This window comes from Allobosea sp. P2_B12 (assembly GCF_056404835.1).
Map to the genome: position 1 here is coordinate 165,329 of NZ_JBFUDG010000007.1, position 85,858 is coordinate 251,186.

The 85,858-nt window shown below is 66.2% G+C and carries 87 protein-coding genes and 2 pseudogenes (1 of these 89 only partly in view); 39 read left to right on the forward strand and 50 right to left on the reverse strand.

Translation table 11 applies throughout. The annotated features are described in order from the left end of the window. A protein-coding gene (locus AC1DYU_RS18085) for a sulfite reductase subunit alpha (protein WP_476792835.1) crosses the window boundary here: on the forward strand, positions 1-209 show its end. Its footprint begins 1,378 nt before the window's first position; the window shows 209 of its 1,587 coding nt (coding positions 1,379-1,587); its start codon lies beyond the left edge, outside the window; its stop codon occupies positions 207-209. Between the two features lie 74 nt (positions 210-283). After that, complete coding sequence (locus AC1DYU_RS18090; RefSeq protein ID WP_476792836.1) at positions 284-1,426, forward strand: alpha-D-ribose 1-methylphosphonate 5-triphosphate diphosphatase; 1,143 nt, start codon at positions 284-286, stop codon at positions 1,424-1,426. Between the two features lie 480 nt (positions 1,427-1,906). Here the strand turns inward: AC1DYU_RS18090 and uxuA are convergent, their stop codons facing one another. Further along, positions 1,907-3,103, reverse strand: a complete 1,197-nt coding sequence (gene uxuA / locus AC1DYU_RS18095) for a mannonate dehydratase (RefSeq protein WP_476792837.1) — start codon at positions 3,101-3,103, stop codon at positions 1,907-1,909. A 77-nt stretch (positions 3,104-3,180) separates the two neighbouring features. Further along, entirely contained in the window at positions 3,181-3,876 is a 696-nt protein-coding gene (locus tag AC1DYU_RS18100) for a GntR family transcriptional regulator (RefSeq protein WP_158485445.1), read from the reverse strand. Positions 3,877-4,035: 159 nt separating this feature from the next. Here AC1DYU_RS18100 and AC1DYU_RS18105 point away from each other — a divergent pair, with 159 nt between their 5' ends. The 5 genes from AC1DYU_RS18105 to AC1DYU_RS18125 all read left to right on the forward strand — a co-directional run bounded on the left by AC1DYU_RS18105 (position 4,036) and on the right by AC1DYU_RS18125 (position 9,260). Next, positions 4,036-5,223: an extracellular solute-binding protein gene (locus tag AC1DYU_RS18105; RefSeq protein WP_158485444.1), complete on the forward strand. Its 1,188-nt coding sequence runs from the start codon at positions 4,036-4,038 to the stop codon at positions 5,221-5,223. A 121-nt stretch (positions 5,224-5,344) separates the two neighbouring features. Further along, on the forward strand, positions 5,345-6,412 hold the full coding sequence (locus AC1DYU_RS18110) for an ABC transporter ATP-binding protein (protein ID WP_476792910.1): 1,068 nt from the start codon (positions 5,345-5,347) through the stop codon (positions 6,410-6,412). After that, positions 6,409-7,299 carry an ABC transporter permease gene (locus AC1DYU_RS18115; RefSeq protein ID WP_476792838.1) on the forward strand — a complete coding sequence of 297 codons (891 nt, stop codon included), beginning with the start codon at positions 6,409-6,411 and terminating at the stop codon, positions 7,297-7,299. The genes AC1DYU_RS18110 and AC1DYU_RS18115 overlap by 4 nt, the downstream gene beginning before the upstream one ends. 4 nt (positions 7,300-7,303) lie before the next feature. Further along, positions 7,304-8,134 (forward strand): ABC transporter permease, encoded by an 831-nt coding sequence (locus AC1DYU_RS18120; protein WP_108051021.1) that lies wholly within the window; start codon positions 7,304-7,306, stop codon positions 8,132-8,134. Positions 8,135-8,228: 94 nt separating this feature from the next. After that, entirely contained in the window at positions 8,229-9,260 is a 1,032-nt protein-coding gene (locus tag AC1DYU_RS18125) for a DNA topoisomerase IB (protein ID WP_476792839.1), read from the forward strand. Positions 9,261-9,263: 3 nt separating this feature from the next. Here the strand turns inward: AC1DYU_RS18125 and AC1DYU_RS18130 are convergent, their stop codons facing one another. After that, complete coding sequence (locus AC1DYU_RS18130) at positions 9,264-10,556, reverse strand: NAD(P)/FAD-dependent oxidoreductase (protein ID WP_476792840.1); 1,293 nt, start codon at positions 10,554-10,556, stop codon at positions 9,264-9,266. A 138-nt stretch (positions 10,557-10,694) separates the two neighbouring features. Between AC1DYU_RS18130 and dusA the strand changes: the two genes are divergently transcribed. The 3 genes from dusA (at position 10,695) to AC1DYU_RS18145 (ending at position 14,233) form a co-directional block, all read left to right on the forward strand. Beyond that, positions 10,695-11,699 (forward strand): tRNA dihydrouridine(20/20a) synthase DusA, encoded by a 1,005-nt coding sequence (dusA, locus tag AC1DYU_RS18135; protein ID WP_476792841.1) that lies wholly within the window; start codon positions 10,695-10,697, stop codon positions 11,697-11,699. Between the two features lie 456 nt (positions 11,700-12,155). Further along, complete coding sequence (gene hydA, locus AC1DYU_RS18140; protein WP_476792842.1) at positions 12,156-13,583, forward strand: dihydropyrimidinase; 1,428 nt, start codon at positions 12,156-12,158, stop codon at positions 13,581-13,583. Next, a complete protein-coding gene (locus tag AC1DYU_RS18145; RefSeq protein ID WP_476792843.1) occupies positions 13,580-14,233 on the forward strand; it encodes a GntR family transcriptional regulator in 654 nt (217 codons plus the stop codon). Before hydA ends, AC1DYU_RS18145 begins: the two co-directional genes overlap by 4 nt. A gap of 9 nt (positions 14,234-14,242) precedes the next feature. Here the strand turns inward: AC1DYU_RS18145 and AC1DYU_RS18150 are convergent, their stop codons facing one another. From AC1DYU_RS18150 to AC1DYU_RS18170, 5 genes are all read right to left on the reverse strand, one after another. Further along, positions 14,243-15,115 carry a DMT family transporter gene (locus AC1DYU_RS18150; RefSeq protein ID WP_476792844.1) on the reverse strand — a complete coding sequence of 291 codons (873 nt, stop codon included), beginning with the start codon at positions 15,113-15,115 and terminating at the stop codon, positions 14,243-14,245. 47 nt (positions 15,116-15,162) lie between these two features. Then, a complete protein-coding gene (locus AC1DYU_RS18155) occupies positions 15,163-15,900 on the reverse strand; it encodes an amino acid ABC transporter ATP-binding protein (protein ID WP_476792845.1) in 738 nt (245 codons plus the stop codon). Next, a complete protein-coding gene (locus AC1DYU_RS18160) occupies positions 15,872-16,567 on the reverse strand; it encodes an amino acid ABC transporter permease (RefSeq protein ID WP_476792846.1) in 696 nt (231 codons plus the stop codon). The genes AC1DYU_RS18155 and AC1DYU_RS18160 overlap by 29 nt, the downstream gene beginning before the upstream one ends. Further along, on the reverse strand, positions 16,567-17,241 hold the full coding sequence (locus tag AC1DYU_RS18165) for an amino acid ABC transporter permease (RefSeq protein ID WP_158485434.1): 675 nt from the start codon (positions 17,239-17,241) through the stop codon (positions 16,567-16,569). Before AC1DYU_RS18165 ends, AC1DYU_RS18160 begins: the two co-directional genes overlap by 1 nt. 77 nt (positions 17,242-17,318) lie before the next feature. Continuing rightward, on the reverse strand, positions 17,319-18,128 hold the full coding sequence (locus AC1DYU_RS18170) for a transporter substrate-binding domain-containing protein (protein ID WP_158485433.1): 810 nt from the start codon (positions 18,126-18,128) through the stop codon (positions 17,319-17,321). A gap of 129 nt (positions 18,129-18,257) precedes the next feature. On the opposite strand from AC1DYU_RS18170, the gene AC1DYU_RS18175 reads away from it, so the two are divergent. Genes AC1DYU_RS18175 through AC1DYU_RS18190 form a run of 4 tightly spaced genes read left to right on the forward strand, consistent with a single transcriptional unit; the run spans position 18,258 to position 22,027 of the window. Continuing rightward, the gene (locus tag AC1DYU_RS18175; RefSeq protein WP_476792847.1) at positions 18,258-18,542 is read left to right on the forward strand and encodes a (2Fe-2S)-binding protein; all 285 of its coding nucleotides are present in this window, start codon (positions 18,258-18,260) and stop codon (positions 18,540-18,542) included. After that, the gene (locus AC1DYU_RS18180) at positions 18,539-19,963 is read left to right on the forward strand and encodes an FAD/NAD(P)-dependent oxidoreductase (protein ID WP_476792848.1); all 1,425 of its coding nucleotides are present in this window, start codon (positions 18,539-18,541) and stop codon (positions 19,961-19,963) included. Before AC1DYU_RS18175 ends, AC1DYU_RS18180 begins: the two co-directional genes overlap by 4 nt. Next, positions 19,960-21,084 carry an NAD(P)/FAD-dependent oxidoreductase gene (locus AC1DYU_RS18185; protein WP_476792849.1) on the forward strand — a complete coding sequence of 375 codons (1,125 nt, stop codon included), beginning with the start codon at positions 19,960-19,962 and terminating at the stop codon, positions 21,082-21,084. Before AC1DYU_RS18180 ends, AC1DYU_RS18185 begins: the two co-directional genes overlap by 4 nt. A 13-nt stretch (positions 21,085-21,097) precedes the next feature. Continuing rightward, a complete protein-coding gene (locus AC1DYU_RS18190; RefSeq protein ID WP_476792850.1) occupies positions 21,098-22,027 on the forward strand; it encodes a dihydrodipicolinate synthase family protein in 930 nt (309 codons plus the stop codon). A gap of 11 nt (positions 22,028-22,038) precedes the next feature. On the opposite strand, the gene AC1DYU_RS18195 is transcribed toward AC1DYU_RS18190, so the two are convergent. From AC1DYU_RS18195 to AC1DYU_RS18270, 16 genes and pseudogenes are all read right to left on the reverse strand, one after another. Then, positions 22,039-23,865, reverse strand: coding sequence for an ABC transporter ATP-binding protein (locus AC1DYU_RS18195; RefSeq protein WP_476792851.1), 1,827 nt, complete (start codon positions 23,863-23,865; stop codon positions 22,039-22,041). A gap of 123 nt (positions 23,866-23,988) precedes the next feature. Further along, positions 23,989-24,110, reverse strand: a pseudogene (locus tag AC1DYU_RS18200) (hydrolase); the annotation flags it as partial. A 7-nt stretch (positions 24,111-24,117) separates the two neighbouring features. Beyond that, positions 24,118-24,606 carry a GAF domain-containing protein gene (locus AC1DYU_RS18205; RefSeq protein WP_476792852.1) on the reverse strand — a complete coding sequence of 163 codons (489 nt, stop codon included), beginning with the start codon at positions 24,604-24,606 and terminating at the stop codon, positions 24,118-24,120. Positions 24,607-24,622: 16 nt separating this feature from the next. Next, positions 24,623-25,540 (reverse strand): branched-chain amino acid ABC transporter permease, encoded by a 918-nt coding sequence (locus tag AC1DYU_RS18210; protein ID WP_476792853.1) that lies wholly within the window; start codon positions 25,538-25,540, stop codon positions 24,623-24,625. Then, on the reverse strand, positions 25,540-26,403 hold the full coding sequence (locus AC1DYU_RS18215) for a branched-chain amino acid ABC transporter permease (protein ID WP_476792854.1): 864 nt from the start codon (positions 26,401-26,403) through the stop codon (positions 25,540-25,542). The genes AC1DYU_RS18210 and AC1DYU_RS18215 overlap by 1 nt, the downstream gene beginning before the upstream one ends. A 127-nt stretch (positions 26,404-26,530) precedes the next feature. Next, positions 26,531-27,736 carry an ABC transporter substrate-binding protein gene (locus AC1DYU_RS18220; RefSeq protein ID WP_476792855.1) on the reverse strand — a complete coding sequence of 402 codons (1,206 nt, stop codon included), beginning with the start codon at positions 27,734-27,736 and terminating at the stop codon, positions 26,531-26,533. A gap of 59 nt (positions 27,737-27,795) precedes the next feature. After that, positions 27,796-28,512 (reverse strand): ABC transporter ATP-binding protein, encoded by a 717-nt coding sequence (locus AC1DYU_RS18225; RefSeq protein WP_476792911.1) that lies wholly within the window; start codon positions 28,510-28,512, stop codon positions 27,796-27,798. A gap of 2 nt (positions 28,513-28,514) precedes the next feature. Continuing rightward, on the reverse strand, positions 28,515-29,279 hold the full coding sequence (locus AC1DYU_RS18230) for an ABC transporter ATP-binding protein (RefSeq protein WP_158485424.1): 765 nt from the start codon (positions 29,277-29,279) through the stop codon (positions 28,515-28,517). After that, complete coding sequence (locus tag AC1DYU_RS18235; protein WP_476792856.1) at positions 29,276-30,454, reverse strand: TetR/AcrR family transcriptional regulator; 1,179 nt, start codon at positions 30,452-30,454, stop codon at positions 29,276-29,278. The genes AC1DYU_RS18230 and AC1DYU_RS18235 overlap by 4 nt, the downstream gene beginning before the upstream one ends. Before the next feature lie 383 nt (positions 30,455-30,837). Then, positions 30,838-31,869 (reverse strand): Gfo/Idh/MocA family protein, encoded by a 1,032-nt coding sequence (locus AC1DYU_RS18240; RefSeq protein ID WP_476792857.1) that lies wholly within the window; start codon positions 31,867-31,869, stop codon positions 30,838-30,840. Further along, entirely contained in the window at positions 31,866-32,753 is an 888-nt protein-coding gene (locus AC1DYU_RS18245) for a sugar phosphate isomerase/epimerase family protein (protein WP_476792858.1), read from the reverse strand. Before AC1DYU_RS18245 ends, AC1DYU_RS18240 begins: the two co-directional genes overlap by 4 nt. Continuing rightward, positions 32,750-33,586, reverse strand: coding sequence for a carbohydrate ABC transporter permease (locus tag AC1DYU_RS18250; protein WP_158485418.1), 837 nt, complete (start codon positions 33,584-33,586; stop codon positions 32,750-32,752). Before AC1DYU_RS18250 ends, AC1DYU_RS18245 begins: the two co-directional genes overlap by 4 nt. After that, on the reverse strand, positions 33,583-34,494 hold the full coding sequence (locus AC1DYU_RS18255) for a carbohydrate ABC transporter permease (protein ID WP_476792859.1): 912 nt from the start codon (positions 34,492-34,494) through the stop codon (positions 33,583-33,585). The genes AC1DYU_RS18250 and AC1DYU_RS18255 overlap by 4 nt, the downstream gene beginning before the upstream one ends. A 64-nt stretch (positions 34,495-34,558) precedes the next feature. Next, positions 34,559-35,779, reverse strand: coding sequence for an ABC transporter substrate-binding protein (locus AC1DYU_RS18260; RefSeq protein ID WP_476792860.1), 1,221 nt, complete (start codon positions 35,777-35,779; stop codon positions 34,559-34,561). Then, entirely contained in the window at positions 35,752-36,714 is a 963-nt protein-coding gene (locus AC1DYU_RS18265) for an alpha/beta hydrolase (RefSeq protein WP_476792861.1), read from the reverse strand. The genes AC1DYU_RS18260 and AC1DYU_RS18265 overlap by 28 nt, the downstream gene beginning before the upstream one ends. 23 nt (positions 36,715-36,737) lie before the next feature. Beyond that, positions 36,738-37,376 (reverse strand): GntR family transcriptional regulator, encoded by a 639-nt coding sequence (locus tag AC1DYU_RS18270; protein ID WP_476792862.1) that lies wholly within the window; start codon positions 37,374-37,376, stop codon positions 36,738-36,740. Positions 37,377-37,434: 58 nt separating this feature from the next. Here AC1DYU_RS18270 and AC1DYU_RS18275 point away from each other — a divergent pair, with 58 nt between their 5' ends. Continuing rightward, positions 37,435-37,575, forward strand: a complete 141-nt coding sequence (locus AC1DYU_RS18275; protein WP_476792863.1) for a hypothetical protein — start codon at positions 37,435-37,437, stop codon at positions 37,573-37,575. A gap of 218 nt (positions 37,576-37,793) precedes the next feature. Here the strand turns inward: AC1DYU_RS18275 and AC1DYU_RS18280 are convergent, their stop codons facing one another. From AC1DYU_RS18280 to AC1DYU_RS18305, 6 genes are all read right to left on the reverse strand, one after another. Beyond that, a complete protein-coding gene (locus AC1DYU_RS18280; RefSeq protein WP_476792864.1) occupies positions 37,794-38,996 on the reverse strand; it encodes a mandelate racemase/muconate lactonizing enzyme family protein in 1,203 nt (400 codons plus the stop codon). A gap of 87 nt (positions 38,997-39,083) precedes the next feature. Continuing rightward, on the reverse strand, positions 39,084-40,799 hold the full coding sequence (locus tag AC1DYU_RS18285) for an ABC transporter ATP-binding protein (protein WP_476792865.1): 1,716 nt from the start codon (positions 40,797-40,799) through the stop codon (positions 39,084-39,086). Further along, complete coding sequence (locus tag AC1DYU_RS18290; protein WP_476792866.1) at positions 40,796-41,923, reverse strand: ABC transporter permease; 1,128 nt, start codon at positions 41,921-41,923, stop codon at positions 40,796-40,798. Before AC1DYU_RS18290 ends, AC1DYU_RS18285 begins: the two co-directional genes overlap by 4 nt. Positions 41,924-41,926: 3 nt before the next feature. Further along, positions 41,927-42,913 (reverse strand): ABC transporter permease, encoded by a 987-nt coding sequence (locus AC1DYU_RS18295; RefSeq protein WP_158485410.1) that lies wholly within the window; start codon positions 42,911-42,913, stop codon positions 41,927-41,929. A gap of 64 nt (positions 42,914-42,977) precedes the next feature. After that, positions 42,978-44,930, reverse strand: coding sequence for an ABC transporter substrate-binding protein (locus AC1DYU_RS18300; protein WP_476792867.1), 1,953 nt, complete (start codon positions 44,928-44,930; stop codon positions 42,978-42,980). Positions 44,931-45,042: 112 nt separating this feature from the next. Further along, complete coding sequence (locus AC1DYU_RS18305; RefSeq protein ID WP_476792868.1) at positions 45,043-45,954, reverse strand: aldose 1-epimerase; 912 nt, start codon at positions 45,952-45,954, stop codon at positions 45,043-45,045. Positions 45,955-46,252: 298 nt separating this feature from the next. Here AC1DYU_RS18305 and AC1DYU_RS18310 point away from each other — a divergent pair, with 298 nt between their 5' ends. Further along, complete coding sequence (locus AC1DYU_RS18310; protein ID WP_476792869.1) at positions 46,253-47,098, forward strand: NAD-dependent epimerase/dehydratase family protein; 846 nt, start codon at positions 46,253-46,255, stop codon at positions 47,096-47,098. 44 nt (positions 47,099-47,142) lie between these two features. Further along, positions 47,143-48,399, forward strand: a complete 1,257-nt coding sequence (locus AC1DYU_RS18315) for a glucarate dehydratase family protein (RefSeq protein ID WP_476792870.1) — start codon at positions 47,143-47,145, stop codon at positions 48,397-48,399. A 118-nt stretch (positions 48,400-48,517) separates the two neighbouring features. Here the strand turns inward: AC1DYU_RS18315 and AC1DYU_RS18320 are convergent, their stop codons facing one another. Both AC1DYU_RS18320 and AC1DYU_RS18325 read right to left on the reverse strand, forming a co-directional pair. Next, positions 48,518-49,420 (reverse strand): DMT family transporter, encoded by a 903-nt coding sequence (locus AC1DYU_RS18320; protein ID WP_476792871.1) that lies wholly within the window; start codon positions 49,418-49,420, stop codon positions 48,518-48,520. Between the two features lie 234 nt (positions 49,421-49,654). Continuing rightward, on the reverse strand, positions 49,655-50,395 hold the full coding sequence (locus AC1DYU_RS18325) for an NIPSNAP family protein (RefSeq protein WP_476792872.1): 741 nt from the start codon (positions 50,393-50,395) through the stop codon (positions 49,655-49,657). A gap of 46 nt (positions 50,396-50,441) precedes the next feature. On the opposite strand from AC1DYU_RS18325, the gene AC1DYU_RS18330 reads away from it, so the two are divergent. The 6 genes from AC1DYU_RS18330 (at position 50,442) to AC1DYU_RS18355 (ending at position 54,550) form a co-directional block, all read left to right on the forward strand. Next, on the forward strand, positions 50,442-51,107 hold the full coding sequence (locus AC1DYU_RS18330) for a TetR/AcrR family transcriptional regulator (RefSeq protein ID WP_476792873.1): 666 nt from the start codon (positions 50,442-50,444) through the stop codon (positions 51,105-51,107). 113 nt (positions 51,108-51,220) lie between these two features. Continuing rightward, on the forward strand, positions 51,221-51,838 hold the full coding sequence (locus AC1DYU_RS18335) for a glutathione S-transferase family protein (RefSeq protein ID WP_476792874.1): 618 nt from the start codon (positions 51,221-51,223) through the stop codon (positions 51,836-51,838). Between the two features lie 181 nt (positions 51,839-52,019). Continuing rightward, the gene (locus tag AC1DYU_RS18340; RefSeq protein ID WP_476792875.1) at positions 52,020-52,397 is read left to right on the forward strand and encodes an ArsR/SmtB family transcription factor; all 378 of its coding nucleotides are present in this window, start codon (positions 52,020-52,022) and stop codon (positions 52,395-52,397) included. A 25-nt stretch (positions 52,398-52,422) separates the two neighbouring features. Next, positions 52,423-52,863 carry an SRPBCC family protein gene (locus tag AC1DYU_RS18345; RefSeq protein ID WP_476792876.1) on the forward strand — a complete coding sequence of 147 codons (441 nt, stop codon included), beginning with the start codon at positions 52,423-52,425 and terminating at the stop codon, positions 52,861-52,863. A 137-nt stretch (positions 52,864-53,000) separates the two neighbouring features. After that, the gene (locus tag AC1DYU_RS18350; RefSeq protein ID WP_476792877.1) at positions 53,001-53,753 is read left to right on the forward strand and encodes a DUF899 domain-containing protein; all 753 of its coding nucleotides are present in this window, start codon (positions 53,001-53,003) and stop codon (positions 53,751-53,753) included. An 86-nt stretch (positions 53,754-53,839) separates the two neighbouring features. Next, positions 53,840-54,550, forward strand: coding sequence for a DUF1428 domain-containing protein (locus AC1DYU_RS18355; protein ID WP_476792878.1), 711 nt, complete (start codon positions 53,840-53,842; stop codon positions 54,548-54,550). Between the two features lie 129 nt (positions 54,551-54,679). Here AC1DYU_RS18355 and AC1DYU_RS18360 read toward each other — a convergent pair whose 3' ends face one another. After that, positions 54,680-55,921: an SMP-30/gluconolactonase/LRE family protein gene (locus AC1DYU_RS18360; protein ID WP_476792879.1), complete on the reverse strand. Its 1,242-nt coding sequence runs from the start codon at positions 55,919-55,921 to the stop codon at positions 54,680-54,682. 353 nt (positions 55,922-56,274) lie between these two features. On the opposite strand from AC1DYU_RS18360, the gene AC1DYU_RS18365 reads away from it, so the two are divergent. Next, a complete protein-coding gene (locus tag AC1DYU_RS18365) occupies positions 56,275-57,108 on the forward strand; it encodes a sulfite exporter TauE/SafE family protein (protein WP_476792880.1) in 834 nt (277 codons plus the stop codon). Between the two features lie 13 nt (positions 57,109-57,121). Next, positions 57,122-57,622 (forward strand): N-acetyltransferase family protein, encoded by a 501-nt coding sequence (locus AC1DYU_RS18370; protein WP_476792881.1) that lies wholly within the window; start codon positions 57,122-57,124, stop codon positions 57,620-57,622. 5 nt (positions 57,623-57,627) lie between these two features. On the opposite strand, the gene AC1DYU_RS18375 is transcribed toward AC1DYU_RS18370, so the two are convergent. Both AC1DYU_RS18375 and AC1DYU_RS18380 read right to left on the reverse strand, forming a co-directional pair. Beyond that, the gene (locus tag AC1DYU_RS18375) at positions 57,628-57,819 is read right to left on the reverse strand and encodes a DUF1289 domain-containing protein (protein WP_476792882.1); all 192 of its coding nucleotides are present in this window, start codon (positions 57,817-57,819) and stop codon (positions 57,628-57,630) included. Further along, positions 57,816-58,679, reverse strand: coding sequence for an adenosylcobinamide-GDP ribazoletransferase (locus AC1DYU_RS18380; RefSeq protein WP_476792912.1), 864 nt, complete (start codon positions 58,677-58,679; stop codon positions 57,816-57,818). Before AC1DYU_RS18380 ends, AC1DYU_RS18375 begins: the two co-directional genes overlap by 4 nt. Before the next feature lie 115 nt (positions 58,680-58,794). On the opposite strand from AC1DYU_RS18380, the gene cobT reads away from it, so the two are divergent. Beyond that, positions 58,795-59,817, forward strand: a complete 1,023-nt coding sequence (gene cobT / locus AC1DYU_RS18385; protein ID WP_476792883.1) for a nicotinate-nucleotide--dimethylbenzimidazole phosphoribosyltransferase — start codon at positions 58,795-58,797, stop codon at positions 59,815-59,817. Positions 59,818-59,824: 7 nt separating this feature from the next. Here cobT and AC1DYU_RS18390 read toward each other — a convergent pair whose 3' ends face one another. Then, positions 59,825-60,211 (reverse strand): hypothetical protein, encoded by a 387-nt coding sequence (locus tag AC1DYU_RS18390; protein WP_476792884.1) that lies wholly within the window; start codon positions 60,209-60,211, stop codon positions 59,825-59,827. Between the two features lie 73 nt (positions 60,212-60,284). Here AC1DYU_RS18390 and AC1DYU_RS18395 point away from each other — a divergent pair, with 73 nt between their 5' ends. Then, positions 60,285-60,824 (forward strand): TetR/AcrR family transcriptional regulator, encoded by a 540-nt coding sequence (locus AC1DYU_RS18395; RefSeq protein ID WP_158485384.1) that lies wholly within the window; start codon positions 60,285-60,287, stop codon positions 60,822-60,824. Between the two features lie 66 nt (positions 60,825-60,890). Here AC1DYU_RS18395 and AC1DYU_RS18400 read toward each other — a convergent pair whose 3' ends face one another. Next, positions 60,891-62,012: a D-alanine--D-alanine ligase family protein gene (locus tag AC1DYU_RS18400; RefSeq protein WP_476792885.1), complete on the reverse strand. Its 1,122-nt coding sequence runs from the start codon at positions 62,010-62,012 to the stop codon at positions 60,891-60,893. A 93-nt stretch (positions 62,013-62,105) separates the two neighbouring features. After that, positions 62,106-63,623, reverse strand: coding sequence for a sensor histidine kinase (locus AC1DYU_RS18405; RefSeq protein WP_158485382.1), 1,518 nt, complete (start codon positions 63,621-63,623; stop codon positions 62,106-62,108). An 86-nt stretch (positions 63,624-63,709) separates the two neighbouring features. Between AC1DYU_RS18405 and AC1DYU_RS18410 the strand changes: the two genes are divergently transcribed. The 5 genes from AC1DYU_RS18410 (at position 63,710) to AC1DYU_RS18430 (ending at position 66,550) form a co-directional block, all read left to right on the forward strand. After that, complete coding sequence (locus AC1DYU_RS18410; RefSeq protein WP_158485381.1) at positions 63,710-64,261, forward strand: thermonuclease family protein; 552 nt, start codon at positions 63,710-63,712, stop codon at positions 64,259-64,261. A gap of 105 nt (positions 64,262-64,366) precedes the next feature. Continuing rightward, the gene (locus AC1DYU_RS18415) at positions 64,367-64,978 is read left to right on the forward strand and encodes a glutathione S-transferase (RefSeq protein ID WP_158485380.1); all 612 of its coding nucleotides are present in this window, start codon (positions 64,367-64,369) and stop codon (positions 64,976-64,978) included. Further along, positions 64,978-65,460, forward strand: coding sequence for a hypothetical protein (locus AC1DYU_RS18420; RefSeq protein ID WP_158485379.1), 483 nt, complete (start codon positions 64,978-64,980; stop codon positions 65,458-65,460). The genes AC1DYU_RS18415 and AC1DYU_RS18420 overlap by 1 nt, the downstream gene beginning before the upstream one ends. Beyond that, positions 65,460-65,933 (forward strand): hypothetical protein, encoded by a 474-nt coding sequence (locus AC1DYU_RS18425; protein ID WP_158485378.1) that lies wholly within the window; start codon positions 65,460-65,462, stop codon positions 65,931-65,933. The genes AC1DYU_RS18420 and AC1DYU_RS18425 overlap by 1 nt, the downstream gene beginning before the upstream one ends. Then, positions 65,930-66,550: a uracil-DNA glycosylase family protein gene (locus tag AC1DYU_RS18430; RefSeq protein WP_476792886.1), complete on the forward strand. Its 621-nt coding sequence runs from the start codon at positions 65,930-65,932 to the stop codon at positions 66,548-66,550. The genes AC1DYU_RS18425 and AC1DYU_RS18430 overlap by 4 nt, the downstream gene beginning before the upstream one ends. Before the next feature lie 66 nt (positions 66,551-66,616). On the opposite strand, the gene AC1DYU_RS18435 is transcribed toward AC1DYU_RS18430, so the two are convergent. The 3 genes from AC1DYU_RS18435 to AC1DYU_RS18445 form a co-directional block, all read right to left on the reverse strand. After that, complete coding sequence (locus AC1DYU_RS18435) at positions 66,617-67,000, reverse strand: porin (protein WP_476792887.1); 384 nt, start codon at positions 66,998-67,000, stop codon at positions 66,617-66,619. Between the two features lie 159 nt (positions 67,001-67,159). After that, on the reverse strand, positions 67,160-68,254 hold the full coding sequence (locus tag AC1DYU_RS18440) for a TRAP transporter substrate-binding protein (protein WP_158485375.1): 1,095 nt from the start codon (positions 68,252-68,254) through the stop codon (positions 67,160-67,162). A gap of 268 nt (positions 68,255-68,522) precedes the next feature. Then, on the reverse strand, positions 68,523-69,608 hold the full coding sequence (locus tag AC1DYU_RS18445) for a TRAP transporter substrate-binding protein (protein WP_476792888.1): 1,086 nt from the start codon (positions 69,606-69,608) through the stop codon (positions 68,523-68,525). Between the two features lie 296 nt (positions 69,609-69,904). Here AC1DYU_RS18445 and speB point away from each other — a divergent pair, with 296 nt between their 5' ends. Beyond that, complete coding sequence (gene speB / locus AC1DYU_RS18450; RefSeq protein WP_476792889.1) at positions 69,905-70,957, forward strand: agmatinase; 1,053 nt, start codon at positions 69,905-69,907, stop codon at positions 70,955-70,957. Between the two features lie 10 nt (positions 70,958-70,967). Here speB and AC1DYU_RS18455 read toward each other — a convergent pair whose 3' ends face one another. Continuing rightward, positions 70,968-71,648: a spermidine synthase gene (locus AC1DYU_RS18455; protein WP_476792890.1), complete on the reverse strand. Its 681-nt coding sequence runs from the start codon at positions 71,646-71,648 to the stop codon at positions 70,968-70,970. 216 nt (positions 71,649-71,864) lie between these two features. Here AC1DYU_RS18455 and AC1DYU_RS18460 point away from each other — a divergent pair, with 216 nt between their 5' ends. The 4 genes from AC1DYU_RS18460 (at position 71,865) to AC1DYU_RS18475 (ending at position 75,588) form a co-directional block, all read left to right on the forward strand. Next, complete coding sequence (locus tag AC1DYU_RS18460; protein WP_476792891.1) at positions 71,865-73,097, forward strand: MFS transporter; 1,233 nt, start codon at positions 71,865-71,867, stop codon at positions 73,095-73,097. A 197-nt stretch (positions 73,098-73,294) separates the two neighbouring features. After that, positions 73,295-74,074 (forward strand): transporter substrate-binding domain-containing protein, encoded by a 780-nt coding sequence (locus tag AC1DYU_RS18465; RefSeq protein WP_158485370.1) that lies wholly within the window; start codon positions 73,295-73,297, stop codon positions 74,072-74,074. Positions 74,075-74,146: 72 nt separating this feature from the next. After that, positions 74,147-74,875 carry an ABC transporter permease gene (locus tag AC1DYU_RS18470; RefSeq protein WP_476792892.1) on the forward strand — a complete coding sequence of 243 codons (729 nt, stop codon included), beginning with the start codon at positions 74,147-74,149 and terminating at the stop codon, positions 74,873-74,875. Continuing rightward, positions 74,872-75,588 (forward strand): ABC transporter permease, encoded by a 717-nt coding sequence (locus tag AC1DYU_RS18475; protein ID WP_476792893.1) that lies wholly within the window; start codon positions 74,872-74,874, stop codon positions 75,586-75,588. The genes AC1DYU_RS18470 and AC1DYU_RS18475 overlap by 4 nt, the downstream gene beginning before the upstream one ends. Before the next feature lie 19 nt (positions 75,589-75,607). Here AC1DYU_RS18475 and map read toward each other — a convergent pair whose 3' ends face one another. Beyond that, a complete protein-coding gene (gene map, locus AC1DYU_RS18480) occupies positions 75,608-76,357 on the reverse strand; it encodes a type I methionyl aminopeptidase (RefSeq protein WP_476792894.1) in 750 nt (249 codons plus the stop codon). A 144-nt stretch (positions 76,358-76,501) separates the two neighbouring features. Between map and AC1DYU_RS18485 the strand changes: the two genes are divergently transcribed. Next, positions 76,502-77,368, forward strand: a complete 867-nt coding sequence (locus AC1DYU_RS18485; protein ID WP_476792895.1) for an NAD(P)-dependent oxidoreductase — start codon at positions 76,502-76,504, stop codon at positions 77,366-77,368. A 24-nt stretch (positions 77,369-77,392) separates the two neighbouring features. Here AC1DYU_RS18485 and AC1DYU_RS18490 read toward each other — a convergent pair whose 3' ends face one another. The 3 genes from AC1DYU_RS18490 to solA are packed head-to-tail and all read right to left on the reverse strand — an operon-like array spanning position 77,393 to position 80,655. Then, on the reverse strand, positions 77,393-78,583 hold the full coding sequence (locus AC1DYU_RS18490) for a multidrug effflux MFS transporter (RefSeq protein ID WP_476792896.1): 1,191 nt from the start codon (positions 78,581-78,583) through the stop codon (positions 77,393-77,395). Continuing rightward, on the reverse strand, positions 78,580-79,482 hold the full coding sequence (locus AC1DYU_RS18495) for a DMT family transporter (protein WP_158485364.1): 903 nt from the start codon (positions 79,480-79,482) through the stop codon (positions 78,580-78,582). Before AC1DYU_RS18495 ends, AC1DYU_RS18490 begins: the two co-directional genes overlap by 4 nt. A 33-nt stretch (positions 79,483-79,515) precedes the next feature. Further along, complete coding sequence (solA, locus tag AC1DYU_RS18500) at positions 79,516-80,655, reverse strand: N-methyl-L-tryptophan oxidase (protein ID WP_476792897.1); 1,140 nt, start codon at positions 80,653-80,655, stop codon at positions 79,516-79,518. Between the two features lie 203 nt (positions 80,656-80,858). Between solA and AC1DYU_RS18505 the strand changes: the two genes are divergently transcribed. Further along, positions 80,859-82,628: a methyl-accepting chemotaxis protein gene (locus AC1DYU_RS18505; RefSeq protein ID WP_476792898.1), complete on the forward strand. Its 1,770-nt coding sequence runs from the start codon at positions 80,859-80,861 to the stop codon at positions 82,626-82,628. Between the two features lie 22 nt (positions 82,629-82,650). Here the strand turns inward: AC1DYU_RS18505 and AC1DYU_RS18510 are convergent, their stop codons facing one another. From AC1DYU_RS18510 to AC1DYU_RS18525, 4 genes and pseudogenes are all read right to left on the reverse strand, one after another. Continuing rightward, positions 82,651-83,415 (reverse strand): hypothetical protein, encoded by a 765-nt coding sequence (locus tag AC1DYU_RS18510; RefSeq protein ID WP_476792899.1) that lies wholly within the window; start codon positions 83,413-83,415, stop codon positions 82,651-82,653. 38 nt (positions 83,416-83,453) lie between these two features. Further along, entirely contained in the window at positions 83,454-84,914 is a 1,461-nt protein-coding gene (locus AC1DYU_RS18515) for a hypothetical protein (protein ID WP_476792900.1), read from the reverse strand. Further along, the gene (locus AC1DYU_RS18520) at positions 84,904-85,491 is read right to left on the reverse strand and encodes a hypothetical protein (RefSeq protein ID WP_476792901.1); all 588 of its coding nucleotides are present in this window, start codon (positions 85,489-85,491) and stop codon (positions 84,904-84,906) included. Before AC1DYU_RS18520 ends, AC1DYU_RS18515 begins: the two co-directional genes overlap by 11 nt. 128 nt (positions 85,492-85,619) lie before the next feature. After that, a pseudogene (locus tag AC1DYU_RS18525) lies at positions 85,620-85,858 on the reverse strand (GTP 3',8-cyclase MoaA); the annotation flags it as partial.

Consider the following 85,858-nt stretch of genomic DNA (forward strand, 5'->3'; position numbering starts at 1 on the left):
GCATGCGCGAGCGCGGCGCCGAGCTCTTCGCCTGGCTGGAGCAGGGCGCGCATTTCTATGTCTGCGGCGATGCCAAGCGCATGGCCAAGGATGTCGAGCGCGCGATGGTCGATGTCGTCGCCGAGCACGGCAAGCGCTCGCCCGACGAGGCCGTCGCCTATGTCGCCGCGCTGAAGAAGGCAGGGCGCTATCAAGCGGATGTCTACTAAGACATCTGCTTCCGTCATCCCCCCGTCATGATATCACGCCAACCGCCACGGTTTGAACGGCGACGGAGACAGGCGTGACTCTGCATATCACCGGCGGCAAGGTTTTGACCGCCGAACTTGAGCCTGCCGATCTCACCAGCAATGGCGCGACCATCGCCGCGCTCGACGGCCCGGCTCCCGCAAACGCGCTCCATCTCGACGCCACCGGCCTGCTCGTCCTGCCCGGCATCGTCGATATCCATGGCGACGCCTTCGAGCGGCACATCATGCCGCGTCCGGGCGTCTCCTTCGATATCGAGATCGCGCTGCGCGATGCCGACAGGGCGATGCTCGCCTGCGGCATCACCACCGCCTGCCATGGCGTGACCTGGTCCTGGGAGCCCGGCCTGCGCGGCGCCGGCAATGCCCGCGCGCTCGTCTCTGCGCTGGAGCGGCTGAAGCCCGCGCTCGGCGCCGACACGCGCTTCCATCTCCGCCACGAGACCTTCAATTTCGACGCTGAAGCTGAGGTGATCGAGTGGCTGGCGAGCGGGCGTATCGGCGTGCTGGCCTTCAACGACCACACGCCCGGGATTTTCAAGGCGGCTGTCCGCCCCGGCAAGGTCGCCAAGATGGTCGAGCGCACCGGCCTCTCCGAGGCGGACTTCATCGCGCTGGCGCGGGAGGTCTTCAGCCGCGAAGGCGAGGTGCCGGCCTCGATCGCCCGGATTGCGGCTGCTGCGCGCGCTGCCGGTGTGCCGATGCTCTCGCATGACGACATGTCGCCGCAGATGCGCCGCGACTACCGCGCGCTCGGGGTCGGCGTGGCGGAGTTCCCGCTCGATGTGGAGACGGCGCGCGAGGCTTCGGGCGCGGGCGAGGCCATCGTCTTCGGCGCGCCCAATGTCGTGCGCGGCGGCTCGCATCTCGGCTGCCCCGGCGCCGAGGAGATGGTCCGGGCCGGGCTCTGCACCATCCTCGCCTCGGACTACTACTACCCGGCGCTGACGCTGGCGCCGTTCGTCCTGGCGCGCAACGGCTCGGCCGCCTTCGCTGATGCCTGGCGGCTGGTCTCGCGGGCACCCGCAGCCGCGCTAGGGCTCAGTGATCGCGGCGAGATCGTGCCGGGCCGCCGCGCCGATCTCGTTCTGGTGGAGGACGGGCCGCAGCCGCGTGTCGTCGCGACCATCGTCGGCGGGAACCTGGTCCATCTCGCCGATCAGCGCATCCTTGGTTGAACGCCCGCGCGCGGATCGTTGCCCGTTGCCGCCACGCGGCCTAGTCTTGTCACTACGAGGGGGAATGGGTCGGGGGAGCCATGGCGCGTTGGTCAGATGCGATGAGGTTGTCAAGGTATTACGAGTACTCTGCGGATCTGCAGTATTATGGAGTCTATGAAATCGGTTTCATTATCGGTGGTGAGTTCGTGCCGAAATATATCGGAATGGCTGATCGTCAATTCCTGATAAAGCGCATCGAGACATACTGTTTGAGCGCGAAATGCCACAATGAGGGAGTGCGGCGTGCCATAGCTAGGCAGCGGCGTACGCTCTATTTCCACGTCATGAAGATCACGCGGCCCAGAGGTGCAGCATTGCGGGAAGCGCTAATGCTGCACCGGCACGGGCGCGGTAACGAGTGGCTTTATGAGTGGAATCGTCGCTACGAATACCAGATTCTTCGAGACTCCGGCTACGTCGTCTCCTGAGCTTGGCGCTTCAGGCGTCGTAGCCCTTCACGCTCGCCAGCGCCGTCATCACCCCGCGCAGCTCTGCCAGCCCGCGCAGGCGCCCGACCGCCGGATAGCCTGGGAATGAGCCCTTGCCGACATCGTCGAGCAAAGCGTGGCCGTGGTCCGGCCGCATCGGGATCTGCCAATGGGCCAGGCCTTGAGCCTTGCGGCGCTGCTCCTCGGCCAGCAGTGCCTCGACCAGCGCGATCATGTCGGTATCGCCGCCGAGATGCTCGGCCTCCATGAAGGAGCCGTCGGCGTCCTTGGCGACGTTGCGCAGATGCGCGAACCAGATCCGATCGGCGAAGCGCCGCGCGATTCCCGGCACGTCGTTCTTCGGATTGGCGCCGAGCGAGCCCGAGCACAGGGTCAGGCCGTTCGCCGGGCGATCGACCGCGTCCATGATGAAGGCGATGTCGTCCTTGTCCGAGCAAATCCGCGGCAGGCCGAAGAGCGGGCGCGGCGGGTCGTCGGGGTGGATGCACATCCGGATCCCGACCTCCTCGGCTGTGGGGATGATCGCCTCCAGAAAGCGCTTGAGATTGGCCCGCAGGGCGTCATGGCTCATGCCGCGATAGCGCTCCAGCATGCGCTTCAGGCCCGGCACGTCGTAGCGGTCATAGGCGCCCGGCAGCCCCGCCATGATGTTGGCGAGCAGCCGGTCGCGGTCGGCCTCCGAGGAGCGCTCGAACCAGGCCTTGGCGCGGTCCATCACATCGGCCGAATGCCCGTCCGCCGCGCCGGGACGCCGCAGCATGAAATGGTCGAAGGCGACATATTCGTGGATGTTGAAGCGTAGCGCCGTGCCGCCGCCGGGCAGGGGGAAGGCGAGTTCGGTGCGCGTCCAGTCCAGCACGGGCATGAAGTTGTAGCAGACCACCTCGAGCCCGCAGGCGGCGAGATTGCGCAGCGACTGCCGGTAGTTCTCGAACACCGGCTCGAGATCGCCTTCGCCGATCTTGATGGTCTCGTGCAGCGGCAGGCTCTCGACCACGTTCCAGCGTAAGCCCAGGCTCGGATCGGCCGCGATGATCGCCTTGCGCGCCTCGATCTCCGCGACGCTCCAGACCACGCCATAGGGAATTTGATGGAGCGCGTTGACGATGCCGCGCGCACCCGCCTGCCGCGCCTGGGCAAGTGTCACCACGTCGTCGGGGCCAAACCAGCGCCAGCTCTGTTCCATCAGAAGGCCCGTCCGTTGAGAGCATGGGTCATGGTCGCGTATCCTCTTGGTTTCTTGTTCTGGGTGTAGCCCGGCCGTCAGTCGAGCCGGGCAGGGGTGGCGCTGCCGGCGAAGGCATCGACCTGGTCGCGCGCGATGGTCTCGATGGCGTCGAAGACGGTGCGCAGATGCGCGCGCATCGCCGCTTCCGCGCCGACCTCGTCGCCTGTGACCACGCAATGCATGATCTCGCGGTGCTGCGTGAGGATCATGTTGGGCCAGGCCGCGCTTTCGAGCGACAGGCAGCGGACGCGGTCGAGCTGCGCCTTGACGCCTTCGATCAGGCTCCACACCGACGGATGGCCGGCGAGCTTTGCGAGTTCGGCATGGAAGGCCTCGTCATGACGAAAGAAACTGGTTCTGTCGCCGATCGCGAGATCGCGCTCCTGCTCGCGCACATTCTGTTCCAGCGCCGCCTTGCCGGCATCGTCGGCATGGCGGGCGGCGAGCGCGACCGTGCGGCATTCCAGCGTCTCGCGAACGAACTGGCTGTCATGGACTGCAGCAAGGTCGATCGGCGCGACGAAGGTGCCGACCTGCGGCACCACCATCAGGAAGCCTTCCTCGACGAGGCGCTTGAAGGCCTCGCGCACCGGCGTGCGGCTGACGCCGAAACGCACCGCCATGCGCGCCTCCGACATCGCCTCGCCAGGGCGCAACACCGCCGCGAGGATGTCTCCTCGCAACAGGCGGTGGATCTGTTCGGTGCTCTGTCGTGTCGCGGGAAGGGCCATTGCCAAGCTCTGGTCGACTAGTATACTAGGATACCGACTAATCCGGGGCTGCGTCAATCGGCGCGAGTCACGGACCTGTTGAGACGGCATCCTGATAGGGAGCCGGTGGCTCGATCAACAAAAACAAAGCGGAAAATCCGCATCATCGGAGGAGAAGTCATGGTCCAGAGCAGAATCAATCGGCGTGCATTCATCGGCGGCGTCGCTGGCCTCGCGGGCGCCGCGCATGTCCCCTCGGCCTTCGCCCAGCTCAAGCTGCCGACATCCCCGGTCGTCCTGTCGATCGTCGATGTCGCCGGCAATCTCGCGCTGACGCAGAAGGCGATCGAGAACTACCGCAAGGCCAAGCCCAATCTGGTCTCGCGCATCGTCTTCACCAAGGCGCCGTCGCCCGAGCTGCCCGGCAAGATCAAGGCGCAGCAGGAAGCCGGCCGCGTCGATATCGACATGGTGCTGACGGGGACGGATGCGCTCTCGGCCGGCGTCGACCAGAAGCTCTGGGTGCCGCTGCTGCCGCAACTCGCCTCCAGCCTGCCCAAGCTCGACGAGATCTATCTCGAAGGCGCGGCCAAGATGCAGGCGCTCGCCAGCGGGCAGGGTGTCGTCGTCACGTACTACCCCTCCGGCCCGCTGCTCGAATACATGCCGGCCAAGGTCAAGACGGTCCCGACGACCGCCCAGGAGCTGCTCGACTGGACGCGCCAGAACAAGGACCGGTTCATCTATCCGCGCCCGGCCAACTCCGGCCCCGGCCGCACCTGGATGATGGGCCTGCCCTATCTGCTGGGCGATTCCGATCCCAAGGACCCGGTCAAGGGCTGGGACAAGACCTGGGCCTATCTCAAGGCGCTCGGCGAGAACATCGAATACTATCCCGGCGGCACCGGCGCGGTGATGAAGGAACTCGGCGACGGCTCGCGTGACATGACCGTGACGACGACCGGCTGGGACATCAACCCGCGTGTCCTCGGCGTCGTGCCGAAGGAGGCCAAGATCGCCGCGCTGAAGGGCTTCCATTGGGTCACGGACGCGCATTACATGTGCATCCCCAAGGGCGTCTCGGACGAGAAACTCGCGGTCCTGGTCGACCTGATGAACTTCCTCCTGACCAAGGAGCAGCAAGCCTACACCTATGACGAGGGCTATTTCTATCCGGGTCCGGCCGTGAAGGGCGTCACGCTCGAGATGGCGCCGGCGGAAAGTCAGGCGGCGATCAAGGAATTCGGCCGGCCCGAATACGAGAAGCTGATCGCCGACAACCCGCTCCAGACGCCGCTCGACCCCGACAAGATGGTCGTCGCCTTCCGCATCTGGGACGAGCAGGTCGGCGGCGCCAAGCGCAAGTGATCAAGCGCTACACGAGTGAGATGCGCCAATAGGCTGGCGCGAGTGAAACGACCGGCGGCGGCCCGATTGCGGCCGTCGATCGGACCTTCGACCGAGACTCCAGCACGCGGTAGCCATGACGATTCAAGCAGCCAATTTCCAGGAGCTTCGGCTCGACCGCCTGAGCCGCGATTTCGGCACGCACAACGCACTCAAGGACGTCTCGCTGACGATCCGGCAGGGCGAGTTCATCGCGCTTCTGGGCCCCTCCGGCTGCGGCAAGTCGACGACGCTGAACATCATCGCCGGGTTGTTGCCGGCGACCGGTGGCGGCATCTGGCTCGACGACAAGCGCATCGACCCGCTGCGGCCCGAAGAGCGCGGCTTCGGCATGGTCTTCCAGAACTACGCCCTGTTCCCGCATATGAGCGTGACCAAGAACATCGGCTTCGGCCTCAAGATGCGCGGCGTCGCCAAGGCTGAGATCGAGCGCCGTGTCGGCGAGGCCGTAGCGCTGGTCCGCCTCCAGGGCCAGACCGAGAAGCTGCCCGGCCAGCTCTCGGGCGGCCAGCAGCAGCGCGTCGCCATCGCGCGCGCCATCGTCGTCGAGCCGCCGCTGGTGCTGATGGACGAGCCGCTGTCGAATCTCGACGCCAAGCTCCGCCTCGAGATGCGCGCCGAGATTCGGCGCATCCACAACACGCTGGGCGCGACCACGATCTACGTCACCCACGACCAGGAGGAGGCGCTGTCGCTCGCCGACCGCATCGTCGTGATGCGCGATGGGCAGGTGCGCCAGGTCGGCGTGCCCGAGGATCTGTTCTCGCGGCCCGACCATCTCGACGTCGCCGAGTTCATGGGCTTTCGCAACAAGATCGCCGGCAAGGCTGCCTCGGTTGCGGGCGAGCATGCGACGGTCGTGATCGACGGCGCCGCCATCGTCGGCCGCGCCCGCAACACCATCACGCAGGGCGCAGCGGCCCATGTCGCGATCCGCCCCGAGGATCTGCATCCCGTCGCCGCCGGCAGCGTCGGACTGAAGGCGCAGGTGATCTCGACCGAGTTCCGCGGTCGCGAATTCGTCGGCTTCGCGCGCATGGCGGATGGCACGGATCTGTCCTTCCTCGCCCATGACAAGCTGGCGCCCGGAGCCGAGATCACGCTGGCTGCCGAGCCCGACCGCGTCCTCGTCTATGGGGATGCGGCGTGAGCGATACAGCCCCCTCGATCCCGCTGGGCCAGCGGCTCGCGGCGCGCGGCCTCGACGGGCTGACGCTGCTCGTCGTGCCCGCCGTGCTCTTCCTGCTGGCGCTGTTCATCTACCCGTTCTTCTACGGGCTGTTTTTGTCCTTCAACCCGAAGGCGGGCGGCACCTTCGCCAATTACCAGCGCTTCTTCTCGGATTCGTTTCTCTACGGGACGATCGCGACGACGCTCTGGCTGGCGCTGCCGGTGACGATCGTAACGCTGCTGATGGCGATCCCGATCGCCTTCCGCGTCCGGACGATGAGGCATCAGCGCCTGCTGACCACGATCCTGGTGATCCCGATCACGCTCGGCACCGTGCTTGTGGCGCAAGGGTTGCTGAATTATCTCGGCCCGCAGGGCTGGTTCAATCGCGCGCTTCTGACGATCGGCCTGATCTCGACGCCGGTGAAACTTCTGCACAATTACTGGGGTGTGATGATCTCGCTGGTGATCACCGGCTTCCCCTTCACCTTCCTGCTGACGCTGTCCTATCTTTCGGGCGTCGATCCCGCGCTCGAACAGGCCGGCGCGACCCTCGGTGCCGGCCCCTGGCAGCGCTTCAAGCACATTCTGCTGCCACTCCTGCTGCCCGGGCTGGCGATCACCTTCTGTCTCTCCTTCGTGCAGGCCTTCTCGGTGTTCCCGTCGGCCGTATTGCTCGGCGCGCCGGCTGGACCGACGCGCGTGATCTCGATCGCGGCCTACCAGGCGGCGTTCGAGGAGTACGATTATTCGATGGCCTCGGCGGTAGCGATGATCATGGGCGTGGTTCAGCTCTCGATCGTCGTCGCGGTTCTGGCGGCGCGCGGCCTGCTCTATCGCGGCCCTGCCGGCGGCGGAAAGGGCTGATCCGATGGTCAAGGACAACAGATTGTCGGCCCGCCTCTGGGCCTTCGCCAACTGGGCCGTGATCGGCTTCTTCATCCTGAACCTGTTCGGGATGATCGCGACGGTGGTGACCAGCTCCTTCGCCACGCGCTGGCTTGGCACCTGGCTGCCGGCGGGCTGGACGACGCGCTGGTATTCCTCCGCCTGGGACGAGTTCCAGCTCTATGACGTGCTCTCCGTCACCTTCCAGATCGTCTTCCTGGTGGTCTTCCTCTCCGGCCTGATCGGGGTGCCCGCCGCCTATGCGCTGGCGCGGCGCGACTTCCCCGGCAAGAAGCTGGTGATGCTGCTCTTCCTGCTGCCGTTGCTGGTGCCGCCGATCACCTTCGGCATTCCGCTGGCGACGGTGCTCTACCGGGCGGGGCTCGCCGGCCAGATGTCGGGCGTCGTGCTCGCCAATCTCGTGCCGACGGTGCCCTTCGTCATCCTCGTGATGATTCCCTTCATCGAGCAGATCGACACGAAGATCGAGGCGGCGGCGCGGGTCTTCGGCGCCAACACCTTCAAGCTCTTCATCTACATCCTGCTGCCGCTGCTGGCGCCGGGCATCCTCGCGGCGCTGCTGCTGGTGCTGGTGCGCACCATCGCCATGTTCGAGCTGACCTTCCTCACGGCCGGCCCGACCAGCCAGACTTTGGTGGTGGCGCTTTACTATGCCGTCTTCGCGGCCGGCGTGCGCGCCGTGCAGTCGATCGACGCCATGGCGGTAATCTACATGGTCACGACGCTGCTCTGGCTCCTGATCGCTCTGCGCTTCGTCAACCCAACGCAGATCGTGGCCCGCGCCAAGCGCTAAAGAAATCCCACCCCGTCCGGAACCGGACGGGGTGGGTCGCGATTGAATCCGGGCAGCGCGGATGGCGTCTCTTCCGCCGCCCGGAGTTTCAGTCATGGCGCGCGTGATCTTTGACGATGCCGTTTCGGCCCCACCGCCCCCCGCGCGCCTGAAACGCAGCTCGGCTGCTAGGCTGACGATCACGCGCCGGAAATCCGGCAAGGGCTTCAGCTACCGCGACGCCGATGGCGAGCGCATCACGGACGAGACCACGCTCGCCCGCATCCGCTCTCTTGCGATCCCGCCGGCCTATTCGGACGTCCGTATCGCCGCCGATCCCCGCGCCCATCTCCAGGCCGTGGGCTATGACGAGGCCGGCCGCATCCAGCACCGCTATCACCCGGACTGGGAAAAGGTTCGCGAGCGCCGCAAGCTCAAGCGCCTGAAACACCTGATCGACGCGCTGCCGAAGCTGCGGACGGCAATCGCGCGCGATCTTCGGGACCGCAAGCTCAGCCGCGACAAGGCGCTGGCCTGTGCCGCTGCCGTCATCGACCGCTGCCACATCCGCGTCGGCAACGAGACCTATGCAAAGGCCAATGGCAGCCATGGCGCCTCGACGCTGCTGAAGCGCCACGTCACGATCACAGGCAGCCGTGTCGAGTTGGCCTTCAAGGGCAAGAGCGGCAAGCAGATCGCCTGCGCGCTTGAGGACCAGACACTCGCCCGTGCCCTGACCCGCGTCATGACTTTGAAAGGCAGGCGCCTGTTTCAGTACAGCCGCGAGGACGGCACGGTCGCCGAGTTGAGGGCCAGCGATATCAATGCCTATCTCAAGCGCGTCTCCGGCCTGCCCGTCAGCAGCAAGGATCTGCGCATGCTGGCGGCCAATGCCGCCGCCGCCGAACTGCTGCTGGCCGGAGAGATCGTCGCGACGGAGACGGGCAAAAAGCGCCAACTCGCCGACATCATGCGCGCCATCTCGGAGCGGCTGGTGAACACGCCGGCCGTGGTGCGCAAGAGCTATGTCCATGAGATCGTGCTGCGCGCCTATGCCACCGGCCGCCTCAAGCGCGCCTATGACAAGGCCAGGGGGCGCGGCGCCTGCTCGCGCATCGAGCGGGCGCTGGGCCTGCTGGCGGCGTAAGCCTCAGGGCTTTCGCGCTGGCGCCTTGCGTCCCTGCGTGATCAGCCGGGCACTGTGCTGCCCGGAAATGAAGGTCCAGAACCAGCTCCACGCGACGGCGACGCGGCTGCGCGCGCCGATCAGGAAGAAGATGTGGGCGATGCCCCAGATCCACCAGGCGACCCAGCCGCGCAGTTGCAGCCAGCCGAAATCCACGACCGCCGCGCTCTTGCCGATCGTGGCGAGATTGCCTTGGTGCCGGTAGCGGAACGCCGCTGGCGCCGGCTTGCCGGCGAGCTTCGCGCGGATGATCCTGGCGACATGGGCGCCCTGCTGCTTCGCCGCTGGCGCGATGCCGGGCACCGGCTTGCCATCGGCCGTCATGAGCGCGGCCGTATCGCCGATGACGAAGATCTCCGGCCGGCCGGGCGCGTTCAAATTGGCATCGACGCTGGCCCGTCCGGCCCGGTCGGCGGCGATACCGAGCCAGGCTGCGGCCGGAGAGGCCGCGACGCCGGCCGCCCAGACCACGGTACGGCACCCCACGGACTCCGTCCCGATCGTCACCCCGTCCTCGCGGATCTCCGAGACCGGCCGGCCGAGCAGGACCTCGACGCCGAGCTTTTCGAGCGCTCCTTGCGCATAATCCGACAGCGAGACCGGAAAGGCCGGCAGCACCCGCGCCCCGGCCTCGATCAGCAGGACGCGAGCCTCGCGCGTGTCGATGTTGCGGAATTCGCGCCAGAGGATCTGCTTCGCGAGTTCGGCGATGATGCCGGCGAGCTCGACGCCGGTGGGCCCGGCGCCGATCACCGCGAAGGTCAGCAGGGCCTGCCGCATGACGGGGGCGGTCTCGCGCTCGGCCTGCTCGAAGGCGAGCAGCAGCCGGCGCCGGATCGTCGTCGCGTCCTCGAGTGTCTTGAGGCCGGGAGCGAAGGTCTCCCACTCGTCGCAGCCGAAATAGGAGTGTCGCGCGCCGGTCGCGAGCACCAGCGTGTCGTAGGGCACGGTGGCGCCGTCATCGAGCAGCACGCGCTTGCCATCGGCATCGACGCCCGAGACCTGCGCCAGTAGCGTCGTGACGTCGGCGCGCTCGCGAAAAAGCCGCCGGATCGGCCAGGCGATCTCGGATGTGGCGAGGATCGTGGTCGCAACCTGATAGAGCAGCGGCTGGAAGAGATGGTGGTTACGCTGGTCGATCAGCGTGATCCGCAAGCCGGCGCCGGCGAGATCGCGCACGAGCTGCAGCCCTGCAAAGCCCGCGCCCACGACGACGAGATGGTGGGCGTCCGGCGAAGACGGTTGGGTGTCGGCCATCGTAGCGTCCCCCCTGCATGTGCAAGGCGGCCGCAGGGGGGCCGCTGCATCGATATTTGGCCCGCCTCGCACCGGGGTGCAACCCAAGAGCCCGCCTGCGGGGATGCATGATGCGCCATTTTGAGTTAGTCAGCCGCGATGACCGCCCTTTCGCCCGAACTCCTGCGCTTTACCGTGGCGCCGATGATGGACTGGACCGACCGGCATTGCCGCGTCATCCATCGCCTGATGTCGCGCCGCGCCCGGCTCTATACCGAGATGGTCACGGCGCAGGCCGTGATCCGCGGCGACCGGCAGCGGCTGGTCGGCTTCGATGCGGTCGAGCATCCCGTCGCGCTCCAGCTCGGCGGCAATGATCCGGCCCTGCTGGCGCAGGCCGCGCGGATCGGCGCCGATTTCGGTTATGACGAGATCAATCTGAACTGCGGCTGCCCCTCCGACCGCGTCCAGGGCGGGGCCTTCGGCGCCTGCCTGATGCGCGAGCCGGCGCTGATCGGCGACTGCGTCGCGGCGATGAAGGCTGCCGTCGAGATTCCTGTCACGGTGAAATGCCGCATCGGCGTCGACGACCAGGACCCGGAAGCGGCGCTCGATGCGCTCACGGCGTCGGTGACATCAGCCGGCGTCGATGCGCTGATCGTCCATGCCCGCAAGGCCTGGCTCCAGGGCCTCTCGCCGAAGGAGAACCGCGAGGTCCCGCCGCTCGACTATGACCGCGCCTATCGCCTCAAGGCCGCGAATCCGGATTTGATCGTCGCCATCAATGGCGGCATCCGCGCACCCGACGAATGGGCCGGCCATCTTGCCCGTCTCGACGGCGTCATGATTGGCCGCGAGGCCTACCAGAACCCCGAGATCCTGCTCCAGGTCGATCCGCTGCTCTTCGGCGAGCCCGCGCCGGTGGCGGACGCCTTCGCCATGCTGGAGGCGTTGGAGGCGCCGATCGCGGCCCATCTCGAAGCGGGCGGACGGCTGCATGCCTTCACCCGCCATCTCGTCGGGCTGTTTCCGGGGCGCCCGGGCGCGCGTCAGTTTCGCCGCCATCTGTCGGAGCATTGCGTGGCAGCTGGCGCCGGCATCGCCGATCTGCGCGCGGCGGTCGCCCATGTCGCGCGCCACGACGGCGCCCGCGTCGCCGCCTAGAGGTCGGCCGCGACGGCGTCTCCGGGCGGGGACAATCAAGTTTGCCGCACCAGGGTGGCTTCAAAAGCGATTGAAATATTGAGATCGGCGTATTGGGTTGTTTAGGTAAAAGTGCCGCAGTTGAGGCGAAGTACTACCGCAGCGGACTGCTGAACTGCAGTTGAATTGCCTATTGGGAGCCTTCCCTTCGGCAGCATCCGAGAGGCGCTGCTTTCCGGATCTGGCCCCTTGCGGTCCTTAGGAACGGCAGCTTTCGGGGGGCAGTTGTCGTCAAAGGCACCGCGCCCGCATTCCCTCGAATCGGAGCCGGCCACCTCGTCTGCCGACGACGAAAGGTTTTACCGCCAGCGCCAAGCGATCGTCATCGCAAAAATAGGACAGGCGGTAAGCGAACCTGCTCGCGAGACGCTTTCCATTGTGTGCAAATCATATACGTTCGAAGCGCAGGAGCGCTTCATGAATCGGTTCGATACGATTATCCGCGGCGGGACCGTTGTCACGGCCGCAGACACGTTCAAAAGCGACGTTGCGATAAAGGGCGGACGCATCGTGGCGCTGGGACACGATCTCGGCGAGGCGGAGACGGTGCTCGACGCCACGGACAAGCTCGTGCTGCCGGGCGGGATCGACAGCCATGTCCATCTGGCGCAGCCTCAGGCGTCGGGCGTGGTAATCGCCGACGATTTTCTGACGGGCACGCGCTCAGCCGCGTTCGGCGGCAACACGACGGTGTTGCCCTTCTGTCTACAGGAGAAGGGCCAGTCCCTTCGCGAGGCGGTGAAGGCTTATCACGCCGAAGCCGAGGGGCGCTGCTTCGTCGACGTCTCGTTCCATCTGATCATCTCCGACCCGACGGAGCAGGTGCTGGGCCAGGAACTGCCGGCGCTGATCGAGGCGGGTTACACCTCTTTCAAGGTGTTCATGACCTATGATGGACTGGCGCTCACCGATTGGCAGATGCTCGACGTTATGGCGGTGGCGCGCGAGACCGGCGCCCTCGTCATGGTCCATGCCGAGAATTACGACGCGATCCGCTTCTTGACCGATCGGCTCGAAAAGGCCGGCAAGACCGCGCCGAAATATCATGCGGCCTCGCGGCCGATCCCGGTCGAGCGCGAGGCGACGCATCGCGCCATCTCGCTGGCCGAGCTCAGCGACGTGCCGGTGATGATCGTCCATGTCTCCAACCGCGAAGCCATGGAGGAGATCCGCAGGGCCCAGACGAAAGGCCTCAAGGTCTTCGGCGAGACATGCCCGCAATATCTCGTGCTGACCGAGCGCGATCTCGACAAGATCGACATGGAGGGCGCCAAATTCGTCTGCTCGCCGCCGCCTCGTGACAACGAGAGCCAGGTCGCCTGCTGGGAGGGGCTGCAGCAAGGCGTCTTCTCGGTGTTCTCCTCGGATCACTGCCCGTATCGTTACGAGGGCGACGCCGGCAAGCAGTTGCCGAAAGGCAAGTCGAGCTTCCGCTGGGTGCCCAACGGCATTCCGGGTATCGCCGCGCGCTTGCCGATTCTGTTTTCCGAGGGTGTCGTAAAGGGCCGGATCGATCTCAATCGCTTCGTCGCGCTTTCCGCGACCAATCACGCCAAGACCTACGGGCTCTATCCCCGCAAGGGCACGATTACCGTCGGCTCCGATGCCGACATCGCGATCTGGGATCCGGAGCTGAAGCAGACCTTGAGCCACACGATGCTTCATGACGGGTGCGACTACAGCCCCTATGAGGGGCTCGAGATTACCGGCTGGCCGGTTCTGACGATGGTGCGCGGGACGATCGTCGTGCGGGACGGCGCGCTTGTCGGAACGCCCCGCCATGGCGAGTACCTGCCGCGCGAAAAATCAGCGCTGGCGCAAGACGGCGGCCGGAACCGGCGATGAGCGAGTTCTCGGAACTGAGCCGGCCGGCCACCAACCTGTCGAGCCAGGCCTATAACGCCGTCTCGGAGATGATCCGCCGGCGCCAGCTTCGCGGCAACGAGGTGATCGTTGAATCGCGGCTCGCCGAGCATCTCAGCATTTCGCGCACGCCGCTGCGGGAGGCGCTGCAACGCCTCGAGGGCGAAGGGTTGGTGGTCAAGGGCTCTGGCCGCTCGTATGTGGTGCGCCATGTCGATCTTGGCGAGTATCTGCAGAGCCTCAAGGTGCGCGAGATCCTCGAGGCCGAGGCGGCCGCGCTGGCGGTCGGCCGGATTCCCGCCGGAGCGATCGCCACGATGCGCCATGAAATCGTGGAGCTTCGCGCGGCGACCACTTACCATACGGACGACCATTGGCGCTCGGACGACCGGCTGCACCGCCTTTTCGCCACGCATTGCGGCAACGACGTGCTGAGCCGGATGATCGAAGAACTGCGCGTGACGACCCGTCTGTTCGAGATCGCGCGCCTCTCGCAGCGCCTCGAGCCGGATTCCATCGAGCATCTGCAGATCCTGGAAGCACTTGCCCAGGACGATGCGAAGGCCGCGCGCAAGGCGGTGCAGACGCATATCCGCAGCCTGGCGAACTTCGCGCTCGATACGGTGCGATAAGCCAAACCATCAGCCCCGCGCTGCGAGCCTGACGATCCCAATCCCGCTGGCGGCCACGATCGCGCCGCCGATCAGGGCTGTGGTGGGCGGGGTCTCGCCGAAGCCGAAGTAGCCGATCAATGTCGCCCAGACGATTTGGCTGTAGAGCAGCGGCGAGACTGTCGCCGTCGATGCCCGTCGGAAAGCGGCCGCCGCGAAAAGATGCGCGAGCGTGCCGAAACCGCCGGCGATCACGAGCAGGCCGAGCGCTCGCGGCGGCAGCGGCTCATAGATGGCTGGCACGGCGAGCAGGCACCATAGCGAGGCCATGGCGGCGCCCCAGAACACCAGCGTAAGGGTCTCTTCGCTGCGGCTGCCATAGCGCGTCAGGACATAGAAGGTGGCGTTGGCCGCCGCCATGCCGAGCGGATAAAGCAGCGGCCAGCCGAAATTCGGGGTGCCGGGACCGATCGCCACGACCACGCCGGCAAAGCCGATGACGATCAGCAGCCATTGTGCCGGCCGGGGCCGTTCCTTCAGGATCAGGAGCGCGAGCAGCGAGGCCATCAGCGGCGCGGAGAACGTGATGGCATAGCTCTGCGACATTGGCAGATGCACCAGGGCAAGCACGATCAGTACCGTGGTCGCGACGACGCAAGCGCCACGGGCCGCATGAAGTGCAAAGCGCCGGGTGTGAAAGATCTGGCGACCGACGATGGGTGCCAGCGCCGACAGCAGCAGTACCTGGACGAGATTGCGCACCAGCACGAGCATGCCGAGGCCATGCTCCTGCGCCAGCGATTTCAGGATGGCGTCGAGCGAGGTGAAGCAGAGCGTGGCCGACACCATCAAGCCGGCGGCGAGCCAGGGCCGTGCCGGCACGGGCGTCGGGGTGTCAATCACGGGCCAGCGCCGCGGTGGGGTAAAGCGTCACCACGGGCCTGCTGCTCTCAATGTCTCAGGATCTTCGAAACGAAACTGCGGGTGCGCTCCTCACGCGGCGCGTCGAAGATCGTCCTTGCATCGTCCATCTCGATGATCCGGCCCCTGTCGAGAAAGGCGACGCGGGAGGACACCTCGCGGATGAACCCCATTTCGTGCGAAACAATCAGCATCGTCATGCCGTCCTCGGCGAGCAGCCTGATCGAATCCAGGACCTCCGACACCAGTTCAGGATCGAGCGCGGCCGTGACCTCGTCGAGCAGCAGGATTTCGGGCTTCAGGGCCAAGGCGCGGGCGATCGCGACGCGCTGCTGCTGACCGCCGGACAGCTGATCGGGGAAACGGTCGAGCTTGTCACCGAGGCCGACCTTGGCGAGCAGCGTCCGCGCCTCCGTTTCGACCTCGACCTTGGGACGCTTGCGGATCTTGACCGGCGCGACCGTGACGTTCTCCAGCACGGTCATGTTCTGGAAAAGGTTATATTGCTGGAAGACGATGGCGACGCGCTCGCGCAGGCGCCGGACGGCCGCGGCATCGCGGTAGTCGACGAGGTTGCCCTCAAGCGTGACCGTGCCGGCTGTCGGCGGGATCAGACCCATCAGCACGCGCAGGATCGTGCTCTTGCCCGAGCCCGAGGGACCGATCAAACCGATGACGTCCCCTTTGGCGACAGGAAGGTCGATCCCGGACAGGACCGGCACCGCGCCATAGGCGGCCTCAAGGCCCTTGATGTCGAGATGGTGCAAGGCGTTCCTCCAGTCGCGCTCCGAAACGCGAGAGCGGATACGAGATGGCAAAATAGATCAGCAGGATGGCCGCAAACACCAGGGCGGCGGAGAAGCCCTTGTTGTTCAGGACTTTGCCGGCATAAGTCAGTTCGAGCACGCCAATCTGCGAGGCGAGGGCGGTGTCTTTGATGAAGAGCACGAAGAAGCCGAAGGCGGGCGGGAGAATGACGCGCCAGGCCTGGGGCAGGATGACGTGCCGCACAGTGTCGAGCAGCCCGAAATTCATCGCCGTGGCAGCGTCCCACTGATTGCGGTGAACCGAGTCGAAGCCGCCCCGGATGATCTCCGAGAGGAACGCCGCCGCGATCACGCTGACGCTGATCGCCGCGACGACGAAGAGCGGCAGGTCGGCGCCGGAGAGCTGGAATGAGAAGAACACCAGCATCAGCGTGACCAGGAACGGCACGCGCCGGAACGTCTCGACGAATAGAATGGCGAGCCAGCGCAGCGGTGCCAGCGCCCGGCTCCCGGTCATCCTGATCAGCGCCAGCAGCAGGCCCAGCACCGTGCCGACCACGCAGCCTATGGCCGAGAGACCAAGCGTGGCGAGCGCCGCCTTGCCCAGGAAGATCACATTGTAATAGCCGAAGAAGCCCGGCAATTCCTCGATCAGGCGCGCGAACATCAGGCGAGCCTCATTCTGGCGCGGAAGGCGAACTTGCCGAGCAGGCCGAGCGCGACGGACGCGATCAGCGTCAGGACGATATAAATCAGCCCCGTCAGCGTGAAGACCTCGATCGAGCGGAAAGTCTGGGCGTTGACGTTGAGGGCCTGGCCCGTCAGTTCCTCGACGCCGAAGATCGCCGCCATGGAGGTGCCGAGCGTCATCAGGATGAAGTGATTGGAGAGCGGCGGAAACAGCACGCGCGCCACATGAGGCAGGACGACGTAGCGGATCTGCTGAAGGCGGTTGAAGCCGAGAACCTCGGCCGCCTCCATCTCCGACTGGCGGCGGGATTCGAAGCCTGCGCGCTGGATCTCGGTCAGATAGGCGCCGGCATTCAAGGTCATGCCGATCAGGACGGCCGCATAAGGCGACAGCAGGATGCCGGCATCGGGCAGCGCGAAGAACAGAAAATAGATCTGCACGAGCTGCGGCGTATTGGTGAAGAACACGACATAGGCGTTGATCAGGCGACGCGCCCAGACCGGGCCGAACGCCTTCACCGAGGCGAGCGCCGTGCCGATGAAGAGGCCGCCGCAGAACGCCAGAAGCGCGATCTGCAGAGACAGCAGCGCTCCGTCAAGGAGACGGGGCAGAAAGGGCCAGACCTGACCGAACTGGAGCGTATAGTCCATCGACGGCACTCTCAGGGGGCGCAAGGCGACGAAGTCGTCGTTCCGGACGCGTTGGGGCGCCCGGAACGACGGAAAATTCAGAAATAGGGCGAGAACTGCGTCGGCTTGATCATTTCGATGCCGAACCACTTCTTCCAGATTTCGTCGGTCTTGCCGCGACGGTGCAGCTCGAAGATCGCGACATTGAGCCAGTCCTTCAGGCCCGTGGCGTTCTTGGCAATGCCGAGGCTGCAGTAATAGATGTCGACGGGCGCCTCGAGGATCTTCCACTTCACTTGGTGCTTGTTCATGTGCTCGCCGAGGAAGTCGACGACGTCGATGATCGCATCGCCGCGGCCCTGCGCCAGGGCGCGGATCGCATCGGGATAATTGTCGAGCAGCGTGACCTTGGCGTTCTTCAGATTGTCCTCGATGAACTTCACCGGAGTCGAGCCGCGGACCTGGATCAGGTTGATCTCGGGCTTGTTCAGCTCCTTCCAGTCCTTGAAAGGCTTGCCATCAAGGGTCAGCACGCCAAAGACCTCGGTGTGAACCGGCACGGAGAAATCGATCACCTTGGCGCGGTCGGGATTGCGCGTCATCGCGCCCATCACGAAGTCGATCTTGCCGGACGCGACGAAGGGAATGCGGTCGGGCGAGCCGACCTGGACCAGCTCGAGCTTGACGCCGAGCATCTTGGCGAGCTCCCCGGCGAAATCGACGTCGAAGCCGGCGATCTCATTCTTGTCGTCGAATTTGGCGAGCGGTGGAAAGGTCGGGTTGACGCCCACCTTGATTGTCCCGGATTTGATGATCTCGTCCAGCGTTCGGGCCTCCGTAGCTTGCGGCGCGGCGATGACGGCGGCGCTGACAAGCGCGACTGCTCCCATAACAAGATGCTTCAGCATGACAATCTCCCGGCTGTTGACCAGCGAACCTTAAACCGCGTCCCCATTGCGCGTACGGTCGATAGTTTGTATACGTTTTGAAGACATGTAAAGCGCAATCAATGTGCTAAGAGCGGGCATGAGTGACCGATGATGAGGCGCTTGGCAGCGGCCGCGAGCCGCCCACCGGAGATCTCTTTCGAGGTCGACGGTCGCATCCTGTCCGCGCCGCAGGGGGAGCCGCTGGCAACCGCTCTGGCCGCGGCAGGCCTGCTCCAGCTTCGCCACAGCCCGCGCAACGGCGCTCCGCGCGGGGCCTTCTGCTTCATGGGCGTCTGCCAGGAATGCGCGATCCATGTCGACGGCGTGCTGCGCCAGGCCTGCATGACGCCTGTCGCAGACGGCATGGTTGTCGAGCTGCGCGGCGTGCCATGAGCGGGGAGCGCGACCTCATCGTCATCGGGGCGGGGCCGGCGGGAGCGAATGCGGCTCTCGTTGCGTGCGAGCACGGGCTCCGCGTCGCGCTGATCGACGAGCAGCCCGATGCCGGCGGGCAGGTCTGGCGCGCGCCCTGGCCCGGACTGACGCGGGAGGCGAACGCCCCCGAGGCCCGCGATGGCGATGCGCTGCGAGCCAGGCTTGGCGCCTCCGCCGTCGATCGCCGTTTCGGGCGCAGGGTCTGGTCGGTCACCAGCGGCTACCGCGTCGATGCACTCGGCCCCGACGGCAACGAAGCGGTCTGCGCGCCGCTGCTCATCGCGGCGACCGGCGCGCATGAACGCGTCGTGCCCTTTCCCGGATGGACGCTGCCGGGCGTGATCGGTCTCGCCGCTGCAACCGTGCTGCTCAAATCCCATCTCGTGCTGCCCGGTGAGCGGGTTGTCGTTGCGGGCTGCGGACCGCTTCTGGCGGCGGTGGCGGCCGGCATCGTCAAGGCCGGCGGCGAGGTGGTAGCGATCGTCGATCTGGCGGGGCCGGCCGAATGGCTGAAGGCTCTCCCCGCGATGGCCAGCCGCCCCCGTCTCCTGGCGCGGGGTATGGGCTGGGCCCTGAAGCTCGCCAGCAAGCGCGTGCCTGTGCATTTCCGCTATGGCATCGCGGCGGCCGAGGGTGAGGGCCAACTCGAGCGCGTTCGCCTGGTGCCCGTCGACGAGCACGGCGCTCCGTGCGCGGAGCCGACGCTCACGCTGACCAGCGATGCGCTCTGCATCGGTCATGGATTGGTGCCTGGCGCGGAGATCACGCGATTGTTTCGCGCCCGCCATCTTTATCAGCCGCTGCGGGGCGGCTGGGTTCCGGAACTGGACGGTTTCGGGCGGACCTCGGTGCCGGGCCTGCTCGCGATCGGTGATGGCGCCGGCCTCAAAGGCGCGGCTCCCGCCGAGATCGGCGGCCGGATCGCCGGCCTGGCAGCGGCACATGATGCTGGGAGACTCGCCCGCGACGCCTTCGAGCAGGCGGCGGCGCCTCTGCTGAAGCAGCGCGAGAATCTCGCAGCCTTCGCCGATGCCTCGGCAGGAATGATGGCGCTCCGCCCGGCACAGGTCGCGGCGATCTCACCAGAGACCATTATCTGCCGCTGCGAGGATGTGCCCCGCGCCGAGATCGACGCGGCCTTCGCGGCAGGCGCACGCGACGTCAACCAACTCAAGCACTTCACGCGTTGCGGCATGGGGCCTTGCCAGGGCCGGATGTGCGGTGACGTGGCCGCACAGCTTCTCGCAGCGCAGGTCGGCAGCCGCGAGGCCGTCGGCTACTGGACGGGGCGACCACCGCTCAGGCCGGTCGGCTTCGAGGCGCTGATCGGGTCGTTCTCCTATGACGACATCCCGATCCCGAAGCCGGCGCCGCTATGAGCCATATCCACGATCTCGGCGTGATCGGCGGCGGCGTTCATGGCGCGACGGTGGCGTTGTTCGCGGCGCGTGGCGGCATGGACGTCGCGCTGTTCGAGCGCGGCCCGCTTTGCCGCGAGGCATCCGGCGTCAACGCCGGCACCTTGACCATGCAGATGACGCGGGTGGCGCTCATCCCCTACGCGCTTGAAGCGCACGCGATGTGGGCGTCGGCAGGCGACTGGCTCGGCCATGATGTCGGCGTCGTCGTCTGTGACGGACTCTCGCTTGCCTTCACTCCGGCGGAAGCGGAGCTCCTGACCTTCCGCGCCGGCAAACGCCGGGAGGCCGGCGCTCCGATCGAGATCGTCAGCGGCGCCCGCGCCAAGGAGATCGAGCCGGGGCTGTCCGGCCAGGCGTTGATCGCCGGCCACTGCAAGGTCGATGGCTTCGCCAATGCCTATCTCACCGGTCTGGCCTTTCGCGCCGCGCTGATCGAGGCCGGCGTGAGCCTTCATGAGAATTGCCCCGTCGCTGGTGTCGAACGCGAAGACGGCGCGTTCGCGATCCGCACGTCGCAGGGCGTCAAACGCGTGCGCCGGATCGTGCTGGCCGGCGGCGTCTGGATCGAGCCGATGCTCGCCTGGTTCGGTATCAACCTGCCGATCAAGACGCTGATCAATCAGCTCTCGGTCAGCGAGCGCATCGCGCCGGTGATGCGCACCGTGGTCGGCATCGCCAACGGGCTGTTGTCATTGAAGCAATATCCGCATGGCACGGTGGTGATCGGCGGCGGCTGGCAGGCCGTCGGCGACCGCGAGCGCGGTGGCGTCGAGCTGTTGCCGGAGCGGCTGATCGGCAACATGCGTCTTGCCTGCCATGCCATTCCCGCACTGAGGCAGGCCCGTATGGCCCGGGCCTGGGCCGGCCTGGAAGCCGAGACGCGCGACGCGCTTCCGGCTGTCGGCCCGCTGCCGGGCATAGCCGATGCCTATGTCTGCGGCAGCGTCCACTCCGGCTACACCAGCGGCCCCTATATCGCGCGGCTGCTCGCCGAACACATCCTTGGCCGTGAGCCCGCGATGCCGCTTTTCCCGATCGACCGCCTGCTCGCGCCGGAAGGTGCGGGGACAACCGCCTGAGGAGTGGCTGCTGATGTTCGAGGCCTTTTGCCGCGCTCTGACGGGCATCCATGCCGCCACCATCGTACCGATGCGCGATGATTTCAGCATCGACGAGGCCGCCTTGGCCGACCACGTCGCGTGGCTGACGCAGCGGCCCGGGATCGGGGGATTGCTGGTCAACGGCCATGCCGGCGAGAATTTCGTGCTGAGCGCTGCAGAGAAACGCCGCGTCGTCGAGATCACACGCGCATCCGCGCCGACCGGTCTGACGATCGTGTCCGGCGTCAACGCCGAGTCCAGCCTCGACGCCGCGCGCGAGGCCGCCGCCTTCGCCGAGGCAGGCGCCGACGGCCTGCTGGTGTTTCCGCCGAACAGCTGGGCGCTGGGCCATGACGATGCGATCGTGTTCACGCATCACGATCATATCCGCGACGCGACAGCCCTGCCGATTCTGATCTACGGCGCGCCGATCGGTGCCGGGGCGATGGCCTATTCCCCCGCTGTCCTGCGCAAGCTTGCCGCCGAGCCGCGCATCGTCGGCATCAAGGAAGGCAGCTGGGAGGTCGCCAATTACGAGGCGAATTTGCGCTTGCTCAAGGCTGATCGGCCCGATTTCGTCGTGCTCGGCTCCGGCGACGAGCATCTGCTGACCAGCTATCTGATCGGCAGCGCCGGCAGCCAGGTCAGCCTGGCTGCGGTGATTCCGGATCTCGTCGTGTCCCTGTGGCAGGCGGCGGAGCGCGGCGACTGGACGGCCGCGCGCGCGAGCCACGAGCTGCTTTATCCGCTTTCAGTGGCGATCTATCGCGACGCGCCGGGCGGCCGGGCGACGGCGCGGCTCAAGGCTGCCCTGTGCATCCTCGGCAGGCTTTCGTCTGACGCGATGCGACCGCCGCAGCCGGCCGCGACCGCCGCAGAATACCAGATCCTCGAGCAGGCGCTGAAAATCGCCGGAGCCTAGGATGCTGAGGTCTACGGCTTCCGAGAACCCTGGGGACGTTGCGGCACGATAAAGCCGCCGGACTGATGCGCCCAGAGGTCGGCATAGAGCCCGCCGGCTGCGAGCAGTTCCGCATGTGTGCCCTGTTCGACGATGCGGCCCGCGTCCATAACCACCAGGCGGTCCATGAGCTGAAGCGTGGAGAGCCTGTGGGCGATGGCGATAACCGTTCTGCCACGCATCAGCTCCGCGAGCGCTTCCTGGATCGCGGCCTCGACCTGCGAGTCGAGGGACGACGTCGCCTCGTCGAGCAGGAGGAGAGGGGCGTCCTTCAGGAACACCCGGGCGATGGCGATGCGCTGGCGCTGCCCGCCGGAGAGCTTGACGCCGCGCTCGCCGACAAAGGCTTCGAAGCCCTGGCGTCCCTTGCCGTCCACCAGCTTGTCGATGAAGGCATCTGCCTGCGCTTTGCGGGCGGCATCACGCATCATGCCCTCGTCGGCCTCGTGGCGGGCATAGAGGATGTTCTCGCCGATGGAGCGATGCAAAAGCGAGGAGTCCTGGGCAACCACCGCGATCCGGGCGCGCAGCGATTCCTCGGTGACATGGGCGATGTCCTGCCCGTCGATCAGGATGCGGCCCGATTGTGGTTCATAGAAGCGCAGCAGCAGATTGATGAGCGTCGACTTCCCCGCGCCGGAGCGCCCGACGAGACCAACCTTTTCGCCGGCGCCGATGGTCAGCGACAGCCCGTCCACCACGCGATGCGGCTGGCTGTAGTGGAAATGCAGATTCTCGAACCGGATCTCGCCATGCCGGGCCTCGAGCGGATGTGCGTCGGGCTTGTCGAGCTGGCTGAGCGGATGCGCGATGGTTTTCATGCCCTCCTGCACGATGCCGATGTTCTCGAATATCCCTGCGATCTCGAACGCCACCCAGCCTGACATGGCGATGATCTGGGTAGTGAGGAGAACGGCGGTCGTCAGCGTCCCCGCATCGACGCGTCCTTCGGAGAAAAGCCAGACGCCGATACCGCCGGTCGTCACCAGCAGGACTGCGTTGAGGCAGATCAGGCAAAACACATAGACGGTGTTGAGCTGCTGCTGGCGGGCGAAGGCGGTCTGGAAGCGAAGGAATCCGTCGCGGATATAGGCGTCGTCATCGGCCCGGCGCCCGAACAGCTTGACCGTCATCATGTTGGTGAAGGTGTCGACGACCTTGCCGGAGATCGCCGAGCGCGTCTCCGAGGTCTCGCGGGATCGGACCTGCACCTTCGGCAGCGTGTAGGCCAGGAGTCCGCCGTAGAACAGAAACCAGACCATCATCGGCGCCGCCAGGCGAACGTCCTGCGTACCGAGAAGGCCAATCGCGGTCGCGCCGAAGACGAGTATCTGCCAGACCGCCCGAACGAAGGCGACGATGCTTTCCCGCAGCGGCCTGGCCGTTTGCATAACCCGGTTGGCCAGCCGCCCCGCGAAGTCGTCCTGGAAGAAGGCGAGCGGCTGGCGGACGACATGCCAGTAGTTCTGCCAATGGATCAGCGTCGTGAAGGACACCGCAATCGAGTGGTTCACGAGCAGGCGAAACAGGACGGTGCCGAGCGGCCGGACCACGAGCACGATCGCCGCCATGATCAGAAGCAGCTGGCCGGCAGCGTCGAAAACCCGCTCGCGCGCGACCGATGACAGCACGGAGACGAGCCGGCCGATCAGGTAGGGCACCACGGCCTCGATGACGGCGAGCGTGAAACCGATCAGGAACAGCGCGGCGAACAGGCCCGTGGCCTGCCGAACAAAATGCCAGTAGAACGATAGGAGTCCGCTGGGAGGCTCACCCGGGGGTAACGCTGTCGAATCCACGAGTGAATCGAAAAACCTGAACATCGTTCCTTATGATTGTAGGGGCGCCGCCGTGGCAACCTCGAACGGCCGCCATCAGGCGCGAGTTCTTTGATCCAGTCAGGTCAGACCGCGCGAGCAGTTTGGGGTGGTCTGGCCCGAAAAGCTGCTGGTCTCGACCGTCGTGATTGTCGTCGGGATGTCGAAGATCTTGCCGCCTTGGCCAGGCCGACGACGGTGTTCTTCAGCGCCTGCCGATCGAGCGAAAGCGTGTCAGACGGCGCGCGCAGCGGCGCGGGCGGCCAGGAAGCCGGGAACGATCATCGGCGCCAGGCGCTCGACGGGGGCGACATGCTCCTCGCGGTAGAAGCCTTCGGGCGCGAGCAGGTTGATCGTGCCGATGACCTTGCCGTCATAGATCGCGGGAACGTTGATGACGGAGCCCAGCCCCATGCTCTCGATCAGTTCGTGGTCGAAGAAGGCCCAGCGGATCGCGGCCTTGTCGCGGCCGAGATAGGGCTGTTTGCCGTCCATGACATGCTTGCCCCAGGGCGTCGGGCCCATCGGCTTGCGGCCGGAGACGGGGTATTCGGCGGGGCGGTTGGAATAGATCCGCGCGACCTCCGAGCCATCGACATAGAGCAGCGTGAACAGCTCATGGCCGACCAGCGTCTTGGTGATGGCGTCGAACGCCTTGAACACGGTGTCGGGCTGGCCGGGCTCGGCGAGCAGGGCCGACAGGGTGGCGAGATCGTCTGACATGATGGGCTCTTCGGGTTCAGGCTGTGGGAGAAGTCGATGGCGCCGGCGCCTCGGGGATGCGCTCCGGCCAGATGCCCTGCGGGCGCAGATGCAGCACCAGGATGAGCGCCACGCCGATCATGATCTCGCGCAGCGCGGCGACCTGAACGGGTTGCAGGCCGGGCAGCCATTCGGTGGCGAAACGCGTCGCTTCCAGGAAGATCACGACGAGATAGGCGCCGAAGACCGCCCCGCTCGGCCGGCCGACGCCGCCGGCGGTGACGGCGAGGAAGATGTAGATCGTGATCAGCGGCTGGAAATGATCCGGCGAGACATAGGACTGGAAATGCGCGTAGAGCGCGCCCGAGAGCGCGGCGATCGCGGCCGAGAGCGCAAAGGCCTGAAGCTTGAAGCGCAGCACGGCCTTGCCGGCAAAAGCGGCGAGCTGCTGGTCCTCGCGGATCGCCTTCATGGCGCGGCCATAGGGCGACAGATCGAGCCGCCGCAGCAGCGCCCAGACGCCAAGCACGATCAGCGTGACGATGGCGAGGTAGAAATAGCTGAAGCCCTGCAGGCCGAGCTCGGCCTTGAGCGGGGCCTTGATGCCGGATATGCCGTCCGAGCCTCTGGTCAGCCAGCGCTCGTTCAGCGCGATCAGCCGGATCACCTCGGCGAAGCCGAGCGTAACGATGGCCAGATAATCGTCGCGCAGGCGCAAGGTCGCGAAGGTGACGACGAGGCCGACGACGGCGCCGACGACAAGGGCCGCGCTCCAGCCGATCAGCACCGGTGCGCCGGCTCCCGTCGCGATCGCCGAGGCATAGGCGCCGACGGCAAAGAAGCCGGCGAGGCCGAGATTGACCAGCCCAACGCCGCCCCAGATCAGGTTGAGGCTGAGCGCCAGCAGGGCGTAGATGCCGCACAGCGTCAGCGTGAAGATGACATAGGACAGCATCAGGCTGCCCTCTCGCCGAGAATGCCGCGGGGCCGGAAGGTCAACATGAGCAGGATCGCCACGAAACCGACGGCGGTGCGGTAGGTCGCGGGCGTCACGATCAGCGCCATCTCCTCGGCGATGCCGAGCGCCAGCGCTCCCACCACGGCGCCGGGAATCGAGCCCAGGCCGCCGAGCACGGCCGCGGCGAAGACCGAGAGCAGGACGCGATAGCCGGTGAGCGGGTCGATCGAGGTGTCGAGCCCGATCAGCACGCCACCGACACCCGAAAGTCCCGCGCCGAGGAAGACGGTGACGATGGCGATACGGGCCGGGTCGATGCCTTTGAGGCGGGCGAGGTCGGGGTTGTCGGCCACCGCGCGCATCGCCTTGCCGAAGCGGGTGTAGCGCAGGAACAGGAACATCGCCGCCATGATGATGACCGCGAGCGCCAGGCTCTGGAGCTGCTGCGGGCCGATGCGTAATTCGCCGAAGCGCAGATCGCGCGCGATCGGCAGGTCGTAGCCCTTCATGTCGTTACCGAAGGCGAACCGGATGACGTTCTCCAGCACGAGATTGAGCGCGATCGAGGCAATCGCCACGATCAGCGCGCCCTTGTCGCGCAGGCGCTTCAGTGAGGTCTCCTCCGCCACGACACCGACCACACCGGTGACAGCGAAGGCGATGGCCAGCGCCGGCACGACGGCCAAGCCGAGCGTTGTATTCGCCCACCAGGCCGCGAACGCGCCGATGGTGGCGTAGGCCGCGATGGCGAAGTTCGGATAGCGCAGCACCGCGAAGATCGCGGAGAAGCCGATGGCCGGGACAGCGATCAACGCCCCGGTCATCAGCCCGTTGATGAGGGCCTGGAGGATGAGGGTCATGATGCGCGATGCTCCACCGTCATTGCGAGGAGCGACAGCGACGAAGCAATCCAGGGGCGGCAGAGTTCGACGGCCCCCTGGATTGCTTCGCTACGCTCGCAATGACGGATTTGAGCCTGCATGGACGTCACGCGATCTTCACGAGCGCGATCTTGCCGGCCTGGACCTGCTCGTAGCGGAACTTCGAGTCGCTGATGTCGCCGATCTCGGTGAAGTCGCAGGGGCCGCTGGCACCGTCATAGTCCACAGGCTGTTTGGCCGCGATCGCCTTCAGGCCGTCGATGGCGTTGTCGATCCTGGCGCCGCCCGGGGCCTGGCTGACCTTGCGAATGGCGTCCTTGATTGCGGCGCCCGAGCTATCGCCGGCGATTGCGATCGCCATCAGCACGAGGTTGATGTGGTCATAGATCTGGGTGGTATAAGGGTCGGGCGAGGCGATGCCGATCAGCTTGACCAGCCGGTCATAGGCCTTGGAGCCTTCGGCCGGGGAGGGCGAGATCGTGTAGGTCTTGTCGACGACCTCGGCCGGCACGCTCTCGACCAGCTTCTGGTTGACCGAATAGCCGAAGGCGACCTTGAGACCCTTGAAGTCGGCCCGGTAAAGGTCCTTCAGCATCACGGCGGTGTCGGGGGTGTAGCCGCCGAAGACGACCGCGTCGGGCTTGAAGCGCAGGACTTCGTCGATCTCGGTGCGGTAGGCCGGCTTCTTGTCGTCATAGATCAGCGAGGAGGCTTCGCCGCCGCCGGCCTTCATGGCAAGTGTGATGTTGTCGATCTGGCTCTTGGCGAAGGGCGTCTGCGGCGAGACAATGAAGACGCGCTTGGCGCCCTGGGCGATGATGAACTCGCCGAACTTCTTGCCCTGCAGCGCCGTGATCGGCTGGGTCCGGATCAGATAGCCCTGATGTGGCAGCGCCGTGATCGAATCTGCGCCCGAGACGGTGCAGAGGAAGGTTTTCGATTCCCAGCAGAGCGGGGCGACGGCCGTGGTCACCGAGGAGGCCCAGGTGCCCAGGATCGCCGAAACCTTGTCGACGTCGATCAGCTTGCGCGCGGCGCGGATGCCGGCTTCGGGGCTGGTCTGATCGTCTTCGGAGACCAGTTCGACCTTGCGGCCAAGCACGCCGCCGGCGGCATTGACCTCGTCGATCACGGCCTTGACAGCCTTGACCATGACCGGGCCATAGGGCCCGCCGGCGCCCGTCAGCGGCGTCAGCGTACCGATCCTGATCGGCGCTCCCTGCGCCAGCGCGAGGCGGGGAAAGGCGGCGGAGCCGGCGAGAGCGGCAGCGCCGCCGAGAAGGTCACGGCGGTTGATCAGAAGCTCGGTCATCATCATCCCCTGCTTTGGTTGGTGTCTTCTGCTTGGTCTCTTGGCTTATGCAGGCATGGTCAGCCGCCGAGGAAGAGCCGGCGGATTTCGGGGTCGGCGGCGAGCGCGGGGCCTGCGCCCTCGCGGCTGTTGCTGCCTGCGACGAGGACGTAGCCGCGCGTCGAGATTTCGAGCGCCTCGAGCGCGTGCTGCTCCACCATCAGGATCGGCAGGCCACCGCGATTCAGCACCACGATCGCCTCGAACAGCTCTTCGGCGGCTTTGGGCGAGAGGCCGGCGGTGGGCTCGTCGAGCAGCAGCAAGGTCGGCGCGTTCATCAGCCCCATCGCCATGGCCAGGATCTGGCGCTGGCCGCCCGAGAGCGTGCGGGCAAGCGCGCGGCGCTTAGCTGCCAGCATCGGGTAGCGGGCATAAAGCGCCTCGCTGCGCTCGCGGACCCTCGCCGGCTCCTGGAAGCCGCTGATGTCGAGGTTTTCCGCGACCGTCATTGCGCCGAAGACATTGCGCTCCTGCGGCACGAAGCCGATCCCATGCCTTGCCCGTCCGAGCGCGCCTTCGGCCGTGACATCGGCGCCGTTCAGCACGATCGCGCCCTCGCGCGCCGCCACCAGCCCTGCGATCGTCTTCAGCAGGGTCGATTTGCCGGCGCCGTTGGGTCCGATGATCGAGACGATCTCGCCGGCCTCGACCCGAAGCGATGTCCCTTTCAGGATCTGCTCGGCCGCGCCATAGCCGGCGACAACGCCCTCGACGGTGAGCAGGCTGCCGGTGCCCACGCTCAATGCCGCCTCCCGAGATAGGCTTCCTGGACGCGGGCGTCGGCGGCAACCTCGTCGAACGAGCCTTGCGTCAGCACCTTGCCCTCGGCCATGACGATGACGGGCGCACAGAGGCGCTTGATCAGCGCCATGTCGTGCTCGATCAGGCAAATCGTCAGGCCGTCGCGGTTCAGCGCGGTGAGATGACCAGCGATCTCGTCGGCCAGCGTCGGGTTGACGCCCGCCATCGGCTCGTCGAGCAACAGGATTTTCGGGTCCGCCATCAGTGCGCGGCCGATCTCGACCAGCTTCTTCTGGCCGCCGGAGAGGGCGGTGACGGGGTTGTCGAGGACATGGTCGAGCCGCAGCCGCCGCGCGATGCCATGCGCGCGCTCGGCAAGCTCGGCCTCGCGCCGTCTGGCGGTGTGCGAGCGCCAGAGCGCGGGCAGCAGGGACTCGCCCGGCTGGCTCGCGCCATAAAGCATCAGGTGCTGGAAGACGCTGAGCTTGGGGAAGCCGCGTGCCAGCTGGAACGAGCGCACCAGCCCTGCCGCGACCAGCTTTTCCGGCGGCAGACCGGTCGTCTCGACGGCGCCGAGTCTGACCGAGCCGCCCTTGGGCCGGTAGAGCCCCGAAACCGCGTTGAACAGCGTCGATTTGCCAGCGCCGTTGGGGCCGATCAGCCCAGTGAAGGAGCCGGCCGGAACCGTGAAATCGACCCCCCGCAGGACATGGACGCCGTAAAAGTCGAGCTTGAGCTCTGCGATGATCAGGGCAGCCGTCATCTCGCGCCTGCCTTGAGTCTGGAATCGTGCGAGGACGGCGCCTCGATCGGGAATTGCTGGCGGACCTGCTGCTTCCAGAAGGCCAGCATGTCCCGGTAGTAAGCGGGGTCGTTGGGGCGCAGCACGGTCTGGCTGATCATACCGCGTACGAGGCACATCGTCGCGTTCATCACGATGCGGGCATGATCGGGCTCGACGCCGGCCCGCGTGGCGAGCGCGGTCCAGATCGCATCGAGACCGGCGTGGAAATCGCGAACGGTCGGAATGAGTTCGGCCCTGAAGTCGGGATTGTGTCGCGCCTCCGGCAGATACTCCATCGTGACGTAGAACAGCCGGTCGTCCATCATCTGCCAGATGTAATCGACGATCTCGTCGCTGGAGCCGCCGCGCGCGATGAAGGTCTCGGCGAAGCGATGCAGATCACGGGTCGCCTTGCTCAGCATGGCCGCGACGGAGGCGCTGATGATGGCCTCGCGCCCGGCGAAATGATGCGTCAGCGCCCCGCGCGAGACGCCGGCCGCGCGGGCGATCTCGGACGTCGAGGTGCGGACCAGACCGCGGTCATGCAGCAGGTCGATGGTCGCATTTATCAGCCGCGTCGAGGTCTCCGCGCTGCGTTCCTTCTGCGATCGTCGTTTGCCGGTTCCGGTCACGCCGAGCCTCAACCCAACAGAAGGGTCGAGTCTGCGGTTCATTTTACAAACAATCAAGTCTGTTTCTTGGAAATGCCGTGCCTGCGAGAGCGACGGGTTCAAGCCCCTTCCAGCGGTGAACTGGTACGGCGTCTTCCGGCCGCGCGAGGCCGGAGCCCGGTCGCGCTGTCCCGTTCGCGCCATACGAATGCCGTGCCGGTCCGGAACCTTGTTGGCCGCCCAAACATTGTGGGCGGAGAAGAGGATTTCAGCATGCTGCGAAAGTTCGCGATTCTTGGCGTCATTGGTGCGACGTTCGCCTCGACGCTGCCTGCAATGGCGCAGCTCCATGGCGATCCTTTCGGGGATCTTCGCCCTGGCTACGGCCGGCGCGGACCGCCGCCCGAGGAGAGCCCGTATGGTCGCGGATACGACGATCGACCTCGCTACGACTATGACGATGGCCGTCGCTATCGTCGCGGAGGCGGACGGTTCGGAGACTATTGCGCCACCGGGCGCGGCGCATGCCAGACGGCTCCGCAACCTGTCGGCAGTTCATGTCGCTGCAACATCGACGGACTGACGAAGCGTGGAATCATCCAATAATCGACACTGAGCGCCCCAAGGCCCGGCCGTGAGCCCGGCTAGCGGAGCTTGGCGATGCCGATGCCATCGAGTTTCGCGCGGTCCTTGATGGATTCTTCGCTGCGGGTCATCGCCTTCGAAATCGCCTTCAGTGCCATGCCCTTCTTGGCGAGCAACTTTAGCTTCTCGAGCTCCTCATATGTCCAGGGCTGGCGATGTCGTTCAAATCGCTCGGTCACAATCTGCTCCTGCTCTGCCGGGTCATCTCCGGCATTCGCGCCATCTATAGCAGTGATGGCGACGTGCCGAGCCCATCCGGCCAACGGGCGGCGGCAACGGCCTTAAGAGTTTACGTCCGATCCACAGGCCGTTGTGACCTGTTGTAGAAGCGCCATGGCAGCCGCGCCATCGGCGGCGTTCGGCGCCGTCGTCGGCTCGCCTCGTGCAGCACGCACGAAGTCGCCGAGCAGGGCATGGTAGCCCTTGTGGTCCTCGTTGGCGGCGGCTGTGAAATTCGGCTCCCAGACCAGCGTGTCCTGCCCGTCGATCAGGCTCGCTTCGGGCTTGGAGACCTTGAAGGGCGGATTGCGGAAATAGCGGACCTCGTGGAGGTTGCGCACCTCGACCCGGGCATGGTCGCCCATCACCTGCCACCATTCCATCGGCGTGCCGCGCGATTGATGCGTGCCCATGACCAGCGTGCCGATGCCGCCATTGGCGAAGCGGAAATCGACATGCAGGAGCAGCTTGCCGGGCGCCAATTCATGCCTCCGCACGCTCACCGAGGCGACTTCACCCATCAGATGCGGCACCAGATCGAAATAATGCACGCAATGATGCAGGTAGAAGCCGCTATAGTCCGGGTCTCCCGCGAAGTAGGTCGGCGCGGTCATGTATTGCCCGAGAAAGCTCGCCGTCTCCCCGAACTCCGCCGACCGCAGGACGTTGCGGGCGATGCGGTTGGCGGTCGAATAGCGCTTCATGAAACCGAGCACGACCGGCACCTCGCGGCTCGCCGCGGCCTGCGCCAACTCGGCGGCCTGCCGCGCCGTCGGCGCCGGCGGCTTCTCGATGAAGAGCGGCCTGCCTCGCGCGATCGCAGCCAGCCCGATCTCGTGATGCAGGCCGGGGCCAACCGCGAGGCCGATCGCGTCGAGATCGTCGCGCGCCAGCAAATCACGCCAGTCGCGCAGGCGGCTGGCCTCGGCAACGCCGTAGCGCCGGCCGGTCGCATTCAGCCTGGCCTCATCCGTATCGCAAAGCGCGACGATCTCGACCTCATGCCGGGTCAGTTGCGGCAGCAGCATCTCGTTGGCATGGGTGCCGCAGCCGACCCAGCCGATGCGCAATGCGCCTGTGCGGGAACGGGTCAAGCCGTCCTCCCTGCGAAAGCCAGCGCGGCCTTGAGGAAGGCGATGCTGGCGGCCAGGGGCTCATCCTCGTTCTCGGTCGGCGCGCGCCATTGCGCCAGCGGCGTGCCGGCCCGCTCGTCGCTGCGGCGGAAGGGCTCGAGCACGATCGGGCCGCGATAGGACACGTCGCGTAGCGCCCGCGCGATCGCCGGCCAGTCGATATGGCCCGAGCCGACGAAGCCGCGGTTGTTCTCATTGGCCTGGAAATGCACCAGCTTCGATCCGGCCTGCCGGAGGGCGTCAGCGAGATCGAACTCCTCCATGTTCATATGGAAGGTGTCGAGCATCACGCCGACGGCGGGATTGGCGACCCGCCCGATGATTTCGAGCGCGTGCTTCGTCGTGTTGCAGATATCGGTCTCGAAGCGGTTGAGCGGCTCGACGCCGAACAGGATGCCAGAATCGGCGGCGCGCCGGCCGGCCTGCGTTAGCCCGGTGACGATGGCGTCGATGCGGCGCTTGCGCTCGCTCTCGTCGACCGGGGTGGGCGCGCGGCCGGCGAAGACCAAAGGCGCGCCGTAGAGCGGCCCGCCGACGATGTCTGCGCCAAGCGCTGAGGCGACATCGACGCAGGTTTCGAGATAGGCGATGCCGGCCTTGTGCGCGCCGGCGTCGCTGCTGGCGAGGTCGCGCGTGAGGTTGACGCGGGCGGCGAGCACGCAGGACAGCCCGGCATCGGCGATGGCGGCGCGGGTCTCCTTGAGATCGAGTTCGCCGGGCTCCGGCACCAGCAATTCGACGACATCGGCTCCAGCCCGCTTCATCCGCGCAAAGCAGTCGAAATGCTCGCGCGTGAAAGGCCGCGCATAGAACATCGAGATCACCCCGATGGAATTGACCGTCATGACTTCACCGCACCGGCCGTGAGTCCGCCCACGAGCCGCCTTTGCACCAGAAGGAAGAGGAAGGTGACCGGCAGCGCGATCAGCGTGCCGCCGGCCGTGAGAAGGCCCCACTGGATGGTGAACTCGCCGATGAAGAGCTGCAGCGCGACGGTGACGGTGCGCACCGCCTGCCCCGACAGCATCATGGCGAAGAGATATTCGTTCCAGGAGGTGATGAAGATGTAGATGCCGGCGGTGGCGACGCCCGGCATCACCAGCGGCAGGATGATCAGCCGGATCGTCTGCAGGCGGCTCGCGCCGTCGATCGTCGCGGCTTCGTCGAGATCTTTCGGGATCGCGTTGAAATAGCTCGTCAGCATCCAGATCGCGAACGGGATCGCGAAGGTCGAATGGCCGAGGATGACGCCGAGAAACGTGTCGATCAGCCCGAGCCGGCGCATCATCAGGAAGAGCGGGATGATCAGCAGCACGACCGGGAACATGTTGATGACGAGGAAGCCGGTCAGCAGCATCTGCCGGCCGCGAAAACGGAAGCGGGAGAAGGCATAGGCCGCCGGGATGCTGACGCCGAGCCCGAGCACGCTGGCGCCGATCGCGATGATCAGGCTGTTGCCGAGGCTGCTGGCGAAACTCGTGCGCGCGATCAGGTCGTTGTAATGCTGCAGCGTCGCCTCGCGTGGCCAGTAGTTCAGCGGCCAGGCCGAGAGTTCGACTTGGGGCTTCAGCGAGGTCAGGATCATCCAGGCGTAAGGGCCAAGCGCGAACAGCACGATCAGCAGGACGGGAAGCTCGACCTCCAGCATGCGCCTCGCATAGGAACGACGCTCGATCATGCCTCGATGCCCCGCGCTGCGCGTCTGACATAGAGGAAGACGACGCCCAGCAGCATCGCGGTCAGGATCAGCGCCAGTGCCGCGCCATAGCCGAACTCCATGCTGCTCGACGCGCGCAGGAAGGCGTAGAGCGGCAGCGTATGCGTGGCATAGCCCGGCCCGCCGCCCGTCATCACCAGGATGACGTCGAGCGAATTCGCCACCCAGATCGTGCGCAGTAGCAGCGCAGTCGCGATCACGTCGGCGATCGACGGCAAAGTGACGTAGAACAATTGCTGGCGCGCGGTGGCACCGTCGATCTCTGCCGCCTCGTAGAGTTCGGCCGGCACAGTCTGTAGCCCCGCCAGGATGGTCACGGCGAAGAAGGGAAAGCCCTGCCAGATCAGCGCCAACATGATCGCGTAGAGTGCGGTGTCGGGCCGCGCCAGCCAGGCGATCGGCGCTGCGATCAGCCCGAGGCGCAGCGCGATGTCGTTGATGACGCCGAGGTTGAAATCATACATCCAGGTCCACATCAGCCCGATGATCACGCTAGGCAGCGCCCAGGGGATGATCACGAGCGAGCGTGCCAGCCCGCGCCACCAGAAGCTCTGGTTCAGCAGCAGAGCCGCGACGAGCCCAAGTAGGAACTGCAGCCCGACGACGCCGGTGATCCAGATGAAGGACTGGCCGAGCGAGATCCAGAATACCTCGTCGCGGATGATCTTGGCGAAGTTGCCCAGGCCGACGAAGCGGGCATTGTCGGGGTCGTAGAGCAGATAATCCTGCAGGCTGAGCCAGGCCGTTTGCGCGACGGGAACCAGCACGACGCCCGCCGTGATCAGGACCGCCGGCAGCAGGAACCAGAACGGCGTCGCGCCGCGCCCAAGGGGCGGCCTGCGCCGGTCCGCAGGGGTGAGCGAAGCCACGATGCCAACCTGTCTGAACGAGGGCGAGGGGCGGGGGCCTGAGATCCGGCCTCCGCCGGTGCCGTCAGCCATGGAAATGCTGCTCGATCGCACGCATCATCTCATCGGGCTGGATCTGGCCGAGCAGCGCCCTTTGCATGTTGGCCGGCCAGATCCGGGCGATGAAGTCGGGCGTCTTCGGCGAATCCGGCAGCGACGCGGCAAAGGGCAGGGAGGCGGCGCTGGCGTCGACGAAGCGCTTGGGATGCAGCGTCCAGTCCTTCGCCGCCGAGGTCGCGATCGGCAACTGGCCGGTGAACTTGTTCAGCACGACGTTGTTCTCGGCCGTGGACAGGAAGGCGCACCATTTGAAGGCAGCCTCCCGCGCCTTGCTCACGGCGAAGACGGCGTTGGATTCGTCGCCGAAATAGGTCCAGCCCTTGCCGTCCGGGCCGCGCGGCACCGGTACGGCCGAAACCTTGTCGCCGAGCACGCCGACGATCTCGTTGGCCGAACCGACATGGTGGATCGTCATGGCTGTCCGGCCGGCCTTGAAGCTGTCGACGATCTGCCGGAAGCTGTCGGTCGCGGCCGAGGCCGGCACCACCTTGTCCTTGCTGGTGAGCTCGACGAACCAGCGATTGGCGGCAAGAGCCTTCTCGCTGACCATCCCGCCCTTCTCGAAGCTGGCGCCGCCACCGAGCACGAACGGTCCCCAATGGTCGAAGCCGCCGGCCCCACCGCGCAGGCCGAAACCCGAGACGTCGCTCTTGGTCAGCGCCTTGGCGGCGCTGCGGAAATCCTCGAAGGTCGCGGGCGGCTTCAGCCCGGCCTGCTCGAACAGATCCTGCCGATAGTAGAGGTAGAGCACGACATATTGCAGCGGCAGGTAATATTGCTTGCCGTCGGCGCCCTTGTTGATGGTCCAGATGTTGTCGGCGATGTCACCGCGCCCGGCCCAGCCGGCGATCAGATCGTCGATCGGGGCGAGTGCCTTCATCTGGTGGAAGCGCGCCGCCCAGGACAGCCGCACCATGGCGCAATCGGGCGCATTGCCGGCGACGAGGGCCGCAAAGAGGCGGGTCTGGTAGTCGTTGCCGCCGCCCCAGGGAATGCTCTCGGCCTGAACCTTGATGCCGGGGTTGCCCGCCTCGAACTTGGCAACGAGTTCGGCCGGCGAATGCTGCGGATTGTCGAAATGATACCACCAGCGCACCGTCGTCGTACCCTGTGCGAGGGCGGGGCGGGCGAGGGGCGTGGCAAGCGCGGTCGCGCCCGCTAGCTTGATGAAAGTCCTTCGTTCCATGGTTGGTTTCCTCCGGTTTTTTTGTTTTTGAGATGGTCTGCGATGTAGGCGCCTCCGGCCGCGAGCATGGCGCGCGCGGCATCGAGTTCTCGGGCCATGCGCAGGCAGCCATGCACGACGCCGGGAACATGGTCGAAACGGAAGGGGACGCCGGCCTCGCTCAAGCGCTGCGCCAGCCGGACCGTGTCGTCGCGCAACGGATCGAGCCCGGCGGCGGAGAGATAGAGCGGCGGCAGGCCAGCGAGATCGGCACGGATGGGCGCAGCGAGGCTCACCGTCGTGTCTGGTTCGCCGCCAAGGAAATTGTCCCAGTACCAGCGCATGTTCGCGCTGGTGAGCAGGTAGTCGCCGCCGCCGAAAGCCGCATGGCTCGAACTGGCAAAATCGGGTTCATAGGAGCCATAGAACAGGGCAGCGGCCGCCACGGGCGCCAGGCCCTCGTCGCGTCGGCGCAACAGTGCGGCGAGGGCGAGGTTGGCGCCGGAGGAATCGCCCGCCAGGGCGATATGGCCGGGAGCAACCGCCGCGCCCAGGCCGCCGCGTTCGACGAAGGCGACGGCGGCCAGAAGGTCGTCGAGCGGCGCCGGGAACGGGTGCTCCGGGGCGAGCCGGTAATCCACGCCGAGGACGGCGCAGCCAGCCGCCTCCCCGAGATAGCGCATCGTGCCGTCATGGGTGTCGATCGATCCGAAGGTCCAGCCACCGCCATGGGCGTAGACGATGACAGCGTCGGGCGGTGCGGCGGTGGCGTGATAGAGCCTTGCGCGCATCTCGCCCCACGGCGTGGCAATGCCGAGTTCCCGCATCGGCATGGCCGGAGCGCCGAGGCTCCATGGCAGGGCCGCGGCATCGACGGTGGCGCGGGCTTCGGCGATCGGAGCGAAGCGGAAATCAAAAGCGGGGCCGGCGCGCAGGCGCTCCAGAATCACCTGCATCTGCGGATCGATCCACGGCCGCATCAGGCGGCCCCGTCACGCAGGACGATGGTGTCGATATGGCCCGCTATCGCCTGCGACAGGCCTTCGCCATCGCGGGCCTCGAGCAAGGCGAGCAGCACGCGATGCCGCGCCGCGGTCTCGGTCAGCGAGCGGCGGTGGCCTGGAGCCCAGAGTTTCGAGCGGTGCGAATGCAGGGTGCAGCGGGTCAGAATCTGTTCGAGGGCGTCCAGTCCCGCGAGCCGGAAGATTGTCAGGTGAAAGGCCATGTCGAGGATGATGAGGGCATATTCGTCCCCGGCCACGGCAACGGCGTCCATATCGGCCTGAATGGCCCGCAACCGCTCCAGGCTGCCGGGCTCGACATGCTGGACTGCCCGCAGCGCCCCGCGAATCTCGATGCGGCGGCGCAGGGCCAGAATTTCCTCCGCCTCTTCGGGGTCGAGCCGGGTCACCATCGTGCCGCGATGGCCCGAGCGGGCGACGAGCCCATCCTCCTGCAGGCGCAGGAGTGCCTCCCGGATCGGGCCTTGGCTGCAGCCGTGTTCTCGCGCCATGCCCAGTTCGGTGAGGGCGCTTTCGGGGCGCAACTCATTCAGCATGATCTGCCGCTTCAGCGACTCGTAGACGACGTCACGCGGCCTTCTGATCAGATTGGGCAAGAGTGCATTCATCAATATCAATAATGATAATCACGTGTGAGGAGTCAAGGAGTTTGTCTTGCAACATCTCGGCTATGCCGCCTGCTTTGCGCTCGCAAGCGGCGTGGCGATGATCGCTGCGCCGATCGCCTCGGTGTTGTGCGGCAACGCGGCTGGAATTCGCCGCCACCCGCCCGAGTTTCCGGTGGCCCAGCCCTAGGCGCCGAAGATATCATCATTGATGCAGCGCCTGCCGCAAGCGCTCGCCTTGGGGCGACAAGCTCGTCCTGCCGGGGCGAGCGCCCCAACGCGATTTTCAGAACCGATCTGCTCGACAACAGGGCTGCCGACCGGCTGATGGAGCGCTTCGCCAAAACCCATCCGGACGGCGACTGGCGCGCCGGCCTGTTTGCACGCAGGCCGGGTCGGAAGCCGACCCTACCCGTAGGCGGTGGAACCATCGGGCCGCCGGGGCACTTTTCGCTCCCAATGCACATAGTCCTCCTTGCCGAGGACCTCCATGTCCATCTCGACGCCCCAGCCCGGACGGTCGGGCCGCAAGTCGAGATAGCCGTCCTTGGGAAGATAGGGATCCTTGACATACCAGGCGCCCTGCGAGCGGTCGGCCTTGGTGTTGGCGTCGCCGCTGCCGTCACCGAAGATGTACCCCGGACCTTGCGGGAGCCGGTATTCGAGGATGCGGAAATTCGGCTGCGCGGCCGAGAAATGCAGATTGATGGCGGTCGCCAGCGGGCCCATCGGATTGTGCGGCGCGACCGTGACGTGATGGGCCTCGGCGATCGCGGCGATCTTGCGCATTTCGAGCAGGCCGCCGACGACGCAGATGTCGGGCTGGATGATGTCGCAGCCCCTGACGGACAGCAGGCGCAGGAACTCGTAGCGGCTGTAGAGCGATTCACCCGTCGCCAGCGTGCAGTCGAGCCGGCTCTTCAGTTCGCCCCAGGCTTCGAAATTCTCGGGCCGCAGCGGTTCCTCGAAGAACAGGGGGTCATAGGGCGCCAGTGCATTGCCGAGCTGGATTGCCTGCCCGACCTCGAAGATCTTGGCGTGGGCGTCGAAGGCGATATCGTAGTCGGAGCGCACGGTCTCGCGCAGACCCCGGAAATACTCGGCGCTGGCGCGCACCACCTCGCCCCAGCGATGGGCGTGCATGTCGATGCGCCAGGGGCTGAGCTTGAACGCGGTCAACCCCCATGTCTCGTTGAGCGCATCGAACTCGTCGCGGGCGATCGCAGGATCGGGCGCGGTGTAGACGCCGGCATAGACGCGCACCCGGTCGCGGACATGGCCGCCGAGGAGCTGGTAGACCGGCACTCCGAGCGCCTTGGCCGAGATCTCCCACAGGCAATGATCGATCGCGGAGATCGCCGCCAGGCCCAGCGCGCCCGGCGGGAAACGGCACTGCTGCATCAGATACTGGATCAGATATTCGATCCGGCGCGGATCCTGCCCCTTGATGAAGAGGAAGAGATAGTCGAGCAGCGGCTGCAGCGCCTTGTCGGGGCCGTGATTGTAGCATTCGCCCCAGCCGGTCAGGCCGTCATCGGTGTCGATGGCGATGACGAGTCGCGGGCGGTCCTTGTCACGGGTCATGTAGGCGCGCAGCCGGTCGATCTTCATGGGCGTCCTCCGGTGGTGCAGGAGCGCCGTGGCGCGCCGCCCTTCAGGTCTGGTTGGATGCATGGCGCGCAACGCAGCGCGCGTCTGTCAGGCCGCGGTGTAGCGGTGCCGGTTGTGGATGCTGCGGGCCCGCGGATCAGGCCGCGGGATCGCCGAGAGCAGCGCCTGCGTATAAGCGTGCCGCGGCGCGTCGCAGACCTGCTCGGCCGTTCCGGTCTCGACGATCGTTCCGCGATACATCACCGCCACCCGGTCGCACATGTAGCGGATGACGCCGATATCGTGGCTGATGAAGACATAGGACAGGCCGAGCTTGTCCTGCAGGTTCATCATCAGGTCGAGCACATGCGAACGGACGGAGACGTCCAGCGCCGAGGTCGCCTCGTCGGCGACGATTATGCGCGGGTTGAGCGAGATCGCCCGCGCGATGCCGATGCGCTGGCGCTGGCCGCCGGAGAAGGCGTGCGGATAGCGCTCCCTCCAGGACGGCTCGAGCCCGACCTGGCTGAGGAGGTCGGCCACGCGATCGTCGAGTTCCTTGCCCTTGGCGATGCCGTTGACCAAGAGCGGCTCGCCGACGATCTGAGCCACCGTCATGCGCGGGTTGAGCGACCCGACCGGATCCTGGAAGATCATGCGGATCTCGCGCCTGCAGGCCTTCAGCGTCTGCGCATCGGCCTTGAGCAGATCGACGACACTGCCATCCGTCCGGCGGTAATCTATGGCCCCGCCTTGCGGCTCGTAGACCCGCAGCAGGCAGCGCCCCATCGTCGTCTTGCCCGAACCGGACTCGCCGACGATGCCGAGCGTCTCGCCCGGCTTCAGATCGAGTGACACGTCGTCGACCGCCTTGAGCGAGCCGAAATGCATCTGCAGGTTGCGCACCTGCAGAACGGGCAGCGCATCCTCCGGGATCGGCGGCCGGCGCAGGCGGATCTCCGCCTTCTGCTCGAGCTTCAGCACGGAGCCGATCAGCATGCGGGTATAGTCGTCCTTGGGCGCATGGAAGATCGTATCGACCGGGCCGCTCTCCTTGATCTTGCCGTAGTGCATGACCAGCACCTCGTCGGCGATCTCGGCCACCACGCCCATATCATGGGTGATGAACATCACAGCCATGCCGTGCTGTTGCTGCAGCCGCTTGATCAGGTCGAGGATTTCGGCCTGCGTCGTGACGTCGAGCGCCGTCGTCGGTTCATCGGCGATCAGGAGCGAGGGGTTGCAGGCCAGCGACATCGCGATCATGACGCGCTGGCGCATGCCGCCGGAGAACTCGAAGGTGTAGCGATCGACCGCGGCGTCCGGCTTGGGGATTTCGACCTGGGTGAGCAACTCGACGCAGCGCGCGCGGGCGTCCTTCTTGCTCATCTTCAGATGCAGCCGCAGCACCTCCATGATCTGGTCGCCGACCGTATGAACCGGCGACAGCGACGACATGGGCTCTTGGAAGATCATCGCGATCTCGCGTCCGCGGACCGCGCGAATCTCGCGGCCGCGCGGGTTGAGCCCGGCCAGATCGACCGACGAGCCATCGAGCCGGTTGAGCATGATCGAGCCCGAGACGATACGGCCGGGCGCATCGACGATCTGCAAGATCGAGCGTGCGGTGACGCTCTTGCCAGAACCGCTTTCGCCGACGATGCACAGGGTCTTGCCACGGTGGAGCGTGAAAGAGACGCCATCGACGGCCTTGACCACGCCGTTGCGCACGGGGAAGTGCGTGACGAGGTCGCGGACCTCGAGGATGGGCTGGGACGGTGCGGCGCGCTGTTCCAGATGGGACGCGAGATCGGTCACATTCATTTGTTGTACGGGTCTGCGGCGTCGCGCAACCCGTCTCCCAGGAAGTTGAGGGCGATCACGGCGATCACCACAGCGACGCCGGGCGCAAACAGCCAGGGCGCGGTCGCAATCGAGCGAATATTCTGGGCCTCGCGGAGCAGCACGCCCCAGGAGATCGTCGGCGGCTGCAGACCGAGGCCCAGGAAGCTGAGCGAGGTCTCCGCCAGGATCATCGCGGGGATCGCGAGCGAGACCGAGGCGATGATGTGGCTGGCGAAGCTCGGCAGCATGTGGCGGAAGATCACGCGCCCTTCCGAGGCGCCGTCGAGCCTGGCAGCCGTGACGAACTCCTCCGTGCGCAGGCTGAGGAAGCGGCCGCGCACCACGCGGGCAAGCTGGGCCCAGCCCGTGAGCGACAGGATCAGCGTGATCATGAAGTAGTTCAGCGTGGCCGGCCAATCCTGCGGCAGCGCCGCCGACAAGGCGAGCCAGATCGGTATGCTCGGCAGCGACAGCACGAACTCGACGACGCGCTGCACGGCGAAATCGATGCGCCCGCCATAATAGCCGGAGATGCCGCCCAGCAGCACGCCGATGGTCAGCGACAGGAGCACACCGACGAGGCCGACCGACAGCGAGATCTGGGCGCCCTGCATGATCCGGCTGTAGACGCAGCGGCCGAGACGATCGGCCCCCAGCAGGAAGATCGGCTGCGCCTTGTTCTCGCTGGCGATGAGATGCGTCGTCGTGCTGAACAGCCCGAGCAGCTTGTATTCATAGCCCTCGCCGAAGAACCGGACATAGCTCTTGCGGGTCTTGTCCTCGCTATAGACCGCCGCCAGCGTCTGCGGATCGCGCTTGAAGACGTAAGGGTAGATGTAGGGACGGATCGCCCAACTGCCATCGGCTGCCGTATCGAAGAGATGGATCGCCTGCGGCGGATAGAACGCCGCGCGGGCATTCTGCTGCCAGGGGTCGTTGATGGCGAAGAAGCCCGGCACCAGCGCAATGATGTACAGGAAGATCGTGATGCACAGGCCCACCATCGCCAGGCGATGGCGCTTGAACGCCCACCAGACGAGCTGCCATTGCGAGGCGACGGCGAGCCGCTTGGTGTCGATGGATGCAAGAGCCGTGTCGGTCATGGGCTATTCCAGCCTGATGCGGGGATCGACGAGGGCGAGCAGGATGTCGCTGATCAGCGAGCCGACGAGCGTCAGCGTGCAGATCAGCAGCACGAAAGCCCCGGCGAGATACATGTCCTGGCTCATCAGCGACTGCAGCAGCAGGGGCCCCGCGGTCTGCAGGCTGAGGACGATGGCGACGATGATCGAGCCCGAAACCAGGTTCGGCAGCAGCCAGGAGATCGTCGAGATGAACGGATTGAGCGCCAGCCGCACCGGATACTTCAGCAGCAGGTGAAACTCAGACAGGCCCTTGGCGCGAGCCGTGGTGACATAGGGCTTGTGAAGCTCGTCGAGCATGTTGGCGCGCATGACGCGGATCAGGCTCGCGGTGCCGGACACGGCCAGGATGATGACCGGAATCCAGAGATGCTTCGCCAGGTCGATCATCTTGGCGATGCTCCAGGGCGCGGTGAGATACTGTTCGGAGAACAGTCCGCCGACCTCTTGCCCGTATTCGACGGCGGCAATATACATCAGCACGAGCGCGAGCAGGAAGCTCGGCACGGCGAGCCCAAGAAAGCTCAGGAAGGTGACGATGTAGTCGCCGATCGAGTATTTCTTGACGGCCGAGAAGATGCCGATCGGCAGCGCGATGCCCCAGGTTGCGAGCAGCGTCGAGAAAGTCAGGACCAGCGTCAGCGCCATGCGCTCCCAGATCAGGTCTCCGACCGGCTGCTGCCACTCGAAGCTGATGCCGAAATCACCCCGCAGCACGATGCCGGTGATCCATTTGAAGTATTGCACGATCATCGGCTGATCGAGCCCGAAGCGGGCCCTCAGATCGGCTGCGGTGTTCTGGTCTACCACCTCGTTGGAGGCGGCGAGCGTCGCGATATAGCTCGTGACGTAGTCGCCCGGCGGCAGCTGGATCAGCACGAAGGCCAGGAAACTGACGACGACGAGCGAGGGCACCATCCAGAGGAGGCGCTTGGCGATGAAGAGGAGCATGGGACTGCCTGTCTCGATGCGAAGGAGCCCGGCTGCGCCTTGAGCGTGGCCGGGCTCGTGCAGATCACGTCGTGAAGAAGAACTGCTGCGGCAGAGCCGGGCCCGGATTGGGCCAGGACCAGGCGTTGGGATATTTCGCCGGCACGTTCTGCAGGTTGTTCTTGGCAATGCCGAAGGCATTGACCGCCAGGCAGATGCCGATCGTCTCGAACGCCTCGGCCGTCAGGTCGAAGAGCTGCTTCATCAGCTCGCCGCGCTTCTGCAGATCGGCCGTGGCGCGGGCCTGGTCGTAGAGCTTCATGCGCTGCTTCTGGCTCTCGGGCGGCTCCTGGCCGTCCTTGCCGCCCGACACATACCAGAGCGTCCATGGAATCGCGTAGCGCGAGCCCTGCGGGTGCTGGGCGAGGTAGTCGCGCGGGTCGAGCATCGGGTCGAGGCCACCCGGCCCCGGCCAGACCGCGGCGTCATGGTCGTTGCTATCGCCGCGCGTGTAGAAGAGCGCGCGCTCGATCGTGTTGACCTTGATGTCGACGCCGATATCGGCCCAGTGGCGCTTCACCAGTTCGAGCGCATCAACCTGGTCGGGATAGAGCGTCGGGATCACGTCGATGGCGAAGAACACCTTCTGGCCGTCGGGCCGGAGGCGGATGCCGCTGGAATCCTTCTTGGCGTAGCCCAGCTTGTCGAGGATCACATTGGCCTGGGCCGCGTCGAAGCCGGTGAACTGCTCGGCCAGCGTCTTGTGATACCAGGGATGGCCCGGGCGCGGACCGGTCTGGTAGGGCTGCGACTGGCCGAGATAGACCAGGTCGATGATCTCTTTGCGGTCGAGCCCGAGAGAGAGCGCCTTGCGGAACTCCTTGTTGGCGAACATCTCGCGCATCTTCGGGTCCTTGTGCGTCATGTTCAGATAGATCTGAACCTGCTGCGCCGAGGAGTTGACGAGCTCGATCAGCCGATAGCCGCCCTTCTGCATGTTCTGGGAGAGGGTCGGCTTGTTCTGCAGCGTGTCGATATGGCGCTCCTGGATATCCAGGCGACCCGAGATCGCGTCGAGCATCAGCGACTCGACATCCTGCGAGATGCTGAAGGTCAGCCGGTCGATGTAGGGCAGCTGGTTGCCGGAGGTGTCGACCTGCCAGAAATAGGGATTGCGCTCCATCACCACACGGGTCGTGCCGCCGGTATAGGCTTCCTTGACCACCCAGGGGTCGAGCGTCGGCTTGTCGACATTGCCCCAGCGCGCGGGAATTTCGATGTCGCCGCATTTGTTGCGGAACAGCGCCGCCCAGTCGGAGAGGTTCGCCGCCTTCACGAGGTCGGCGACGCTCGTATTGTACTTGGGATGGAACTGGCTGCAGTAGTGCTTGGCATAGAGGGTCGGATACTGGCCGAGCGGCGTGGCAAGCTGCTCGAGGAACAGCGCGAAGGAGCCGGCGAAGGCGATCTTCACTGTCGTCTCATCGATCTTCGTGGCCGTGCAGGCCTTGCCGTTGATGACCAGCGTCGAGGGCGCCGATTTGAACAGGTCCGGGTTCTTGGCGCAGTCCTCGATCGAGAAGACGACGTCGTCAGCGGTAAAGGGCTTGCCGTCCGACCACTTCATGCCCTTGCGCAGATAGAAGGTGAACTCGCTGGAATCCGCATTGACCTCCCATTTGTCGGCGACATTGGGCAGGACCTCGGTGAAGGCGAGGTTCCAGCGCACGAGGCCCTGGTTGCCGACCAGACGCAGGATACCGTTATGGTCCGATGAGCCGCGCAGGCCGCGCCGAAGCGCGCCGCCATAGCGGCCGACCTTCTCCACCGCAACGACCATCGGATTGGCGGGGAGACGCTCGGCCAGCCCCGGCAATTTGCCGTCCGCCGTCATCTTGGCCAGTGCCGGAGCCTCTTTGGCGGCCTGGGCCATCGCGCCCTGCGGGATCGCCGACAGCGCGGCTGCGCCGGCGAGACCTTTCAGCACGTCGCGGCGGCCAACGCCGCGCGCTCCATCAGACCCGTTCTTCGAGTTCATCATTGTACCCTCCCTGTTGAATTCATGGCCATTTTTGGCCTTATCTCGTTGTTCGAAGCTTGGCTTCGGCGTACCGCCGGCCCGGGTTTCTCCCCCGGTCCGGCGGTACGATTCATGTTACCCCGATGCGCATCCGTCCCCAAATGGCCCCACCCGGCGCCAGCACGCGCATGCCTGTGCCAGCGACTCCGCGCGAGGCGAGATTGAAGGCGTCGGCGACATGGCTCACCGGCTCGATACAGAGATAGGCCCCGCCCGGCGGAACATGGACGACGAGGTGATCGAAAGGCTGGTCGGCCTCGATCGTGATCGTCGCACCATCCTGCCGCGTGATCACGGCGCGCCCGTCCCAGCCGGCATAGTAGAGCGTAAAGGGCGCGCCATCATGCCGCCGGTCCTGCTGGCGCGCGGAACCTTCGAGGCGGCGTAGCCGGGTGGCGCAGCCATCCTCGTCCTGCTCCCACTCGCCCTGCGCGGAAAAGCGGATGCTGTCGCCACGCGCGACCGCAAAATAGGGGTGGAGACCAAGACCCACCGGCATATCGGTGTCCGCATGGCTCTCGACGCCGATCTCATGGGTCATTCCGGCAGGATCGAGCGTGATCTTCTGGATGGCCTCGAACATCCACGGCCAGGCATCTGAGGCCTGGGCGGGATCGTGCCGATAGCGGATCTCGATCTGTGCCGCACTCCGCTGCGTCACGCGCCATTCCCGCAACTGGCTGAAGCCATGCAGCGCATGCGGCTCACAGGCCGGATGCGCTGCCAGCCCGACCTCGCGCCCGCCGAACGAGAAGGCGCCGGCCCGGATGCGGTTTGAAAAGGGAGCCAGCGGATAGGTGCCTGCCTTGGGCCAGAACAGCGGGTCGAAGCCGCGATCGTCCATCGGCATCAGCACCTCGGCGCGCTGGCCGGCCGCCTCGCGCCAGAAAGCGGCGACCCGCCCGCCCGCTGCTGGCCGTACCAGAGCCCGCAGTGCCCCCGCCGACAGGCCGAGCGGCTGCGGGGAGCCCCGTTCCAACATCAGCGCTGACGCGTCCTCGGGGATCATAGCACTCGTGTCTTGCTACGGCTGATATTTCAGATATCAGACTCAGCCATAGGATTTGCCTCCGGCTTCGTCAACGCAGCATTTCGAAGCCACCGCTTTTCTCGTAACCGCGCCGCCGCGGCAGGGAGGATTGTCGTTTGACGCTTGCAGTGGGCCGCGAGGTGAGGCCGCGCTGCCTGACTGCTGTTGACCTTGGCGCCCACGCGGGAGGCTTGCCGGCGGGCCTGCGCCTCATTCAGTTCCGATCGAGACCGACCACCTGGAGACAGCCATGGGCCTGACAAGACCGACAGCCATCCGCACCCTGCTGATCACGGGTGGGATGGGCCAGATCGGCCGGAAGCTGCGGAGGCAGATGAGCGCTCGGTTCGAACATGTACGTATTCTCGATCGCGTCGATCGTGGCGATCTCGCCGCCAATGAGGAGATCGTCCTTGGCGACATCGCCGATCTTGCAGCGGTCGATGCGTCGATGGCGGGCGTCGATGGCGTGATCCACATGGCCGGAATCAACCACGACGCCGAATTCGAGACGATCCTGCAGAGCAATGTCGTCGGCATCTGGAACATCTACGATTCGGCGCGGCGTCATGGCGTCGGCCGTATCGTCAACGGCTCGAGCAATCATGCGGTCGGGTTCTATCCGCGCCACCAGCGGATCGACGCCACGGTCCTGCCCCGCCCCGACAGTTGCTATGGGCTGAGCAAGTGCTGGGGAGAGGCAGTCGGGGCGCTGCACGCCGACAAATACGGGATCGCGAGCCTGCATGTGCGCATCGGCAATGCCGCCGAGGTGCCTGGCAACGCGCGCAGCCTCAGGCTCTGGATCAGTGCGCGCGACCTGGCCCAGCTTTGCATGATCGGGCTGGAACACCCCGATATCCACAACACCATCGTTTATGGCGTCTCCGCCAATTCCGGCTCCTGGTATGACAATGCGGAAGCCGAGCGGCTCGGCTACAGTCCCCAGGACAGCGCTGACGACTATGCGGAGGCTGTGATGGCGGCTGAAACCGGGGTCACCAGTCACCCGGTGGCGCTCTATTTCCAGGGCGGCGATTTCTGCGCGCAGGGCTATACCGGCTCGGCCCTGCCGCCAGTCGAGCCGAGCGCCTGAGTCACATTTTTCGTCCGATCCTCGATCACCTTTCGGAAACCTCCATGCGCATCACCGATGTTCGGGTGACCCCCGTCGCCTTTCGCGATCCGCCCCTCCTCAATGTGGCGGGCGTCCACGAACCCTGGGCACTGCGCAGCATCATCGAGGTCGAGACGGCCGATGGCCGCATCGGGCTGGGAGAGAGCTATGGCGATCTCGAAACCCTGGCCAATCTGGAAAAGGCGAGGCCCGGGCTCATCGGCCTCGATCCCTTCGACCTCAACGGGCTCGCCCGGGTGGTCTATGCTGTCGTTGGCGGCGATCCCGACCCCGGCCAGACCTACCTGCCGGGCGGCGACAAGGCACGCGCCTCGGCGCTCGCCGCGTTCGAGGTGGCTTTCCTGGATCTCCAGGGCCAGCTTCTCGATCGGCCACTCTACGAAATCCTGGGCGGCAAGGTCCGCGACCGCGTCCCCTACAGCGCCTATCTGTTCTACAAGTTTGCCCGGCACAAGGACGACCCCGGCTATCCTGCCGACGATTGGGGCGAGGCGCTTTCGCATGAGCAGGTGGTCGGACAGGCGCGCCGCATGGTCGATGAGTTCGGCTTCGGTTCGATCAAGCTCAAGGCCGGCGTCTTCGAACCGGAATTCGAGATCGAGACACTGCGGCACCTGCGCCGCGCCTTCCCGGATCATCCGCTGCGGATCGACCCCAATGGCGGCTGGTCGGTGGAGACGACGCGCCGCCTGATGCCGCAGCTCGAGGGTCTGCTGGAATATCTGGAAGACCCGGTGAAGACTCTGATTGAGATGGGCGAGGTCGCAACGTTCTCGCCGATGCCCCTCGCCACCAACATGGTCACGATCGCGTTCGGGCACATACCAGAGACGATTCGCCTGAACGCCGTGCAGGTCGTGCTGTCGGACCATCACTATTGGGGCGGACTTCGCGCAACGCAGCATCTCGCCCATCTCGGGCGCGTGTTCGGCTTCGGTATATCCATGCACTCGAACTCGCATCTCGGCATCAGCCTGGCGGCGATGACCCATGTCGGCGCAGCGATTCCGAACCTCGCTTATGCCTGCGACACGCACTACCCTTGGCAGGTGGAGGAGGTCATCGAGGGCGGCAAGCTGCCGATTGAAGACGGATCCGTGGCGCCGCCTCCAGGTCCCGGGCTTGGCGTCAAACTGGATCGCGACGCCCTCGCACGGCTCCACCGGCAATATCTGGACTGCGGCATCCGGGTGAGGGACGATGCTGGCGAGATGCGAAAGCACCGTCCCGATTTCGATCCAAGGCGCCCGCGCTTCTGAGCGGCGTCAGGGGGCCGCACCGACGCCGCCGCACCAGCAGGGCCTGCGCTTGTATCGAGCGGGCGGGCCTCGATCATGCCACCTGCCTCGTTGGGTGGGGTCAAGGCGGGCCTCGCCCTCATAGCAGCTTCTCACCCCCGGGTTTCAGCTGCGAATCGTGGCGGAGGCGCTGTCGGTGCAGGGTGTAGAGACCGCTGCCGACGATCAGCGCAATGCCGGCGAAAGCGATCCTGTCCGGCGTCTCACCCCAGACCAGCCAGCCGATCAGCACGGCGACGAGAACGACGGAATAGCGATAGCCCGCGACGACGCCAACATTGGTGTTGCGGAACGCGCTGATGATGCAGAAGCTGGCCGCTGTCACCAGCAGCGCCGCCAGCCCGAGATAGAGCAGCTCGATGCGCCAGGGCGATTGCCAAGTTTCGACCAGGCCCATGCCGAAGCCCAGCAGCCCAACGAGGATCATCGCGGCCAGCGAGACGATCGTCGAGGGGATATCGTTGCTGATGAAACGGGTTGTCAGGTCGCGTATGGCGACGAGGCCGGTGCTGGCGAGCGCGATGAGTGCGGCTGCGCTGAAGCCGTCGGCGCTCGGGCGCATGACGATCAGCACACCGACGAAGCCGATCACGAGGGCCAGCGTCCGGTGCCAACCGATGACCTCGATCCGCAGCACTGCGGCGAGCAGGACGATGAGCAGGGGCGAGGCCATCACGATCGCCGTGATGTTGGCGAGCGGCAGCAGCCCCAGCGCCCAGTTGAAGGTCAGCGCGCCCAGCGCTTCAACACCTGCGCGCGCAAGCACCAGCGGCCGTATCGCCAGCGGGAGCTTGCGCGTGTCGCCCATGAGTACGACCAGCACCAGGCCCGCCAGAATGGCGAAGACCGTGCGCAGCGCCACCGCTTGTCCGGCCGGAAAGGCCTCGCGGGCGAGCTTCATCAGGGCGTCGTTGCAGCAGAAGAGCGACATCGCCGCCAGCATCGCGATGATGCCGCGGCGGTTCTGGGCGGCGGTGGCCAAGGTTGTTCCTGTCAGAGCCGGGCGGGCTCGAGCGTCGTCGCGAGAAAGGGAGAAGGCGGAAATTTCGAAGGCTGCGGCCACTGATCGAGAGGTCGGCAAGGGTTTTGCCGATCCGCGTGGCGAACTTGGAGCGGTGGCCTGAGCTGGCTTAGCCGAGCACGGCCTGCGCCCAGCGCGCCGTTGGCTTCCGCCCTGGCTTCATCCGCCGACCGCGGGAACGGCCGCGGGTTTCTCTCAGGAGCTAGCCCCACCTCGCCAGCGATGGCGCGAGCGCCCGGTCGGGATCAGCCGCGCCGTTTCGATCCGGCGCCATAGCCGTCGGTCGAGCTCGGGAAACACCCTATCCTGCCACGCTGCTGACTGCCGGAGCCGGGATCGATGGGTTTCTTCGGCTTCTGCGTTCGAAAAGGCCGAAATCCAGACGAATACAGGTTCACCTTCGCGGACAGGAAGCCGGGGAAACGAGTTTCTCTCCGCTGCTGTGACGAAAGTCGCGTCGATCCTGGCGCCAGCCTGCTCGATGAGGGGCCTCGCCTCGGTCTCGAAGAATGCCGCGAATTCCTGTTCGCGCCCCGGAGCGAGCGAGCAGATCGAGGTGGTGACCAGACCCTTGTCGGCTGGAACCGGTGCGCTTGTCCTGCGCGCAGACGTCGGGACGAAGTCCGAACCGAGACGTCCGGGCGCGAGCAGCAGCACATTGTCCGAATTGACCATGGTTGCGTTCGCGGCAGACCCGAAACGGTTCCAGGCCTCGCCATTGTAGAAGGTGGCGAGAGCTTCCGCACGGGCGTCGATGTTTTCAAAAGAGCGGAGCCATACGAAGCCGTTGGGATCGTCCACATCGCGATAGATCGCCGGAACGTCGATTCCGACGGCCTGCTGAGTGTGAACGAACTCGCGCTCGAACAGTGTGAGGAGATCGTCGAACGCGCCGGGCTTCAACCGATAGCGCCGGAGCTCGAAAAGGTTGGACATCGACGCATCCCCCCAAACAGGTCGTCCATCCTGTTTTACAGGATAGTTGACCTGTTTTGTCAATCACCTATTTTGGCAGGCCATGGATCTGAACGGTGAGGAGGGAAGCGTGCGGCGACGGGCAGAGCGCAACGACCCCCATGGCCTGCGCACCGCGATCGTCGACAGGGCGTTCGAGGCCTTCGCGGCCGACGGCTTCGGCTCGACCTCGATTGGCGACCTGAAGGCGTCCATGGGTATTTCCGGCGGGGCGTTCGCACACCATTTTCCGACCAAGAAGGCGTTGGGTCTGGCCGTCATACGCGACCGTGTCGCGGCCGCGATCGAGACCACCTGGATTGATCCGATCCGTCGCGCACCCGATGCCGTCGCCGGCCTCGACGGCGTGTTCCTTTCGGTGATCGACACGTTGGACAGCAACGGCAAGGTATCCGGCTGCCCGCTCGGGAATCTGGCCGTCGAATTGTCACGGCAGGACGACGACCTCCGACTGGAAATGGAGGCGATCTATGCGCGCTGGCGCGCGGTTATCGCCGAGCGCCTGTCGCATTGGGCATCGGAAGACCCGGCGGGGTCCGACGTGGCGGCCGACCTCGCTGCGCTCGTCGTGGCGACGTTTACGGGCGGGATCGCTATGGCAAAGGCCTCGCAAACGTCGGAACCGCTGCGACGAAGCTGGCAGATGCTTCGGTCCTTGCTATCCGCGGGCTGACTTTTGCGCTCTGGATCACCTGAAGTCGTGTGGACCGACGAAATCCGCGTCGGACTCAAACGAAACGGCCTCCGGGAAACCCGGGCGGTTCACTCCTGGAAAAATGCCAAGCCATGAAGCTTCTCTACCAGACCCATTCGCCCTATGCCCGGAAGGCTCTCGTCTTCGCCCATGAAGTCGGCCTCGCTGGTGTCATCGAGGTCGTCAATCACGAGACCAGTCCGGTTCGCCGCAACCAGGCGGTTTTCGCCGCCAACCCACTGGGAAAAGTTCCGGTGCTGCTGCGCCCGGGCCTGTCCGCTTTGTTCGATTCCGATGTGATCTGCGCCTATCTCAACACGCTCCATGACCTCACATCACTATTTCCAAGCACGGGCGAGGCGCGGTGGGCGGCGCTGCGCATGCAGGCGGTCGCGCAGGGCATGGCCGATGCCGGCATAGCCCTGCGCTGGGAAACCGTGCGCCGACCGCAGGCGCAACGTTATCCCGCCCTGGCGGAGGGCCATGCGGGCAAGCTGATTGCGGCCTATGATTGGCTGGAGGCTGAGCTGACCGATCCGGGGCCCCTCCACATCGGGCACATCGCCGTTGCCACGGCGCTCGATTGGCTGGAGTTCCGCAGCCTGTCCGATTTTCGCAAGGGACGCCCGACGCTAACACGCTGGTTCGACGACTTCGCCCGGCGCCCTTCCATGCTTGCGACGCCACTTTCGGGCGAAACGCAAGATTGACCAGACGCAGCCTGGTTGAGCGTTCTCGGTCATGAAAACGATCATATGACGGAGTTCGCTCGGGGCCGTTTGCGGCGATTTTGTTTCACTGCGGCAAACTTCGGTCTTCCCTACAGGGTCTCCCGACCGAGCCGCGATTTTGGAGCTTGACGACATGGCGTCCGCGCCTTAACTTAACTCTATGGTTAAGTTTCAAGAGACGCAGCTCGATCGCACCTTTTCCGCCCTGTCGGACCCGACGAGGCGGGCGCTGCTCGCACGCCTCGAGGGGCAGGACACCGTGTCCGTCAGCGAGCTCGCGCAACCCTTCGCGATGTCGCTGCCGGCCGTGATGAAGCATCTCGACGTCTTGTCGGATGCCGGGCTGATCACGCGGACGAAGACGGGACGCACCGTCTCCTGCCGCCTCAATGCCGATCCGATGGAGGAGGCGATGGGCTGGCTCGCACGCTACCAGCGATTTTGGACGCAGCGCCTCGACGCGCTGGAGGCCATGCTGAACGAGCGCCGCCGGGAAGGCGGCCAGGACGACGGCGCAAACGGCGGTGCCGGCGCCTGAGGCGTAACGGGGGAGGGTGGATGCCATGGACAAGCGGGTCGAGACGACGCCCAGCCTGACGATGAAGCGGCGGCTGAATGCCTCGCCGGCCGAGGTCTTCCAGGCCTGGACGGATCCCGAGCTTCTCGTTCGCTGGTTCGGGCCCGAGAACGTCAGGACGATGGAAGCGCAGGTCGATCCACGGATCGGCGGCGGCTATCGCGTCGTCATGCTCGAGGACACCGGCGAGCGCCACGAGGTCTCCGGCAGTTATCACGAGGTGGTCGAGAACGAGCGGCTGGTCTTCAGCTGGTCCTGGGTGACGACGCCGGAGCGCGTCTCGCGCGTGACGGTGACGTTCAAGCCCGATGGCGAAGCCACGATCCTGACGTTGCTCCATGAGAAGCTCTTCGACGAGCAGGCGGTCAAGGGCCACACCCATGGCTGGACCGGCTCGCTCGTCAAGCTGGAGGAGCTGTTCGCCTGACGAAGAGGCATCGGCCGACGACCTGTCTCGCAAGCCGATGCCGCAAGCAGACCAAGGGGGAAAACCGCCGGGCCACAGCCTGCTCCGGGGCCAAAACCTGGTTCAGGCAATGCCTGGCTCAGCAAGGAGACGAGACCATGCAGCACCAGATCGTATCCCGCGACGAATGGATCGCCGCGCGCAAGGCGCATCTCGCCCGCGAGAAGGAGTTCACCCGCCAGCGCGACGCGCTCAGCGCCGAAAGGCGCGCGCTGCCCTGGGTGAAGGTCGACAAGAACTATGTCTTCGAGGATGGCACCGGCCGCCGGACGCTCGCCGATCTCTTCGGCGCCAACAGCCAGCTCGTGATCTATCATTTCATGTTTGGGCCGGGTGTGAAGGAAGGCTGCCCCGGCTGCTCCTTCCTGGCCGACCACTTCGATGGCCCCAACCAGCATCTCAAGCACCACGACGTCAGTCTGGTCGCCGTCTCGCGGGCGCCCTATGCCGAGTTCCAGCCGTTCCGGAAGCGCATGGGCTGGGAGTTCGACTGGATCTCCTCGGCCGGCAGCGACTTCAATGCCGACTTCCACGTCACGCCGAGCGAGGCTGAACGCGCCGCCGGCCGCTACGAGTATAATTACGAGATGCATGACGGCCAGGGCGGCGAGATGCCGGGCTTCAGCGTCTTCTACCGCGACGACAAGGGCGAGATCTTCCACACCTACTCGACCTATGGCCGCGGCGGGGATCTCATGATCGGCGCCTACAACTTTCTCGACATGATGCCGAAGGGCCGCAACGAGGAGGAGATCATGGACTGGATGCGCCACCATGATCGCTACGAGGACAAGCCGCGGGCCAGCGCCAGCGTCATGCCGGTGGCGGCCGTCGCCTCGTGCTGCGGCTGAAGCGCGACAAAGCGCGGCGGCGGGCACGGCGCCCGCCGTCGATAGCCGGGCGATCAGCCCGCACCGAACCCAATGGAGGATAAGCCATGACCTATGTGCAGGGATTCGTCGTCGCCGTTCCGGCCGCGAACAAGGAAGCCTATCGCAAGCTCGCCGCCGATTTCGCGCCGCTCTTCAAGGAGTTCGGTGCGGTCCGCGTCGTCGAAGGCTGGGGTGACGACGTGCCCGACGGCAAAGTTACCGACTTCAAGGGCGCGGTGAACGCCGAATCCGATGAGGTCGTCGTCTTCTCCTGGTGCGAATATGCCGACAAGGCGACGGCTGATTCCGCCAGCGAAAAGATGATGAGCGATCCGCGCATGAAGGAGATGGGCGCCAACATGCCTTTCGACGGCAAGCGCATGATTTATGGCGGCTTTTCCTCGATCGCCCAGCAGGGCGCTGGAGGCGACATGGCCTATATCGATGGCATGCTCGCGGCGGTTCCGGTTGGCAGCAAGGACGCCTATCGCGACTTCGCAACGCATCACGGCGCGATCCTGTGCGAGCACGGCGCTGCCCGCGTCGTCGACAGCTGGGGCGAGGATGTTCCGGACGGCAAGGTCACCGATTTCAAGCGCGCGGTGAAGGCGACCGGCGACGAGAAGGTGGTCTACTCCTGGATCGAGTGGCCGTCGAAGGCGGTCCGTGACGCCGGCTGGCAGAAGGTCATGGCCGACCCGCGGATGCAGCGCGAGATGCCCTTCGACGGCAAGCGCCTGGTCCATGGCGGCTTCGCTCCGATACTCGACGCGTAACCGGTCCGGGGTCGCCGCCGGTATGCCGTCATTGCGGACGTCGGCGATGCAATCCACGCGATGCCCGCAATGACGCAGGAGCCCCGGAGCGGCACTCCGGGGCTCCCTCTTGTCTGACGTCGAATTGCCTCAGCCCGGACCCGCGCCCTGCGTTCCCAGATAGAGCGCATAGATCGACTGGCTCGCGGCCATGAACAGCCGGTTCCGCTTCGGTCCGCCGAAGGTGATGTTGCCGCAGACCTCGGGCAAGCGGATGCGTCCGATCAGCTTGCCGGCGGGGTTGAAGACGTTGACCCCGCTATAGCCGACATTGCGCCCGGCATTAGACGAGGCCCAGAGATTGCCCTCGACATCGCAGCGCAGGCCATCGGGTCCGCAATTGATGCCGTCGATCATGCAATCCGAGAAGCGCTTGCCATTGCTGAGTTTGTTGTCGGCGCCGACATCGAAGACATGGATGTCGCCCTTGCCGCCCGGCCCGGTATCGCCTGGTCCCTTGCCGGTTGAGGCGATGTAGAGCTTCTTGAAATCAGGCGAGAAGCACAACCCGTTAGGGTCGGGCACCTGAGATTCCGGCACGACGAGATCGAGACGCCCGCTCGGATCGAGTCGGTAGGTGTTGGTCGGCAACTCGCGTTTGGCAAAACCGATGCCCGGCAACTGGCCCAGCCTGGGGTTGATCTTGCCATTGGCGTTGCTCGGGCCGCCCGGCGCATCGGGCGCGCCCTCGTAGAGCTGTCCGCCATAAGGCGGATCGGTGAACCAGTAGCTGCCGTCGGGGTGGGCTGCGATATCGTTGGGCGAGTTGAGCTTCTTGCCCTCGAATGAATCGGCCAGCACCGTCGCCGAGCCGTCGAGTTCGTAGCGCACGACCCGGCGGTTGAGATGCTCGCAGGAGAGCTGCCGGCCCTGGAAGTCGAAGCTGTTGCCGTTGCTGTTGCCGGACGGCGCCCGGAAGACGCTGACATGGCCGTCATCCTCGATCCAGCGCATCTGTCGGTTGCGCGGGATGTCGCTCCAGACGAGGTACTGGCCTTGCGCGTTCCAGGCCGGGCCCTCGACCCACAGGCCGCCCGTCCAGATCCGCTGGATGGCGGCATTGGGCTGGGCCAGGCCGTTGAAGGCCGGATCGACGGCGATGACGTCGGGGTCCCAGAAATAGGTCGTCGGCGCGGCCCGCCGGCTGAAGTCGCGTGGTGGTGTCGTGATCGTGGTCGGTGGGCCAACCGGCGTCGCCGCCGTCTGGGCGAGAGCGGAGTTGACTGTGGCGGCCACAGCTCCCAGCCCTGCCGCGCGGATCAGCGTGCGTCGGGACAGCGCCGCGGGTGGCGCCTGCGCGGGATTGCGGTCGTGAGCAGATGGGTCTGTCATCGTTTACCTCCCTGATGTGTTGTTGTTCGTACCGGTGTCTCCCGGTCGTTGGCCTTGTCTTGCTTCGCTTCGGGCTCCTTTCGTCGTGCCGCGCGTGTGGCGCGTGGCAGATGCTAGCGGACAGATCAGCAGCGGGACAGGCCCTGGTCGAGCGGCGATGGCGCGGGGTCGGCCGTGCAGCGCGAGCATATGGCAGCTTCGGCCGCGGCACCGGTCTTGCAGTCGCTGGCGCCAGTCACCTTCGTCTGGCGGGTGTCGGGAGAAGGCGCTGCTGCATATCCGCCCCGCCATGGCGTCCTTGCTCCGGCTCCCGAAATCGCCCACAGGAGCCCTTCCTTCTATCGGATCATCTTATGTTTGCTGGATTTGCCGTCGAGGAACTCGTTTTCCTCGCCGTTTCGCTTGTTGCCGCGGGCGCGCTCACGGGGCTGCTCGCGGGCGTGTTCGGTGTCGGTGGCGGCGCGCTGGTCGTGCCGGTTCTCTATGAAGTCTTCCGTATCATTGGCGTGCCGGAGGATGTCCGCATGCCGCTCTGCGTCGGCACGTCGCTCGCGGTGATCATCCCGACCTCGATCCGCTCCTTCAACGCCCATCGCGCCAAGGGCATGGTCGATATGTCGATCCTGAAGATCTGGGCGGTGCCGGTCGTGCTCGGCGTCATCCTCGGCAGCTACATCGCGCGCTTCGCTCCGGCGGATCTGTTCAAAATCATCTTCGTCATCGTCGCCGTCTTCAGCGCGCTGCGCCTGCTCTTCGCCGCCGATCGCTGGAAGCTCGGCACGCAGATGCCCGGCAAGGTGCTGATGAGCATCTATGGCGCCGTCATCGGCATGCTGTCGGCGCTGATGGGCATCGGCGGCGGCCAGCTCTCCAGCCTGTTCATGACCTTCTATGGCCGCCCGATCCATCAGGCGGTCGCGACCTCCTCGGGGCTTGGCGTGATCATTTCGATCCCCGGCGCGCTCGGCTTCATCTATGCTGGCTGGCCCAAGATGGCTGTGCTGCCGCCGCTTTCGCTCGGCTATGTCTCGCTGATCGGCTTCCTGCTCTTCGTCCCGACATCGGTCTGGACCGCCCCGATCGGGGCCCGTCTGGCCCACCGGCTCTCGAAGCGGAAGCTGGAGGTGGTGTTCGGCATCTTCCTGCTGACGGTAGCGGGGCGCTTCCTCTGGTCGTTGCTTGTCTGAGGGAGCTGTCGAGATGCGCGACAAGGATGAGCTCTGCATCCGGCCGATTGCAGCCTCCGACCACGAGGCGCTTGCCGCTCTCATGGCCGAGATGCAGGCACATTACGGCGTGCCCTGTCCGACGTCCGCGGAAATCCGTGCGGGCCTTGCGAAGCGTCCGCAAGGCGTCGAAATCCTCGTCGCCGAGCGGGACGGCGCGATGCAGGGCTTTGCCGCTGCCGCTGCGATCTACCCGGGGCCCGGCCTCGCTTCCGGTCTCTTCCTGAAGGAGCTCTATGTCGCCCGCGACGCGCGGGGCGGCGGCATCGGCCGCGCCCTGATGCGCGCGCTGGCCGAGCTTGCGTTGATGCGCGGTCACAGGCGGTTGGACTGGACGGCGGATGCCGCTAATCCGGAGCTGCTGCGCTTCTATGAAAGCCTCGGTGCGGTAGCGCAGACGGAGAAGATCTTCTTTCGGCTGACCGGCGAGGCGCTTGCCGCGACGGCGCAGGGATCGTCGAAAACCGGCGCGTAAAAGCCTCAGGCCGAGCGCGCGGCCAGCCGCTCCAGCAGCCTCGCCATGATCGCCAGCCGCTCGGCCTCGCTCATCGAGCCCCAGCGCGCGATCTCCGTCATGGAGCGCCCGCAACCCCTGCAGAGTTTGCTGGCGGGGTCGAGCATGCAGGCCTTGATGCAGGGCGAGGAGATCGCGCTCGACGACATCGCGCTCATGGGCTGCCGATGCCGAGAACCAGCGCGAAGCCGAGATAGATCGCGATCTCGTCGAGCTGCTGCGTCGCGCCCGCGATGTCGCCGGTCTGTCCGCCGATCAGCCGCAGGCAAAGGCGCCTGACGAGGACGGCGTTCACAGCAGTCAGCACAAAGCCCAACACCAGCCCTGCCTCAGATAGGCCGAGCGCGGCATCGATCAGCAGGGCGAGGACGAAGCCGATTCCATATCCCAGCAAAGCGGTCCGCATGCTCGGGCGTCCCACAGCAGCCGATGCGCCGTTCACACGGGCCGGCTCGACCATGGCCAGCAGGTGGACGCCCGACAGTCGCGACAGCACGGCCGCGATCGTGAAAACCCCGGCCGCCGCGAGCGGCCCGGCACGATCAAGGATCAGCGCCAGCGCCGAAACCCGCAGCAGCAGCGCAAGGCCCATCGCCAGCGCGCCATAGCTGCCCAGCCGGCTGTCCTTCATGATCTCCAGCCGGCGCTCAGGCGTACGCCCCCCGAACAGTCCATCGGCGCTGTCGGCGAGCCCGTCCTCATGCAAAGCGCCCGTCGTCACCGCGAGCGTCGCGATGGCCAGCGTCGCGGAGAGCAGGCCGCCAAGGCCTGCTAGGCCAGCCCCCAACAGCAAGAGCGCGGCGGGCAGGGCGATGACCAGCGCGGCGAAGGGCAGGGCACGCGGCACGGTGCGGAAGTCAGGCGGCGCATGCGGGTCGGTCTCGCCCGGCAGCGCCGGCACCGGCAGGCGCGAATAGAAGCGGATGCAGATCGCGGTCGCGATCAGCCAACCCGGCCAGACCGGCTCGGCCTGCGGCGGCGCCTCTGCCGAAGTCGTCGTTGTCGAAGCTTCGGCCATGCCGCCTTCGCTGTCCTCGATTGTCTTCATGCGCCGCAGCCTATAGCAGCAGCGGCGGCCGGCCAGCCATCGCGATTGCGCCGCCGCATCATGCTCCGCCGCACGAGACCTCGCCATGGCCGCTTCAGGACTGCCCTTCGACGACATCCGCGAGCTCATCGCCGCGATGCCCGGCCCCGACATGGCCGCCGCCAACGCCGTGCGTGCGCGCGACAAGGAACTCACCAAGCCGGCCGGCAGTCTCGGCCGCATGGAGGAGATCGCCGAATGGCTCGCCGCCTGGCAGGGCAAGGGCAAGCCGAGCGTCGATCGCCCGCTGGTCTGCGTCTTCGCCGGCAATCACGGTGTGGTCGCGCAGGGCGTCTCGGCCTTTCCGCAGGCGGTGACCCGCCAGATGCTGGAGAATTTCGCCGCCGGCGGCGCCGCGATCAACCAGATTTGTGCCGCTTTCGATCTCGGCTTCAAGGTCTTCGATCTCGCGCTCGACCTGCCGACCGGCGATTTCACCCAAGGCGATGCTCTGGATGAGCGCGCCTGCGTCGCCACCATGGCCTTCGGCATGGAAGCGCTGGTCGGCGGCACGGATCTGCTCTGCTTGGGGGAGATGGGCATCGGCAACACCACCTCGGCGGCAGCGATCTATGCGGCGCTCTATGGCGGCGGGGCCGCGATCTGGTGCGGGCGCGGCACGGGCATCGATGACGAAGGCCTGAAGCGCAAGATCGCCGTCGTGGAGGCCGGGATCGAGCGCCACCGCGCCCATCTCAAGGATCCGCTCGAAGTGCTGCGCCGCCTTGGCGGGCGCGAGATCGCCGCGATCTGCGGCGCCATCATCGCGGCGCGCTCGCAGCGCATCCCTGTGATCCTCGACGGCTATGTCGTGACGGCCGCCGCCGCGATCCTGCACGCGCTCGAGCCGTCCTCGATCGACCATTGCCTAGCAGGCCATCTTTCGGCCGAGGGCGCCCATGCGCAGGTTCTGGCTCGTCTCGGCAAGCAGCCGCTGCTGGCGCTCGACATGCGGCTGGGCGAGGGCTCCGGCGCGGCGCTCGCCGCAAGCCTCGTCAAGGCGGCCGCCGCGATCCATTCGGGCATGGCGACGTTTGCGCAGGCGGGCGTGGCGGGGAAGGGGAACTGAGGTCCGGTCAGCCGCCGGCCGGCTGCAACCCGCAGGCGATCAGCACGAGCGCGACGGTCATCAGCATCCAGCCCGGATGCAGGCCGCGCGTGCCCCAGAGATTGCCGAGCGCGCCGTACAGGAAGAGCGCTCCGACGAGCAGCCCGGTCGCCAGTCGCGCGTCGCGCCCGAACCAGTTGGCCGCGGCGACCAGGCTCAGCCCCCCGAGAAACCAGGCTGCCGTACTGAAATGCAGCAGGAGCGGCACGATCCGCCTGACCGGCTCGCTCATTCTGCCGTCGGCAAGGGCTTCCCAAGGCGCGACCATCAGCCGTTGGACCAGGATTCCGTGGACCACGGCGACGCAACTGCCCATCACCCCAGCTAACGTGAGAGCGGTATTCTGCCAGTTCATGACCATACACCTCTGTATGGAAACATGCAGTCGGAATTGGCTCATGTCAATACACCTGTGTATGGTGCTCGCTATGACTGACCGTTTGACGAAGACCGACTGGATCCGGCACGGCTTGCGTGTCCTGGCGGGCGAGGGCCACGGCGCCCTGAAGGTCGGTCCGATGGCCACGACGCTGAATGTGTCACGCGGCAGCTTCTACTGGCACTTCAAGGACATGGCCGATTTCGAAGCGCAGATCCTGAGCCGCTGGCAGGAAGCGACGACCGAGGAGGTGATCCGGCAGCTCGAAACCGGCAAGGCCGGGCCGGAGCGGCTGAAACATCTGATGCAGCGAGCCTTCGGCGAAACGCGCAAGCTCGACCGCGCGATCAGGGCCTGGGCAGCAAACGATGGGACCGTCGCCGCGATCGTTGCATCCGTCGACGCCCGCAGGGTCGACTATATCGCGGGACTGCTCACGGCGTCCGGAGTGGCGGAAAGCCAGGCCTGGTCCCGCGCCACCTTCATGTACTGGGCCTATCTCGGTCAGGCGACCGTGATGGAGGCCCGCCACGCCACTCTCACGGCAGCGGCGATGGATGACATCAGCGGCTTGTTCGAACGCTGGTAGTGCGGGCAGAACCGATGTTCAAAGCCGCCGCCTCTCCGACCCGAACAACCGTCAGCGTATCGATCGCTAGCCTTCGTAACTCGTCTTCAGCCCCGCCCGCTCGACGTGGCGCTCCTGCGCCAGTTCGATCAACCGGGTCAGCAGCGCGGGGTAGGGCAGACCGGAGGCCTCCATCATCTTCGGATACATGCTGATCGCGGTGAACCCCGGCAGCGTGTTGATCTCGTTGAAGTAGAAGTCGCCGCTCTGCCGGTCGAGGAAGAAGTCGACCCGCGCCAGCCCGTTGCACTCCAGCGCGACGAAGGCGTCGATCGCCAGCTGCCGGACGCGCTCCATCTGGGTCGCGTCGAGCTTTGCCGGCAGATCCACCGTCGCGCCGTCGCTGTCGATGTACTTGGCCTCGTAGGAGTAGAATTCATGCTGCGGGCCGGCATTGAGTTCGCTGGCGACGCTCGCCACCGGCGGATCGCCGTCGAGCACCGCGATCTCGATCTCGCGGGCGTCGATGCCTTGTTCGATCAGAACCTTGACGTCGTAGTCGAAGGCGTCCGTCAGCGCGGCGTCGAGCGCCTCCCAGCTCTTGACCTTATGGACGCCGACGCTGGAGCCCATATTGCAAGGCTTGACGAAGACCGGCAGCGTCAGCGCTGCGCGCGCGGCTTTGGTCGAGCCTGTGGGGGCGCGCCGGTAGTCGCGCCGCGACAGGGCGAAATAGGGCGCGACCGGCAGTCCGGCGAGCGCGGCCAGGCGCTTGGCGATGTCCTTGTGCATGGAGACCGCCGAGCCCAGCACGCCGGAACCGACATAGGCCGCTCCCGCAAGCTCAAGCAGGCCCTGCACGGCGCCGTCCTCGCAAAGCGGGCCGTGGATCACCGGAAACACGACATCGACCGGCGCGATGGCGGCTGAGGCATTGTCGGCGGGCAGGATCGCGGTCCGGCCGTCGGCCTGCGGCTCCAGCCGGATCGCCGGCGACTCGGCTGGGATCGGCAGGCTCTCGGTGTTGGCCGCCTCGATGGTGCGCAGGTCGTGGCACTGCCAGCGGCCTTCCTTGTCGATGCTAACCGGCACGGGCTCGAACCGCTCCCGGTCGAGATAGCGCAGCACGGAGGCCGCCGATTTCAGCGAGACCTCATGCTCGCCCGATTTTCCGCCATAGAGCACGGCGACGCGCGTTTTCCGGTTCATGGTCCAGGGGTCCGATGGGCTGGCTGGAGAATCGCCCGCGACAGCGGGCGATCATGGGTGTCTGTGACAGGTGGGGCCAGATTCGGGCGGAACTCAAGCCGCCCGCGTCTCCGGCTCGGGGAGCGCCGCGAGCGTATCCATCACGCGCACCGGCGGCAGCGTGATCGTGACCTCGGTGCCGGCGCGCGGCTTGGACTTCAGGTTGAAGCCGCCGCCATGCAGGTCGATCAGCCCCTTGACGATCGGCAGGCCGAGCCCCGAGCCTTGCTCCGCCGTCTTGATCGCCAGCGAACCGCGTCCGAAGGTCTGCAGCACGATCGGGATCTCGTCCTCGGGGATGCCGGGGCCGGTATCGGTCACGGAGACATACTGGCCGCCATTGGCCGTCCAGCCGACCTTGATGGTGATCTCGCCGCCCTGGGGCGTGAACTTGATCGCGTTGGAGAGGATGTTGAGCACGACCTGGCGGATCGCGCGCTCGTCGGCCCAGACCTTGGGCAGATCGGGCTCCACCGCCTCGCGGATGACCTGGCCCTTGGCCTTGGCACGCAGGTTCAGCATGTGGCGGCAATCATCGGCGATGTCGGCCAGCGACAGCGCCTCCTCGTTCAGCTCGTATTTGCCGGACTCGATGCGCGACAGGTCGAGGATCTCGTTGATCAGTTCGAGCAGATGCTGGCCCGAGCCGTGGATGTCGGCGGAGTATTCCTTGTAGGCGGCGTTGGCATGTCCGCCGAAGACCTCGTTCTTCATCACCTCGGAGAAGCCGAGGATGGCGTTGAGCGGCGTGCGCAGCTCATGGCTCATCGTCGCGAGGAAGCGCGACTTGGCGAGGTTTGCCTCCTCCGCCTTGCGGCGGGCCTCGTCGGAATTGGCGGTCGCGGTTTCGAGCTCGGCGATCAGCGCATCCTTCTCGGCGCGGAATTCGATGGTCGAGACCGAACTCGCATAGAGCCGGTGTGCGAGGAAGATGAAGAAGAACTGGGCCGAGGCCGCCATCACGGCTGTCGTGAGGCTGTCGATGTCGGTGCGCCCCCAGAAGAAGGCGGCTGTGCCGACCGTGATCGGGAACAGCCCGGCATAGACCGCCATCGGGATCGAGGCCGCCAGCATCACGGTCAGCGCGCTGACGATGAGCAGCGTGGTGGTGACGAAGACCTTGGCGCCGGGCGCGTCGATCTCCGCGAACACCATCAGGATCAAGGCCCATGACGATCCGTGCAGGCACTCCGCCAGCGCGAACATCCGCCGCCACCGTCGGATCGGGACGTCGCTCGTGGCCTGCGACAGGAAACGGCGGCACATCACCACGATGATCATGGTGGCGAGCAGCACGACTCCGACCCAGGGCGTCACCTTGTAGACCGGTACCCACAGGCAGGCCGCCGCGGCGATACCGATCGCGAGCACGAGCGTGCCGACCGAGCCGCTCATCCGGTACTCGGCGAAGACGCGCAGCAATTCATAGTCGAAGGCGCGTTCGAGGCCGGTGGAAGAGGTCAGCCGCTCGCGCACCGATTTGACCTCGCGGGTGACGAGCTTGCGGCGCGCAAGTGCGGTCGGGTCCGGCCCGCGCCCGCGCTGCACCTGTTCGGCCGTCAGTTCCGCCATGGTCTAGGGACGCAAGTCTCTCTTCCTGCGCGCGGGATGCGCGATGGGCTCGCCATCATGGTCGGCAAATCGTTAAGCTCTTCCTGATGGCGCGCTTTGGATTCAACTCGTCGAAATTCGGTCCCCTCGGCTGGCGGCGCGTCAGCCGGCCCGTGGATTTCGTCGTAGCCCTTGGAATCATTGGCTTGCTGGCGATCGCGGGCGCGGTTTTGCAGTATCGCCTCGGCCCGGCGCGGACGCTGGTCGGCGCGGCCCGCGTGATCGACGGCGATTCTCTGCGCCTCGCCGGCGAGGAATTGCGGCTTCAGGGGCTCGACGCGCCTGAATTTCGCCAGAGCTGCACCGACAAGGCCGGCCGGCCGGTCGATTGCGGCCGTTCGTCGCGGCGCGCGCTCGAGGCGCTGGTGTCGCGCGGCATCGTCACCTGCGAGATCGGCAAGGTCGATCGCTATGGCCGCGGCCTCGCCCAATGCCGCCAGGGCGAGACCGACATCAATGCGACGATGGTGCGGGATGGGCACGCCGTCGCCTATGGTGGCTACCGCGCCGAGGAAGACGAGGCGAAGGCGGCCGGGCGTGGGATCTGGGCTCTCCAGTTCGAGCGCCCCGAGACCTGGCGGCGCGGGCAGGGGCACTGAATAGCCGATCCCCGTGCCATACAACCATCACGAAAAGCCCTGAAAGGATTGACCATCCGGCCCCCGGCATGGTCGGGTCGCGCGGCTGTGACGGAGAGGATGTCGATGAAGCTTTATGATGGCGGGCGCGCGCCTAATCCGCGACGGGTCCGCATCTTCTTTGCCGAAAAGGGCCTGGCCCTGCCTGAGATCGTCCCGGTCGACATGGCGAAGAAGGAGCACAGGAGCGAGGCCTTCACCAAACTCAACCCGGCCCAGCGCTTGCCGGTGATGGTGCTCGACGACGGCACGGCGCTCGCCGAGACGATCGCGATCTGCCGCTATATCGAGAGCCTGCACCCGCACCCGCCCTTCTTCGGCAGGGATGCCAGGGAGCAGGCTCTGGTCGAGATGTGGAACCGGCGCATCGAGCTCGGGCTCTTCGCTAGCGTCGCGGCCGTGTTCCGCCACAGCCACCCCTCGATGGCGGAACTCGAGGACCAGGTGCCGGAATGGGCCGAGGCCAATCGCGAGCAGATCGACGATCATCTCTGGATCCTCGAACTTCAGCTCGCCGGAAATCCCTATCTCTGCGGCGAAACCCTGACCGTGGCCGACATCACTGCTGGCATCGCGATCGACTTCATGAAGCCGTCGCGCATTCCGTTGCCCGAGGATTTCGTCCATATCCGCCGCTGGCACGGCGAATTGTCGGCAAGGCCGAGCTGGAAGGCCTGATGCGAGCCGCTGTCCTGATCCTGGCTGCGCTTGCTGCGTTCCAGACGCCGGCCCGGGCCGTCGAGCGCCTCGACGGCGAGGCGATCAAGCGCGCCTTCGAGGGCAATACCGTCAGCGGCCGCTACACCAATGGCGGCTTCTTCACCGAGTTTCACGACCCCGATGGCCGGGCGCTCGGCCATAATGGCTGGCAACCCAATCGCGACGCCTGCTGGACCACCAAGGCCGATCAGGTCTGCTATTATTATGGGCCGCAGAGCGACCGGACCGTGCATTGCTTTACGGTTGAGCTTAGCGGCGGCCTCTATGTCCTGCGCAACACCACCAACGCGCAGATCAATGCGCTGGCCTCGGTCGAACTGGGCAATCCGCGCAAGCACGGCGACAACGGCGAATCCTGGTATTGCGACGGCCTGATCTCGAGGGCGCCAGCTCCGCCGACATCTCCGCTGATGTCGCGCCGGCGCCTTGCCGCACGCTGATGCGCTCGGCCGGCCTGCAATCGCTGGCGCTGGTTGCGGCGCTGTTTGCCGGTGCCGCCGCTGCGGCAGCGGAGAGGTTGGACGGCGAGGCGATCAGGCGCGCCTTCCAGGGCAACACCGTTGCCGGGCGCTATTCCGGCACCAACCAGCCGTTCAGCGAATATCACCACCCCGATGGCCGGGCGACCGGCCATAACCGCAACGTGCCCAACCGCGATGCCTGCTGGACCACGACGGCGGATGCCGTCTGCTACTATTACGGACCACACGAGACCCGCCGGACCTACTGCTTCACGGTCGAGCGCAGCGACCGTCTTTACGTCCTGCGCAGCCGGCCGAGCGGCCGCATCAACGGCATGGCGACGGTCGAGGCAGGGGATGCCACGGGAAGCGTCGACGCCGATATTCCAGCCTGGACCTGCGACGGACTGATCTCGCGCGCACCCGGTGGCGAGCGGCTGGCGAGCCGATGACGGAATCCCTCGACACGGTCCTGCGCGATCTACGCGCGTGCCGCATCTGCCGCGACGCGCCGCTCTATCTGCCGCCGCTGCCGCATCAGCCGCGCCCGGTCATCCAGGCCTCGGCGACGGCGCGGCTCTGCATCGCCGGCCAGGCGCCCGGCACCCGCGTCCATGCCAGCGGCCAGCCCTTCACCGATCCCTCGGGCGTGCGCCTGCGCAACTGGCTCGGGCTCGACGAGACGGTGTTCTATGATGCCGCGAAGGTTGCCATCGTGCCGATGGGCCATTGCTTTCCCGGCCTCGACGCCAAGGGCGGCGACAAGCCGCCGCGCCGCGAATGCGCTCCGACCTGGCGTGCCCGCGTCTTCGCGGCCATGCCCGCCATCGAGCTCGTCCTGGCGATCGGGCGTTATGCGCAGGCTTGGCATCTCGGGCCAGGCGAGGGGGCGAACCTGTCGGAGACGGTCACCAACTGGCGCGCGATCCTGGCGCGGCCAAGCCGCCCGCGCATCCTGCCGCTGCCGCATCCATCCTGGCGCAACAACGCCTGGCTGAAACGCAATCCCTGGTTCGATGAAGAGCTCGTGCCGGTGCTGCGCCAGGAGGTCGCGCGGCTCATTGCCTAGAGGTCAGACTGGCCTGGAGGTCAGATCGCCAGCCACGACCGGCGGAGCGAAGCGTCGTAAAAGGCCTCAATAGCGATAGGGGCCGGTGGGCAGGTTGCGTTCCAATTGCCCGCGCGCCTGGATGACGGTGCGCAGGGAGCCCATTCCGGTTTCGCTGCGGGTTTCCAGATAGGCCATGCCGCCAGCCGCCGAGCCCATGCCGTTGCGCGAGCTTTTCCCGAACTCCGCCCGCACCGCGCCGCCGACGCGCACGCAGGCCGACGAGCCATCGACGCGCACGAAGCCGGGCCCGTATTCGGGGCAGGGCCGCGTCGCATTCGACTCGGCGCGGGCCGGCTTCGCGCGTTCCTTGGCCGGGCCGCGACCCGGCAGCGGTTCGCCGATCGATTGCGCCTGCGCGGATGCTGCAGTGAGGAGGACGATGAAGGCGGGGCCGACGAAACCGAGCATGGCGCACAATCCAGAGCGTAAAGGTCAGCCTGTCATCACCGGGCAAGAAGGCATGACGATGGCGTCTACCATACGCCGCTCCGCGGCAACGGAAAACCCCGGCCTTTCGGCCGGGGTGGGGTTCCAGTTGGGCCGCAAGGCGCGGCCGGTCGCTCCTTGTCAGAGCTGATTGGCCGCGCGGGCGCGGATCAGGAAGTTGTCGTAGGTGTATTCCGCGATCTGGAACCAGAGATACTCGTCGCCGCGGAAGGCCGACATCGCGTCATAGACCTTCTTGAAGTCGGGATTCTTGGCCGAGGTCTCGGCATAGACCTCCTTCGAGGCCTTGAGGCAGGCTTCGAGGATCTCCTGCGAGAACGGGCGAAGCTGGGCGCCGGCGCCGACGAGGCGCTTCAGCGCGGCGGGATTGCGGGCGTCGTACTTCGCCTGCATGTCGATATTGGCGAGCGCGGCCGCCGTCGTCAGGACCGACTTGTAGACCTTCGGCAGAGCATCCCATTTCGCGGTGTTGAGGAAGAAGTGCAAGGAGGCCCCGCCTTCCCACCAGCCCGGATAGTAGTAGTATGGCGCGACCTTGTTGAAGCCGAGCTTCTCGTCGTCGGCGGGGCCGACCCACTCGGCGGCATCGATCGTGCCCTTCTCCAGCGCCGGATAGATGTCGCCGCCGGCGATCTGCTGCGGCACGACGCCGAGCTTGGCCATGACCTGCCCGGCGAAGCCGCCGATGCGCATCTTGACGCCCTGCAGATCGGCGACGGTCTTGATCTCCTTGCGGAACCAGCCACCCATCTGGCAGCCCGTGTTTCCGCCGGGGATCGCGTAGATGTTGTATTTCTTGTAGAATTCGTTGAGCAACTCGTTGCCGCCGCCATGGTAGAACCAGGCGTTCTGCTGGCGGGCGTTGAGGCCGAACGGCACGGCCGTTCCAAACGCGAAGGTCGGGTCCTTGCCGACATAGTAGTACGACGCCGTGTGGCACATCTCGACGGTGCCGTTGGTGACGGCATCCGCCGCCTGCAGGCCCGGAACGATCTCGCCCGCGGCGAAGACCTGGATCTGGAACTTGCCGTCCGTCGCCTCGGAGACGGCCTTGGACAGCACCTCCGAAGCGCCGAAGATCGTGTCGAGCGATTTCGGGAAAGAGGAGGTCACCCGCCACCTCACCTCTGGCGTCGCCTGCGCAATGGCCGGGCTTGCGATGGCACCGGCGGCCGTACCGGCGCCCGCGACCTTCAGGAACTGACGACGCTTCATACTTTCTCCTCCCTGGAGCCGTTTGCGCGCCGCTTCTCCGGTCGTCGCAAGGGCAGCAAAGCAGGTCTGCAACACAACGCAAGAGAAAAATGCATGGGTTCCATGCTCCATAAGCATGAATTACCATGCGGAAGCGCGCCACCCTGCGCCAGCCGCGGCACGATGCGCCATCCCGGCACAACCGGCCGTGTCAAACGAAAAAAGCCCGGCCGGAGCCGGGCTTTCGCGGAAGATCGATCCAGCGCCGCAAGGGCGCCGGCGTCAAGCATCAGCGAGCGCGCGAACGCACCTGGAAGACGTCGAAGCTCAGCTCCGCCACCTGCCACCAGAGATACTGGTCGCCACGGAAGGCGGCCATCGATTCGATCGCCTTCTTGAAGTCGGGGTTCTTGGCCGAGATCTCGCCATAGAGCTCGTTGGAAGCCTTCAGGCAGGCTTCCAGGATCTCCTGCGAGAACGGGCGCAGCTGGGTACCGGCGCCGACGAGACGCTTCAGCGCGGGCGGGTTCTGCACGTCGTACTTCGCGGCCATCTGCGTGTTGGCATAGGTGCAGGCGGCGGTCAGCGCTGCCTGATAGGCCTTCGGCAGCGCGTTCCACTTGTCGAGATTGACGAAGGCATGGACGCAGGGGCCACCCTCCCAGAAGCCGGGATAATAGTAGTACGGCGCGACCTTGGAGAAGCCGAGCTTCTCGTCGTCATAGGGGCCGACCCACTCAGCGCCGTCGATCGTGCCCTTCTCGAGCGCCGGATAGATGTCGCCGCCGCCGATCTGCTGCGGCACCACGCCGAGCTTGGCCAGCACCTGGCCGGCGATGCCGCCGATGCGCATCTTCAGGCCCTGCAGGTCGGCGACGGTCTTGATCTCCTTGCGGAACCAGCCACCCATCTGGGCGCCGGTGTTGCCGCAGGGCATGCCGTAGATGTTGAACTTCTTGTAGAATTCGTTGAACAGGTCGTTGCCGCCGCCCTGGTACAGCCAGGCGTTCTGCCCGCGCGCATTGAGGCCGAACGGAACCGAAGCGGCCACCGCGAAGGTCGGGTCCTTGCCGACATAGTAATAGGACACCGTGTGGCACATCTCGACGGTGCCGTTGGTCACGGCGTCGGCCGCCTGAAGCGCCGGCACGATCTCGCCCGCCGCGAAGACCTGAATCTGGAACTTGCCGTCGGTCAGCTCGGAGACCATCTTGGCCATGACTTCGGCGCCGCCATAGATCGTATCGAGCGATTTGGGGAAGCTCGACGCCAGGCGCCACTTCACCTCCGGGGTCGACTGCGCGACGGCCGGAGCGGCGATCGCGGCGGCGGCAGCGCCGGCGGTGGCGGTCTGGATAAACTGACGGCGCTTCATGATGGACATCTCCTCGATGGGTCTCGGATTTCCGAGTGTTGTGACGGTGGGAGGCGGTTCGGCCGCGCTCGCCAATCATTCGATACTTGCTTGGCGTTCTAGACGACCGGCTCGACAATCGCGAGCACTTTCAACGGTATGACCTGCGACTTTCGGCTAGTGCGGAGGCCTGCTTTTGCTGCCTTGGCAAGCTCGGCTACAAGGGAACCGGGCGCTTGCCCGGCCTGGACTCGGATGGCGCGTGAGCGCCTCGTGATCGGGCTTCAGGACGCGCGTGGCAGATGAAGGGATGGGGCATGGATCAGGACAAGTTGGAGCGGCTGAGGGCGCGCTATGCCGGCGCGAGCGGCGCCGATATCCATGATCCGCATTTCGCCAAGGTCGCCGCAGACCAGTTCAAGGGCGACAAGCGCAAATGGCCTTTCTCCGATGTCGCGACCTTCATCAGCGCGCCCTACCGCCCCGATGCGCTGAGCCTGCCGGATCTCGGCGGCCTCGACGTTGCGATCATCGGCCTGCCGATGGATCTCGGCGTCACCAACCGCGCCGGCACGCGTCTGGGTCCGCGCGCCGTGCGCGCCGTCGAGCGCATGGGGCCGATGGACCATGTTCTGGGCACCGCGCCGCTCAGCATGCTCAAGGTCGCCGATATCGGCGACGTGCCGTTCCGCTCGCGCTATTCGCTCGAAAGCTGCCATGAGGACATCGAGGCGACCTTCAAGACGATCGTCGCGGCTGGCGTCTCGACGCTCGCGGTCGGCGGCGATCATTCGATCACCTATCCGATCCTGAAGGCGGTCGGCGCCAAGCGTCCGGTTGGCATGGTCCATATCGATGCCCATTGCGACACCTCGGGACCTTATGAAGGCTCGAAGTTCCACCATGGCGGCCCGTTCCGGCAGGCCGTGCTCGATGGCGCGCTCGACCCCCAGCGCGTCATCCAGATCGGCATCCGGGGCGGCGCCGAATATCTCTGGGAGTTTTCCTACGAGTCCGGCATGACCGTGATCCACGCCAACGAGGTCGACGAACTCGGCATCGAGGCGGTCATTGCCAAGGCGCTGGCCGTCATCGGCGACGGGCCGACCTATGTCTCCTTCGACGTCGATTCGCTCGACCCCGCCTTCGCGCCCGGCACGGGCACGCCCGAGGTCGGCGGCCTGACCCCGCGCGAGGCGCTCGCGATCCTGCGCGGCCTGAAAGGCGCCGACATCGTCGCCGCCGACGTCGTCGAGGTCGCCCCGCAATATGACGCGACCTCCAACACCGCCCAATGCGCGGCGCAGGTCCTGTTCACGGAGCTGTGCCTGATCGCCGAGGCGCGGGCACTCGGGAAGGGGCGGCCGTAGGTGGGCCGGGTCAGGTCCGACGCGCCAACCAGATGATGTGGCGGGCGCCGCTGATGCCGCGATGGGCCCTGACCATCACCTCCTCGACGGAGAAGCCGGCGTGCCGCAGCCTCTGCGTGAAGCGCCGGTCCGGCCCCTGCGACCAGACGGCCAGGATACCGCTTGAGCGCAGGGCTGCCTTCGCCAGGCCGAGCCCGCCATCCTCGTAGAGCCGGTCATTGGCCGCGACCGTCAGCGCCTCGGGGCCATTGTCGACATCGAGCAGGATCGCGTCGTAGCGACCGGCATTCTCGGCGATCACGCGTCCGACATCCTGCACCACGATGCTGATGCGCGGATCATCGAGGCACCCTGAGAAGAGCTCCGCCATCGGACCGCGCGCCCAGGTGACGACCTCTGGGATGAGTTCCGACACGGTGATCTCGGCGCCCGGCCCGAAGCTCTTGAGCGCCGCGCGCAGCGTGAAGCCCATGCCGAGCCCGCCGATCAGGATGCGCGGCTTCTCGCGACCGGCGAGGCGTGTCGCGACGAGCGTCGCAAGCGCCTCCTCGGAGCCGCTGAGGCGGCTGTTCATCAGTTCGATGGTGCCGAGCATGATCGAGAATTCGGCGCCGCGACGCTTCAGCCTCAGCTCGCGGTCAGGGCCGGTGCCAGGCAGGGTCGCGGTGTCGAGCGGAATCCAGGGAATCACGGGCGGGTCTCGATCAAGGGCGCTAGTTTCGGTGAGGTCAAAGCGCAGCAGGGCAGGGGGTATGCGGCACCGTCTATAGCCTTTGGTCGCCGCGCATGCAGGAAAATCATGGCGCTGCGCCTCACGCTGTGTTGATCCGACGCAGACCGCATGGCTATGGCATATGCTGCAATGCAGCGTAGCCGCTGCGCTGCCATGAATGGACCGAAAACTCTTATGACGCTTGCGACGAACGACACCGGCATCTCCGCCTCTCTGACGGGAGCGGCGACGGATCGGCCGGCTGCGCATCTCGGGCTCGTGCTGTTCGCGCTGGCGATGGGCGGCTTCGCCATCGGCACCACCGAGTTCGCGGTGATGAGCCTGGTGCCGTATTTCTCAACCGGTCTCGGCATCGACGAGCCGACCGCGGGCCACGTCATCAGCGCCTATGCGCTCGGTGTCGTCGTCGGCGCGCCGGTCATCGCCGTGCTGGCGGCCAGGGTCGCGCGCCGCACGCTGCTGATCGGCCTGATGGCGGTGTTCGGCATCGCCAATCTGCTGAGCGCGCTGGCTCCGAGCTATGGCTGGATGCTGGTGTTCCGCTTCCTCAGCGGTTTGCCGCACGGAGCTTATTTCGGCGTCGCCGCGCTCGTCGCCGCCTCGCTCTCGCCGCCGAATCGGCGGGCGCAGGCCGTCGCACGCGTCATGCTGGGCCTCACCGTCGCGACCATCATCGGCGTCCCCTTCGCCAACTGGATGGGCCAGGCTCTCGGCTGGCGCTGGGGCTTCGGCGTCGTTGCATTGCTGGCGCTCCTGACCATGGCGCTGGTCTACGCCTACGCGCCGCGCGACAGGGTCCAGCCGGGCGCGAGCCCCTTCCGTGAACTGGGCGCGCTCAAGCGCCGGCAGGTCTGGCTGACGCTGGCCATCGGCGCGATCGGCTTCGGCGGCATGTTTGCGGTCTACACCTATCTCGCCTCGACACTGATGGACGTGACGCGGGTCGCGCCCGCGCTCGTGCCGGTGGTTCTCTGCGTCTTCGGCCTCGGGCTGACGGCGGGAACGCTGGTCGGGGCCTGGCTGGCGGACCGCGCGCTGATGCCCGCGATCGGCGGCATGCTGTTATGGACCGCTGCCGCTCTGGCGCTGTTTCCCTTCGCTGCCGGCAACATCTGGGCGGTCTCGGTCGTGGTCTTCCTGATCGGCACCAGCGGCGGTCTCGGCGCCATGTTGCAGACCCGCCTGATGGATGTCGCGGACGACGCGCAGACGCTGGCCGCGGCGCTCAACCACAGCGCCTTCAACACGGCCAACGCGCTCGGCCCCTGGCTCGGCGGCATGGCGATCGCGGCCGGCTATGGCTGGACCTCGACAGGCTGGGTCGGCATGGCGCTGGCGCTCTGCGGTTTCGCGATCTGGGCGCTCGCGGTGCTCGACGAGCGCGCCGCCAAAGCGAAAGCTCGCTGACTGAACAGGGTTGGCGGCCGTCTCGGCGGGCTCGCCACCAAGGCACCTGCTGACGCCCTGCTGAATAATTCGGCGCTCCGGCTCACAAAAGCTGCGACGCCCCACTTGCGGGCATGGCCGCGCATCGCCCAATCTGTAGGCAGAGCCGGCGGTGGGAATTCGGAAACGCCCGCCGGCCGCACCTTGTGGGAGGTATCATGAGAGGTTTCGCGCGCATCATCGCCGCTGCCATGCTGACTGCCGTCGGCGCGACTGGCGCCCTGGCCCAGGCCAAGGAGTGGAAGGAAATCCGGATCGGCACGGAAGGCGCCTATCCGCCCTTCAACAACCTCAATGCCAAGAAGGAACTCGAAGGCTTCGAGATCGACTACGGCAACATGCTCTGCGAGAAGATGAAGGTGAAATGCTCCTGGGTCGTCCAGGACTGGGATGGCATCATCCCGGCGCTGCTCGCCAGTAAATACGACATCATCATCGCCGGCATGAACGCCACCGACGAGCGCAAGAAGCGCGTCGATTTCACCTCGGTCTACACCAAGACGCCGATCTGGATCATTGGCCCGAAGACGACGACGTCGACCGACGTTTCGCCGGCCGCGCTGAAGGGCAAGGCCATCGGCGTGCAGGGCTCGACCGTGCACGCCAACTTCGTCGAGAAGGTCTACAAGGACTCGACCGCGCGGCCCTATCCGACCCAGGAAGAGGCCAACCTTGACCTGCTCAGCGGCCGCCTCGACTACATCATCGCCGACTCGCTTTCGCTCGAGGACTTCCTCCTCGGCAAGGGCAAGGACTGCTGTAAGCAGATCGGCGTGATCGAGCGCGATGCGTCGATCCACGGCGCTGGTGTGGCAGGTGCCGTCCGCAAGGACGACGTCGCGCTGAAGGAGCTGTTCAACAAGGCCATCGCCGAGTCGATCGCCGACGGTTCGCACAAGAAAATCGCCGACAAGTACTTCAAGATCCCGATCCTCTGATCGGATCGTCATCCATGACCGGCGCGGCTCCTCCGCGCCGGTCTTCATGTCAGCCCCGGCGCCATCTGCTTCATGTTCGATAAGTTCGCCCTGCTCGGGTTCGGCGAAGGAGGCTGGGGGCTCGCGCTGCTTCAGGGCACGGGCATCACCCTCTCCATTGCCCTTGCGACCCTCCCTTTCGGCCTTGCGCTTGGGCTCGTCGTCGCGCTCTGGAAGCGCTCCCGCCATGTCGTCCTGCGGGCGATCTCCACCGCCTACACGACGGTGTTTCGCGGCGTGCCGGAGCTGCTGACACTCTACATCATCTATTTTGGCGTCCAGGTGGTGTTTCAGGAGCTTTGGCAGTGGCTTGGCCTGCCGGGCGCCTTCTCGATGCCGCCCTTCGTCGCCGGCATGGTCGCGCTCGGCGTCGTGCTCTCGGCCTTTTCGAGCGAGGTCTGGGTCGGCGCGCTGAATTCAATTCCCCAGGGCCAGCGCGAGGCGGCTGCGGCGCTGGGCCTGTCGCGACCGCAGGCCTTCCGGCTGATCGTCTTCCCGCAACTGATCCGCGTCGCGCTGCCCGGTCTCGGCAACAACTGGATGGTGCTGCTGAAGGAGACCTCGCTGGTCTCGGTCATCACCCTGCCCGACATCATGTTCATCACAACCCGCGCCAATGTCGCGACCAAGGAGCCGTTCCTGTTCTTCGGGGCGGCGATCACGATCTATCTCGTCATCTCGCTGGTCTCGGCCTGGGGCATGGGCAGGATGGAGATCCGCGCCAATCGCGGCATCGCCGCCTTCCAGGGCGCGACCCGATGAACTGGTGCGAATATCCCGGCTGGGTCGTCGGCAGCGAGGTCTTCCAGAACTATGGCTGCCGCATGTTCGGTGGCCTCTGGATCACGCTGCAACTGGTCGCCTACTCGGTCGTTCTCGGCTTCGTGCTCGCGATCGGCCTCGCCGTGACCCGGCTTTACGGGCCGCGTTGGGCGCAGGCCGCGGTCAAAGGCTACACCACCTTCTTTCGTGGCACGCCGCTGCTCTGCCAGCTCTTCCTGGTCTATTACGGCCTAGGCCAGTTCCGGCTGTTCTGGAGCGATATCGGCCTCTGGTGGTTTTTCCGCGAGCCGTTCTACTGCGCGCTCCTGACCTTCGTGATCAACACGGCGGCCTATCAGGCCGAGATCCTGCGCGGTGCCATCCAGTCGATTCCGCGCGGCCAGTTCGAGGGCGCGTTGTCGCTCGGCCTGCATCGCTGGGCGACCTTGCGCCATGTCGTCATGCCCCAGGCGATGATCCTGGCGCTGCGTCCGCTCGGCAACGAGCTGATCGTGATGATCAAGTCCAGCGCCGTGGTTTCACTGGTGACGATCTATGACCTGATGGGCGCGACCAAGCTCGCCTTCGCGCGCTCCTTCGACCTGACGATCTATCTCTATGCCGCGCTGATCTACCTGATCCTGGTCGAGGTCGTCCGGCGGGTCTGGGACGCGCTGGAATTGCGCCTGACAAGGCATATGGCGCTGCGCTGAACATCCTGCGTCGCGAAGGTCAGCCCGGAAGCGTCAGGACCAGCGGGCCGTTGGCCGTCGCCACGACAGTGTGCTCGTACTGGACGGTCGGCGCCCTCGGCTCGCTGTAGAGCGTCCAGGGATCGTCGCCATTGCCGGCCCAGCCCGCTCCCAGCGAGAGAAACGGCTCGACCGTGAAGACCAGCCCTTTCTGCATGACGCGGCGTTCGGAGCGCTCCGGCCATGTCGCGATTTCCTTCGGCTCCTCATGGAGCGAGTACCCGACGCCATGGCTGGCGAGGTTGCGCACCAGCGTATAGCCGTTCTTCTCGGCAAAGCGTCCGACCGCTTCGCCGATGCCGGCCAGCGGCTTGCCCGCTCCGACCTGCGCCAGCCCGGCCCAGAGCGCGCGGCGGCCGTCGCGGCACAGCCGCTCGGTTGCGCGTGTGACGGGCGGCACGGCAAAGGATGCACCCGTATCGGCGAAGAAGCCGTTCATCTCGGCGGAAACATCGATATTGACGAGGTCGCCGGCTTCGATCCGACGCGGCCCGGGAATGCCATGGGCAATCTCTTCGTTCACGCTGATGCAGGTCGCGCCGGGGAAGCCATAGGCCAGTTCGGGGGCCGGCCTGGCACCGGCATTCTCCAGCGCCGCCCGGCCGATGCCGTCGAGCTCTGCCGTCGTCATGCCCGGCTCCAGCGCCTTGCCCATCGCCGCCAGGGCATTGGCGACGATGCGGCCGATCTCCCGCAGGCCCTGGAGTTCATCCTCATTGGATACTGTCATGCCGACAACCCCTAGCCGGTCCCAGGACGTCGGACAATGACAGCTGCCGCAGGCCATGCATGAGCGATGGCATGGCAAGCCGCTTCCCACCCTTGCGACCGCGCGCTAAAGCGCGGGGACACGGATCAATCTGCGGAGCATCCCATGGCTAAAGTCGCCTTCCTCGGTCTCGGCGTCATGGGCTATCCCATGGCAGGGCATCTCAAGGCCAAGGGCCATGAGGTCACGGTCTACAACCGCAATCCAACGAAGGCGCAGGCCTGGGTCTCCCAGCATGCCGGCATCTCGGCGGCGACGCCCGCCGACGCGGCCCGGGGTCAGGAGATTGTCTTTGCCTGTGTCGGCAATGACGACGATCTGCGCTCGGTGACGCTTGGCGAGCAGGGCGCTTTCGCCGGGATGGAGAAGGGCTCTCTCTTCGTCGATCACACCACTGCCTCGGCCAATGTCGCGCGTGAACTGAATGCTGCGGCGCAGGCCGGCGGCTTCGGCTTCATCGACGCGCCGGTCTCCGGCGGCCAGGCTGGCGCCGAGAACGGCGTGCTGACCGTGATGTGCGGCGGCGAGCCGGAACCTTACGCGCGTGCCGAGCCGGTGATCGCGGCTTACGCCCGGATGTGCAAGCTGATGGGCCCGGCCGGTTCCGGCCAGCTCACCAAGATGGTCAACCAGATCTGCATCGCCGGCCTCGTCCAGGGCCTCTCGGAAGGCATCCATTTCGCCAAGCGTGCCGGGCTCGATGTGGAGGCGATGCTGGAGGTGATCTCGAAGGGCGCCGCCGGCTCCTGGCAGATGGACAACCGCGGCAAGACCATGAACGCTGGCAAGTTCGACTTCGGTTTCGCGGTCGACTGGATGCGCAAGGATCTCGGCATCGTGCTGGAGGAGGCGCGCGGCAACGGCGCCCAGCTTCCGGTCACGGCGCTGGTCGACCAGTTCTACGCCGAGGTCCAGAAGATGGGCGGCAAGCGCTGGGACACTTCCAGCCTGCTCGCCAGGCTCGAGGACTGAGCGGTATCCTCGCCGGAGCCGCTGTCAGCGCTCCGGCGACGCTCCCCGCCGGCCGAAATGGATCGCCAGCAGTCCTGCTGCCGTCAAAAGCCATATCAGCACGACCAGCGATGGTGGCCAGACCGTCACCAGCCAGCTGATCAGGACGGTCATCAGCGCGCTGAGGCCGAGCTGGATCGCGCCCATAAGCCCGGCCGCCGAACCGGCGAGTTCGGGCCGGGCGGAGAGAGCTTCGGCCGTCGAGCCGGGAATCGTCATGCCGTTGCCTATGGCGTTGATGGCGAGCGGCAGGAACAGCATCAGCGGCGACCAGTCCTGGCGGAGCGCCAGCGGCACCGCGATCGTGATCGCGAGGGTGGAGATGACGAGGCCGAGATGGACCATGCGCGGGGCGCCGAGGCGAACCACCAGCCGGGCCATCGCGAAGTTGCCGAGCATGTAGCCCAGCGCGTTCAGGATGAAATAGGCGCCATAGACATCGCTGCCGCGCCCCATGGTCTCGACGACGATGTAGGGCGCGGCCGCGATGAAGGCGAAGAAGGCCGACGAACTCGTAGAGACGGCGATCACGTTGAGGACGAAGACGCGATTCCTCGCGAGTTCCGGGAAGGCGCGGAAGACGCCGAGAAGCGGCGTGCGCAAGCCGGTGTTGGGCGCGGTTTCCGGTAGCCGCGCCAACGTCAGCAGCAGGACGATCGCGCCGATCGCCGTCATGAACCACAGGATCATGCGCCAGCCGAACCGGGTCTCGATCTGTCCGCCGAGCCAAGGCGCGACCATCGGTGCCACGACCATGACCATGGTCACGGTCGCGATCTGGCTCGCCGCCTCGTCGCGGCTGGCCGTGTCGCGGATGATCGCGCGCGACAGCGCGAAGACCGAGCCCGAGCCCGCGCCCTGGAGCACCCGTGCCAGCAACAGCCATTCGATCGACGGCGCGATGGCGCCGAGCAGGGAGCCGACGACGAACAGGGCGATGCCGGCATTGACGCAAGGGCGCCGTCCGAAGCGGTCGGAGAGGGGGCCGCTGACCAGCTGCGTCAGCGCCACCGCCACCAGGAACAGCGTCAGCGTGAGCTGGATCGTCGCGTAGCTTGCGCTGAAATGGCGTGACAGGTTCGGCGCGGCCGGCGCCACCAGATTGAGCGCGAGCGGCTGCAGCGCCGAGATCGCCACCAGCACGGCAAGGGTGGGTTTTGCGATCGGAGCGGTCATGAAGGCGGGGTGCTCGGGATCTTCAGGTTGGATTCGGGCAGCACGCGCTGCCGGTGCATCGTGTAGAGCCCGCTCGCGACGATCAGCGCGATCCCGAGCCCGGCGACGGGGTCGGGAACGTGCCCCCAGACGAAATAGCCCATCATGACGGCCAGGATGACGACGGAGTAGCGATAGCCCGAGACGACCCCGACATCGGTGTTGCGATAGGCACTGACGATGCAGATGCTGCCGGCCGCGACGAGGGCCGCTGCCCCAGCGACATAGAGCGTCTCGCGGCGCCAGATCGGCAGCCAGACCTCGAAAACTCCGTAGCCGCAGGCGACGAGCCCGACGAGCGCGGTCGTCATCAGCGCGATCACGGTGGCCGGGATTTCATTGCCGATCTTGCGCGTCAGCAGATCACGGCAGGCGGCGAGGCAGGCACTGGCGAGCGCGACCAGGGCGGCGATGTTGAAGGAATCGGTCGCCGGCCTCAGCACGATCAGAACGCCGCAGAAGCCGACGAAGACCGCAACCGTGCGACGCCAGCCGACGCGCTCGATCCGCAGGACCACGGCGAGGATCACGATGATGATCGGGGAGGCGAGCAGGATCGCCGTGACATCGGCCAACGGCATCTCGGCGAGCGCCCAGATGAAGGTCAGCGTGACCGCGGCGTCGATCAGCCCGCGCAGCACCACGATGGGCTTTGTCGCCAGCCGCAGCTTGGCTCCTTCCTGGAAGGCGATGACGAGGCCCAGCGCGGTCAGCAGCGCGAAGGCCGTCCGCAGCGTGATCGCCTGCCCGACGGGATAGACCTCGCGCGCCAGCTTCATCAGCGCGTCATTGCAGACGAAGAGCGCCATCGCGGCCAGCATGGCGAGGATGCCACGGCGGTTTTCGTCAGGGCTGGCCACGGCGTCGTCTGGTCCCTCTTCGTCGGTCTGGGCTCAGGCCGCGAAGCGATTGAGCGAAAAGGGCTTGAGATCGAACGCAGACTGGCCCGATGTCGATAGATCGGCGAGAATCTCGCCGATCGCGCTGGCGAATTTGAAGCCATGGCCTGAGCAGGCCGAGGCGAAGACGGCCTGCGGCACGCCTGGCACCGTGTCGATGATGAAGTCCTCGTCGGGCGTGACGCTGTAGACGCAGCCCTTCAGCGTCAGCGGCTCGCCCGCCGCATCGGGCAAATAGCGCGCCAGGCAGTCCCGGATCAGCTCGACCTGCCGCGGGCTCGGCGTTCTGTCGTCCTCGCGTGGGTCCATCGGCTCGCGGCCGAAATGCGGCCCGCCCAGCTTGAAGCCGGGATGTTCGTAGAGTGGGAAGCCGTAGAAGGTGCCCTCGTCGGCGCTCAGGATGAAGACCGGGAACACATCGGGGCGGTAGAGTTCCGGGCGGCGCGTGGTGAACCAGCCGATCGCCTGCCGCACCGTCGCGACGTTGTCGGCCAGCGCCGGCACTGCATCCGCGATCCAGCCGCCCGAGGTGATCACGAGGCGGCCGGCGGAATAGGTGCCGCGCTCGGTGCGAACGATGACGCCGCCCTGCGCCGTTGGCGTCCAGTCGAGCAGCGGTTCATTCGTGCGGATCTCCGCGCCGCGCGATTGCGCCAGCCCGACATGGGCGTAGATCGCCTTTTCCGAGGCGACGAAGCCGCCATCCGGCTGCCACAGCCCGATATGGCCGGCGGGCAGCTGGAACCCGGGGAAACGCCGCGCGAGCTCCCCGGCGTCGAGCTGCTCATGCACCAGCCCATGGTCGAGGCAGGATTGCAGCGAGGCCTCGACCGGTCCGCCGCCGGCCGGGGCGAGATCGAGCGAGCCGGTGACGTGCAGCAGCTTCATGCCGGCCTCGTCGCCCGTCTGTTGCCACAGCTCATGCGCACGCCGGACGATCGGGACATAATGCGAGCCCTCGAAATAGGCGATCCGGATGATCCGGGTCAGCCCGTGCGAGGAGCCCATCGTGTGGCCGAGATCGAAGCGCTCCAGACCGAGGACCTTGAGGCCGCGCTTCGCCAGATGCCAGCAGGCGGCCGACCCCATGGCGCCGACTCCGGCGACGATGACGTCGTAGCTGTTGCTCGTCATGGCGGGTCTCGCTGGCAGGCAGGCAAGGCAGGGCTCAGGCACCGGCAAGGTCGGAGCCTGAGCCTGCGGGAGCAATACAGCTGCAACCTGCGCGGGTCCATGCCCGCCGGCGCCCGATCGGCCTGTTCGGGGCGCAGTGGTGAGTTTTTCTTAACAATGTCCGACCATAACAAGGTGGGACGTAAATCTAACCGGATGGGCTGATGCACCGCAGGGTTCGACGCTGGCTGAGCGGTCGGAACCAGACGATTGCGGTGGACGCCACCGCGATCGATGAGGCCGTGACGCCTGTCGTCCCGGCCGGCGCGAGCATTGCCGGCGATGCCGCCAATCGTGAAGCCGTCACGGTGCTGGAACAGGACGTGGTGGCCGCGATGCGCCGCCTCACCTTGGATCTGGCCAGCGCAGAGCGGTTCTCGACGGAGTCCGAAACCCGTTCCAGCGCCATCCACGAAAGCGTCATCGGAATGCGTGCGGCGACCGCGACCGCGAGCGCCAATTCGGCGGCGCTGGTGACGGCGACGCAGCAGGTCTCCGATACGGCCGAGCAGATCGGCACCTCGATGAACCATGCGCGTGAGAGGCTCGATGCCGCCGCAACCCGCGCCGGCGAGGCGACCGAGATGATGACCGGTCTCGCGATCGCGACGGCGGAGATCCGCGGCATCGTCGATTCGATCGCCGAGATCGCGCGACAGACCAATCTGCTCGCCTTGAATGCCTCCATCGAGGCGGCCCGCGCCGGCGAGGCCGGACGCGGCTTCGGCGTCGTCGCCCAGGAGGTCAAATCGCTCTCGGTCGAGGTGCGCGAAGCCGTCGAGCATATCCGCAACCGCGTCGACCGGCTGACGCAGGCGGCCCATGGCTCGGCCGCCATCGTCACCGACGCGCTTCAGATGGTCCGCGACGTCAATCCGATGATCGCCGCGATCGGCAACGCGTCGCAGGAGCAGGCCAGCGCGACGGCGGAACTCTCGCGCAATGCCGGTGCGACGGCGCGCTTCGTCGAGACGGTCGTGCAGCGCGTCGATGAGATCGACCGGGTGGCGCTGTCGGCCGCCACCGAAAGCGCCAGCGCCCGCAAGGCGACGACCAAGGGCTCGCTCCTGGCCGGGGGCATGCTGCGCCGCTTCATCCCGACGCTGCGTCATTCATCTTTTGCCGACCGCCGCCAGCATGACCGGTTTCCGGTCGAGCACAGCGCCAAGGCGCGGCTCGGCGCGGTCGATTTCGTCAGCCATACCATCGACCTCGGCCGCGGCGGCGTGCTGCTGGCGCGCCCCGACGATCAAAATCTCATGCCGGGCGTCTCCGGCACGATCGAGATCGCCGATCTGCCGCCGCTACCGTGCCACATGGCGGCGACGAGCGAACTCGGGCTGCACGTCGCCTTCGACCGGCATGCCTTTGGCGAGAACCGACTTCTCGACGGTCTGATCGAAACCATCGAGAGTTCCTATCGCCCGCTGATCGAGAAGGCCCAGGCCTTCGCCGTCGAGGTCGCCACGCTGATGGAGGAGGCTCTCGGCGGCAGTCTGGTCGACGAGGCGGAGCTTTTCGACGTCGAATACATCGCCGTGCCGGAGACCGATCCCCAGCAATACCGTAACCGCGCGCTGCCAGTGCTCGAGGCGATCCTGCCGCCCCTGCTGGCCCGCACGCTTGCGAGCGACCCACGGCTGCTCTTCACCATAGCCATCGATCGCAACGGCTACATTCCCGTTCACAACGCCGCCTACGCCATGCCGCAGCGTCCGGCCGATCCGATCTGGAACGCGTCGCATTCGCGCAACATGCGCATCTTCGACGACCGCGCCGGCATTGCCGCGGCGCGCTCGGTGCGGCCCTTCCTCGTGCAGTCCTATCTGCGCGACATGGGCGGCGGCGTCACCGAAATGGTCCGAGAGGTCGATGCACCGCTCAGGATCAATGGCCGCCACTGGGGCGGCGTGCGCATGGCCTACCGGATGTAGGTCGCAAGCGAGCGGCTCGCTCTCAGAGCCGCTCCCAGACGAACGGGATGTTCAACCCGCGCAGGGTCTGCTGCCAGAGCGAGCCGGCCTGTTCGAGTCGCTGCGCATCGTAGACGCCCTGGACCTGGTGGATCTGCAACTGCCATGCGCTGGCCCCTGAATCCTGCCAGACCTTGCCGACGAGCCGCTTCAGGCGCTCGGGATCGCGCGCGGCCGCATTGGAACCGAAGACGGTGAACTGGCTGGAGTTCTGCAGCATGTCCGAGACGAGGACGAGCGACCGCTCGCCTTCGCGCACACGGGTTTCCGGCCGCGAGACGACATCGCCGACGGCCTCGACGATGGGCGACAGATTGCCCTTCGCCGGCTGCGTCAGAACGGCCAGCGCATCGTCGAGCGGCCGGCCGAATTTCTCGACCCAGCGGAGATAGTCGCGCCGCGGATTGCCGATCAGCTCGCTTGCGGTCCGCCCCGGATTGCACAGCGACAGCAGCGCTGGGAAGCCCGGCTCGAACACGTCGTTGAAGACATAGATCGACAGCATCCGGTCGGCCGGCAACTCGTCGCCGATGCGCTTGACCAGCCGCTTCAGCCGCCCCGCCTGGACCTCGCTCCAGGGATCGCTCTTGTCGACCAGCACGAGCGTATGGCCCGCCGCGCCGGTTTTCAGGCATAGCGACTCGGCATCCCGTGGCGGGCCGCGCAGCAGCGACGGCGCCGCGAAGAAGCCGACCACCGCTACGCCCGCCAGAATGGAGGCGACGATCGCCCAGCTCTCGCTCTTCATGCCCTGCTCTTCATCGCTCGCTAAACTGTACGCGTCGCTTAGCGCGGCATTGCGGCAAATTCCGCATTGATCTGCCGGCGCGCCGCCTCGTCCTGCTCGAAGGCGTCGCGGCCGGCCTCGGCGGCGCGTGTCTTCAGCCGCTCGATCTCGCCGGCGAGATCGAGCCCGCGCACCAGCGCCAGCCGGTCGCGCAGCTTCGCCTCGACCAGCGAAGGCATGTTCGCCAGTTGCCGCTCGAAATCTTCGATCAGCGCCTTCGCCGCGCCATGCTCGGCCAATGGCGCGGGCTGGTCGATTTCGGCGACGTTGAGGGACTGCGAGAAATAGGCCGGCGGAAGATCGGTCCGCACGCGCAGATTGGCCTCGCGATACTGCATCAGGGCGGCATCCTTGGCGCTGCGCAATTGCGACAGCCTGGCGCCATAGAGATCGCGGATCTGGTCGGCTGCGGCCTTGGATGCTTGCAGCCGGCCGAGTTCGCGGGTGCAGTCCTCCTTGAAGCCGTCGATCTGGGAGCGGACCATCTCGAGTTCCGGCAGGAGTTCGACATCGAGCCGGCGACGCTCGTCCTCCACCTCGCTCCAGCGCTGCCGCCAGCGCTTGTAGGCGGCGCCATGGCCGGGATAGGTGCCGAAGGCGGAGTAGCCCTTCACGGCCGCAGCAAAAGCGACGATGCAGCCGACGATGACCAGCGCCGCCGATTTGAGTTCGGTGATCGCCAGCGGGTCCGCCAGCATGCGCGGGATCACCTGGAGCGAACGGGCTTCGGGCGTCGCGATCAGCATCTCGCGATAATGCCCCACGGTGAGGTTGAACATCACGATCAGGATGATCATCGCGACATAAGCCGGCAGGGCCCAGAACAGATGCGAGGCCCGCACATGCTGGGAGTAGCGCGCCGGCCACATCCCCGTCAGGAAGCCCAGCGCGATATTGAGCGCCGAGATGATGACCGCCGTCGCCGCGCCGCCGACCAGCCCGAACTCGCTCGCCTCGGCGAAGAAATTGCCGTTCAGCAGGCTCTCGATCGCCAACGGCACGATCAGGAACAGCAGGATGAACTGCCATTTGTCGATCTTCGGATCGGCGGTGCGGCGATGCGTGTAGTTGAAATACTCGTATTCGCGCTTGGCCTTGAGCGCGTCATAGACCCGCTGCTCCAGCTCGCCGCCATGCCGGTTGAGGAGCGCGCGCATCGATGCCTCGATCGAACGGACGCGGCCCTCATAGCGCTCCTGCGTGAAGCTCTCGCGCCGCCCGGCGATCTCGGCGTGCAGGCCGTTCAGCGCCACGGCCGCCTGCTGCCGGATCGCGCCGAAGAGTTCGACGACGCGCGACAGCAGGGTCAACTCGGTCTGCGAGGGCAGGGCCGACTGGGGCGGCGGGTTGTTGTCGAGTGCGTCGCTGGCGCCGTGATGGCCGGCCTGCACCAGTTCGGCGAGGTGATGGGCGGTGATCGGCGGAATCGCACCGCCTCCAGGCCTGGATTCATCCGCCATGGGCGGCTCTCGCCAGGAACTGCCGGGCACCGACGACATCGGCATGGAAATCCCGGAACCCGTGCCGCGCCGGTCTGCGATAGGTCCGGTGGAACCAGCCGGTCATGGCGAGCAGGACGGCGGCGACGCCAGGCGCGGCCCAGTCCGAAGCGGCCAGTCCCGCGGCATCGGACGCAGCCCGCAGCGTCACCGCCACAGCGAGGATGGTGGCAAGCCAGAGCAATGCACCGACCCGGTGCCGGCCGAAGTCATGGGCCAGTTGCAGCACGGCTTCGATGCAGGCGAGCGCGGCGAAGGCGCAAAGCGCGAGCACGAGCAGCGCGGCAAGGCCCGCGGCGACCCCGGCGCCGACGCCGCTGGGCGAGGCCGGCGACAGCGCTGCGAACACGCTGCGCGCCGACAATCCGGCCAGGGCGAAGCAGGCGACCACGAGCAGGGCCAGCAGCACCGAGAGAAGCCGGACCCGCGGCCACAGCTTCGCCGCCATGACCGCGAGCCTGGCGATCCAGGTCTCCAGCACGAAGCGCGAGATGGCGTTGGCGATCGACTTGAGCCGAGGAAGAAAGCCTCTGTTCATCGAACGCCCGCAACCTCCACCATCAATGAACCGTTAATCCTTTGGAGGAGCCCGTCAAGACAGCGGGCGGACAGGCCTGCTCACCGTCCCCGGCTGGACGACCCGGCCGCTTGGGGCTGGCTAGGCGCTCAGCCGCCGGTGACGCTCATATGGCGTCCGACTGCGGGCTTGCCGCGGCGCCGGTCGATGACGAAGTCGTGGCCCTTGGGCTTGCGCGAGATCGCCTCTTCCATGGCGCGATGCAGCGCCGCGTCGTCTGCGGAGGCACGGATCGGCGCGCGCAGATCGGCGGCGTCCTCCTGGCCCAGGCACATGTAGAGCGTGCCCGTGCAGGTCAGCCGCACCCGGTTGCAGCTCTCACAGAAAT

What these genes read in the sequence shown, in the direction of transcription:
- uxuA (WP_476792837.1), bottom strand. Translation starts at nt 3,103, where the DNA reads ATGGAACAGAGCTGGCGCTGGTTTGGCCCCGACGACGTGGTGACACTT.
- AC1DYU_RS18100 (WP_158485445.1), bottom strand. Translation starts at nt 3,876, where the DNA reads ATGGCCCTTCCCGCGACACGACAGAGCACCGAACAGATCCACCGCCTG.
- AC1DYU_RS18105 (WP_158485444.1), top strand. Translation starts at nt 4,036, where the DNA reads ATGGTCCAGAGCAGAATCAATCGGCGTGCATTCATCGGCGGCGTCGCT.
- AC1DYU_RS18120 (WP_108051021.1), top strand. Translation starts at nt 7,304, where the DNA reads ATGGTCAAGGACAACAGATTGTCGGCCCGCCTCTGGGCCTTCGCCAAC.
- AC1DYU_RS18125 (WP_476792839.1), top strand. Translation starts at nt 8,229, where the DNA reads ATGGCGCGCGTGATCTTTGACGATGCCGTTTCGGCCCCACCGCCCCCC.
- AC1DYU_RS18130 (WP_476792840.1), bottom strand. Translation starts at nt 10,556, where the DNA reads ATGGCCGACACCCAACCGTCTTCGCCGGACGCCCACCATCTCGTCGTC.
- dusA (WP_476792841.1), top strand. Translation starts at nt 10,695, where the DNA reads ATGACCGCCCTTTCGCCCGAACTCCTGCGCTTTACCGTGGCGCCGATG.
- hydA (WP_476792842.1), top strand. Translation starts at nt 12,156, where the DNA reads ATGAATCGGTTCGATACGATTATCCGCGGCGGGACCGTTGTCACGGCC.
- AC1DYU_RS18145 (WP_476792843.1), top strand. Translation starts at nt 13,580, where the DNA reads ATGAGCGAGTTCTCGGAACTGAGCCGGCCGGCCACCAACCTGTCGAGC.
- AC1DYU_RS18160 (WP_476792846.1), bottom strand. Translation starts at nt 16,567, where the DNA reads ATGTTCGCGCGCCTGATCGAGGAATTGCCGGGCTTCTTCGGCTATTAC.
- AC1DYU_RS18165 (WP_158485434.1), bottom strand. Translation starts at nt 17,241, where the DNA reads ATGGACTATACGCTCCAGTTCGGTCAGGTCTGGCCCTTTCTGCCCCGT.
- AC1DYU_RS18170 (WP_158485433.1), bottom strand. Translation starts at nt 18,128, where the DNA reads ATGCTGAAGCATCTTGTTATGGGAGCAGTCGCGCTTGTCAGCGCCGCC.
- AC1DYU_RS18175 (WP_476792847.1), top strand. Translation starts at nt 18,258, where the DNA reads ATGATGAGGCGCTTGGCAGCGGCCGCGAGCCGCCCACCGGAGATCTCT.
- AC1DYU_RS18180 (WP_476792848.1), top strand. Translation starts at nt 18,539, where the DNA reads ATGAGCGGGGAGCGCGACCTCATCGTCATCGGGGCGGGGCCGGCGGGA.
- AC1DYU_RS18185 (WP_476792849.1), top strand. Translation starts at nt 19,960, where the DNA reads ATGAGCCATATCCACGATCTCGGCGTGATCGGCGGCGGCGTTCATGGC.
- AC1DYU_RS18190 (WP_476792850.1), top strand. Translation starts at nt 21,098, where the DNA reads ATGTTCGAGGCCTTTTGCCGCGCTCTGACGGGCATCCATGCCGCCACC.
- AC1DYU_RS18205 (WP_476792852.1), bottom strand. Translation starts at nt 24,606, where the DNA reads ATGTCAGACGATCTCGCCACCCTGTCGGCCCTGCTCGCCGAGCCCGGC.
- AC1DYU_RS18210 (WP_476792853.1), bottom strand. Translation starts at nt 25,540, where the DNA reads ATGCTGTCCTATGTCATCTTCACGCTGACGCTGTGCGGCATCTACGCC.
- AC1DYU_RS18215 (WP_476792854.1), bottom strand. Translation starts at nt 26,403, where the DNA reads ATGACCCTCATCCTCCAGGCCCTCATCAACGGGCTGATGACCGGGGCG.
- AC1DYU_RS18220 (WP_476792855.1), bottom strand. Translation starts at nt 27,736, where the DNA reads ATGACCGAGCTTCTGATCAACCGCCGTGACCTTCTCGGCGGCGCTGCC.
- AC1DYU_RS18230 (WP_158485424.1), bottom strand. Translation starts at nt 29,279, where the DNA reads ATGACGGCTGCCCTGATCATCGCAGAGCTCAAGCTCGACTTTTACGGC.
- AC1DYU_RS18245 (WP_476792858.1), bottom strand. Translation starts at nt 32,753, where the DNA reads ATGACGGTCAATTCCATCGGGGTGATCTCGATGTTCTATGCGCGGCCT.
- AC1DYU_RS18250 (WP_158485418.1), bottom strand. Translation starts at nt 33,586, where the DNA reads ATGATCGAGCGTCGTTCCTATGCGAGGCGCATGCTGGAGGTCGAGCTT.
- AC1DYU_RS18260 (WP_476792860.1), bottom strand. Translation starts at nt 35,779, where the DNA reads ATGGAACGAAGGACTTTCATCAAGCTAGCGGGCGCGACCGCGCTTGCC.
- AC1DYU_RS18265 (WP_476792861.1), bottom strand. Translation starts at nt 36,714, where the DNA reads ATGCAGGTGATTCTGGAGCGCCTGCGCGCCGGCCCCGCTTTTGATTTC.
- AC1DYU_RS18280 (WP_476792864.1), bottom strand. Translation starts at nt 38,996, where the DNA reads ATGAAGATCGACCGGCTGCGCGCCTACATGACCCGTGACAAGGACCGC.
- AC1DYU_RS18285 (WP_476792865.1), bottom strand. Translation starts at nt 40,799, where the DNA reads ATGAATGTGACCGATCTCGCGTCCCATCTGGAACAGCGCGCCGCACCG.
- AC1DYU_RS18290 (WP_476792866.1), bottom strand. Translation starts at nt 41,923, where the DNA reads ATGACCGACACGGCTCTTGCATCCATCGACACCAAGCGGCTCGCCGTC.
- AC1DYU_RS18295 (WP_158485410.1), bottom strand. Translation starts at nt 42,913, where the DNA reads ATGCTCCTCTTCATCGCCAAGCGCCTCCTCTGGATGGTGCCCTCGCTC.
- AC1DYU_RS18300 (WP_476792867.1), bottom strand. Translation starts at nt 44,930, where the DNA reads ATGAACTCGAAGAACGGGTCTGATGGAGCGCGCGGCGTTGGCCGCCGC.
- AC1DYU_RS18305 (WP_476792868.1), bottom strand. Translation starts at nt 45,954, where the DNA reads ATGTTGGAACGGGGCTCCCCGCAGCCGCTCGGCCTGTCGGCGGGGGCA.
- AC1DYU_RS18310 (WP_476792869.1), top strand. Translation starts at nt 46,253, where the DNA reads ATGGGCCTGACAAGACCGACAGCCATCCGCACCCTGCTGATCACGGGT.
- AC1DYU_RS18315 (WP_476792870.1), top strand. Translation starts at nt 47,143, where the DNA reads ATGCGCATCACCGATGTTCGGGTGACCCCCGTCGCCTTTCGCGATCCG.
- AC1DYU_RS18325 (WP_476792872.1), bottom strand. Translation starts at nt 50,395, where the DNA reads ATGTCCAACCTTTTCGAGCTCCGGCGCTATCGGTTGAAGCCCGGCGCG.
- AC1DYU_RS18335 (WP_476792874.1), top strand. Translation starts at nt 51,221, where the DNA reads ATGAAGCTTCTCTACCAGACCCATTCGCCCTATGCCCGGAAGGCTCTC.
- AC1DYU_RS18340 (WP_476792875.1), top strand. Translation starts at nt 52,020, where the DNA reads ATGGTTAAGTTTCAAGAGACGCAGCTCGATCGCACCTTTTCCGCCCTG.
- AC1DYU_RS18345 (WP_476792876.1), top strand. Translation starts at nt 52,423, where the DNA reads ATGGACAAGCGGGTCGAGACGACGCCCAGCCTGACGATGAAGCGGCGG.
- AC1DYU_RS18350 (WP_476792877.1), top strand. Translation starts at nt 53,001, where the DNA reads ATGCAGCACCAGATCGTATCCCGCGACGAATGGATCGCCGCGCGCAAG.
- AC1DYU_RS18355 (WP_476792878.1), top strand. Translation starts at nt 53,840, where the DNA reads ATGACCTATGTGCAGGGATTCGTCGTCGCCGTTCCGGCCGCGAACAAG.
- AC1DYU_RS18360 (WP_476792879.1), bottom strand. Translation starts at nt 55,921, where the DNA reads ATGACAGACCCATCTGCTCACGACCGCAATCCCGCGCAGGCGCCACCC.
- AC1DYU_RS18365 (WP_476792880.1), top strand. Translation starts at nt 56,275, where the DNA reads ATGTTTGCTGGATTTGCCGTCGAGGAACTCGTTTTCCTCGCCGTTTCG.
- AC1DYU_RS18370 (WP_476792881.1), top strand. Translation starts at nt 57,122, where the DNA reads ATGCGCGACAAGGATGAGCTCTGCATCCGGCCGATTGCAGCCTCCGAC.
- AC1DYU_RS18375 (WP_476792882.1), bottom strand. Translation starts at nt 57,819, where the DNA reads ATGAGCGCGATGTCGTCGAGCGCGATCTCCTCGCCCTGCATCAAGGCC.
- AC1DYU_RS18380 (WP_476792912.1), bottom strand. Translation starts at nt 58,679, where the DNA reads ATGGCCGAAGCTTCGACAACGACGACTTCGGCAGAGGCGCCGCCGCAG.
- cobT (WP_476792883.1), top strand. Translation starts at nt 58,795, where the DNA reads ATGGCCGCTTCAGGACTGCCCTTCGACGACATCCGCGAGCTCATCGCC.
- AC1DYU_RS18390 (WP_476792884.1), bottom strand. Translation starts at nt 60,211, where the DNA reads ATGAACTGGCAGAATACCGCTCTCACGTTAGCTGGGGTGATGGGCAGT.
- AC1DYU_RS18395 (WP_158485384.1), top strand. Translation starts at nt 60,285, where the DNA reads ATGACTGACCGTTTGACGAAGACCGACTGGATCCGGCACGGCTTGCGT.
- AC1DYU_RS18400 (WP_476792885.1), bottom strand. Translation starts at nt 62,012, where the DNA reads ATGAACCGGAAAACGCGCGTCGCCGTGCTCTATGGCGGAAAATCGGGC.
- AC1DYU_RS18405 (WP_158485382.1), bottom strand. Translation starts at nt 63,623, where the DNA reads ATGGCGGAACTGACGGCCGAACAGGTGCAGCGCGGGCGCGGGCCGGAC.
- AC1DYU_RS18410 (WP_158485381.1), top strand. Translation starts at nt 63,710, where the DNA reads ATGGCGCGCTTTGGATTCAACTCGTCGAAATTCGGTCCCCTCGGCTGG.
- AC1DYU_RS18415 (WP_158485380.1), top strand. Translation starts at nt 64,367, where the DNA reads ATGAAGCTTTATGATGGCGGGCGCGCGCCTAATCCGCGACGGGTCCGC.
- AC1DYU_RS18420 (WP_158485379.1), top strand. Translation starts at nt 64,978, where the DNA reads ATGCGAGCCGCTGTCCTGATCCTGGCTGCGCTTGCTGCGTTCCAGACG.
- AC1DYU_RS18425 (WP_158485378.1), top strand. Translation starts at nt 65,460, where the DNA reads ATGCGCTCGGCCGGCCTGCAATCGCTGGCGCTGGTTGCGGCGCTGTTT.
- AC1DYU_RS18430 (WP_476792886.1), top strand. Translation starts at nt 65,930, where the DNA reads ATGACGGAATCCCTCGACACGGTCCTGCGCGATCTACGCGCGTGCCGC.
- AC1DYU_RS18435 (WP_476792887.1), bottom strand. Translation starts at nt 67,000, where the DNA reads ATGCTCGGTTTCGTCGGCCCCGCCTTCATCGTCCTCCTCACTGCAGCA.
- AC1DYU_RS18440 (WP_158485375.1), bottom strand. Translation starts at nt 68,254, where the DNA reads ATGAAGCGTCGTCAGTTCCTGAAGGTCGCGGGCGCCGGTACGGCCGCC.
- AC1DYU_RS18445 (WP_476792888.1), bottom strand. Translation starts at nt 69,608, where the DNA reads ATGAAGCGCCGTCAGTTTATCCAGACCGCCACCGCCGGCGCTGCCGCC.
- speB (WP_476792889.1), top strand. Translation starts at nt 69,905, where the DNA reads ATGGATCAGGACAAGTTGGAGCGGCTGAGGGCGCGCTATGCCGGCGCG.
- AC1DYU_RS18460 (WP_476792891.1), top strand. Translation starts at nt 71,865, where the DNA reads ATGACGCTTGCGACGAACGACACCGGCATCTCCGCCTCTCTGACGGGA.
- AC1DYU_RS18465 (WP_158485370.1), top strand. Translation starts at nt 73,295, where the DNA reads ATGAGAGGTTTCGCGCGCATCATCGCCGCTGCCATGCTGACTGCCGTC.
- AC1DYU_RS18470 (WP_476792892.1), top strand. Translation starts at nt 74,147, where the DNA reads ATGTTCGATAAGTTCGCCCTGCTCGGGTTCGGCGAAGGAGGCTGGGGG.
- AC1DYU_RS18475 (WP_476792893.1), top strand. Translation starts at nt 74,872, where the DNA reads ATGAACTGGTGCGAATATCCCGGCTGGGTCGTCGGCAGCGAGGTCTTC.
- map (WP_476792894.1), bottom strand. Translation starts at nt 76,357, where the DNA reads ATGACAGTATCCAATGAGGATGAACTCCAGGGCCTGCGGGAGATCGGC.
- AC1DYU_RS18485 (WP_476792895.1), top strand. Translation starts at nt 76,502, where the DNA reads ATGGCTAAAGTCGCCTTCCTCGGTCTCGGCGTCATGGGCTATCCCATG.
- AC1DYU_RS18490 (WP_476792896.1), bottom strand. Translation starts at nt 78,583, where the DNA reads ATGACCGCTCCGATCGCAAAACCCACCCTTGCCGTGCTGGTGGCGATC.
- solA (WP_476792897.1), bottom strand. Translation starts at nt 80,655, where the DNA reads ATGACGAGCAACAGCTACGACGTCATCGTCGCCGGAGTCGGCGCCATG.
- AC1DYU_RS18505 (WP_476792898.1), top strand. Translation starts at nt 80,859, where the DNA reads ATGCACCGCAGGGTTCGACGCTGGCTGAGCGGTCGGAACCAGACGATT.
- AC1DYU_RS18510 (WP_476792899.1), bottom strand. Translation starts at nt 83,415, where the DNA reads ATGAAGAGCGAGAGCTGGGCGATCGTCGCCTCCATTCTGGCGGGCGTA.
- AC1DYU_RS18515 (WP_476792900.1), bottom strand. Translation starts at nt 84,914, where the DNA reads ATGGCGGATGAATCCAGGCCTGGAGGCGGTGCGATTCCGCCGATCACC.
- AC1DYU_RS18520 (WP_476792901.1), bottom strand. Translation starts at nt 85,491, where the DNA reads ATGAACAGAGGCTTTCTTCCTCGGCTCAAGTCGATCGCCAACGCCATC.